113 protein-coding genes, 1 tRNA gene and 1 pseudogene (1 of these 115 only partly in view) are annotated in these 115343 nt (G+C 43.9%); 66 read left to right on the forward strand and 49 right to left on the reverse strand.

Annotated features, from left to right (window positions below; all coding sequences use genetic code 11):
• The 5 genes from ACKTR2_RS04465 to ACKTR2_RS04485 all read left to right on the forward strand — a co-directional run.
• Positions 1-2454: LPXTG cell wall anchor domain-containing protein (locus ACKTR2_RS04465; protein WP_407882926.1), on the forward strand; the 2454-nt coding region annotated here is incomplete at its 5' end.
• A 153-nt stretch (positions 2455-2607) separates the two neighbouring features.
• The gene (locus ACKTR2_RS04470) at positions 2608-4170 is read left to right on the forward strand and encodes a glycosyltransferase (RefSeq protein WP_407882928.1); all 1563 of its coding nucleotides are present in this window, start codon (positions 2608-2610) and stop codon (positions 4168-4170) included.
• Positions 4167-5714, forward strand: a complete 1548-nt coding sequence (locus tag ACKTR2_RS04475) for a glycosyltransferase (RefSeq protein WP_407882930.1) — start codon at positions 4167-4169, stop codon at positions 5712-5714. The genes ACKTR2_RS04470 and ACKTR2_RS04475 overlap by 4 nt, the downstream gene beginning before the upstream one ends.
• Positions 5715-5749: 35 nt before the next feature.
• Positions 5750-6217 (forward strand): MarR family winged helix-turn-helix transcriptional regulator, encoded by a 468-nt coding sequence (locus ACKTR2_RS04480; protein ID WP_407882932.1) that lies wholly within the window; start codon positions 5750-5752, stop codon positions 6215-6217.
• A gap of 3 nt (positions 6218-6220) precedes the next feature.
• Positions 6221-6670 (forward strand): MarR family winged helix-turn-helix transcriptional regulator, encoded by a 450-nt coding sequence (locus ACKTR2_RS04485; protein ID WP_407882934.1) that lies wholly within the window; start codon positions 6221-6223, stop codon positions 6668-6670.
• A gap of 152 nt (positions 6671-6822) precedes the next feature.
• On the opposite strand, the gene ACKTR2_RS04490 is transcribed toward ACKTR2_RS04485, so the two are convergent.
• The 3 genes from ACKTR2_RS04490 to ACKTR2_RS04500 form a co-directional block, all read right to left on the reverse strand.
• Entirely contained in the window at positions 6823-8391 is a 1569-nt protein-coding gene (locus tag ACKTR2_RS04490; protein ID WP_407882936.1) for a hypothetical protein, read from the reverse strand.
• Between the two features lie 12 nt (positions 8392-8403).
• Complete coding sequence (locus tag ACKTR2_RS04495) at positions 8404-9678, reverse strand: glycosyltransferase family 2 protein (protein ID WP_407882938.1); 1275 nt, start codon at positions 9676-9678, stop codon at positions 8404-8406.
• Positions 9679-9859: 181 nt separating this feature from the next.
• Positions 9860-9931, reverse strand: a tRNA-Asn gene (locus tag ACKTR2_RS04500).
• Positions 9932-10117: 186 nt separating this feature from the next.
• Here ACKTR2_RS04500 and ACKTR2_RS04505 point away from each other — a divergent pair.
• Positions 10118-10951, forward strand: coding sequence for a mechanosensitive ion channel family protein (locus ACKTR2_RS04505; protein WP_407882940.1), 834 nt, complete (start codon positions 10118-10120; stop codon positions 10949-10951).
• 148 nt (positions 10952-11099) lie between these two features.
• Here the strand turns inward: ACKTR2_RS04505 and ACKTR2_RS04510 are convergent, their stop codons facing one another.
• Genes ACKTR2_RS04510 through ACKTR2_RS04525 form a run of 4 tightly spaced genes read right to left on the reverse strand, consistent with a single transcriptional unit; the run spans position 11100 to position 14669 of the window.
• Positions 11100-11999: a polysaccharide deacetylase family protein gene (locus ACKTR2_RS04510; RefSeq protein ID WP_407882942.1), complete on the reverse strand. Its 900-nt coding sequence runs from the start codon at positions 11997-11999 to the stop codon at positions 11100-11102.
• Entirely contained in the window at positions 11980-12297 is a 318-nt protein-coding gene (locus ACKTR2_RS04515; protein ID WP_407882944.1) for a hypothetical protein, read from the reverse strand. The genes ACKTR2_RS04510 and ACKTR2_RS04515 overlap by 20 nt, the downstream gene beginning before the upstream one ends.
• Positions 12297-13511 carry a glycosyltransferase gene (locus tag ACKTR2_RS04520; protein WP_407882946.1) on the reverse strand — a complete coding sequence of 405 codons (1215 nt, stop codon included), beginning with the start codon at positions 13509-13511 and terminating at the stop codon, positions 12297-12299. The genes ACKTR2_RS04515 and ACKTR2_RS04520 overlap by 1 nt, the downstream gene beginning before the upstream one ends.
• A gap of 24 nt (positions 13512-13535) precedes the next feature.
• The gene (locus ACKTR2_RS04525) at positions 13536-14669 is read right to left on the reverse strand and encodes a family 20 glycosylhydrolase (protein ID WP_407882948.1); all 1134 of its coding nucleotides are present in this window, start codon (positions 14667-14669) and stop codon (positions 13536-13538) included.
• A gap of 194 nt (positions 14670-14863) precedes the next feature.
• Between ACKTR2_RS04525 and ACKTR2_RS04530 the strand changes: the two genes are divergently transcribed.
• The 4 genes from ACKTR2_RS04530 to ACKTR2_RS04545 all read left to right on the forward strand — a co-directional run bounded on the left by ACKTR2_RS04530 (position 14864) and on the right by ACKTR2_RS04545 (position 19885).
• A complete protein-coding gene (locus tag ACKTR2_RS04530; protein ID WP_407882950.1) occupies positions 14864-17233 on the forward strand; it encodes a helicase C-terminal domain-containing protein in 2370 nt (789 codons plus the stop codon).
• The gene (locus tag ACKTR2_RS04535; protein WP_407882952.1) at positions 17234-17848 is read left to right on the forward strand and encodes a uracil-DNA glycosylase; all 615 of its coding nucleotides are present in this window, start codon (positions 17234-17236) and stop codon (positions 17846-17848) included. It begins immediately after the preceding gene.
• A 203-nt stretch (positions 17849-18051) separates the two neighbouring features.
• Positions 18052-18690 carry an SDR family oxidoreductase gene (locus tag ACKTR2_RS04540; RefSeq protein ID WP_407882954.1) on the forward strand — a complete coding sequence of 213 codons (639 nt, stop codon included), beginning with the start codon at positions 18052-18054 and terminating at the stop codon, positions 18688-18690.
• 241 nt (positions 18691-18931) lie between these two features.
• Positions 18932-19885 carry a zinc-binding alcohol dehydrogenase family protein gene (locus tag ACKTR2_RS04545; protein ID WP_407882958.1) on the forward strand — a complete coding sequence of 318 codons (954 nt, stop codon included), beginning with the start codon at positions 18932-18934 and terminating at the stop codon, positions 19883-19885.
• Positions 19886-20063: 178 nt separating this feature from the next.
• Here the strand turns inward: ACKTR2_RS04545 and ACKTR2_RS04550 are convergent, their stop codons facing one another.
• Positions 20064-20768 carry a TIGR00266 family protein gene (locus ACKTR2_RS04550; protein WP_407882960.1) on the reverse strand — a complete coding sequence of 235 codons (705 nt, stop codon included), beginning with the start codon at positions 20766-20768 and terminating at the stop codon, positions 20064-20066.
• A 1101-nt stretch (positions 20769-21869) separates the two neighbouring features.
• Between ACKTR2_RS04550 and ACKTR2_RS04555 the strand changes: the two genes are divergently transcribed.
• Entirely contained in the window at positions 21870-24671 is a 2802-nt protein-coding gene (locus tag ACKTR2_RS04555; RefSeq protein ID WP_407882962.1) for an SEC10/PgrA surface exclusion domain-containing protein, read from the forward strand.
• 514 nt (positions 24672-25185) lie between these two features.
• Entirely contained in the window at positions 25186-26136 is a 951-nt protein-coding gene (locus ACKTR2_RS04560; RefSeq protein WP_407882964.1) for an alpha/beta hydrolase, read from the forward strand.
• A gap of 202 nt (positions 26137-26338) precedes the next feature.
• Here ACKTR2_RS04560 and uxuA read toward each other — a convergent pair whose 3' ends face one another.
• Together uxuA and ACKTR2_RS04570 are read right to left on the reverse strand one after the other, a co-directional pair.
• Entirely contained in the window at positions 26339-27421 is a 1083-nt protein-coding gene (gene uxuA, locus ACKTR2_RS04565; protein ID WP_407882966.1) for a mannonate dehydratase, read from the reverse strand.
• 21 nt (positions 27422-27442) lie between these two features.
• Complete coding sequence (locus ACKTR2_RS04570) at positions 27443-29056, reverse strand: mannitol dehydrogenase family protein (protein ID WP_407882968.1); 1614 nt, start codon at positions 29054-29056, stop codon at positions 27443-27445.
• A gap of 487 nt (positions 29057-29543) precedes the next feature.
• Between ACKTR2_RS04570 and ACKTR2_RS04575 the strand changes: the two genes are divergently transcribed.
• Together ACKTR2_RS04575 and ACKTR2_RS04580 are read left to right on the forward strand one after the other, a co-directional pair.
• On the forward strand, positions 29544-30497 hold the full coding sequence (locus ACKTR2_RS04575; protein ID WP_407882970.1) for a sugar kinase: 954 nt from the start codon (positions 29544-29546) through the stop codon (positions 30495-30497).
• Between the two features lie 19 nt (positions 30498-30516).
• Positions 30517-31167: a bifunctional 2-keto-4-hydroxyglutarate aldolase/2-keto-3-deoxy-6-phosphogluconate aldolase gene (locus tag ACKTR2_RS04580; RefSeq protein WP_407882972.1), complete on the forward strand. Its 651-nt coding sequence runs from the start codon at positions 30517-30519 to the stop codon at positions 31165-31167.
• Between the two features lie 461 nt (positions 31168-31628).
• Here the strand turns inward: ACKTR2_RS04580 and uxaC are convergent, their stop codons facing one another.
• The 4 genes from uxaC to ACKTR2_RS04600 all read right to left on the reverse strand — a co-directional run bounded on the left by uxaC (position 31629) and on the right by ACKTR2_RS04600 (position 35919).
• Complete coding sequence (uxaC, locus tag ACKTR2_RS04585) at positions 31629-33041, reverse strand: glucuronate isomerase (protein ID WP_407882973.1); 1413 nt, start codon at positions 33039-33041, stop codon at positions 31629-31631.
• Positions 33041-33406 carry a hypothetical protein gene (locus ACKTR2_RS04590; RefSeq protein WP_407882975.1) on the reverse strand — a complete coding sequence of 122 codons (366 nt, stop codon included), beginning with the start codon at positions 33404-33406 and terminating at the stop codon, positions 33041-33043. Before ACKTR2_RS04590 ends, uxaC begins: the two co-directional genes overlap by 1 nt.
• Before the next feature lie 16 nt (positions 33407-33422).
• The gene (locus ACKTR2_RS04595; RefSeq protein WP_407882977.1) at positions 33423-34985 is read right to left on the reverse strand and encodes an MFS transporter; all 1563 of its coding nucleotides are present in this window, start codon (positions 34983-34985) and stop codon (positions 33423-33425) included.
• A 268-nt stretch (positions 34986-35253) separates the two neighbouring features.
• Complete coding sequence (locus tag ACKTR2_RS04600) at positions 35254-35919, reverse strand: GntR family transcriptional regulator (protein ID WP_407882978.1); 666 nt, start codon at positions 35917-35919, stop codon at positions 35254-35256.
• A 413-nt stretch (positions 35920-36332) separates the two neighbouring features.
• Here ACKTR2_RS04600 and ACKTR2_RS04605 point away from each other — a divergent pair.
• From ACKTR2_RS04605 to ACKTR2_RS04615, 3 genes and pseudogenes are all read left to right on the forward strand, one after another.
• Positions 36333-36992, forward strand: a pseudogene (locus ACKTR2_RS04605) (nitroreductase family protein).
• A 179-nt stretch (positions 36993-37171) separates the two neighbouring features.
• Complete coding sequence (locus ACKTR2_RS04610) at positions 37172-37501, forward strand: ArsR/SmtB family transcription factor (RefSeq protein WP_407882980.1); 330 nt, start codon at positions 37172-37174, stop codon at positions 37499-37501.
• A gap of 1 nt (position 37502) precedes the next feature.
• Positions 37503-38180 (forward strand): type 1 glutamine amidotransferase domain-containing protein, encoded by a 678-nt coding sequence (locus ACKTR2_RS04615; RefSeq protein ID WP_407882981.1) that lies wholly within the window; start codon positions 37503-37505, stop codon positions 38178-38180.
• Between the two features lie 280 nt (positions 38181-38460).
• Here ACKTR2_RS04615 and ACKTR2_RS04620 read toward each other — a convergent pair whose 3' ends face one another.
• Both ACKTR2_RS04620 and ACKTR2_RS04625 read right to left on the reverse strand, forming a co-directional pair.
• Positions 38461-38718: a hypothetical protein gene (locus ACKTR2_RS04620; protein ID WP_407882983.1), complete on the reverse strand. Its 258-nt coding sequence runs from the start codon at positions 38716-38718 to the stop codon at positions 38461-38463.
• Between the two features lie 233 nt (positions 38719-38951).
• Positions 38952-39977 carry an NADP-dependent oxidoreductase gene (locus ACKTR2_RS04625; RefSeq protein WP_407883452.1) on the reverse strand — a complete coding sequence of 342 codons (1026 nt, stop codon included), beginning with the start codon at positions 39975-39977 and terminating at the stop codon, positions 38952-38954.
• A 197-nt stretch (positions 39978-40174) separates the two neighbouring features.
• Between ACKTR2_RS04625 and ACKTR2_RS04630 the strand changes: the two genes are divergently transcribed.
• From ACKTR2_RS04630 to ACKTR2_RS04640, 3 genes are all read left to right on the forward strand, one after another.
• Positions 40175-40495, forward strand: coding sequence for an ArsR/SmtB family transcription factor (locus ACKTR2_RS04630; protein ID WP_407882985.1), 321 nt, complete (start codon positions 40175-40177; stop codon positions 40493-40495).
• Positions 40496-40588: 93 nt separating this feature from the next.
• Positions 40589-41410, forward strand: a complete 822-nt coding sequence (locus tag ACKTR2_RS04635; RefSeq protein WP_407882987.1) for an oxidoreductase — start codon at positions 40589-40591, stop codon at positions 41408-41410.
• 318 nt (positions 41411-41728) lie between these two features.
• A complete protein-coding gene (locus ACKTR2_RS04640; protein WP_407882989.1) occupies positions 41729-42040 on the forward strand; it encodes a DUF7671 family protein in 312 nt (103 codons plus the stop codon).
• 5 nt (positions 42041-42045) lie between these two features.
• On the opposite strand, the gene ACKTR2_RS04645 is transcribed toward ACKTR2_RS04640, so the two are convergent.
• Positions 42046-44142, reverse strand: a complete 2097-nt coding sequence (locus ACKTR2_RS04645; protein ID WP_407882991.1) for a cation:proton antiporter — start codon at positions 44140-44142, stop codon at positions 42046-42048.
• Between the two features lie 415 nt (positions 44143-44557).
• On the opposite strand from ACKTR2_RS04645, the gene cysE reads away from it, so the two are divergent.
• Together cysE and cysK are read left to right on the forward strand one after the other, a co-directional pair.
• Positions 44558-45127 (forward strand): serine O-acetyltransferase, encoded by a 570-nt coding sequence (gene cysE / locus ACKTR2_RS04650; protein ID WP_407882993.1) that lies wholly within the window; start codon positions 44558-44560, stop codon positions 45125-45127.
• On the forward strand, positions 45124-46041 hold the full coding sequence (gene cysK, locus ACKTR2_RS04655; RefSeq protein WP_407882995.1) for a cysteine synthase A: 918 nt from the start codon (positions 45124-45126) through the stop codon (positions 46039-46041). Before cysE ends, cysK begins: the two co-directional genes overlap by 4 nt.
• 44 nt (positions 46042-46085) lie before the next feature.
• On the opposite strand, the gene ACKTR2_RS04660 is transcribed toward cysK, so the two are convergent.
• Positions 46086-46631 carry a MarR family winged helix-turn-helix transcriptional regulator gene (locus ACKTR2_RS04660; protein ID WP_407882997.1) on the reverse strand — a complete coding sequence of 182 codons (546 nt, stop codon included), beginning with the start codon at positions 46629-46631 and terminating at the stop codon, positions 46086-46088.
• A gap of 154 nt (positions 46632-46785) precedes the next feature.
• Between ACKTR2_RS04660 and ACKTR2_RS04665 the strand changes: the two genes are divergently transcribed.
• The 4 genes from ACKTR2_RS04665 (at position 46786) to ACKTR2_RS04680 (ending at position 50837) form a co-directional block, all read left to right on the forward strand.
• A complete protein-coding gene (locus ACKTR2_RS04665) occupies positions 46786-47223 on the forward strand; it encodes a hypothetical protein (protein WP_407882999.1) in 438 nt (145 codons plus the stop codon).
• Positions 47224-47487: 264 nt separating this feature from the next.
• The gene (locus tag ACKTR2_RS04670; protein ID WP_407883000.1) at positions 47488-48702 is read left to right on the forward strand and encodes an NADH:flavin oxidoreductase/NADH oxidase family protein; all 1215 of its coding nucleotides are present in this window, start codon (positions 47488-47490) and stop codon (positions 48700-48702) included.
• A gap of 174 nt (positions 48703-48876) precedes the next feature.
• A complete protein-coding gene (gene mutY / locus ACKTR2_RS04675; protein ID WP_407883002.1) occupies positions 48877-50019 on the forward strand; it encodes an A/G-specific adenine glycosylase in 1143 nt (380 codons plus the stop codon).
• A gap of 2 nt (positions 50020-50021) precedes the next feature.
• Positions 50022-50837, forward strand: a complete 816-nt coding sequence (locus ACKTR2_RS04680) for a ribonuclease H family protein (RefSeq protein WP_407883004.1) — start codon at positions 50022-50024, stop codon at positions 50835-50837.
• A gap of 185 nt (positions 50838-51022) precedes the next feature.
• On the opposite strand, the gene ACKTR2_RS04685 is transcribed toward ACKTR2_RS04680, so the two are convergent.
• Positions 51023-51703, reverse strand: a complete 681-nt coding sequence (locus tag ACKTR2_RS04685) for an SDR family oxidoreductase (protein ID WP_407883006.1) — start codon at positions 51701-51703, stop codon at positions 51023-51025.
• A 181-nt stretch (positions 51704-51884) separates the two neighbouring features.
• Between ACKTR2_RS04685 and ACKTR2_RS04690 the strand changes: the two genes are divergently transcribed.
• A complete protein-coding gene (locus ACKTR2_RS04690) occupies positions 51885-52742 on the forward strand; it encodes an alpha/beta hydrolase (protein WP_407883008.1) in 858 nt (285 codons plus the stop codon).
• Positions 52743-52888: 146 nt separating this feature from the next.
• Here ACKTR2_RS04690 and ACKTR2_RS04695 read toward each other — a convergent pair whose 3' ends face one another.
• Both ACKTR2_RS04695 and ACKTR2_RS04700 read right to left on the reverse strand, forming a co-directional pair.
• Complete coding sequence (locus tag ACKTR2_RS04695; RefSeq protein WP_407883009.1) at positions 52889-53257, reverse strand: hypothetical protein; 369 nt, start codon at positions 53255-53257, stop codon at positions 52889-52891.
• Positions 53258-53308: 51 nt separating this feature from the next.
• Positions 53309-54049, reverse strand: a complete 741-nt coding sequence (locus ACKTR2_RS04700) for a demethylmenaquinone methyltransferase (protein WP_407883011.1) — start codon at positions 54047-54049, stop codon at positions 53309-53311.
• 647 nt (positions 54050-54696) lie between these two features.
• On the opposite strand from ACKTR2_RS04700, the gene ACKTR2_RS04705 reads away from it, so the two are divergent.
• The 6 genes from ACKTR2_RS04705 (at position 54697) to lrgB (ACKTR2_RS04730) (ending at position 60335) form a co-directional block, all read left to right on the forward strand.
• The gene (locus ACKTR2_RS04705) at positions 54697-56454 is read left to right on the forward strand and encodes a LytS/YhcK type 5TM receptor domain-containing protein (RefSeq protein ID WP_407883013.1); all 1758 of its coding nucleotides are present in this window, start codon (positions 54697-54699) and stop codon (positions 56452-56454) included.
• Entirely contained in the window at positions 56435-57172 is a 738-nt protein-coding gene (locus ACKTR2_RS04710) for a LytTR family transcriptional regulator DNA-binding domain-containing protein (RefSeq protein ID WP_407883015.1), read from the forward strand. The genes ACKTR2_RS04705 and ACKTR2_RS04710 overlap by 20 nt, the downstream gene beginning before the upstream one ends.
• Positions 57173-57557: 385 nt before the next feature.
• Positions 57558-58034 carry a CidA/LrgA family protein gene (locus ACKTR2_RS04715; RefSeq protein WP_407883017.1) on the forward strand — a complete coding sequence of 159 codons (477 nt, stop codon included), beginning with the start codon at positions 57558-57560 and terminating at the stop codon, positions 58032-58034.
• Positions 58035-58048: 14 nt separating this feature from the next.
• Entirely contained in the window at positions 58049-58825 is a 777-nt protein-coding gene (lrgB, locus tag ACKTR2_RS04720; RefSeq protein ID WP_407883019.1) for an antiholin-like protein LrgB, read from the forward strand.
• A gap of 269 nt (positions 58826-59094) precedes the next feature.
• Positions 59095-59550 carry a CidA/LrgA family protein gene (locus ACKTR2_RS04725; RefSeq protein ID WP_407883021.1) on the forward strand — a complete coding sequence of 152 codons (456 nt, stop codon included), beginning with the start codon at positions 59095-59097 and terminating at the stop codon, positions 59548-59550.
• Between the two features lie 26 nt (positions 59551-59576).
• Entirely contained in the window at positions 59577-60335 is a 759-nt protein-coding gene (gene lrgB, locus ACKTR2_RS04730; protein ID WP_407883454.1) for an antiholin-like protein LrgB, read from the forward strand.
• Positions 60336-60412: 77 nt separating this feature from the next.
• On the opposite strand, the gene ACKTR2_RS04735 is transcribed toward lrgB (ACKTR2_RS04730), so the two are convergent.
• Positions 60413-61045 (reverse strand): HAD family hydrolase, encoded by a 633-nt coding sequence (locus tag ACKTR2_RS04735; protein ID WP_407883023.1) that lies wholly within the window; start codon positions 61043-61045, stop codon positions 60413-60415.
• Between the two features lie 418 nt (positions 61046-61463).
• On the opposite strand from ACKTR2_RS04735, the gene ACKTR2_RS04740 reads away from it, so the two are divergent.
• From ACKTR2_RS04740 to ACKTR2_RS04770, 7 genes are all read left to right on the forward strand, one after another.
• Positions 61464-62885 (forward strand): C69 family dipeptidase, encoded by a 1422-nt coding sequence (locus tag ACKTR2_RS04740; protein ID WP_407883025.1) that lies wholly within the window; start codon positions 61464-61466, stop codon positions 62883-62885.
• Between the two features lie 279 nt (positions 62886-63164).
• Positions 63165-63422 (forward strand): GlsB/YeaQ/YmgE family stress response membrane protein, encoded by a 258-nt coding sequence (locus tag ACKTR2_RS04745; RefSeq protein WP_407883027.1) that lies wholly within the window; start codon positions 63165-63167, stop codon positions 63420-63422.
• A gap of 15 nt (positions 63423-63437) precedes the next feature.
• Positions 63438-63983, forward strand: a complete 546-nt coding sequence (amaP, locus tag ACKTR2_RS04750) for an alkaline shock response membrane anchor protein AmaP (protein WP_407883029.1) — start codon at positions 63438-63440, stop codon at positions 63981-63983.
• 14 nt (positions 63984-63997) lie between these two features.
• The gene (locus tag ACKTR2_RS04755) at positions 63998-64180 is read left to right on the forward strand and encodes a DUF2273 domain-containing protein (RefSeq protein ID WP_407883031.1); all 183 of its coding nucleotides are present in this window, start codon (positions 63998-64000) and stop codon (positions 64178-64180) included.
• Between the two features lie 20 nt (positions 64181-64200).
• Complete coding sequence (locus ACKTR2_RS04760; RefSeq protein ID WP_407883033.1) at positions 64201-64626, forward strand: Asp23/Gls24 family envelope stress response protein; 426 nt, start codon at positions 64201-64203, stop codon at positions 64624-64626.
• Positions 64627-64665: 39 nt separating this feature from the next.
• Positions 64666-65070 carry an Asp23/Gls24 family envelope stress response protein gene (locus tag ACKTR2_RS04765; protein ID WP_407883035.1) on the forward strand — a complete coding sequence of 135 codons (405 nt, stop codon included), beginning with the start codon at positions 64666-64668 and terminating at the stop codon, positions 65068-65070.
• 18 nt (positions 65071-65088) lie between these two features.
• Complete coding sequence (locus ACKTR2_RS04770) at positions 65089-65340, forward strand: CsbD family protein (RefSeq protein ID WP_407883037.1); 252 nt, start codon at positions 65089-65091, stop codon at positions 65338-65340.
• 129 nt (positions 65341-65469) lie between these two features.
• On the opposite strand, the gene gap is transcribed toward ACKTR2_RS04770, so the two are convergent.
• Entirely contained in the window at positions 65470-66477 is a 1008-nt protein-coding gene (gap, locus tag ACKTR2_RS04775) for a type I glyceraldehyde-3-phosphate dehydrogenase (RefSeq protein ID WP_407883039.1), read from the reverse strand.
• A gap of 184 nt (positions 66478-66661) precedes the next feature.
• Between gap and ACKTR2_RS04780 the strand changes: the two genes are divergently transcribed.
• The gene (locus tag ACKTR2_RS04780) at positions 66662-66997 is read left to right on the forward strand and encodes a hypothetical protein (protein WP_407883041.1); all 336 of its coding nucleotides are present in this window, start codon (positions 66662-66664) and stop codon (positions 66995-66997) included.
• A 157-nt stretch (positions 66998-67154) separates the two neighbouring features.
• On the opposite strand, the gene ACKTR2_RS04785 is transcribed toward ACKTR2_RS04780, so the two are convergent.
• The 3 genes from ACKTR2_RS04785 to rihC form a co-directional block, all read right to left on the reverse strand.
• Entirely contained in the window at positions 67155-67814 is a 660-nt protein-coding gene (locus tag ACKTR2_RS04785) for an NAD(P)H-hydrate epimerase (protein ID WP_407883043.1), read from the reverse strand.
• Between the two features lie 32 nt (positions 67815-67846).
• A complete protein-coding gene (locus ACKTR2_RS04790; protein WP_407883045.1) occupies positions 67847-69712 on the reverse strand; it encodes an FAD/NAD(P)-binding protein in 1866 nt (621 codons plus the stop codon).
• Between the two features lie 166 nt (positions 69713-69878).
• Positions 69879-70799 carry a ribonucleoside hydrolase RihC gene (rihC, locus tag ACKTR2_RS04795; RefSeq protein WP_407883047.1) on the reverse strand — a complete coding sequence of 307 codons (921 nt, stop codon included), beginning with the start codon at positions 70797-70799 and terminating at the stop codon, positions 69879-69881.
• A 309-nt stretch (positions 70800-71108) separates the two neighbouring features.
• Between rihC and ACKTR2_RS04800 the strand changes: the two genes are divergently transcribed.
• Entirely contained in the window at positions 71109-71990 is an 882-nt protein-coding gene (locus tag ACKTR2_RS04800; protein WP_407883048.1) for a tyrosine-protein phosphatase, read from the forward strand.
• A gap of 163 nt (positions 71991-72153) precedes the next feature.
• On the opposite strand, the gene ACKTR2_RS04805 is transcribed toward ACKTR2_RS04800, so the two are convergent.
• Complete coding sequence (locus tag ACKTR2_RS04805) at positions 72154-72783, reverse strand: NAD(P)-dependent oxidoreductase (protein ID WP_407883050.1); 630 nt, start codon at positions 72781-72783, stop codon at positions 72154-72156.
• Positions 72784-72867: 84 nt separating this feature from the next.
• Here ACKTR2_RS04805 and ACKTR2_RS04810 point away from each other — a divergent pair, with 84 nt between their 5' ends.
• Entirely contained in the window at positions 72868-73503 is a 636-nt protein-coding gene (locus ACKTR2_RS04810; protein ID WP_407883052.1) for a GyrI-like domain-containing protein, read from the forward strand.
• Here ACKTR2_RS04810 and ACKTR2_RS04815 read toward each other — a convergent pair.
• A complete protein-coding gene (locus ACKTR2_RS04815) occupies positions 73500-74933 on the reverse strand; it encodes an MFS transporter (RefSeq protein WP_407883054.1) in 1434 nt (477 codons plus the stop codon). The two genes, ACKTR2_RS04810 and ACKTR2_RS04815, sit on opposite strands and share 4 nt — an antisense overlap.
• Before the next feature lie 67 nt (positions 74934-75000).
• Between ACKTR2_RS04815 and ACKTR2_RS04820 the strand changes: the two genes are divergently transcribed.
• Positions 75001-75810 (forward strand): CPBP family intramembrane glutamic endopeptidase, encoded by an 810-nt coding sequence (locus ACKTR2_RS04820; RefSeq protein WP_407883056.1) that lies wholly within the window; start codon positions 75001-75003, stop codon positions 75808-75810.
• Positions 75811-76006: 196 nt separating this feature from the next.
• Here ACKTR2_RS04820 and ACKTR2_RS04825 read toward each other — a convergent pair whose 3' ends face one another.
• Both ACKTR2_RS04825 and ACKTR2_RS04830 read right to left on the reverse strand, forming a co-directional pair.
• Positions 76007-76456 (reverse strand): universal stress protein, encoded by a 450-nt coding sequence (locus tag ACKTR2_RS04825; RefSeq protein ID WP_407883058.1) that lies wholly within the window; start codon positions 76454-76456, stop codon positions 76007-76009.
• Positions 76457-76468: 12 nt separating this feature from the next.
• Positions 76469-78082 carry an Nramp family divalent metal transporter gene (locus ACKTR2_RS04830; protein WP_407883060.1) on the reverse strand — a complete coding sequence of 538 codons (1614 nt, stop codon included), beginning with the start codon at positions 78080-78082 and terminating at the stop codon, positions 76469-76471.
• A gap of 240 nt (positions 78083-78322) precedes the next feature.
• Here ACKTR2_RS04830 and ACKTR2_RS04835 point away from each other — a divergent pair, with 240 nt between their 5' ends.
• Positions 78323-78622 (forward strand): HU family DNA-binding protein, encoded by a 300-nt coding sequence (locus tag ACKTR2_RS04835; RefSeq protein WP_407883061.1) that lies wholly within the window; start codon positions 78323-78325, stop codon positions 78620-78622.
• Between the two features lie 380 nt (positions 78623-79002).
• Here ACKTR2_RS04835 and ACKTR2_RS04840 read toward each other — a convergent pair whose 3' ends face one another.
• The 3 genes from ACKTR2_RS04840 to ACKTR2_RS04850 form a co-directional block, all read right to left on the reverse strand.
• Positions 79003-79575: a GNAT family N-acetyltransferase gene (locus ACKTR2_RS04840; protein WP_407883063.1), complete on the reverse strand. Its 573-nt coding sequence runs from the start codon at positions 79573-79575 to the stop codon at positions 79003-79005.
• 40 nt (positions 79576-79615) lie between these two features.
• Positions 79616-80428: a Cof-type HAD-IIB family hydrolase gene (locus ACKTR2_RS04845; protein ID WP_407883065.1), complete on the reverse strand. Its 813-nt coding sequence runs from the start codon at positions 80426-80428 to the stop codon at positions 79616-79618.
• 181 nt (positions 80429-80609) lie between these two features.
• Positions 80610-81803, reverse strand: coding sequence for a CynX/NimT family MFS transporter (locus ACKTR2_RS04850; protein ID WP_407883067.1), 1194 nt, complete (start codon positions 81801-81803; stop codon positions 80610-80612).
• 312 nt (positions 81804-82115) lie between these two features.
• Here ACKTR2_RS04850 and ACKTR2_RS04855 point away from each other — a divergent pair, with 312 nt between their 5' ends.
• The gene (locus ACKTR2_RS04855) at positions 82116-82487 is read left to right on the forward strand and encodes a DUF1304 domain-containing protein (RefSeq protein ID WP_407883069.1); all 372 of its coding nucleotides are present in this window, start codon (positions 82116-82118) and stop codon (positions 82485-82487) included.
• Between the two features lie 156 nt (positions 82488-82643).
• Here ACKTR2_RS04855 and ACKTR2_RS04860 read toward each other — a convergent pair whose 3' ends face one another.
• Positions 82644-83381, reverse strand: coding sequence for a hypothetical protein (locus ACKTR2_RS04860; RefSeq protein ID WP_407883071.1), 738 nt, complete (start codon positions 83379-83381; stop codon positions 82644-82646).
• 183 nt (positions 83382-83564) lie between these two features.
• On the opposite strand from ACKTR2_RS04860, the gene ACKTR2_RS04865 reads away from it, so the two are divergent.
• Positions 83565-84188: a DedA family protein gene (locus ACKTR2_RS04865; RefSeq protein ID WP_407883073.1), complete on the forward strand. Its 624-nt coding sequence runs from the start codon at positions 83565-83567 to the stop codon at positions 84186-84188.
• A 115-nt stretch (positions 84189-84303) separates the two neighbouring features.
• Positions 84304-84543, forward strand: a complete 240-nt coding sequence (locus ACKTR2_RS04870) for a hypothetical protein (RefSeq protein WP_407883075.1) — start codon at positions 84304-84306, stop codon at positions 84541-84543.
• A gap of 219 nt (positions 84544-84762) precedes the next feature.
• On the opposite strand, the gene ACKTR2_RS04875 is transcribed toward ACKTR2_RS04870, so the two are convergent.
• From ACKTR2_RS04875 to rlmD, 3 genes are read right to left on the reverse strand one after another with little or no spacing between them, the layout of a single operon-like run.
• Complete coding sequence (locus tag ACKTR2_RS04875; protein ID WP_407883077.1) at positions 84763-86202, reverse strand: MFS transporter; 1440 nt, start codon at positions 86200-86202, stop codon at positions 84763-84765.
• 38 nt (positions 86203-86240) lie between these two features.
• Positions 86241-86849, reverse strand: a complete 609-nt coding sequence (locus tag ACKTR2_RS04880) for a hypothetical protein (RefSeq protein ID WP_407883079.1) — start codon at positions 86847-86849, stop codon at positions 86241-86243.
• Between the two features lie 44 nt (positions 86850-86893).
• Positions 86894-88327 (reverse strand): 23S rRNA (uracil(1939)-C(5))-methyltransferase RlmD, encoded by a 1434-nt coding sequence (rlmD, locus tag ACKTR2_RS04885; RefSeq protein ID WP_407883081.1) that lies wholly within the window; start codon positions 88325-88327, stop codon positions 86894-86896.
• A gap of 194 nt (positions 88328-88521) precedes the next feature.
• Here rlmD and ACKTR2_RS04890 point away from each other — a divergent pair, with 194 nt between their 5' ends.
• On the forward strand, positions 88522-89178 hold the full coding sequence (locus ACKTR2_RS04890; RefSeq protein WP_407883083.1) for an ABC transporter ATP-binding protein: 657 nt from the start codon (positions 88522-88524) through the stop codon (positions 89176-89178).
• Positions 89171-89962 carry an ABC transporter permease gene (locus ACKTR2_RS04895; RefSeq protein WP_407883085.1) on the forward strand — a complete coding sequence of 264 codons (792 nt, stop codon included), beginning with the start codon at positions 89171-89173 and terminating at the stop codon, positions 89960-89962. The genes ACKTR2_RS04890 and ACKTR2_RS04895 overlap by 8 nt, the downstream gene beginning before the upstream one ends.
• A 285-nt stretch (positions 89963-90247) precedes the next feature.
• Here the strand turns inward: ACKTR2_RS04895 and ACKTR2_RS04900 are convergent, their stop codons facing one another.
• Positions 90248-91168: a DUF4097 family beta strand repeat-containing protein gene (locus ACKTR2_RS04900; RefSeq protein ID WP_407883087.1), complete on the reverse strand. Its 921-nt coding sequence runs from the start codon at positions 91166-91168 to the stop codon at positions 90248-90250.
• Between the two features lie 199 nt (positions 91169-91367).
• Positions 91368-91805 carry an ArsC/Spx/MgsR family protein gene (locus ACKTR2_RS04905; RefSeq protein ID WP_407883089.1) on the reverse strand — a complete coding sequence of 146 codons (438 nt, stop codon included), beginning with the start codon at positions 91803-91805 and terminating at the stop codon, positions 91368-91370.
• Positions 91806-92140: 335 nt separating this feature from the next.
• On the opposite strand from ACKTR2_RS04905, the gene ACKTR2_RS04910 reads away from it, so the two are divergent.
• Genes ACKTR2_RS04910 through ACKTR2_RS04920 form a run of 3 tightly spaced genes read left to right on the forward strand, consistent with a single transcriptional unit; the run spans position 92141 to position 94122 of the window.
• Positions 92141-92791, forward strand: a complete 651-nt coding sequence (locus tag ACKTR2_RS04910) for a hypothetical protein (protein ID WP_407883091.1) — start codon at positions 92141-92143, stop codon at positions 92789-92791.
• A 12-nt stretch (positions 92792-92803) separates the two neighbouring features.
• Positions 92804-93187: an HIT family protein gene (locus ACKTR2_RS04915; RefSeq protein WP_407883093.1), complete on the forward strand. Its 384-nt coding sequence runs from the start codon at positions 92804-92806 to the stop codon at positions 93185-93187.
• Between the two features lie 59 nt (positions 93188-93246).
• Entirely contained in the window at positions 93247-94122 is an 876-nt protein-coding gene (locus tag ACKTR2_RS04920) for an NAD(P)-dependent oxidoreductase (RefSeq protein ID WP_407883095.1), read from the forward strand.
• Between the two features lie 147 nt (positions 94123-94269).
• Here the strand turns inward: ACKTR2_RS04920 and ACKTR2_RS04925 are convergent, their stop codons facing one another.
• The 5 genes from ACKTR2_RS04925 to trpX all read right to left on the reverse strand — a co-directional run bounded on the left by ACKTR2_RS04925 (position 94270) and on the right by trpX (position 99075).
• Complete coding sequence (locus tag ACKTR2_RS04925) at positions 94270-95280, reverse strand: baeRF3 domain-containing protein (RefSeq protein WP_407883096.1); 1011 nt, start codon at positions 95278-95280, stop codon at positions 94270-94272.
• Between the two features lie 251 nt (positions 95281-95531).
• A complete protein-coding gene (locus ACKTR2_RS04930; protein ID WP_407883098.1) occupies positions 95532-96335 on the reverse strand; it encodes a glycosyltransferase family 2 protein in 804 nt (267 codons plus the stop codon).
• A 79-nt stretch (positions 96336-96414) separates the two neighbouring features.
• Entirely contained in the window at positions 96415-97194 is a 780-nt protein-coding gene (locus tag ACKTR2_RS04935) for an ABC transporter ATP-binding protein (protein WP_407883100.1), read from the reverse strand.
• Positions 97184-98083 (reverse strand): ABC transporter permease, encoded by a 900-nt coding sequence (locus ACKTR2_RS04940; protein ID WP_407883102.1) that lies wholly within the window; start codon positions 98081-98083, stop codon positions 97184-97186. The genes ACKTR2_RS04935 and ACKTR2_RS04940 overlap by 11 nt, the downstream gene beginning before the upstream one ends.
• On the reverse strand, positions 98080-99075 hold the full coding sequence (gene trpX / locus ACKTR2_RS04945) for a tryptophan ABC transporter substrate-binding protein (protein ID WP_407883104.1): 996 nt from the start codon (positions 99073-99075) through the stop codon (positions 98080-98082). The genes ACKTR2_RS04940 and trpX overlap by 4 nt, the downstream gene beginning before the upstream one ends.
• Positions 99076-99546: 471 nt before the next feature.
• Between trpX and ACKTR2_RS04950 the strand changes: the two genes are divergently transcribed.
• The 5 genes from ACKTR2_RS04950 to ACKTR2_RS04970 all read left to right on the forward strand — a co-directional run bounded on the left by ACKTR2_RS04950 (position 99547) and on the right by ACKTR2_RS04970 (position 102073).
• A complete protein-coding gene (locus tag ACKTR2_RS04950; RefSeq protein ID WP_407883106.1) occupies positions 99547-99990 on the forward strand; it encodes a fluoride efflux transporter FluC in 444 nt (147 codons plus the stop codon).
• Positions 99990-100352, forward strand: a complete 363-nt coding sequence (locus ACKTR2_RS04955) for a fluoride efflux transporter FluC (RefSeq protein ID WP_407883108.1) — start codon at positions 99990-99992, stop codon at positions 100350-100352. Before ACKTR2_RS04950 ends, ACKTR2_RS04955 begins: the two co-directional genes overlap by 1 nt.
• 82 nt (positions 100353-100434) lie before the next feature.
• Positions 100435-101301, forward strand: a complete 867-nt coding sequence (locus ACKTR2_RS04960; RefSeq protein WP_407883110.1) for a DegV family protein — start codon at positions 100435-100437, stop codon at positions 101299-101301.
• Between the two features lie 14 nt (positions 101302-101315).
• Positions 101316-101633, forward strand: coding sequence for an immunity protein Imm33 domain-containing protein (locus ACKTR2_RS04965; RefSeq protein WP_407883112.1), 318 nt, complete (start codon positions 101316-101318; stop codon positions 101631-101633).
• 167 nt (positions 101634-101800) lie between these two features.
• Entirely contained in the window at positions 101801-102073 is a 273-nt protein-coding gene (locus ACKTR2_RS04970; RefSeq protein ID WP_407883114.1) for a hypothetical protein, read from the forward strand.
• Positions 102074-102254: 181 nt separating this feature from the next.
• Here ACKTR2_RS04970 and ACKTR2_RS04975 read toward each other — a convergent pair whose 3' ends face one another.
• Together ACKTR2_RS04975 and ACKTR2_RS04980 are read right to left on the reverse strand one after the other, a co-directional pair.
• Positions 102255-102437: a hypothetical protein gene (locus ACKTR2_RS04975; protein WP_407883116.1), complete on the reverse strand. Its 183-nt coding sequence runs from the start codon at positions 102435-102437 to the stop codon at positions 102255-102257.
• Between the two features lie 42 nt (positions 102438-102479).
• Complete coding sequence (locus tag ACKTR2_RS04980) at positions 102480-102839, reverse strand: VOC family protein (RefSeq protein WP_407883118.1); 360 nt, start codon at positions 102837-102839, stop codon at positions 102480-102482.
• Positions 102840-103155: 316 nt separating this feature from the next.
• On the opposite strand from ACKTR2_RS04980, the gene ACKTR2_RS04985 reads away from it, so the two are divergent.
• Both ACKTR2_RS04985 and ACKTR2_RS04990 read left to right on the forward strand, forming a co-directional pair.
• Positions 103156-104700, forward strand: a complete 1545-nt coding sequence (locus ACKTR2_RS04985) for an ABC-F family ATP-binding cassette domain-containing protein (RefSeq protein ID WP_407883119.1) — start codon at positions 103156-103158, stop codon at positions 104698-104700.
• Positions 104701-104749: 49 nt separating this feature from the next.
• The gene (locus ACKTR2_RS04990; protein WP_407883121.1) at positions 104750-105355 is read left to right on the forward strand and encodes a pentapeptide repeat-containing protein; all 606 of its coding nucleotides are present in this window, start codon (positions 104750-104752) and stop codon (positions 105353-105355) included.
• Positions 105356-105446: 91 nt separating this feature from the next.
• On the opposite strand, the gene ACKTR2_RS04995 is transcribed toward ACKTR2_RS04990, so the two are convergent.
• On the reverse strand, positions 105447-105842 hold the full coding sequence (locus ACKTR2_RS04995) for a phosphate-starvation-inducible protein PsiE (protein ID WP_407883123.1): 396 nt from the start codon (positions 105840-105842) through the stop codon (positions 105447-105449).
• 473 nt (positions 105843-106315) lie between these two features.
• Between ACKTR2_RS04995 and ACKTR2_RS05000 the strand changes: the two genes are divergently transcribed.
• From ACKTR2_RS05000 to recQ, 4 genes are all read left to right on the forward strand, one after another.
• Positions 106316-108280 carry a M13 family metallopeptidase gene (locus ACKTR2_RS05000; RefSeq protein WP_407883125.1) on the forward strand — a complete coding sequence of 655 codons (1965 nt, stop codon included), beginning with the start codon at positions 106316-106318 and terminating at the stop codon, positions 108278-108280.
• An 89-nt stretch (positions 108281-108369) separates the two neighbouring features.
• Positions 108370-108639: a hypothetical protein gene (locus ACKTR2_RS05005; protein ID WP_407883127.1), complete on the forward strand. Its 270-nt coding sequence runs from the start codon at positions 108370-108372 to the stop codon at positions 108637-108639.
• Between the two features lie 256 nt (positions 108640-108895).
• The gene (locus ACKTR2_RS05010) at positions 108896-109069 is read left to right on the forward strand and encodes a hypothetical protein (RefSeq protein ID WP_407883129.1); all 174 of its coding nucleotides are present in this window, start codon (positions 108896-108898) and stop codon (positions 109067-109069) included.
• Positions 109070-109145: 76 nt separating this feature from the next.
• Positions 109146-110939 (forward strand): DNA helicase RecQ, encoded by a 1794-nt coding sequence (recQ, locus tag ACKTR2_RS05015; protein WP_407883131.1) that lies wholly within the window; start codon positions 109146-109148, stop codon positions 110937-110939.
• A 688-nt stretch (positions 110940-111627) separates the two neighbouring features.
• On the opposite strand, the gene ACKTR2_RS05020 is transcribed toward recQ, so the two are convergent.
• Together ACKTR2_RS05020 and ACKTR2_RS05025 are read right to left on the reverse strand one after the other, a co-directional pair.
• Entirely contained in the window at positions 111628-112578 is a 951-nt protein-coding gene (locus ACKTR2_RS05020) for a DMT family transporter (RefSeq protein ID WP_407883133.1), read from the reverse strand.
• A gap of 259 nt (positions 112579-112837) precedes the next feature.
• Positions 112838-113749, reverse strand: coding sequence for a proline-specific peptidase family protein (locus ACKTR2_RS05025; protein WP_407883134.1), 912 nt, complete (start codon positions 113747-113749; stop codon positions 112838-112840).
• 215 nt (positions 113750-113964) lie between these two features.
• Between ACKTR2_RS05025 and ACKTR2_RS05030 the strand changes: the two genes are divergently transcribed.
• Together ACKTR2_RS05030 and ACKTR2_RS05035 are read left to right on the forward strand one after the other, a co-directional pair.
• Positions 113965-115017 (forward strand): DUF805 domain-containing protein, encoded by a 1053-nt coding sequence (locus ACKTR2_RS05030; protein ID WP_407883455.1) that lies wholly within the window; start codon positions 113965-113967, stop codon positions 115015-115017.
• Positions 115001-115343 carry the 5' end (the start) of an ABC transporter substrate-binding protein gene (locus ACKTR2_RS05035; protein WP_407883136.1) on the forward strand. The gene runs 632 nt beyond the window's last position, so 343 of the gene's 975 nt are visible here — the first part of the coding sequence; it begins with the start codon at positions 115001-115003; its stop codon lies off the right edge, out of view. Before ACKTR2_RS05030 ends, ACKTR2_RS05035 begins: the two co-directional genes overlap by 17 nt.

Below are 115343 nucleotides of genomic sequence, written 5' to 3' on the forward strand. Positions count from 1 at the left end.
GCCGCCGGTAGTTCCGATACCGCCAAAGGTAACAGCGAAATTGCCGCCGGTAGTTCCGACACGGCTAAAGGTAACAGTGAAATTGCCGCCGGTAGTTCCGACACGGCTAAGGGTAACAGTGAAATTGCCGCCGGTAGTTCCGATACCGCCAAAGGTAACAGCGAAATTGCCGCCGGTAGTTCCGATACCGCCAAAGGTAACAGCGAAATTGCGGCTGGCAGTTCTGATACGGCCAAAGGTAATAGTGAAAACCAAAATGCATCTGATTCAAATTGGTTGAATGCAGTAACGGATGCTAAGGCTGCGATTAACAACGCTGATGCGTCATCGGTCAAGGATGATCCGGCCGTTGTACAAGCAGAAAATGCATTAAAGAACTTATTGGCCACCGATCCAACCAGTACGACTGCGCAGATTGAACAAGCAGCTGCCGATTTAAATCGAGCTGTTGCAAATGCGCAAAAGCAAAATGATGCTTCAATTTCAAAACCAGCTGCAATTACTGATGCAAAGTCAGCAATCACTGGTGCTGATCAGTCTTCCGTTGCCAATGATTCCGCCGTCGCAGCCGCCAAAAAGCAGTTACAAAATGACTTGGATAACCCCGATAGCTCGGCCAAACAATTAGCAGATGACACAGCGGCGTTAACAAATGCAGTGGCCGACGCAGAAGCCAAGTTAGCCGCTAACGAAGGCTTGGCAGTGACGAATAGTGACGTTGCTAGTTCAGAAACAGCCAAAGGAAACTCAGACATTGCGAAGGGTTCTAGTGAAATTGCAACTGGTAACTCAGATATCGCCAAAGGATCTAGTGAGATCGCGGCCGGTAACTCAGATATCGCCAAAGGCAATAGTGAAATTGCAACCGGTAATTCAGATGTTACTAAAGGATCTAGTGAAGTCGCTGCTGGTAATTCTGATATTGCCAAAGGTAACAGTGAAATTGTCGCTGGTAATTCTGATATTACTAAAGGGAATAGTGAAATTGCCGCTGGAAGTTCCGATATTGCTAAAGGTAATGACGAGTTAAACCAAGCAGCTAGTGATATTGCCCAAGGTAATCATGATCTGAACAACGGTAGTTCTGAAGCAGCTGCCGGAACGTCTGATTATGCTAAAGGCGAATCAGAGTTAAATGCTGGTGACAATGCGGCCGGTCAATCAGATATGACCAAAGGGCTCAGTGAGTTGAACCAAGGCGCCTCTGATTTGGCTAAAGGTGCTAGTGAAGTCAACAAGGGTAAGTCTGAACAAGCCCAAGGCAATCAGGATATCACCAAAGGTAATAGTGAAATTGCCCAAGGTAAGTCTGATATTGCTACTGGTAATAGCGAAATTGCCCAAGGTAATTCCGACATTGCCCAAGGTAAGAGCGAAGTCGCTACTGGCAACGTTGATATTGCCAAAGGTAACAGTGAAATTGCCGTTGGTAAGTCTGACATCGCTAAAGGTAATAGTGAGGTCGCCACTGGCAATGCTGACATTGCCAAAGGTAACAGTGAAGTTACGCAAGGTAAGTCTGATATTGCTAAAGGTAATAGCGAGTTGAATGAAGCAAAGACGCCAGCTTGGGTCAGTGCAGTGACAGATGCAAATAACGCAATTTTAAATGCGGAACATTCAACAGTCACTAAGGATCCAGCTGTGGTTGATGCTGAAAACGCCTTGAAACAGTTATTGGCTCAAGATCCAGAAGCCAACGCAGACGCGATTGAAAAGGCAGCGGCTAAGCTAAATGATGCGATTGGCACTGCCCAGCGTCAACAGGCTGATCAAGCGACTGCTGTGCAAGCCAAGCAGGATGCAAACGCCGCGATGGTTAATGCCAAACAGTCCTCAGTTGCTGGTGATGCAACCGTTCAAGCTGACTTAAATGCTTTAAACAAGCTATTAAATGACCCTAATGCAACGCCAAAACAAATTGAACTGGCGACGGCCGATTTGAATCAAGCTGTTGCCCGTGCAGAAGCTGGTGACTCGACTTCTGGCTCTGGTTCAGAGGGTAACAACAGTTCCGAAGGCAACCAATCTTCTGAAGGTAACGATCATTCAGAGGGCGGCCAAACGTCCGAAGGTAGTGGCAACTCCGAAGGAAATGGGACTTCTGATGGTTCAAGTGTCGGTTCAAACACGGATCATACGAATAACAATGATACTACTGGAAGTCAAAACAATAATGGTGCTAATTCCAGCAACATGGGGTTTACCAATGCTGCACCGACAACTGTCAATGCTGCCAACCTTGGCAACCAACAGTTATCCGCAATGGGTTCCTCGAAGACGCCATTAACAGCTTCTTCAACTGGCTCCAACAAGGCTGGTCAAGGTAAGGATGCTGATGGGAACGATTTACCAAATACGGGCGCTGAAGCATCAGAGAATGGGTTGGCGATCTTAGGGATCAGTTTGGTTAGTTTACTAGCAGGACTTGGATTCCGTCGCCGTCAACACTAAACCGTCATTGGTGATCGATTGACATGAAAAGAGTGGGGTAACCCGCTCTTTTTTCGGGATATTAGTTCAGGCTGTGCAGTATTTAAGCGCGGAATAACCTTGAATCCTCAATAGATCACCACTGTAAGTGATTAAAAGGATGGTATTAAAGAAATGTTCTATTTTGTGAATAACACAGTGTTAGTAAATAACTCGGGGATTGAACATGCTCAATTTAAACGCTTGATTCTGTTTAAACATTTTCGGCAGCCGGCAAAGATTGTGACAACTGACTACAAACGCTTTCTCCACGATAATTTGCAGATGGCAGGGGTAGCTGATGATGACGTGATCAATATGTATGACTATTATCAACAGGCGCGAGCTGTGCCTGACCGCACCGTCGCCTACACGGATTTACTGTTGCCCACTTACGACGATGTTCAAACGGATGGTGGCAATCGGCGTTGCTTTTATCAAGGGCAGTTGGTGGCAGACGTTTCCTTTTGGCCAAAACGGCCTGGTTCAGTCTCAGCGGTGCGTTACTTTGACAAATTTGAGTACGCGATTCGGGAAGATTATTATGATGTGCGCGGATTTTTGTCGATGGTCGTTTTAAATGGTGCTGAAGGGAAAACGAGCACAGAATTAATGTTGACCCCGACTGGAGAAGTGGCTCTGGAGCGTCACTATCAGCGCAATCGGGCTGGTAATCGCAGTGAATCGGCAATTTTACTGTATTCACAGACTTCGGACACAGGCGTAAGGGTGTTTGCCGGTGAGAAAGAATTCATTGCGGCCTTTTTGGATGACCTCAATCAGGCCAATGAGGGTGAGACGACTGGTCCCAATGTATTCGTGATTGACCGTAATTTAACGGCAGATTGGGCCGCCTTGCACATGAAGACTCGTGCATTTAAACTCATGCATCTACACAATGCACAGGTCGCTGATACAAATGATGTGGATCATTCTGTTTTGAATAATAACTATGAATTTGGTTTAAGCAATGCCGCGGCGTGGAACGGGATTATTGCTGCCACACAGTTGCAGCGGACGGATGTGCTGAGACGTTTGCAAGATCAGCGGGCCAAGGTTTATCGGATTCCGGTTGGATATGTGACGATTCATGAGCAGCACACGGCCTCATTCGATGTTCAACGCGCTCAAGCACATCGAATCATTCAAGTCTCGCGATTAGTACCAGAAAAGCATCCAGCGGCGACATTGGCGGCATTTATTAAAGTGGCCAAACGTGATCCGCAAGCAACGCTAACATTTTACGGATATGGCGATGATGCGGTCGAACAAGCCTTGCGTGCGACGATTCATGAGCATCACTTGGATGATCGTGTGAAGCTTAATGGCTATACCAATGATATTGCTAGCGTCAATGCACAGGCGACAGTCGCTGTTTTACCAACTTCTGTCGAAGGATTTGGCCTATCAATTTTAGAAAGTCAGGCAGCTGGGTTACCGGTTATTACAACAAATGTTCGCTATGGGCCAGCTGAAATTGTTCAAGATCAACGTAGCGGTTATTTACTGGCGAGTCACCAAGAAGTTGATGAATTGGCTGATAAGTTGACCACTTTGCTAAAATCGCCAACCTTATGGCAACGATTACATGAAGGCGCTTTGGCGGCTAGTCAGAATTTTAGTGAAGAGGCTGTTTGGCAATGCTGGCAAAATGTGATCAAAGATGCGCAACAATTTTACGAGGAGGTTGTCCGATGAATTTCTTTTTGAATGATCAAATAGTGTTGCATAATTCGGGCATTGAACATGCTGAATTTGACCGGCTTCGGTTGTTTAATCGTAACGGTCAAACCGCTCAGATTGTAACTCGCAATTATTCTCGTCAAGTGACTTACTATCAAGAACAAGCCGGTCTGAAGGTCGGCGAATTACGCAATATGTTTAACTTTTTTCAAGAGGCTGAACAGACACCAGATCGGCCATTGAGTGATCGACAATTGCCGATTTTTAAAGGTTATGAAGTCACCCGTCACCAGAATTTCACCCAGATTTATGATGGTAGTCAACACATCGCGGAGATACGCTGTTTTACATACAGTCACAGTCGGGTGGACTGGATCCGTTACTTTGATCGTTTCGGGAACGTTTTGCATGTGGACTATTATGACTGGCGGGGGTTCTTGTCCATGACCCAGCGCTTTAATGGCGATGGACAGGTCAATGCGGAATGGATGTTTAATCCGCGGGGGAAACGTGTGTACGAATCATACTATCAGATCAATCCACAAACGAATCAACGGGAAAATTCCTTGCTGAAGCTGATTGATTACCACGGCCGTGATTTAAATTTTGCTAATTTGACGGAACTATTCCGATTCTTCTTAGATGAATTAAACCAGCAGACAGGCAAGCCTAATATATTTATCTCAGATCGCCGGATTGACCTTGACGAAGCCATGTTGACCATGCATACACCAGCAACCAAATTGGTGATGATTCACAGTACCCATTCGACGCAACCAGATAACCAAGTGACAGCACCCTTAAATTCTGTTTATGAAACAGCCCTAGTTGATCGTTTAGATCAAGTAGATGGCTTGATCGTGCAAACGCAAGCACAACGACAAGATTTGTTGCAGCGTTTAGCGATCTCAGTCCCGATCTATGTGATTCCTAGCATTGTATTGACACCAACTGAATTAAGCCACCGACCACGACCGTTAAATGATCGGCCGACTAACCGCTTGTTATGTGTTGCCCGGCGCTTTCCGGAAAAACGCTTAGATCAGGCGATCATTGCCTTAAAGCAGGTTCGCGAACGCTATCCGGATGCCACGCTTGAATTGCGCGGATATGGCACGGCTATCATCGATCAACAACTACACCAACTTGTCGATCAATTAGGCCTAGTCGATGCAGTCCAGTTTACTGATTACACGACTGATCTAACACCCGTGTATGAGTCTGCCCAGATTTTGCTATTAACCAGTGAAACGGAAGGCTTCGCGCGCGTCTTACCACAGGCCCAAGCCCACGGACTACCAATTATCGCTTATGACATCCACTATGGTCCCCGTGAGATTATTGATCAAACAACTGGTGTTTTGGTCAGTGATGGCAATGTGAGCGAATTAGCAACAGCGATTAATGAACTGTTAGCTCAGTCGAAGCGACGCCAATCTATGAGCCAAGCTGCCATTGACCACGCCCAACAGTATGGGCCGTTACCCATTTGGCGACATTGGCAGGAGCTATTAAGCGCGGTGACACAACCAGAAGGGCAGTCCTTGACTGATCGGTAATTAGGATGGATAAAAAAAGAAACATTCAATCAATAATGATGACAGATAAGTATGATGAAGTAGAACACCTTTGGGACCAAATTTATGTGACTGGTTTACATCAACTAACGAATTTGTTTGAAGAGCCAAGTAAAGCCATTTCACTCAGCTATAGTGAATTTCAACTGTTAGCGGCGATTGATATACAGCAAGGGGTCAGTTTGCACGAATTGGCCGCTCGTCGGCAAATTAGTCGGAGTCGACTATCGCAACTGATGGGCGCATTATTGCGTCAACAGTTGGTCGAACAGCACGTTGCCGCAACAGATCGGCGCATTCGAATTTTTACGTTGACGGAAACTGGTCGCCAAAGTTTGGCACAACTGCAAACAACTTATCACCACATTTTTGCGGAACTGCAGCTTGCCTGTGGTCCTACCCAATTGGCGGAAATGTTAAAGACGCTTCAGCAGATTCAAAATTATGTTGCGGAAGCGCAGTTACTAAGAAAAGCGGAGGACTAACTAGTGTCAGAAAAAGAAAGTCAATCAGAACTCTTAACGGCTATTAATGCCACGTATATGAAAGTTTATCGTCCACTGGATCAGCTGGTGCATACCTTTCCTCAAATGGCCGATCATTCGTTTCCTGTGGCCATGTTAATGTATGAAATTAGCCAGCACAAACAAATTACCGTGACGAGTTTAGCAAGCGCTAATCAGGTTAGTCTGTCATCGGTCTCAAGCCAAATTACCGGATTGATCAAGGAGGGATTGATCGAATCAGTACCCCAAAAAGTGGATCGACGAGTTCGAGAAATTCAGTTGACGGCTAAAGGTCAAGCGATTGAAGAACAGTTAGAAGCTTACCTGGCAAGCGCCTTTCAAGCGGTGGAGTTAGCACAAAATAAGCTGGACTTTAAGCAGATGATCAAGATTTTAACATCGTTAGCTGATCAAGAAGAATCGTTGGCCTAACACGATTATTCGCTGCTCAAAAAAGCGGCGAATCAATAGATAAAACGCAGGATATAAGTTAGTTACTTACCGACTTATACCCTGCGTTTTAGTTTATATTGCGTTAGATTTTATTTTGGTTGTCAATGGACCGTGACGGTCGAAATGAAGCGTTAGTGTTGATGCTGCGGTCGAATCATCGCACCACCATTTTGAATGACAAGAGAGGTTAATGTCAGTAAGGGGAGATACAAGACAATGTGATAGCGTCCTTGCACTTCAACAAGTAAGGATGCATAAAAGAAGCCTAGAAACAACAAGTTGTTGAATAACAGCAGGTTACGTTGTCGTGAAGATAGCCGTCGCCGTAATTGCGGCCAAAATAGGAGGCAAAGTTCGCCGACTAAGGGCACGACTAGCAAACCACTAAAACAAAAAGTTGACCATAATGTTAATAAATCACTTTGCTTGAAGAATTGACGTTGTTGAGCTCGCTGAATCTTTGTATGATGGGCAAAATTGTAATCTATCCAATCGAAACCATAGTCTTCATCTAGAAAGGCAGTTATTTTATTTCGCATAAAAATGGGCCAATCATGTTTTTGATTTAACTGACGGAGATGCTGTTTGGTTAGGCGATTAAGGTCATCAATGGCAGTCTGATCTGCCTTAGCACTGGCTTTAGGGCGCGACATTTGTGATATATGACGGTCTAAAACGGCTCTAACAGTTGTTGAATATGCGCCATTTGTTGCGGGATCAGTGCCCGTGGCAACGCTATAAGCTTGACTGACGCGATCTGGGGCGATAGTAATTCCATAAAATTTTGGTGTTAAGGCACCGACAAGCGTCAGGCTCATGACTGTTATCACCGTCATGAATCCCAAAATTAACCGTTGGCGGCGGTGGATGACACTACTGGATCGAGCTAAGCTACTAAAAATGAGGATCGCAATTAACCAAATTACGACGATTGGGCGTAGTGCATTTGCTAAGGTTGCCGCCACAACAGCCATCAGCAATGACATAATTTGGTCATTTCGATAACTGGTTACTGGCGGCATGATGACATTGAGTAATGCTAGGGTCGCGATTAACAATAATCCTATGAATAGAGGCTCGGCTCCATCAATGAGCGTGTAAAGCCAGTAAGCAGGCAACCAGTAGTAGCCTAACGCCACGGCAATGCCTAAGGAACGTAACTTGAGTCGTTGACCAATTTTAACAATGACCAGCATACTGACGAAAATCACGAGCGTGTTCGCGATTTGCAACACGCCGTAGTTAGCGCCAAAAATCGCTTCTGGCAGACTAAAGGCGGCGGCAATGTTTAGAACATGGGGAAAGACAAAGTTGTTAGCAATCAGGTGATGCTGCGACATTGCGACCCAAGACATGCCGTTTGCTGATAGGGCGGCAAAGTAATGGTAATTCCAAAAGTCTGAAGTTGGCCATGTTGGGATGGTCCGAATTGCGATGATTTTAATCACGATTAACGCGGCAAACGTTAACCATAAAGCGGCGTCACCACGCCGATTTAGCCAATGGGTGAGCAGCCAGACGATCCCGACCAAAAGTAAGCTTAAACCAGCGGATAGTAAGCCCAAATGCCAAGTGAACTGGTGCTTGGCCACGACTTGAGCTCGCCAGGTTCCCCAAAGTGTTAGGGTAAAAGTCAGGCAGGCGATTAGCATGATGAACCAATGAAACGTCATTAAGAATCTTTTTTTCTGGATTATCATAGGTACCTCCAATCAATTCGTTTTGGAGGCCACAACACTATGTGTCGTTTTCACCCAGGTGTGTCGACCACTCAGCTGCCGTCCAATGGCAATAAAAGGCACGATACTCATGATGATTAGATAAACTTGGAAGGAGACACTGAGCCATAATGCTGCTAAAAATGAAGGCATGCGAGTGACTTTGGCGTAGTTACGTTGATATTGCATGGCTAAGACAAAACAGATCATGACATTGAGAAACATAATTAACATGAGCGCCGGTGAAACCCAATGTTGTGGTGCTTGTGTCAGATATAGGCCGACTTGGGTGATGAGAACAATTAAATTGGTGATTGGGACCACGCAGGCAAGAAAAGGGGTGATTACCCATAAAGTTGTATCGACACGTTGGAATAAATTAACATAGTGGGATCGCCATAAACGAGGTAAGTAGGGTAAGCAGTCTAAGCCACCCTGGCACCAACGGATCCGTTGACGAATAAAAGGGCGCAGCTTGGTGATGCCTTCTTGGTGGACAATCACATTGTGCGTAAAAGCCGTTTGATAGCCATTTAGCCAAGCGCGAAGGGTGAACTCGAGATCTTCTAGTAAGCTATTTCCCCAAGGATTTTCAATAGCTAACCGCAACGTGACAAATTGACCATTGCCCGACGCAATTCCTTGACCTAATGAAGTTCGCAATTGTTGTGTTGAGTTATTCATACTCATAAATTCAAAGTCTTGAATGCGGGTTAACCAATTTGTTTGGTTGTAAATGGCGACAGCTGTCTGAATCATACTGAGCTTTGGATCAGCCTCAAAGTCAGCGATAAGGTGGGTGAAATCAGCTGCCGTCATAATCGCATCTGCATCGAGGATCCCAATGATGGTCATCGTATCGTCTAAGGTTGGGTAATGTTTTTGGATATGCTTAATGGCATGATTAAGCGCCGCGCCTTTTCCTTGACGGGCGGTAGGCGCCTGCCGATTAATAATCGTTAAGAATGATGAATCGATCGTTTGCAAAATCGCTAGACTATCATCATCTGAGTTATCATTAATTGCGATTATATGTGGCGTAATCGTGGCTGGTAATTCAGTAAATGTGTTAATTAAATTTGAAATAGTATGGGCGATGACTCCCGCTTCGTTGAGAACAGGGATAACAATAAATAAATGATACGGTGTAGCCCCTTTTTGCTCGAAGTGGACCAGTTGGCGCGCTTGATTGGTCAAAATAACGGTGATCAAGAAGTAACAATAGAAAGTAATTGAAATAACGGCCGCAACCGTGATGAGGGTTTTCACTTGATTTCCTCCAGCTTAAACGAATTCATTTTTTTGCAACTCATTTAAATATAAGCTGGCTAGTGGTTTGCTGGTGGCAGTGTTTCATATTGTGGATTGATTGTTCGAGCAAATAAAAAATGGCCTAATCACTAAATGCGAGTGATTAAGTCATCAAGGTTGTTACTTTTGGAGGTAAAGACTGCTCGGGTTGGAATCGAACCAACACATTCTCGATTAACAGTCGAGCGCAGTACCATTGTGCCACCGAGCAATAAGAAAAATATATCAATAAAGCAAGTTTATCAATAGGTTTATTAGAAGTCAATAAATAAAAACATGGATTTCACAGAAAAGGTCAATCCTTGAATACGAGCAGTTTAGTGGCCAAAAAAGTGCCGTAGACGATACGTGGCTGTGCTAAAGTGGTGAATAAAAGAACGAATGGTGGGGAACGAAGATGAATTTAATTTTAGCAAATAGTATTACGAATTACTTCAATCAATTCAGATGGCGTCAGATAGGTCCTCATTTGTTCGATGGTGTCTTACAAGTTATATTGTATTCAGTGTTATTTTGGTTGGTCAACCGTCTGGCCATTTTTTTGATTGATCGTAGTTTTGATACTTATATGAGTAACCGGCGGATCAATCAAAAGCGAGCCGAAACATTGCATACTTTGATTAAGAATACGACGCGTTACATTGTTGTTTTCTTCTATTTGTATACAATCTTGAGTGTTCTAGGTTTTCCAATCGGGACGCTCATTGCCAGTGCTGGAATTGTCACAGTGGTGGTTGGGCTTGGTGCTCAAGGAATCATTCGCGATGTCATTGCTGGGTTCTTAATCTTGATGGAACAACAAATGGAAGTCGGTGACAATGTCATCATCAATGATAAAGTTGCCGGTCGTGTTGTGGGGTTTGGCCTGCGGTTAACGACAATTAAGGACGCAGATGGTGGCATTAACTACATCACAAATAGCAGTATTACGGTCATCACCAATCAGTCACGTAATCACTTGCGCGTTCAGATTGATTTGCCAATCAAAACAGGAACCGCGACTAGTCAAGTCAATAAAGTTATCAAGCAAGTTAATGAGCGGTTATTACCCAAACATCCAGAAGTTGTTGGACGGGTTAGCGTTCAAGGACCAATCATCTTGCCAGCGACTGGGGGCTTGGCTGTCTCAGTGATCATGTTTGTTAAAAATGCTGAGGTTGATAACGTGCGGACCTTATTCACAACCAGTTACTTAACCGCATTGAGCCAAGCTGGTGTTGAATTAGGGTAGTCTATGGCGATCAAGTAGGTGGCCGTAATGAGCCTCAATTGAGCTTGGGACAAAACCAAAATCTAAATTTCACTTTCAACCTAAATAGCTAAAACGCGGGGCATAAGTCAAGTGCTTTCGCTTAACGACTCATGTCCCGCTCTCGAAATTATGCTGTTGTTTTTGGAGTGAGCCACTTGGTAATACTTGGCCAACTATTCGTGTTGATGATGACTCGGGGGGTTGATTTCAGATTTGTATGGGGTGTCACAATACCAGTGTTTAGCGTGTAAATCACCTGTAAAGGTTGCCGTTCGAGAAAGGCTTGTACTTGAATATCACCACTACCATACGGATAAGTGAAGATTGGTGTTTCGGCACCGATCTTTTTTTGCATGACATCTTGGCTAGTTGCATAGTCACGCTTGAATCGGCTAAATTGACTTGGTACGTTAAAAATTGGTGTGCCAGAGGCCGTTAAATAATGCATGTTGTTCGTGTGAACGCCAAAGGTGACAAGGTCTCCAGCAATTTTTTTCATTTTTAAAATCTGCGGCCACGTAGCTAATTTTGTTCCTGCCCGATATGCGCCAGTGTCCCCAGTAATAATGGAAACGGTAAAGGGATCGTGATATTTCATCATTACGGGAAGGGCATTATCAATCGTTGTCCGATCAATATCGTCAAACGTTAAGACGACATAACGATGCTTCAAACGCTGGTGGGACGTGGCCAATTGGATCATTTCAGCCGTTGAAATGACTTGAATGTGATGACGATGTAGATAAGCCATTTGTGCCTTGAAATCGTTCAAATTAACATTGAAATCGTGAAATTGACTATTGGATGACAAACGTTCATCTAAACGAACCGTGCGAGTGTTTTTTAAGACGCGGTGGTAACAAAAGACCATAATGCCCGACCGCATATTCTGGTCGTGGGTCGAGATGGCGTAGCTAGTTTTGTTTCCTAATTCAAATTTGATATTACGCTGCACGCTAATCCCTAAGAAGGCGAAAATTAAAATTAAGAAGCCAGCTAGTAACCATTTACGCATTGTTTTGCTCACGATCAAGGGCCCTCCTTTTCAACCGATTAATGTGAATCGTGCCGAAGAGTGTAATGAACCCAGCAACGACAATCACTAAGATGCCTAAGACTTTATAGAGATGTAATGATAAGTTTAAGACCAAGTAATCTGACACTAAATTATCAGAGTAAACGTTGAACAGAAAGCAAACATTGATGTAAATAATAAAACCCGTGACCAGCCATAGACCAATTAAGAGAATGGCTCGATATGCCATGGCGAAAAGTGAGGGACGTTTACGAATAATTAGTGTCGATTTTTGCTGTTTGTTTTTCATTACAACCCCCGATCTGGACTCCGCCATGTGCCAGTGTGGTGGGGGTCCAAGAAGAATGATGCCAGAGCGGTTAAGCAGCTGACTAAATTAATAAACCAGTAGAATACGATATAAATTGGTAATAAAAGCAGATCACGACCGGCAATGAAATCAGATTCTTTAGAATCCGCAAAACCGATGAGAAATTGCACAAGACTAATCAACAATAGGAGGAATAAAATGACGCCATCTAAGACGAGTGTTTGCGTAAACGCAATGGTGAAGACGTAAAAAAGGAGAACGAAGGCACAAGCAATCGCCCACGTGTCACTTAGAATCATATCAATTAGGAGGCCTTGAGCACTTAGAGGTCCACGAACAAACATCCCCTTGTTGCGCCACAGGACTTCAAAACCACCGCGAGCCCAGCGCTGACGTTGATGAATTAAAGCCCCAATGTGTTCAGGCACTAAAATCCACGCTACAGCCTGCGGACAATAACTAACATGCCAGTTGTGTTGATATAAACGCCATGTCACATCGATATCTTCCGTTAATGCTTCCTTATTCCACCAACCCACATCAGCCATTGCTTCAGCTCGGTAAGCAACAACCACGCCAGAAACAGTGGTGATGTGACCAGTAATAAAAGATTGACCGCGTTTGATAATATCAATGACCCCAATATATTCAAGTAATTCCAAACGGCCTAATAAGCTCGTTCGGTTACGGACAATTGGTTTGCCAGCGACGGCGCCCAAGCGATCATCGTCGTAAAATCGAGCTAGCATTGGTGTGAGGACGTCCTTGTCGACATAACAATCAGCGTCGAGACATAATAGAAACGCGCCATTCGCTTGTTTAGCGCCAATATTAAGTGCGTTCGCTTTACCTTGGTTAGGTGTAATCGGGACAATCTTAATTGGCATTCGATTGGCAAACTGATCAGCCAAAGTATGCATGACAGTTAAGGTGTTATCATCACTACCGTCATCAATGAGTAAAAGCTCAATGTTTTGGTAGTTCAAAGCAGCAACTGATTCAACGACACCGCTAAGGGTTTCACCTTCGTTATGGGCCGGAATGAGCACGGAAACGAGTTCACCTTTGCGTTTTGGGTGCTGATTGACTAACGGAACAGTCCGTTGTTGAATCGTAAAAAAGATCGAACTGATAATCCAGACAATTGAAATAATGACTGGATACAAAATGACGTAAGAACTAATTAAATTCATGAATTCCCCCAAGATATTTGAAGATTAGATTGGTTGACGTGCTAAGTCTAAAAATTTTTTCAAAAATGAACGTGAGCTTTGATAGATTTGCTTATCAGTGGCCGGTTTATCCGATTCACACCAAATTGAAATACTGCTACCGGTGATTCCATGAAGTGAATTGAGACTAGATTGAGCATCATTGTCCCAAATGGTTGGATCCCAGTTTTGTTTCATGTCAGAGCTCATATAGGCAACATTTTTCGGCTTTAAATTAGCCTTGGTGATATTAAAGTATAAATAATAATCGTTATAGTTCAACACTTTGAATCCCTGATGGATGAGCTGCGGCATTGTCGCCCAAGTCTGTTTACGTGCTCGACCAGCTGCCCCTTTTTCATCAGCGGTCCAATTCCAATAGGTGACTTGAATTTGATGATCTAGTGAAGGAAGATCGTGGGTGAGAAAGCCATCATTCCACGCCTCAGGAATAAAACCAAGCCGTTTCACGTTGGCGGCGAGTCGGTTGAGATAAGTCACGTAGGCCGGATTCGGTTTTGTATTGTCAGTGAATTCATCGCCGCCGAGGTGAAAACGCGCGTTTGCTTGACCAGTAAAGGAATGGGCGACTTCCGAATCAATTTGACTGACAAAGTCGATGCTGGCATTGGTGAGTTTGAATTCTGGGCCGTAACTGTGGTTTTGCGTGATCAATTGTTGAACTAATTTTTGCTGATGGTTAGCTTTTAATGTTGCAACCAAGCCGCCGAGATGAGCTGGGGTATCGACTTCTGGAATTAATGTCACCTGTTGTTGCTTAGCGTAGGCAAGCAGCGTGGCGATTTGAGCTTTGCTATAAAAAGCTTGATGTGTGGTCTTATTCCGCCAAACGCCATGTGATTGTGTTGCGTTGGCAAGGGTCTGCCCAATCGTTTCATTTTCAATGGCAAATGATTGACTGTCAGTTAAATGTAATTGGACGAATTGACCATGATTGATTTTTACTTGGTGGATGAATTGTTTGAGTGTCTTAACTTGGTAATGGTGACGAGCAACATCCAGTGTGAGGCCATTAAATTGACCAGCCTTGGTTGACGCATTAGCTGGTTGAAACAAAGCTAGTCCGGCAATCAGGCACACAATTGTTACCAAATAGCGCAAAAAGGGATTTAGACGCATAGCTTAACCTCGTAACAAATTAAAATTTTTCTGTACATAACAATACGCTCCTGGTTGCCAAAGGTCTGCTAATATTCCTTAAAGTGGGCAAAATCTTAAGACTTATCTTTTGGGAGGCGTTACCGGTCAACCCTTATAAGTGACGAACTTATGCTAAAGTAGATCAAGAAAACTGAGTAGATGAGGTGAGGACAATGGCGATGATTAAACTTGGCATTCGCGAATTGGTTGAATTCGTGCTACGCAGTGGGGATTTAAACCCACAAACAGCTGGTAGTAATAACACTGCCTTAGCAGGTGCTAGAATCCATCGTCGTTTACAAAAGCAACGGTTGGTGGCGCACCCCGACTACCAAAAAGAAGTTAGTTTGAAGACAACCGTTACTATGAATCATCAAGATTACGTGATTCAAGGTCGTGCAGATGGCATCTTTTATGATCAAGGTCACGCTCACATTGAAGAAATTAAAACTTCAGATTTAACGTTTGCTGACGTGCCAGACAGTACACTCACTTTATATTGGGGTCAAGCTAAGGTCTACGGGTATTTATTGATGGCGGATCAGAAATTGGATTCGGTCACCTTGCAGCTGACCTATTATCAAACGGGTGAGGACCATATCACCACTAACGAACAGGAACTAACCACAGCTGACGCAGACGAGTTCTTTCAGAGGTTGGTGGATGAATATGAATCATGGTTGATTTTACGTGCACAATTACGGCACCGGCGAGATGAATCACTAGACACACTGACTTTTCCTTATCCGGCCTATCGGGCTGGTCAACATGAGCTTGCAGCAGCCGTCTATAAGACCGTTTTTTTGAAAAAACAGCTGCTAGTTGAAGCGCCAACCGGAACTGGGAAGACAATCTCGACCTTGTTTCCAGCGTTAAAGGCGATGGGGGCAGGACTGATTCAACGAACTTTTTATTTAACAGCCAAGCAGAGTACACGCCGAGTTGCTGAAGAAGCAGTGGCACTAATGGCGCAACAAGGATTGTGTTTAAAAAGCATCACGCTAACGGCCAAACAACAGATTATGTTTCCTGAAGAAGCGGATGTTTCACCGACTGATAATCCCTTTATGTTGGGTTATTATGACCGCTTAAAGCCGGCTCTAATGGATTTATTGACGCATGAAGATGAGTTGACACGGCCGATTATTGAGCAATACGCACGCAAACATACCGTGGATCCCTTCGAATTTTCTCTTGATGCCAGCTTATTTTGCGATGTTATTATCGGTGATTACAATTACTTGTTTGATCCTAAAGTCTATTTACAACGTTTTTTTAGTGAACCGGACGAAGATAATTTTTTTCTTATCGACGAAGCGCATAATTTATTGAGCCGAGCACGTGAGATGTATTCTACGAGTTTAGATGAGCAAACCGTGTCTGCGTTAAAGCTGCTATTTAAAGGGGAACGCAGCTTTCACCGACGCGTTAATTCATTAGTAAAAACCTTTAATACGCTCAATGAGCTACTCGGGACGGAGGAAAATGGTGAGTTAACCTTTCAACCCCCATTGGATGCGTTTACGGATGAGGTGCAACACTTTGTCGATTATCTAGGGGACTGGTTGCCCAATCAAGAGGAATCTGAGGACTTACAACAGGTCTTAGCGGTTTATTTTAGTTGTTTAGATTACTTACGTTTGAGTGAATTGTACAATGCCACCTATCGAACTCGATTAGTAGGTACAAATCAAGGGGTGAGTGTGCGATTGGTTTGCTTGGACCCGAGTGAATTCTTAAATCAATCGCTTCACCTAGGCCGCGGTGCAGTTCTATTTTCTGCTACTTTATCGCCATTAGACTATTATCAGCGGGTTTTAGGTGTTGATGAAGACGGTCTCACCTACAAATTGCCGTCACCATTTGAGCCTCGGCATCAAGCAATTCTCATCACGAACTATATTCAAACAACCTACCGACAACGGGAGGCCAATTTGTCGCGAATTGTGGCTAGTATTCAAGCACTCGTATCCGGAAAAATGGGCAATTATTTAATTTTCTTACCATCATACGGGTATTTAACACAAGTCGTCGCTGCCTTTCAGCAGGCATGTCCCGATGTGAATACGCTTAGTCAAACCGGCGCGATGACGAGTGCCGACCGCGACGCATTTTTGGCACATTTTGGGCCGACACCCACCACAACTTTAGTTGGATTTGCCGTATTAGGTGGGATTTTTTCGGAGGGAATTGATTTACCCGCAGATCGTCTGATTGGGGTTGGCATTGTCAGTGTGGGTTTGCCAGGACTTAATACGGAGACGGACTTAATTCGCGATTACTTTGACGAACATAATGGACATGGTTTCGAGTATGCTTATCAATTGCCAGGACTGAACAACGTGTTCCAAGCAGCCGGACGCCTAATTCGTAGCGCGCGGGATCAGGGAATTATTTTGTTAATGGATCAACGGTTTAGTCAATCTCGTTATACGCAACTATTTCCGGCGCATTGGCGATATTGGCGATCAGTTGGTCGACTTGAACAATTGTCCGCTTGCGTCAACAACTTTTGGCAACAAGATCGTGAAGGAGCAGGATAAATGACAACTATGATGACCACAGCTGAAATTGAAACAGCAAAACAATTAATTGCGGCTAATCCAAAGTTAACTGGTTTTGTACCCGGTGAAGGTTCACTAACACCTAAATTGGCCATTATCAGTGAAGCACCTGGCGCTAAGGAGGCTGCATTGGGCCACCCGTTCCAAGGCCCTGCTGGGCAGGAATTAAATGAATGGTTAGCCCAATTAGGCGTAACCCGTGATCAAATATATATCACCGGTGCCGTGCGCGCTCGACCGTTTGATGAGCATGATGGGCGGTTACGGGACCGTAAACCTACCGCTGCAGAAGTGGCTGCGTTTGCGCCATTGCTGGACCATGAATTGGCACGAATGCCTATCAATACATTGATTTTGCCGTTAGGAAACACCGGCTTGCAACGTTTATTAGGTCCACGATACAAGATTACCCAAGTTCATGGACAACTTATCAAGGCACCATTGTTACAGTACCATCCGGCGATCAAGCGTTATGAGGCCGGCAACCAAATCATGTCACTTTTTCCGATGTTTCATCCGTCATATGTCCGCCGGTTCCCTAGCAAACGACCGTTAATTGAAGCTGACTTAGCTGTGCTAAAAGCATTGTTGTGATAGAGTCGCCGGTCAGTTAGTGCTCAGGCTCACCCGGCTGGTTCCACTATGAGTTATTTTCAAGCGTTTTTGCTTGTTTTTATAATTGTAATGTTTATAATTACAGTTAAACAGTGAGGCTGACTCAGACGGCATCAAGGGTTAACCACACCGATTAATATCTGAGAATCGTGATTGTCATTTTAATCAAGGAGGTTATTTTCATGAGTCATGTATTAGTTTTAGGTGCGGGCGGTCAAATCGCTCAATTTGCTGAACAATTTATGGTCGAACAAGACCAGCAACTGACGTTATTCCTACGTCATCCTGATAATTTAGAAAGAGTAACCCCAGACCATGAAAAGGTGGTTACAGGGGACGTTACCAACGCAGATGCATTGAACCAAGCGATGGTTGGACAAGATATTGTCTATGCAAACTTGGCTGGCAGTAACATTGAGCAACAAGCGAAGGATGTTGTTACGGCGATGAACCATGTTGGTGTTAAGCGATTAATCTGGATTTCAACGCTAGGAATTTACGATGAAGTGCCTGGTGCATTTGGTGAATGGAATCATGAAATGCTTGATGACGGTTATCTGCCGACTTATACCGCAGCGGCGACTGTCATTGAAACATCCGGCTTAGATTACACGATCATTCGGCCGGCTTGGTTACAGAATGAAGACGAAGTGAGCTATGAGCTGACGAATAAAGGTGAACCATTTAAAGGAACCGAAGTTTCCCGTAAGAGCATTGGTGCATTGGTGGCCGACATTGCTGCGCATCCTGACCAGCATGTAAAGGCGTCATTGGGGGTTAATAAACCCAATACTGACGGAGATAAACCAAGCTGGTATTAATTTTAATTACCATTGATACCGCATTGCGTTAGCGGATAAATCGTCAGTTAAACTTTAACTATCTGCCATTTTGGTGGGTAGTTTTTTGGTATAGGAATATCAATGGTGGGTTGGTGACGCCGCAGCGTTATTCAAGCCTTTTTAAATTACTTGTAATATATTTTGACTTTATGAGGCGCCTTGATTATAATGCTTTTATATTACATGTAATATAAAAGTGAAAATAAAGGAAGTCTTAAAAATGATGAAAGCAATTGTTGTACGAAATTTTGATGAGGGACCAAAATTTGAAACAAATTATCCAACACCAAGTGAACAAGCAGATGAGGTGATCATCAACGTGTTGTCATCATCGCTATCTAATCGTGCTCGGTCAAGCGCGACTGGGCAACATTACACAGCGACCGGAAAATTACCAATGGTACCCGGAATTGATGGTGTGGGCACACTGCCAAATGGCAAAAAGGTTTACTTCGTCGCTGATGGAAGTTTTGCTGAACAAGTGGCAGTTGAAAAAGGCCACTGGGTTGAATTACCAAGTAGCGTAAACGACTCTAAAGTAGCTGGATTGATGAATCCTGCGTTATCTGCATGGATGGCGCTAAAGTATCGGGTCAATTTTAAAAAACACCAAAAGGTGATGATTTTGGGGGCTTCCGGCAATGCCGGAAAAGTCGCCATTCAGGTTGCACAACGCCTAGGCGCAGGAGAGATTGTTGCTGTTGGCCGACACATTGAGCAAGCCGAGTTGTCAGCTTTAGGCGCAACGCAAGTTATTGAGTTGGATCAAGAAGCTGCCATGGTTAAACAGGCATTAGCGCTTGCAGGGCAAGATATTGATGTTGTATTAGATTATCTATGGGGCGAGGTTACTGCCAACGCGATGTGGGCGATTATTCCTCACCGAAATGATGATGAGCAGGAATTAAAGTGGGTCTCAATAGGGACCGCTGCCGGTCAAACAGCGTCGTTACCAGGGGCAGCTTTTCGAGCAGTGAAATTGCAGTTAATTGGTTCTGGTCAAGGATCAATCGGGGTTCACGATATTATAAAATCGTTTAAAGAAATTCTTCAATCTGAATCTCAACAGCCGTTTAGCTTTGTATTTAAACAAGTTCCCTTGGATGACTTTGAAGAAGCATGGCAGGAAAAAGGAACCAAAAGAATTGTGTTTGAAGTGCGTCATTCAAAATAGTCATTATTCGGAAAAATTAACAGCTTTTAATTGACTGCCACGTCCCCTTAAAATAATTGATTTGTGTGTGTTGCTATTTGTGTTCAATCAAATAAAGGCAGTCTTCCTAGTTATTCGGGAAGACTGCCTTTTGTTTAAGCGGCATACCAGTAGCAATGAAAAAGACGAATTTGTTAGGTTATTTTTTATCGCTCGGTAAGAATGGCTGAATCAAATTAGCCAGTGACTGCATATTCCGTGTTTGAATATAGATTGTACCATTGCCACTGAATTCAGTGACTAAGCCTTCACCAGTTTTGAAACCAACCACACCGCTGGCTGGCTTAATAGAATATTCTAAGCTACTATCCCAAGCGACCACATGATTATTATCAACCACATATTGGTGACTGCCGTCTAATTCAATCGGAATAATATCGCCATATGAGGAAACTAAGACAGTACCTGTACCAGAAGTTTCCATGATGAAGAAGCCTCCAGTTCCGCCAAAGATTGCACCACTCGTCTTTTGGCTAACCATGTTATAACTTGCCGTTGAATCCATAGCGAGAAAGGCACCGGTGTTCAGCCGATACTGATGATCAGCATCGATAGCGAGCGCTTTAATAGCTCCCGGGTTGTTCGGAGCAATAGTCATTTTAGCATCGACTGAAGTTCCAGTCGCTGTTGTGATGAAAAAGCTTTCTCCACTTGTCATGGAACGGCCCAGAGCGCTGACGAAGCCGCCGAGTCCTTTCTTACCATTATCATTCAGGTGACCGCTTAAAGTTACAAGGCCATTATGATAGATCAGAGAGCCAGATTCAATCTGGATCGTTTCATCTTGAGCTAAAGTCAGGTTAACGACGGGAAATGTAGTATTAGTCGTGATTGTATACTTCATGAGACTACTTCCTTTGGATTTACCTTTTTATTTAAAAAGAAGCATAGCATAGTCTCAAGCTCCGCACTAAGAAATCTTCTTGCTCTTTAAGCACATTCCTTAGCAACAAAAAAGGCTCCGAGCCTTCTCTACCCGGAACCTAGTTAATCAAGGAAAGATCCTCAATCGGCGCAACATTCGTTTTACAATTCTGAATGAGCTAACACCTCAATATTAAATTTACGCAATCCCTTGTCCTGACCTACCTGTCCACTTGTAAACTGTCTGCTAATGTGGGCGAAGTCAACGACTACCTCGTGACTGGTCGCTCATCACCATTTGATCGGCAGGCAAACGGCGGTATAGGCATCACGCGTGGCACACATATGACTATCTATCAGTCATACACCTCCAAATTGGAACGTGATTTATTTGGTGCAGGGTACGCATGAAACTCACATTACGAGTTTCGTTAAACAATTTGGGTCATTGGAATCACCTGCTGTTTCTCAGAAAAACTGATGCAACACGCTCACCAATTTGAAACTTTAAAACCTAATTTGGAACTTGGAGCGGATAAAAAATGGTTCAACATTCCGGTGCTACCGTAACCTACTGTGTCACCAACACTTCGCGCGGTCAGCTAATCTCGTTGACAAGGCGCGGTCTAAATGTTTCTCAACATCCATAACTTTACGTGACCTGCGGACTACCAGCTTTTCAAACGCTGGGGTAGCTGTGATCGTCAACCGTGGTTCCCAGAACCATCCCGGTACGACCATGATGAGAAGGCGTCGATTGAGGGAGGTAATTCCTTTCCTCACCAGTATAGTAGCACGTTCAGAAAACGCTTACAACAAAAATGCTTGGTAAAAATAATTTGTAACATATGTCGATTTGAGAGTGGCATGTACATGATGAATGAGTAATAACCAACCAACAATTATTGAATAACTTTTAATATAATAACGCTTCACATTTATCTAGCTGTAGTTATATTATGGTGTTTAGTGGTTTTGCTAGTTAACTGTCTTAACACAAAAACATATTTGAAATCACCATAACTGCTAGAATAGCCGACTTCAATTGAGTCGGTCCATTAATTGGCTGGGAGGCCACATCATGAAATTGAAGCATGGGAAACAATCTCAAATTCGGGTAACGCGTTTTAAGCTGTATAAGGCCGGCAAGCTTTGGCTAGTTGCAGGAACTGCGTTATTGACAATCGGTATTGGCGTTGGCGTAAGTGAAGTACAGGCGGCGACTACGCAGACCAGTGCAACTACGACCAGTGCGGCAGGCAGTCAAACATCTGCTCAAGTGTTGGCCAGTCACTCAGTGAAATCTGCTAATTCCACTGTCAGCCAAACGAGTCAAGCATTGAGTAGTGCAACTAGTGCAGTTGGTCAAACCACAAACGGCGTTCAACAAGCTTCAACTGCTGTGACTCAAGCATCGACTAACGTACTTGCAGCACAGCAGAGTGCGACTAATCTAAGTGCGGCCGCACAATCACTCAATCAGTTACAGAGTATGGTTAGTCAGGCGAAGCAGACAGTATTTGCTGATCAAAGTGGATTGAGTTCAGCACAATCAACAAATACTGATGTTGCCAAGCGGCTTACGACTGCGTCCACAGCTGTCAATGAGGCCAATGCCCAATTGACCAATGATCAACAGACGTTAACTAGCGCGCAACAAGCGCTGGCTACACTGACTGGTTCAGTTGACTTAGTGAGTGCACAGTCAGCAGAATCAGTTGCTCAGTCGGCAGTTAATGCGGACAATTCAGTCATTGCCAGTTTGACGGCAACACTTGGACAGACCGAGACAGTTCAGAGTAAAGCAACGAGTGCAGTTTCCTCTGCCCAATCATTGATGGCGCAACAGAGTCAGGCGGTTGTCAATGCATCAACAGCGCAACAACTGGCTCAGACCACATTCAGCAGTGATAATGTGACAGTGACGAGTTTACAGACACAGATTGCGGCTGCAAGTCAGACATCAACAGATGTGAGTGCCTTAAAGCTACCAACTACTTTTGCAAGTGAATACAACGCATTTAGTGCAGGAAATGTCACATCCGCCGATTTTAGCACCTACATGAGTAGTGTTTTTGCAGCTAATTCTTTGGCCGGATCAACAGAAGGTGCTTTATCAAATGCAGCTAGTGCAACGGATCAAACAGTTAACGTTGCCAGCTTGACGTCGGCCCAGGCTGATGCAGCCGGTCTATTCACAGTGGCCGTCGTTAACCAAGTTCGGAGCGCTTTAGGGGAACAACCGATTGCCGCTAATGCGGATATGATGAAAATTTCAGCGAAAATTGCCGCTCAGTACGACGCTGACAATTGGGATTTGAGCTCACAAGGTCATGATAAAGTCGCTTTAAATAATATTGACAGCGCTGCTGGCTTATCGAGCTGGAGCGAAAATGCTGGCGGACCAATTTCTGGTTGGAATACCAATGTTGGAAACTATACATTGTCTTTGTATCCTAATATGAACGACTTTGAAACTTTTCTATATATTTCCATTACCAGCATGCTGTTTGATGATGCTGACTCTGGATGGGGGCATTTAGAAAACTTCTTGAATTCATCGACCAATGTTATTGGGATTTCTGGTGATAAGTACGACTGGGTTCATTTTAATATGGATGGTTATAATGGAATTGCTGGATTGGGATCAGCACCAGTACAAGTTAGTTTGACTAACAACTTATCTGAACCAGCGTCATCTGACGTAACTGCCTTGATCGCTCAATTGAATCAAGCGACGGCAAAACTAACGGCTGATCAACAGGTCTTGTCACAGGCAACTACGTTATTGAATAATATTCAGTCAGATACAACTGCGCAAAATGCTTTGAATACTGCACAGCAACAATTGCGGCAAGCAAATAACAGTGTTACGATGACAACTCAGCAACTCGATCAGGCTCAAAAGCTGTTAGCGGCAGATCAAGTCACTTTAACCAAGGCATCGCAGATCGTTCAGCAAGCCAAGACGACGGCTGCAACTGATACCACTGCAATTAAGCTAGCAACGGCTGTGGTTAGCGCTGCTCAGGCACAGTTGACAACCGATCAAGCAGTTCAGTCAAAAGCTACGACGACTTATCAGGCGACGGCAACGTCTCAAACGGCGATTAGCCGACAACTAGATGCCGCTCAAAGACAGCTGATGAGTGATCAGGCTCAATTAGCCACTTTGCAACAACAATTAGCGGCCGCCCAAAATGCGTCGAATGAATTAACCAATGCTGATACTGCAATAATAATTGCTCAACAAGTTTTGGATCAAGCAAACGCGGCTTTGACCAAAGCTCAAAATGATGCTAAAGACGCTTTAGACGCCCAAAGTAGCGCCCAATTGGCGTATAATGCGGCTATTACGGCACTAAATGCTGCTCAAGTTCAATTAGAGCAAGCTAACGAAGCTGCTAATTCTACGTCATCAGCTACCAGCGAAGCAACGTCAACATCGACAGCCTCGACGAGTTCGGCAGCAACGTCAACATCGACATCCTCAACGAGTTTAGCGGCAAAGTCAACATCGACAGCCTCAACGAGTTCGGCAGCAACGTCAACATCAACATCCTCAACGAGTTCTATGGCAGAGTCATCATTAGCGATGTCAATATCTAATATGTCAAAGAGTACGGTCGAATCCATGACAGGTACAAGAAGTTCAACAGGGAATGTGACGGAAATGCCAGCTTGGGAGGTAAAACCGACTGACACGGCTGTTGTATTAAACTCTGTAGTGGCCCCTAAGACAAAGAGCCAGGCTATACAGACATCTCACGAAAAACAATTACCGGCAACTGGTGCACAATCGTCACAACAAACTGGTCTACTAGGGTTAGCATTGGCAATGTTAACTGGTTTAGGTGTGCTTGGTTTTAAGCGTAAGCGTTAACCAATTTAAATTTTTTTGGATTAAAAGGTGCCATACCTGGTTTGTGCTGGGAATGGCACCTTTTTTGTTAAAAAGTGTAATTTAGGCGATGAATTAAGTTAGAAGGTTTGTGTTTATTCAAATGATTTTTCGGAATAACGCGATCGTTACGGCACAAATGATGGGTATTAGTCGGGTGATTAAGCAAATGTTTTTCAAGTAGAAAATGTGACGAAGCCTATTTAGCAAGTGGAGACTTGAGAAAGTGATTTTAGTGGTTCATGGTGCATTATTGATAATTTGTCACAGGTGCCCCTAACCTTGGTGGAATAAATTTTTAGCAATGAGATAATTGAAGATTTCTTTCTCGGCGAGTTTTAAATTTTATGATTTTCTAATGAATTGTATTACCATTTTGCAAGTAGTAATCGGGAGTAAATAAGTGAAGATTGATTTAATTACCGTTAATATGAAGGTAGAACAGTAAGCTTTCATATTTTTAGAGACATCGAAGTTTTGCAAAGGAGGTTCGATTATGAGTAGAAAAATCGTTTTAGAATCAGCAGCACAAGCCTTTAGCGAAGCCAACCAGCCGCATCCACGAATCTATGAATTACCACCCAAAGACGGACGTGCATTATTGGAGGAAGTACAAACGTCACCAGTTAATAAATATAACGTTGATATTGAAGATATCCTTGTTGCAACAGGTAAGTGGGGCGAAGTGCCGGTGCGAATTGTTCGTCCAGCTGGCAATTATCGTCAATTGCCCGTCATCTTCTACATTCATGGTGCAGGATGGGTCTTTGGTAGTGCCCAAACTCATGACAAGTTAGTTCGTGAATTGGCGGTGCGGACGAACTCAGTTATCGTGTTCCCTGAATATTCGCGGTCTCCAGAAGCCAAGTATCCGACAGCAATTGAACAAAACTACGCCGTTTTACAGCAATTAAGTAACCTGGCTGAAAGTAAAAAGTTTGATCTTAGTCGACTGACCATTGCCGGCGATTCAGTCGGTGGAAATATGGCGACGGTGATGACCCTTATGACGAAGCAGCGCGGTGGATTATCGATCTTACAGCAACTTTTATTTTATCCAGTGACTGATGCTACTTTCACAACGACGTCTTACGATCAGTTTGCAGAAGGTTATTACCTAACGAAGGATGGCATGAAGTGGTTCTGGGATCAATATACGACAGACGAAAAACAACGAGCAGAAATAACAGCCTCACCTTTACGTGCGACGATTGAACAATTACGAAAATTACCACCAGCGCTGATTATAACTGGCGAGGCAGATGTATTGCGAGATGAAGGCGAGGCCTATGCCAATAAGCTGCGCGAAGCTGAAGTTAACGTGACACAATTGCGTCTACAAGGGATGATCCATGATTTTGTGATGGTTAATTCATTAGACCAGACCAATGCCACTCGAGCAGCGATGGCAATGGCGACGAATTGGATCATGAATGGAAACCACTAATTAAGCACTGACTTTAAATTTGCTCAGTGTTTTGGTTCTGAAAATAAGCTCAATAAAAGCTAGCGTCTCGAGATGCTGGCTTTTATTGAGCTTATAACATAGATCAGTATTTGGTGACCAAGCCTAGCAAAGATGGCCTTTGGACTTTTTGCTTTGAGTAAGAGTCATCGGATGATTCAGGCTCCAGATGTTTCTCCACGTACTATAACTTACGACTATTTTTTTCAAGTGCTTCCCAGAGCCCATTCAGATAGGCAATTCCTAGAGCACGATCATACAGGCCATATCCTGGAACGCCATCTTCTCCCCAAATATTACGGCCATGATCAGGACGGATATAGCCATTAAAGTTTGTGTCATGCAGTGCTTTCATAATCTCATACATATCTAGGCTTCCGCATTCAGAAAGGTGGGCTGATTCGTGAAAATCACCTTTTTTATTCATAAAGCGGATGTTACGGGCATGAATAAAAGGTGCGCGATCTTTACTGACAAATTCACGAATGATAGCCGGCACGTCGTTATCGGGATTTTCGCCTAATGAACCAGTACAAATGGTAAAACCGTTGTACTTAGATTCATGCATTGCTTCGATAGCACGCATATCTTTGGCATTTTTGTAAATGCGTGGTAGACCAAAGAGCGGACGCGGAGGATCGTCAGGATGCATGGCCATGCGAACGTCACATTCTTCGCAGACAGGGATGATGGCGTCCAAAAAATATTTCATATTTTCGCGTAGTTTACTCTCATCAACATTTTTGTAAGCTTTGAATAAACCCTCAATTGTGGCAAGACGATCAGGCTCCCAGCCCGGCAATGTATATCCGTTCGAATTTGCTCGTGTGGCATCGATAATTTCCTGTGGGTCCTCAGCTAATTTATCAGCTTCGAAAGCCATATCGTTAGAACCATCTTCCAATACATAGTGCAGGTCGGTGCGTAGCCAGTCAAATACGGGCATGAAATTATAACAGATAACTTTGATGCCAAATTCAGCAAGGTTTCGAATTGTTTGCTGGTAGTTTTCAATATATTGATCGCGACTAGGCAAGCCAATCTTAATATCATCATGGATATTGACTGATTCAATCACTTCTAATTTCAAACCAGCTGTTTCAACTTCTTTTTTTAACGCGGCAATCTTGTCTTTCGGCCAGACTTCGCCTACTGGTACGTCAAATAATGCGCCCACAACTTGTGTTGTCCCAGGAATTTGACGAATGTTCTGCAGGGTGATTGGGTCATTTTTAGATCCGTACCACCGAAATCCCATATTCTCCATATGTCTTACTCCTTCTGATACTTAATTAAATGTTTCGTGCAATGTTTTGCTAACGGCTCCGGGAGCCGCAATCATTTTAGTAAAGCTTTTTTCAATTGATTCGGTCAAACCTAGCGCACTCAAATCAGTGGGAAAAATCTGTTTATTAGATAAAATTGGTTTCAATACTGTGTGTGCATCAACTGTGTCGCCAAGTTTAATATTAGTCACATATGGCTGTAATTCTGCTAGTAATGGATCTGGACTTGGCACGAAAGCGTCGCCATCGTCGTTAATGGCCATCAAGAACCGGCACCAGCCAGCAATGATTAACGGAATGGCTTTTAACTTACTAGCATCGGCCTCTTTATCTAGATAATGTTTTAAAGTGACGCCAAAGCGAATCGGCAATTTTTGTGAGGTGTCACTGGCGATTCTTTGCGGCGTGTCCGGGATGTTTTTATTCGGTAATCGTTTATTGATTACTTCGTCAATGAAGGACTTAGGGTTAATAATTCCGGGGTTCTTGACAACGGGAAGGTCCTCGTTGTATCCCAGCTGTTTGACGAGGGATACAAGATCTGGGTTCGTCATCTCTTCTGCAATACTAGTATAACCGAGAATTGAGCCAAAGATTGCAAGTCCGGTGTGTAAAGGATTTAGACAAGCAGTTACTTTCATTTGATCGGCATCGTTCACAGTTTCACGATTAGTCAAAATGACGCCAGCTTTTTCCAAATTAGGTCGACCATTTGGAAAACTATCTTCAATCACTAAGTAATGTGTTTCTTCGGTATTACCAAACGGTGCAATTGTCGTATTTTTAGCAGTGTGAATGATCTTCGTGTCTTCAAACCCGCTGGCCTTTAAAATTTTTGCCACTGACTCGGCTGGATTCGGTGTGATACGGTCGATCATGCTCCAAGGGAAACTGACCAGAGTAGGATCATTTAAGTAATCAATGAAGCCTGGCTCTGCTGTCCCTTCGTGGACCCAACCGGTAGCAATTGTTAAGACACCATCTTGGAAACGCTGACCATTTTCCGAAAAATTGTCGGTCGAGATCATTGCAATCGGCAACTTACCGTGGCTATATCTGGCAAGCAGCAACCTGGTAATAGCCCCCATGTTAGTCTGAGCATTATCTGGTGCCCCATTTATATCAGCTTGAGCGGTCTTCGTTAGATTTCCATTGACGTCACGTAGTGAGTACCCTTTTTCAGTAATAGACATTGTTACTAATTGAAGTGACGGATTCTGAAAAATTGTTTTCAGTTTTTCCCATCCGTCTGCCTGCGCCTTATTGTAATAAATTGCATCGGACACGCTAGCAATTAACGTTTTTTGGTAATGACCAGTTTCATCCATGACAACTTGCAGGGTTCTATTGGCATAGGGTTTATAGGCTTCATTAATCACACCGTCATCGTAAGTTTCAGCAACGATAATACCGGAGGTCATTTCCCCAATGTTCAACAGATCTTGAGCAATTTTGGCGTGAAAGCAACGAAATAAATTTCCACCACCAAAGTGGACCCAAACTGGTTTTTTAACTGTATGTTCTGTAACTACGGCTTGATCAAAATTTGGTAAAGAAACGCCAGCATCTTTAAAAACTGATACCTTCGAAAGATAATCATCAGTTAGCTTATACATAACGCGTGCTCCTTTTAAAATAATAGATATACTAATATATCAGTTCTCAAAATCAGTTTATCACGAAATGAATCCGTTTTCAATTGCGGCTTTTGTCCTTTCGTGACGATAATTCAAGCTCTGTTTATCGAACTCATATTGGCACGCAAGTGATTTGTGAGTGGAAGGTCACCAATGTGTCTATATCAAAGTGCGACTAATGAGAGGCATTTAACACTTGATTTGTCGAAACTAATCAATCGCCAAACCTTGAGTGATCGAGAATTGACTGAACCAAGGAGCGAAAGGATTCAAAAACAGACAACAGACAACTGACTTATAGACACGCACTAAGTTAAAAGCGACTTTAAATTTTACCCTCATTGAACTACAATACTAATATATCAATTGGTCCGATTATTTCTTAGAATGGGGGTAAGGCGTTCGATAGAAGAGAGCCTTGATAAGGTTTGCAACAATTTGAAAGCGCTTTATTAGGAGGTAGAAAATGAGTGAATTTTTAACCATTGGTGAGCCGATGGCAGTATTTGCTTCGGAGGATGTCGATAAGTCGTTAGTAGAGGCTCACAATTTTGGAAAATATGCCGCAGGAGCTGAATTGAACGTTGCCATTGGTGTGAGCCGTTTGGGACATACCGCGGCTTATCTTTCATCGGTAGGTGATGATCCTTTTGGCAAGTTTTTGATTCAGGCAATGCAGGTGGAAAATGTTGATGCGACGTACGTGACTAAAAGCAATGAGTATTGGACAGGATTTTATTTAAAGGAGCGGGTAAACGTTGGCGATCCGTCAACTCACTATTTCCGTAAAAACTCTGCCGCAGCAAATTATGATATTCGGAATTTAGAAAAACTCAATTTAGATGATGTTAAGATTGCACATCTTTCGGGGATCTTTGCTGCACTTTCCGAAAATGACTTGGAAGTTTTAAAAGCTTTGGGTAAAACACTGCAATCAGCAGGTAAGTTGATAACGTTTGATCCTAACTTGCGGCCAGCATTATGGGACACGCAATCAAGAATGATTGAGGTGACCAATGAACTTGCTAAATTAGCAACAATTGTCGTGCCAGGTGTCAACGAAGGTGAAATTCTTGTTGGCACAGATGATCCAGCGAGCATTGCTGATTTTTATTTGAACCAAAGTCGTCATACTCAAATTGTGATCGTCAAGATTGGCCCTAAAGGTGCGTTTATTAAAGAAAAGGGTAAGCCAGGTCGGACGATTCAAGGTTTCAAAGTTGATAAGGTGGTTGACACCGTTGGTGCGGGCGATGGTTTTGCCGTCGGACTGATTACTGGATTGTTGGAAAAGCAGACTTTAGACAATGCAGTGAAGCGCGGCTGTGCAGTTGGTGCGTTGGCTGTTATGAGTCCAGGAGACAATGATGGTTATCCAACGCCTGATGAGCTCCACAAATTTATGAGCCAAAGTGTTTAATAGGAAAGGTGATAAAGATATGAAACGAGCCGAGTTACTAGAAAAGATGATCAATACAGGTGTTATCGCGGTTGTTCGGGCTGAAACGCTTGAGAAAGCCGTAAAAGTAGCCGATGCTATCATTAAAGGTGGTGTCACTGGCCTCGAATTAACTTACAGTGTGCCACATGCAGATACAGTTATCTCGAAATTAGTTGATAAATACGAGGGAACTAACGTGGTCGTGGGTGCAGGGACGGTACTTGATGCAACGTCGGCCCGCTTAGCCATTATCGCAGGTGCGCAATTCATTGTTAGCCCTACCTTTGATAAAGACGTCGCTTTCTTATGTAATTTGTATCAAATTCCATACGTTCCTGGCACATACACCGTAACTGAGGCCCAAACGGCGCTTAAATACGGCTCAGAAATCGTTAAGATGTTCCCGGGAGCGTTAGCTGGACCAGCCGCTATTGCAGAATATCACGGGCCATTTCCATACTTGAACGTAATGCCATCTGGTGGTGTAAACGTTGAAAACATGGCCTCCTGGTTTGAAGCAGGAGCCGTTGTTGTCGGCGCTGGTGGTGGTTTAACTAAGCCAGCAAACAAGGATGATTTTGCTGGTGTGACTGAGAACGCCAAGGCATACATCGCTGAATATAAACGAATTATGGCCTCGAAAAAATAAAAGTTCTTTCCTAATTATTGCCGTCCGTATCACTATTTAAGCAGGTACAGAAATTTCCTGGTGTTGGTTTTACCAGCACCATTTTTTATTCACAAATTTAGGACAAAATAAAAAGGGCATTCTGCCCTACGCTACGATATCAGCGACCAAACCTAATCAAAGCGAGGTATTTATGACGTCCCAAACTGGTTCTATCTTAGATATGTTCGAAATAACAGACCCACATTTACATATTTGACCAGACCAAAGTTATAGACCACTTTGGTGCGCATCATCGCGGCTAAATTAACCTATGAACGCAAATGCTGTCCATTTTGTGGGCAAAACATTTTGATTAAGTACAGTCAGTTAAAATCCATAAAAATGGCGATTCAACTACAGAATTGGTAGCGAGAGACTATCGCTTACAGTAGTTGAACCGCCATTTTACTTAATTTATATCGTATTAGAGATTAGATTTTTTAATCGAAGAAGCCAAAGTAGTTGCGTGCATTTTCGTAGCTAATTCGTTTAACAATGGTGCCGAGGTATTCTTCATCATCGGGAGCTTGACCACGTTCTACCCATTGGCCAATGATGTCACAAAGGACACGGCGGAAATATTCATGACGCGGGTAAGAAAGGAAGGATCGACTGTCAGTCAGCATGCCCAAAAAGTTGGGGAACATACCAACATTCGCATAGAGTTTCATTTGACTCTCCATACCATCACGGGTGTCGTTAAACCACCAGCCTGCACCAAGGTGCATTTTCTGAACTGGTCCTTCTTGGAAGTTACCTAACATCGTCGCGATGGCTATCCAGTCATTTGGATTAAGTGAGTACATAATTGTTTTTGGCAAAATTTGTTTAGCTTGGGCGTCATAGAATAGTTTAGTTAGTTGATCTGTGATGTCTGATTGAGTGCCCACCGAGTCAAAGCCAGTATTAGGACCAATCTTGTTAAACATCGGTTGATTCTGGGAACGATTGACATTGATGTGATATTGTAGAACCCAATTATGATCTTGGGCTAGCTTCATCATGGTTTCCACTAGGGCAGTGGTATACTGGCTAATTTCATTTTGACTGAGTGCTTTATTTGCGATAGCTTTCTGGAAGATTTGTTCTAATTCATCAACAGATGCAGCGACGTAATGGTAAGTATTCAAGCCAAGGTCAGCAATTTTGCCACCGTGATCAGAGAAAAATTGAACGCGTTGAGTCATGGCATCCTGCAAAGCGGAAAAACTGTTGATTTTGACGTCGGCAACCTTGCCTAATATCTCAAGATAGTCGGCATAGCTTTTAGCAGTTAAATTAAATGCATCATCTGGACGCATTCCTGGCAGAACCTTAAATGAAAGATTTTCTTTTGCCAATAATTCGTGATACTTTAAGTCTGATTCTGGTGAATCGGTAGTAACCACAACTTGGACGTTAGAACGAGCGATTAAGGCACGGGGAGTAAAAGAGGTGGTTGCGAGCTGTTTGTTGGCCTCGTCCCAGATAGCTCTTGCCGTGGACGGGTTTAAACGCGTGTTGATGCCAAAGAAGCGGCGTAATTCAAGGTGAGACCATTCGTATAGTGGCGATCCTAAAGCATTGTCAATCGTCGTCGCCCAGGCTTTGAATTTTTCAAAATCATCGTCGTCGCCCGTAATCAACGATTCAGGGACTCCCTGAGCACGTTCTAAACGCCATTTATAATGATCTCCGTAGAGACCCTCATTGATCCATATTTGAGCGAGATTGGCATAATTTTTGTTTTCGTAGATTTCCTTTGGCTCTAAGTGGCAGTGGTAGTCGATAATCGGCTGGTCTTCAGCATATTCGTGAAATAGTTTTTGCGAAATCTTCGTTGTTAATAAAAAGTTATCATTAATAAGTGCCATTATTTTACCTCGATTTCTTTACCTAATTGATCTAACAATTCCACCCAAGATTTTTTGCCTTTGTATTTGATATTCATGCTATCAACAAATCTAGAAAGAATACCCTGAGTTTGACTGCCGAAGTTATTACTTACCTCTTGCAAGGCCTCGTTAATGCGCAATGTTTCCCACTGTGTGTAGGTTAGACTTTGCCAGTCGGTTCCGTTGAAAACCAGCGCGAAAGTATCGTCGGTCAAGGAATTGCTTAAGTCTGTGGTTAACGAAAGATTGATTTCGGTTAGGTCTACTGAATTTAGGTTAGGTATTAACGAAAGCGTTGTTAACTTTTTTAAAGGTTTGTTATAGACGATCACATGTACTGCCATTTTTAAATCCTCCTTCCTATTTGTTTTTTTGAACTTGTCGTTCTTCGAAAGTTTGATCAGGCCAGAGACTTTCATAAGGATGACCAGTTAATTCTTCGACCACTTCTCTGGTTTCTGAAGTAGCTTCTGACTTATTGCCACCAGCCTCAAGTCGATTAATTTCGGCTTGCAAAGTTTCATGAGTTTGACGATTTAATTTAAAAGTCCATGAGACTATCAGTGCGATGGCAATTAAGATGATGGGTGCAATCATGAAAACTAGGGCAACTCTGTCAGTGACGCCCACTGATTGGTGTGTGGCATTAGTGACATAACCAAGTTCTTCAAGTAGAATCCCAGCTAACCAAGTGGCCAAAGCACCAGTGGATTTGCGGAAAAAGGTCATCACTGCTGCATATGTACCAGCCTTATCACCGCGCGTCATAATGTGGTCAACATCAGGAATAAAGGGAAATACATTCCATGGGGTGAATTCTAATATGCCCCGAGACATCTGATAGATAATCGTGATGATAATTAGGACGGTCAAAGGGTTCTTTACATGCAGGAAGTAAACTAATCCATAAGCAATCATAGCTAAAATAATTCCAATATATGAAAGACTATACAAGAATCGTGGACCGTGGGTGATCATTAATTTAGCAGCAATTAGGGTTGAGAGAATTCCGAAGACAGCAAAGGCGTTAAGAACCCAGGGGATATTTGAGGCCATTCCCAAACAAACGACGATGAAGGTAGGAAGCAATGTTGCATAGAAGTCTTTACCTGTAAAAGAGAAAATATAAATTGTTAGATGTTTGCGAAATGCAGAGTTTCGAAAAGTCTGACCATAATCATGTAAGGTTTCCCTGATGTATTGGCCAACGGTTAGCTTTGGGCGAGCGTCTAGTTCTGCTATGAATTCTTTTGTTAGAGGCCGTTCCCAAGTCATACGATATGAAATGAAAATTGCAACAACGAAAAGAATTGTCCAAAGAATTCCTGCAAATAGATAAGCATTCTTTTTGGCCGCTGCACTAGGCAATGATTGCAAAATGGCCAGAATAAAGAACACCAGCGAAGTCCCAGTAGCTGAAATAAACATCCGAGATCCTGACAAAACCGTCCGCTTGGTGTAATCAGTTGTCATTTCTGTTGGCAGTGTTTCCCATGGAATGAGAATCATGCCGACGAAAAGCTCGGTTAAAGTATAAACAGTCAGATAATAGACGAAATCATGCCCGGGCCCAAAAATTGAAGTTGCCGGTACCCAAAAGGCTAGAAATGAAATTGCGAATCCAATTAGGCCGATAAGCATCCAAAAATGACGACGGCCATATTTTTTACCGAGTTTAGTCTTATAAAAACCATCGGTAATCGTTCCAAAAATTAGGGAAAAGATAGCATCAAATATTCTCGCGACCCCAGTGATCGCCCCTGCCATCGCAGGATTCAAACCAACTGATAAGGTCAAATAAGCGAAGATAACCCCTGATACAATATTGTTCCAGCCGCCACCCATTAGATCAGTTAAACCATAGGCAACGCCACGCTTAACATTAATTTCCTTAGGTGTGTAAACCCACCGCTTTTGGTCCATAAAAATTCATCCTTTCATACAAGGATCATTCCTTGCTATCAACATCAGAAAAAACTGCGCCAGCCGAGAACTAATATATTAGTATATTTGAAACAAGCTCATGATAGCGCTTACTAAAAATGGTGTCAATGGTTTGTTCATATTCGAGCAATGTCAAATGCTGATGGATTGAGTTTTGAAGGCCAATAATCATCCTAAAGTAAGGACTTATGGGTAATAAAAAAAGCCCATCAAGATTGATAGGCTTTACTAATTGTGCACAAGATAACTATGAAAAATATTCAGGAAACTTCTTTTTAACAACTTCGGCGTCAGTATCCAACATATCAAGATGCCGGCCAATGAGTTTGCTTGCATAATCGCTGTCTTGATGTGCGATGGCGTCGGTTAACTGTTCATGATCCTGATAGATTTTTTTCCAATCAAGTGGCGAAACATCTAAGCGTAGGTACCGGAACCGATTATACTGAATATTGACTTTTTGAAGCCAGCTCCAAACATATAGCTTATGTGTAATTTCGTAAAAGCTTCGATGAAATTGTTCATCAAGATCAAAAAAATTGTCGTAGTCCCGAGAGTTTAAATAAACTTGCTGCAAGCCAAGAATTTTTCGTAATTCCTTTAGCTGAGTGGTGGTCGTTATTTTACTGGCATCGGCAACAACAACTTGCTCTAAGGTTTTCCGAACGAAGCGTGCTTGATAGACCTCGTCAAGCGTGATTTTAGATACGAATGTGCCACTTTGAGGACGAATATCAAGCAGATCCTCTCTTTGTAGGCGGATCAGAGCTTCGCGGACAGGTGTAATGCCAATATCTAAAGAAGCTGCTAGGTCGTTTTTGTTGATGCGCTCGCCAGGTTTTAATTCGAGACGTAATATCATACTTTTAATTTGTTCGAAAGCTTGATCCTGAAAACTGCTTGTTTGTGCCATGTCTTTCTTTACCCATCTTCTATGGTGATTACCGAATTTAATTCATGTGAACAATACTATAATAGTCTCTATCTAGGTGCAACTATTGCTAGATGGGGCGATGATGCTAATTTTGCCAAATTAACCTTTACTTTATGGGGGCAGCCGGCGGGCATGCTGTAGATTTCTGTTGGTTCCGAAAGTGAGGCCATTATATAGTCGGGTCTTATAGCAAGTGGATCTGTACCAACAGTCACGAGGGTGAGCGGGGCAGGTTACGTGCGGTGATCTGTCTTTGTATAGATGTATAGGATAGTTTTGCTAACAGAAAAGCAAAATGATTATCGTTTAAATTTTCAAAAGCTTAAACTAATTATCTTAGCTTAGGTTATACTGCTTTTGTGAACTAAAACATAATCAATAGAGGCATTGACATGGATAACTTCCAGACAAAGAACTTTTCAACGATGATGACTGGACGCCAATCTGTTCGGAATTTTGATTCAAATGTCACAATTGCACGTCAAGAAATTTCTGAAATGATTACCGAAGCAATTTCGGCACCATCGGCCTGTAATTTACAATCTTGGCATTTCACCGTCGTTGATACGTCGGATTGAAAGGCAAAGTTACGTGAATTTTTCTTACCTTTCAATTTTCGTCAATTGGATACTGCTTCAGCCATGATTATGATTTTTGTCGACACTAAATCATATGAGTCTTATCGAGAATTATGGCAACAGGCATACGAAAACGGGCAGGTTACAGCAGCCAAGCGCGATGAAATTTTAAAGACTTTTTATCCGTTTTATGAAACGGCCACACCAGAATTTTTGCATAATGATGCAACTGTTGACGCTTCTTTAGCAGCAATGCAATTTATGCTAGCAGCGCCTGTTCATGGATATGCAACGAATCCTATTGGTGGCTATGATCCCAGTAAAGCGGCGACTACACTTGGATTAGATTCGGAGCGCTATGTGCCCGTGATGGGGATCGCGATTGGAAAGCCAGCTGTCGAGGGTAATCTTGGTGAGGACTTAAGTGTCAAGTCAATTCGTTATTCAGCGGAGAAAGTGGCCGAATTTATTTAATTGAAGCATGAGGAGCGCAGAACGTAAGTCGATAGGTGGCTTACGTTCCGCTTTTTTTGTTTGAAAGTAAAATTCAACGCTAACTTTTATCCCAATTATGGATGTAAGTTAGAAAAAATAATTTGACAGCGAGAGCGTTCGATAGTTTAATAGTTTAAAACAATGAACGGAGGAGCGACATGGCAAAATTTACCGCATTGAAAGAAGCGTTTTCCACTTGTAGCGATTTTCTGATCGCTTTAGGTGATGAAAAGCGTCAAGCCATTATTATTCGTTTATTAGAAGATCAGGCTTGTCAAGGGGTGCGGGTTAACGAATTGACGGAAGTGACGCAGCTATCACGGCCGGCAGTTTCTCACCATCTAAAAATTCTTAAAGCTGCTCAATTAGTGCAATGTCGTAGTATTGGGACAAAGAACTATTATTATTTGACCCATGAAACACAAACGCTTGATAAATTACAACAGATGTTAAACGATGTCACCAAGATCATGACAAGGAGTAACTGATATGAAAAAAGTATTAGTGGTTGAGACCAACACGACACGGTATCAGGGCACTGAGGATCCGACCGGTTTATGGTTAGGCGAGGCGGCCGAATTTGTCGACGAGATGAACCATGCCGGAATTGGTGTCGACTTTGTCAGCCCTAAGGGTGGTTTTGTTCCACTCGATCCGCGAAGTATGAAGTATACCGATGAAGCCATTATGCGGGTGTATGAAAGTCAGGATTTTGTTGAACGCGCTTTAAAGAATACGTTACGACCTGATCAAATTAATCCAGCCGATTATTTTGCTATTTATTATACGGGTGGTCACGGGGTGATGTGGGACTTTCCTGACAATCCTGAGTTACAAAAGCTAGCGATGGATATTTATCGCAATGATGGGTATGTAACGTCAGTTTGTCATGGAATTGCGGGTTTGTTGAACATCAAGAATGATCAAGGCGATTATTTGATTGATGGAAGAAATGTCACAGGTTTTACGACAGCTGAAGAAATCATTGCTGGTAAGAAATCAGTTGTCCCATTTTTAAACAAGGCAGCCGCCGAAGCCCGTGGTGCTCATTTTGAAAAGAAACGTTTCTACAGTGAATATGCTGTTAAAGATGGTCATTTGCTAACGGGGCAAAATCCGTTTTCAGTTCGAGCAGTGGCTAAGTTATTGCTCAACGAAGTTAAATAGAAGATTATATCTTGAGAGTGGGACATAACGCCGAATTGAGAGCGAGCACTAGCGAAAAAGTGAGCATCTTCCGTACTTTGGCGGGTGAAGCGAACCCCCAGAGTTGGACAAAATTCAACTCTGGGGGTTTTACTATGACCAAATATAATTATGAATTTAAAGCAAAAATTGTCCCAAATTCTTGGTCAGTCGGTCAGCAAAAGCAAGGCCTGAGTCTATTTGAATTTAGGCTCAGGCCTTGCTTACAATTATTCATATTTAATTTTTTGTGTGTCGATCATTAATCATAAAGAGAGACATGAAATAATTTAACGGCGCTCTGCAAGGTGATCGCAACACTCATTGCAAAGCTCCAGCCAATGAGGAGACTTTGATTTGGCCAACTACGGGTAGTACCAATTGTGACCAACATAATGCCACCCATCAATTGCCAAAAGGTTGCCGCATGATAAGCGAAACCATCCACTAGTTTGGTGACGTTTAAAGAACTAGGAGCGGTCTGGTTGACCTCAGCAAAATGTGTTCCTAATAGTCGCACTGCTATGACCTCACCCACAAACATGATTAGCCAGAGTAAACTAGTTAAAATGGGGTCAACTGGCAGCCACCATTGGTGTGCAACTGACCAAAGTGTTAAGGCAAATAGAAATCCTGCGGAACTTGTGAACAAGCTCTCGCCCAAAAGCCAGATTGCGGTTGGCCTTTGATTTGTTTGACCGCGAAGCAACCTTGCGATGATTGTGACAATGAGGAAACTAACAGCAGAAATGATCATGAAAAGACCTTCGATTCGGGATCGTCAGTCATTTTCAGGATGATTTTTCCAGTTGCGTGACCGGAAGCTGAGTATGCCAGAGCCTCGTTAATCGCGGAAAATGGGACTATACGATCAATAACCGGTTTCAAAATATCAGCTTCAATGAGCTGACGCAATGTTTCCAATTCAACGCCGCTTGGTTTCATGAAGAGAAAGGTGTAAGAGGCGCCCGTTTGTTTCTCCAATTTGGTTAAATCACGAGTCACGAAGCCAAATGCCAGTTGTTTCCACAAGGGTACGCCGTATTCTCTGCCAAAACGGGCATTTGGCAAGCCAGAGATGCTGACGATTTTTCCACCAGGTTTTACAATCTTAAAGGCATCGCTTAGGGTCTTACCACCGCGAGTATCAAATACATAGTCATAATCGCTGAGCACGTCCGCAAAGTTAGTTGTCCGAAAATCGATTGGGTAATCAGCTCCAAGTGAACGAACTAAATCAAAGTTATCTTTGCTAGTTGTCGTAGCAATGTAAGCGCCGAGATAGTGGGCAATTTGAATTGCCATGACACCGATTCCACCAGAACCACCTTGGATCATTACTTTTTGACCAGGTTGGATGTCCATAATGTCGTGCAGTGCTTGATAGCTTGTTAATCCAACGAGGGGAATCGCAGCAGCCTGTGCAAACGTCAAGTTCGCCGGTTTCTTAGCAATGTCGCCTTGACCCACGGCGATATATTCTGCAAAGGTTCCAATGCGATTCTTTTGGACACGACCGTAGACGGCATCACCAACTTTAAAATCCGATACAAAAGAACCAGTTTTAGTTACAATGCCAGCGAAATCGCTCCCCATAATCATTGGCATTTTATATTTGAGTAACATTCGCAAACCACCGTCTTTGGTCTTAATATCGATGGGGTTAATACTAGCGGTCACAATCTTAATCAGCACATCGTTTGGCCCGATGTTAGGCCGTGGTACGGGTTTAATCACCGGCATTGGTTGTTTGTAACGGTCAATCACGGCTGCTTTCATTGTTGCTGTCAAAATTATTTTCCTCCATCTTTTTCGTTCGTTAGTTTAATCTTTTGAACTTATTATGAGACGAATTTTAGCGCGTTCTTGACCTGATGTCAACGAAGATTTGTTGACAAATTTAAGCAAATATCGTTAAATGGTTTGAGAACATGAACGTTTATAGAAATTATTTTACTAATTGAAGGGATGAGTAAATGGCAGAAAGAACGCTAGAAATTTTTAAAGAAGGTGCTCCCATCTTCACGATGCTGCAGGATGAAAATCGCCAACAAATCTTGGTGATGTTGTGCAAGACGGATCACATGACGGTTAACCAAATTACGGATCGACTATCACTCTCTCGCCCCGCCGTGTCACATCATTTGAAACTCATGCGTGATGCAGGAATTCTATCGGTTAGCCAGACGGGGACGGAGCGTTATTATAGTGCTCATATGGGGAATGCGTTAGATTTATTAAAGGAACTAACGTCATCTTTAGAAGCGGATATTGCAAGTAAGGCCGGTACTGAATAGACCGGTTTTGTTTTTGGCATATTAGTTCAGATGTTTAAACCAACGAATATTCATCTGACAATAACACTGTTATTGAGTGAAGGGAGCATTACGATGGATCAAGAAAAAGTTGTATTAATCACTGGTGCCAGTAGTGGTATCGGCTATCAGACGGCTGAAAAATTAGTTAAGCAAGGGTATCGAGTTTTTGGTGCAGCACGCCGCGTTGAACGAATGGCTGGTTTGACTCAGCTGGGTGTCACTCCAGTTTATCTAGATATTACTGACGAAGACTCAATCGCTGAAATGGTTCAAAGCGTGATTGATCAAGCAGGCCGAATTGACGTACTCGTTAATAACGCTGGCTATGGTTCATATGGTGTCATTGAAAATGTGAAAATTTCCGAAGCCAAGAACCAATTTGAAGTGAATATCTTCGGCTTGGCCCGCTTGGTACAGCTAGTCTTACCCCATATGCGAGCGCAACATGCTGGTAAGATCATTAATATTTCTTCAATGGCAGGCCGAATTACGACCTACATGGGTGCTTGGTACCATGCCACGAAGTATGCACTCGAGGCCTTTAGTGACGCTTTGCGAATGGAGGTCGCTCCGTTTGGCATTGATGTTGTTATTATCGAACCGGGCGGAATCAAAACAAATTGGGGCTTGATCGCTGCCGATCACTTACGCGATTCATCCAAAGGCACTGTTTATGAGCAGATGGCCGATCAAGCGGCAGACAAGATGCAAAAAACCTATACTTCTAACCGCTTGTCAGATCCAATGGTCATCGCTAATGCCATCACCCGTGCCACCAATAGTCCACATCCGCATCCACGCTATTTAGTCGGTTATGGCGCTAAAGTATCGGTATTTATGCACACGGTCTTGCCAACCCGAGTCTTTGATAAATTAATTAAAGCGATGGTGTGATCTGAATGCATAAAAAATGAGCTGCGATCCCTAACAGGACTGCAGCTCATTTTTTATGCATTAATTATTAACAATCGTGTCATCACGAACAAACAACGTAATTTCAACGCCATCTACGTTCACTGTCCGCCGTTCTTCGTTGGCTTCTTGACCAGTTGGAAAGTTTTGTGCCATATGCATTCACCTCTTTCACAAAAGATTACACGTTTATTGTAGCCGTTTTGCAGGGTAAATGCATATTTTCCTGTCTCTGACATTTTGTCTGATTATAAACTGGCTGTGGTAAAATCAGCGCAGAAGGTTTTTAGGGGGATAATTATGAAAGCAAAGTATGAAGTGACCCGCTACACTGGCGTTCCCGTGACGACTGATTCCGCAGGCCATTATGTGGTTACTACAGGCTCAAAGCTTCACGATTGGCGGACAGGCAAACATACTCGCGGTCATTTTAATCAACTTGGTCAGTTATTTTTAACAGAAAACAACTTATTAATCGCTGTTTTAGCAACGCAACCTGTGGCGTTTAAAGATCGTCATCAGTGGACGCCAATGCAACGATTTACCAGTGAAACCCTCAGCAATGAGATGGTCGTTAAACTTCGGCAGCAATTTCATCTGGATGAAACCTGAAGTGGTTAAAGATTGTCATTTTGCATGTAAACCATTTGATCGTAAGAAACTTGTTCGCGTAAGCTTTTGGCCAAACTGGTTGAGAGTTTATCACGACTTAAGGCATCTTGAACAAATTGATATTCCGCCTGAAAGGCAGCTAGATAGAGCGCGTTAAGCATCTCGTCATCAGCTTTGTCGTCATCATGCTTGAAACGCCGACTTCGTTTAATATACGTATCCCGAACAAAATTCACGGCTGCTTGATCAGAACTTACCTGTTGATTCTTTAACCAGGTCATCACTGCTTCATTCCCAAGTTGCTCAACGTCAATCATAATTTGGCGTGATTGGTTTAACCTTGCTAAAGGCTGTTCATTTACCGCTGAAATCAATGATTGGCTAAGTGGCTGCTGCTCGTTAGTGCGGGTAGCAGCCACTAATTGATCGCTGGTTGACAGCTGTGAAGATTTGCGTTGCTGTTCGGCTTGTTTGTAAATTTGGCGGGCCTTTTTCCGCATTTTATAGTGTTTGAGTGGGTGACTCAATTTGGCCAAAATGAATTTTGTCCGCAAACCAATCCGTGTGTGACCAGTAGGGCTTGCTTGCCGACTTGTCAACATGAAAACGTAGCGTTGATAGATGGTCTGCTCGATGTTGGTTAGTTCGCCGCTACTAATCCGATTATTAACTGCAGTCACCTCTGCTTGTGTCGCCATTTTGAAGAGTGCGTCTACTTGTTTACGGTCTGGACGTGTCCGTAACCCCTTTTCAAAGGCAAGCGTCTCAATGACTTGATGCCGGGCGTTTGATTCCGTTGCGTTATTCTTCAACCACGCAATAGCGTAATCTATCATTGCATGATGGGCAGTGTCGAAGTCGTCTTGATCATCCGACTCTTGTACTGGCAGGATAAATGGAACGGTGAACAATGGGACGATTAAACTGAGTAGGATGATAATGGCGGCGATAAAAATGAGTTCGTTGCGCATGGGAAAGGTCGTCCCATTTGTCAAAGTTAATGGTAATGAAAAAGCCATCGCCAGCGTTACTGTCCCATGGACGCCACTGAGACTCAGAAGGGCGGCAGATAGATTAACACTCTTGCCGAAAGGTAGTCGGATGAACTGACGAATCCAGAGAAAACGAATCCCCATCATTAAGATATAAATACCGATGGCAAGGGCCGTAAGAATTAAAATGGAAACTTGATGTTTTGCCAATAGGTTATCAATAATGGTTGGCAAACTAACGCCTAGTAACACAAAAACAAAACCATTTAACAGGCTGGTTACTAGTCCCCAGACACTGGTGCTGACCACCTGAATCTTAGTAGAAGTTAGTCGCAGGTTGTCTCGTTCAATCCCATGAATCAGGCCTGCCGCGACAACTGCCAGAATGCCGGAGACATGGAATTCTTCAGCCGCCCAGTAGATTATAAATGGGGTCAATAATTGAACTGGCACCGCGATAGAGGCACTTTCAATATTCCAACGAATTAACGCAATTCGTAGTGCCGTGACCAGCCAACCAAGAAAAGCACCGACAAGTAGACCACCGAAAAACGTTTCTAAAAAGAAGATGACACCGTGGCTAACAGAAAAATCGCCTGACATAAAAGCGGTTAGCGCTAAATCAAAAGCAACAATCCCAGAAGCGTCATTGAACAAGGATTCATTTTTCAAGGTATCCATCAGTCCAGTAGGCAGTTGCAAGTTTTGCGTGACTGAACTGACCGCTGTCGCATCAGTTGGGGTCACGATGGCAATTAACAGGAAAGCCAAGGATAAGGTTAATGCTGGATAAATTAAATGAACGCCAAAACCAACGATTAAAACGGTCGTAACCACCAGCATAATCGCTAAAGATAGCGTATCTGTGATATTACGAGAAAGCGTCTTGCGCGATGTTTCTTGGGCATCATTGAACATGATTGGCGCGATGATGGCCAACAAGAAAAATTCAGGATCAAATTGATAGTGGTGGTACAAGGTCGTCAAAGACAACAGCACACCTGCAGCAATTTGATAAAATGCGAGGGGGATCGCGGAAAATTGTTGATAAATAATTTCAGCGGCAATGACCGCCACAATTAAGATACCAACCGCAAACAAAATTTCCATATATGGGTCACAGCCTTTCGTGACAGAATTTTCATGAGATAATGGATATTCAAGTGAACATTAGTCAAATTGTATCAGTTCTTCAAGGCCATAGTGGTGATCAGGCTCACCCGGTCTAGCTCACGCTCTGATTTTACTTGACTTACAAAAAAGAAGTCGGTACACTAACAGATAATTTATAACGGAAAAAGAGGTGTGGACGATGATGAACTTAACTTGTTGTAGTGCTATCGATCGTGTACTAAGTTTTGGGAAACGTCATCTGTCCGTCACCACTGCTAGCTGTGTTGAGGTCTAGTCGGCCAACCAATAGCATTTTAAGCGACAGTGTCAACGCATCCACTTCCCTGACTTGGTCTCAACTGAGTTATCGGAAGTGGATGCGTTTTAATTTGACCTACGAGGAGGAAAAGGCGTGTTTGACACGATTGATCGGATCATCAAAGAAGATCCCGTCGCGCAAAGTCGATGGCAAGTGATTTTAACTTACCCAGGCTATCAAGCGACGGTCTTATACCGGGTAGCTCATCAATTCTGGCAGCATGGCCATCGATTGACGGCTGCGTTACTTAGCCACTGGGCCCGCCATCACACTGGTGTTGATATCCATCCTGGCGCTACTATTGGTCGTCGTCTATTTATTGACCACGGGATGGGGGTGGTTATCGGTGAAACCGCAATTATTGGTGATGATGTGACCCTACTACATGGCGTTACACTCGGTTCACGCCATGCCATCACCGGCCGCCGGCATCCCAAAATCGGCAACCACGTCTTTATCGGCGCTAACGCGTTAATCCTTGGGCCAATTACGGTCCACAGCCAAGCTAAAATTGGCGCAGGGAGCGTGGTTCTCAAAGAAGTTGCTTCTGGAACCACTGTTGCTGGCAATCCGGCGCATGTTGTTCGACCCTGGCAGCAACAAATTCCTGCGATCCACATCTATGACCAACAACCTGAATTGAAAGAAGGTACATCGTTATGATTAAAAAAGAAAGTATTTTAGATTACATCGGCCATACACCGATTGTAAAATTACAACGTTCTACACCTGAAGATGCCGCTGACGTTTACGTCAAATTGGAATTCTTCAATGAGGCGGGTTCCGTTAAAGATCGGATCGCCTTAAAATTAATTGAGTCCGCGGAACAGGATGGTTCGTTGACCCCTGAGACAACTATCATTGAGCCCACTTCTGGGAACACTGGAATTGGTATCGCTGCAGTGGCTGCGGCCAAAGGCTATCATGCGGTGCTCGTCATGCCCGATACAGCCAGTGAGGAACGTAAACAATTGATGCGTGCTTATGGTGCGGAATTAATTGAGACACCAGGCGCAGAAGGGATTAATGGCGCCATTAATCTAGTTAATGAAACCTTAAAAAAGGGTGGCTATATTCGCTTAGGCCAATTCATTAATGAACTGAATCCGCAAGCTCATTATGAAACGACTGGTCCGGAAATTGTCGATTATTTTGATGGAACGCCTGATGCTTTTGTCGCTGGGATTGGCACCGGTGGGACTATTTCAGGAACGGGAAAATTTTTGCGGGAGACAAATGCTGATGTTGAAATTATCGGTGTTGAACCGGCGACTTCGGCGGTCCTAAATGGTGGTGACCCTGGAAAGCACCCCATTCAGGGGATTGGGACAGGCTTTGTCCCGGATGTTTTGGATACTAAAATTTACGATAGTGTGACAGATGTCACTGGCGAAGATGCAGTTGCTACTGCTCGAGCTATTGGACGCCAGGAAGGCATCTTGCTAGGCTTCTCTGGTGGTGCAGCTGTTTGGGCGGCGATTGAAAAAGCCAAGACGTTGCCTAAGGGTAAAAAAGTCTTGGCTTTAGCGGCCGATAATGGTGAACGATACTTATCCACGCCGTTATTTCAGGGCTAATTAGGTTGATTAAACCGGCTGATGATCATCATCAGCCGGTTTTTTTAGTCGTCATTACGATGGCGCATCGCCAATAGAAAGCGGATGATGACAGCTTGTTCATCGCCATTGAATTCATCGAAGACCGCTATTTTGGCTTGTTGGTCATCGGATTGGGCGCCTTGAACTAAGGCAAGCAACCATTCGCCATTATCGGTCAAGTAATAAAACTTTTCCCGCCGGTTGTCAGGGTTGGTTTCTTCCTTGACGAGATGTCGGCCAATAAGCGCTTTTAAATATTTAGATAAAGTACCTGGCAGAAGATTCAATTTACCGCTAATCGTTCGAGCGTTGATGCCAGGATTTTTTTGAATCGTGCTTAAGACATTGCGGACTGGTTCCCGGAAGTGGTGATTAAAATGCTCCGACCAATGTTGCCAGTTATGCATGTCGTGGGAATCAAAGGGGAAATCACCATGATGACCATGAGCTCTGTGCATATCGATGACTTGTTTGAAACGCTGGTCAAATGGTTGACGCGCGGTTTCAAAGCTAATTAATTGGGAATAAAGATCATTTAATTCCTGGCTCTTTGATTGATCTTGTGCCATTAGTTCTCCTTTATGAGTAGGATAGATAGTCGATTAAAAGCAAAATCGATGTGTGGGTTTATTTTAACGCAAAATGTTTCTTTGAGAAACAATGGGTGCTATACTCATGAAAGTTTCCAAAAGAAACAATATTCACGAAAAGGAAGTGATTTGGATGCAATTAATCGATACGACTCGCTTTGACCTTGTTGCAACTGTCGTTAATGCCAAAACGCAGAACGTCGACGGGTTTGATTATGCGCTCCAAACGGCATTAGCGAATCAAGCGACACTTGGCATTATCGTCTGGGTGGACGACGATGAAATTAGCATCTTTGATGCATTAACGCCAAATTACGTGACTAATTTAATGGCTGAGGCGTCGCACTTTGGCACTGATTTGGCCGACATCGCTCAAGCTTTAGGCGTCAAACAAATTAAAGTTAGCATTCAGCGAGGCAACAACTTAGGTTCGATCGCCACTGACGTATACTGCAATGAATTTTCCTATGACTTACTCGTTTTTGAACAGGAACATCATTATCAAAATCAGATTCAGCACGCGGTGACGGTGGTTAATGAAAAATTATTATCGTCAACGATGGTGCTGTGAGAAAGGTGATAAATATAATGAGCTAATCGCGATTCGTTAGGTGTGTGACTGGTCTACGATAAATTTAATTTGAAGAAAGCATGAGGGCGAGTCGCCATTTCGAAGGAAGAGGAACTTGCAAACTAAAAGTTAGTGTGTTTTACTTAGTTTAAACAAACGAACATAAAGAAAGCTCATTTAGGCAACGTCAATCGTTGTCTGTTTTTTAAGCCTATACGTTCATTTGTTTAAACCTACAATTAAAAAATGAATGGAGATCGATTTATGACGACATCAACTTTATTTGCACCGTTGACACTAGCTAGTGGTGAAGTAATTAAAAATCGTTTTTTGAAGCCAGCGATGAGCGAGGTAATGGGTGATAAATCGCATCGTCCTACCCAACAGCTGATCAATTTATATCGGCATTGGGCGGAGGGTGGAACAGGCTTACTCATCACCGGTAATGTAATGATCGATTCAAACGCCCTTGGTGAGGTCGGAAATGTTGTGATTGAAGACGAAAGTAATCTAGGCTGGTTACGCACCTGGGCTGAAGCAGGTCAACAAAATGGCGCGCAAATTTGGGTTCAATTAAATCATCCTGGCAAGCAGTCGCCGCGTAATGTGAGTCAGCACCCCGTAGCTCCCAGTGCAGTACCAATGGCGGGCGCTAATAGCTTTGCATTTAATGATCCACGTGAGTTGACTATCAATGAAATTCACGAGATCGTTCGTAAATTTGTCAGATCTGCAGAAATCGTTAAAAAGGCCGGCTTCAATGGCGTGGAAATTCATGCCGCACATGGGTATTTGCTGAATCAATTTTTGTCTCCTCATGACAATCGTCGTTCTGATGAATATGGGGGTAATCTCACTAATCGGATGCGGATTTTAGTCGAAATTTATGAGGGAATGCGTGAAGCCGTTGGCGATGATTTTTCCATTGGGGTCAAGATTAATTCAACTGATTTCAGTGAGGATGGCTTTAGTGAAGCAGATTCATTGACGGTAATTAAACAATTGTCTGAACTAGGGGTCGATTTAATTGAAATTTCCGGTGGAAACTATGAAAATCCTGAAATGATAAAGACAACTGGCGGCGCCTTTTTCGTTAACTACGCGGCAAAGGTCAAGGCTCAAATTGCAACACCAATTGCGGTGACTGGCGGTTTTAAAACAGCAGCGGGGATGAACGCGGCTGTGGCCGATGGCGCAACTGAAATGGTGGGGACGGCCCGGGTTTTGGCATTAGTGCCAGACTTGCCGATGCAGATTCGATCTGGTCAATTTCAGTCGATTGATTTAGACTTCTTATCCACTGGGATTAAAAGTCTTGATGGTAAAATTGGTTCAATGATTGGGTTGAGCTATTATGAAATGCAAATGGCGCGAATTGCCACGGGCAAGTCAGTTCGGCGAACCACCAACGCCTGGATTCCATTGTCATTTTCATTACGCAAACAAGGTTTAAGTATTTTGATCCCGCAACGTAATTAGGTTGGCGCAGGTTTGGCTATTTAGGCTTGGACATGGTGTTTATCTTTGGCTTTTGCCCCAAATCCGCGATCTTACTCAGGGGTACAAAGGTTTGTTTAATCTTATGTAATAAAACAAAGGTGGCGGACCAGAATATGCTACGATAACAGCACTGAATTCAGGGAGGCTCTTTACGTGGAACATTGGTCGCCAACTAAAATAACCGCATTTCGCAAAACATTACTATCTTGGTACGATGAAGCTGGTCGGGTTCTACCTTGGCGTAAGGACCACGATCCCTACCATGTGTGGGTTTCCGAAATCATGTTACAACAAACGCAAGTCCAAACGGTCATTCCATATTATCAACGCTTTATGACCATGTTTCCAACCGTTGATGCATTGGCGAGTGCGCCAACTGAACAATTGATGCGTGCATGGGCTGGGTTAGGCTACTATTCGCGGGCGCGTAATCTGCAGCGGGCCGCTCAAGAAATCGTCAATGAGCGTCATGGTCAGTGGCCAACGACGGCGGTTGAATTGCAAAGCTTGACTGGAATTGGTCCGTATACGGCTGGCGCAATTGCCAGCATCGCCTTTGGAGAACCAGTACCAGCGGTCGATGGCAATGCTTTTCGCGTGTTTAGTCGGCTGATGGAAATTGACGCTGATATTACAAAACCACAAACGCGGCAATTGTTTGAGCAGGTTATTGGAGAAGTTATTGATCCTAAACGGCCGGGTGACTTCAATCAAGCGATTATGGACCTTGGGAGTAGCTACATGACGGCCAAGCAGCCGGATAGTGAACATTCGCCGGTTCGCGCATTTAATCAAGCTTTCTTAGATGGGAAAGAGCTGAATTATCCGGTTCGGAGTGCAAAACCACGACCGGTGCCAATGGCTTATTTAGCCTTGGTGATCCAGACTCCAACCGGCTACTTATTCACGCAGCGTCCTTCAACTGGGATGTTAGCGGGATTGTGGACCTTTCCGTTGCAATTGGAAGCAGATTTAGTGCAAGATGACGAAAAACAAGGTGAACTTGACGAAGAGATTTTAATCAAACGGGCAGCAGAGGAGTTTGCTGCCGATACCGGGATTGAAGTGACCCTTTCGGCGGTTCCTAGTCGTCGTGTCAGCCACACATTTACGCATCAAAAATGGCAATTGAAATTGGTTCAGGCAACATTGTCAGCAGACCCTGATCTAAGCTTATTTCCAGGTCAAGTGATCGCACCGTCAGCCTTTGCGCAGTTTGCAATGCCAACGGTACAACAAAAGCTATGGCGAGCGTGGGTGAAGACCATGGAGTCCGACAAAGGGAAGGAAGGCTAAGCATGGCAGGTCATAAGTTTTACGCAATTGCCAAGGGAAAGGTTCCTGGGATTTACACCACTTGGTCGCAAGCTAAACAACAAGTCGACAGTGTAGCCGGGGCGCGGTATAAGAGTTTTCCAACTCGTCAAGAAGCCCAAGCATGGTTAGATACAGGTGGTAAATATCAAACGCAAGTATCGGCCAATGCAGCGACTAGTCATGTAGGGATTAACCGAGTTCGAGGTCCCCAGCCTGATGAAATTGTCATTTATTCCGACGGTGGTTCACGAAATACCGGTAATGTCGCTGGCGGTCATGTCAGAGATGGTGATCCAGCTGCATGGGCCTACCTAGTTCAAACGCCGACAGATCGATATTTTGATTCGCAAGGTGAATTTGGCGCCACAAACAATAAAATGGAGCTCACTGGCTTATTGACGGCGTTACGTGCGTTAGTCGCAACTGGCAAGCAACAAGAATCAATTGTAGCGGTTCTTGACTCAAAATATGTGTTAGATGCCATTACCAAACGATGGCTAGCAGGCTGGCAACGGCGTGGATGGCGCAAGAGTAATGGTGAAGTCGTGGCTAATCAAGCACTTTGGCAAGCGATGAGCCAGGTGTTACCCCAATTTAAACAGCTCCGTTTTGAATGGACGAAAGGGCACGCAGATAACCGCGGGAATGTATTTGTGGATGAATTGTTGAATCGAACAATGGATGCCATGAGTGCTGACAATCCAACGGGAAAACACGATGGCGTGCAACCTTTGGCAAAGGCTCAGTCGATAGTGGATGAAGTCAGGCCTAATGACCACCAATTAGATTTGTTTTAAATAAAAGTCGTTAATAAAAACGTGTTTCTCCATTAGTGGCAGAAACACGTTTTTTTGTCGAGCTGCACCAGCCTGATCCTTGTGCTTAACCTGTCAGCAACAATCGGCAGAAGGCGCCAATCGTTGCTGACTAGTTAATGCTCAGGATCACCAGGCCGGCTTCACTCTGAGTCATTGATTGTGGACTATTCAGAAATTAAATCATGATACGGTAATTCAACGGGGCTTCGCGCTTCAAACAATTTGTAGTATGCTCGCGCGATATTGTCTGGATCTTGATTTTCCTTTTTGCCATGGCGAATATACGTATTAATGGTGACCATTCCTGCATAAACGGTTGACTGCTTTTTCGTTAAGTCTTCGTTTAAAGTAATCACATAGTTGCGCATGGCAGCTTTTTCCATGGCCTGCAGGGCAGCATTTGTTGACGGCTTGGCGCCAGCAATACTATTAGTGAATAACAACGCAGTTGGTTCAGTGGTGGCGGTTAATTGCGGCAAGGCGGCTTGAACAATGGCTACCGGTGCCACAGCACCAATCGTGAGTCCGGTCTGAACGAGATCGGCAGTCATCTTAGATGGCGCGATTCCTGGTCGATAAGTGGCGTTAAAAATAACAGCACGTAATTGACCGAGAGATTTAATCTGGTCGAAGGCGGCTGTAATTGTGTCTAATTTGGTTAAGTCAGCTGTCAGAATTGTGGTTTTAATGTTCAAAGCCGCCAATTCATCGGTGGCCGTTTTCAAAGCGGTTTGATCACGAGAAATTAGGGCGATATCAAAACCGTGTTGTGCAAATAGTTTTGCCTGGCCTTGAGCCAAACCTGTCTGCCCAACGCCGACGATTGCTAAAATTGGATTTGCCATTTTTATCGTTCCTCCTTATAAGGTTGATCAAACTCAGTATAAGCGTGCGGCGTCACAATGTCTGACTTTGATGCTTATAAAAGTTAACCAACTAAAGATTTCCCAAAGGGTGGTACCACGGCTAGTCACCGGTGGACAAAAGGGGTACAGTGACAATGATTAATTTATGGGAGGAAAGGCTATGCATAGACGCATTTGGACCATTGCGGGTGCGATAATTCTTGTCTTAGGTGCCAGCTTCACCTTATTCAAAAAAGTAACGAGTATTGGCGTGGCACCGGAGCCTTTGACTGCCGCTAAGGTGAGCGCGACAGTTCATCAAACACACATCCCAACCATTTTTATGCCTGGTTGGGGTACCTCTGCGAACTCCTTTAATCAAATGATTGGATATATGCAAGAACAGCACACCGCTGGGAAAGTAATGCGGATCAATGTTGATTGGTTGGGACATATCCATGTGTATGGTCGCTTAAAGGCGACTGACGTCAATCCACTTATTCAAGTGACCTTCTCCCGTAATTTGGCGAACACTTATCAACCACAGGTCAAATGGCTCAACCAGATTTTAATCCTGCTAAAACACCGCTACGGGATGACACAATATAATGCCGTGGGCCATTCTTGGGGTGGGAGCGCTTTGGTCAGTCAGTTGATTCGTTATGGAAATGACACGCGTTTACCTCGGTTAAATCGAATGGTACTGCTGGGAACTCCAGTAGATGAAGGCGCTAATCATGCCAAAGACTTATTTAGTAATGGTAAACCGAAACGTCCTACACGGATTTATCGGCAATCGATGGCGGACGCACCGCATTTGTTGGCCAATCGTAATGCCCAAATCGATAATGTTTACGGTTCAACAGATGGCGAAGACACGGATAACGCGGTACCGATCGTTCAGGCTCAGTCATTACGTTATTTGACCGCCGGACGTATCCCAAATTATCATGAAATTTTACTCAAGCATATGAATCATCATCAGATTCATACGACGGTGAGGAGTTTTAAATTAGTGACCAAGTTGTTGTTTAATTAAGTTGGGTTGAACAACGAATAAACTAAAAAAGATCCCTATCTTTTTGCCTGCGCTGGCGCCTGCCGATTTGGCAAAAGTCATCACAGTTTGAAGATAGGGATCTTTATTTGTTAGTGTCATTTAAACACCAACACTAAGAGCCAAGTTTAATGGCGCGTGGTACGCAATGAACCGGTCTGGTGATTTTTCAGTTGGTTCGCTTTGAACCTTAGTGATGCGGCCTCACCTTCAAACCTAAAATGGCGTAGTCGTCCATGATAGGGTTGCCCCGCAGCGCGCACACGGGCCCAACGATCCATTTCATTGGCCATCGAGAGGGCAGTGTCGTGTCGGTTAGGAGCACCTTCGTTAACTGCGGCAGTAGCAATGTCATCGCGTAATGAAGCCGCTAAATTGTGATTATAGTCGACCAATGCTTGGGTTATCGGCGCATCTTTGTAGCGATTAAAGAGCCGCTCAATGTAGCGCATCGCATCTTTACTGTCTTTGGGCTGGTAATAGCGTTCTTCCGACACAATGAATCCCTGACTTTCCTAACGTGATTTGGTGTTAGTGTACGCGAATTTTTAATGGCTGTAAACGGGGGCTGCTATTGACTTGAATCCAGTGTGGCAGGCAGCCGCGCCGAAAGTAAACCGTTGAAAGGTCACTTTAGTAAACCCTGCCGTTTCAAAAGAGTCTGATAAAGCTTGGTAACTAGGGAAAGCGGCCGTTGTACGTTGTAAATAATCATATTCATCATGAGCATGAGCAAACACTTGTCCAAGCCACGGCATAATTCGACTAAAGTACCAATGCCAAAGGGGGCGAATGATTGGCGCAGTTGGTTGGGAACTCTCTAAACAAATCAGCTGACCGCCTGGTTGCAATACGCGTAAAATTTCGGAAAGGCCGGCCGCCCGATCAGCTAAATTGCGTAAGCCAAAGCCAATCGTGACGACGGCGAAGGTATCGTTTGGAAATGGTAAGTGCAACGCATCGCCGACGATGACGGTCGCTTGATCAGTCAAATCTTGGACCGCGATTTTTTGGCGTGCGATGCTAACCATGGCGCCACTGAAGTCTACGCCGACGATATGACCCTTAGCCCCAACACAATTGGCTAACGCAATCGTCCAGTCACCTGTACCACAACAAAGGTCTAAGGCCAGATCGCCTGGTAGAATATGTGTTATTGCCATGGCGCGTTGTCGCCATTTTTTGTGCTGACCAAGTGAAATAATATTATTCATGCGATCATAGCGTGGTGCCAATTTGGTGAACAACGCCTGAACACTGGCAGGCCGTTTGGGCGAGGCTAACGACATATGAGCAGCTCCTTACTTATTTTATGGTGATTATGGAATTAAAAATACGACATCCTCGTTTAATATAAGGGTTTCAGGAGATGCCCGCAAGCGTATGAACGAGGTGATGCCAACATTTAGGCGGAAAATAAAATTGGTATTAGGATCAGGTTAATCTTTTGTAGTGTTGTTTACTGTCGATCAGCCTGAACGTCACAGGCATGTTGATCGACTTTTTGATTAATTCACTCATATTCCGAAGCTATGTGTGATTCCGTCCTAGTAAAAGCGAAGTTGTTGATTAAACTGTGAAACAAACTGGTTACTGACCACCGCTGTCACATACGATGTTAGTTTGCGATTATCTTGTCAGTTGTGTAGAGGCTTACATAAATAATCATTAATTAGGCATCTTGACCGTTTAAAATTAATTGTGCGAAGGTTTGATCTGGCACTAGTAGAACTATTTTCCTTTTTTAGAATTGTATCCGCTTAAACTTTACGCAAACCGCAGTTAAATCAGAACATGAACCTTCTTTACTCATCCATTCCTGGCCAAGAACAAGCGTCATTTAGTGATGATTAGGTAGCTATTTAAACACATTTGACTTTCGGGGATGCGATCACCATGCGTATAATAGGTGTACATCTGCGAAAGGAATGTAACCATGCTGACTTTATTTTTACTAATGATGCAGCGCGTTGGCCTAATCATTATCTTGGCCTTTATGCTCGTCAATGTTCGCTACTTTCGCCAGTTACTAAAAGATCGAGATACGTGGCCGGCTAAAGGGATCTTAATTATTATTTTTGCGTTATTTGCCATTATTTCTAATTTAACTGGCGTGGAAATTACCGCCCACAATACACTTATCTCCAGTACTTGGTTGACTGGATTACCTGCGACCGACTCCATTGCTAACACTCGGACATTGGCGATCACCGTCTCTGGCTTAGTCGGTGGACCAGTTGTAGGGGGAATTGTTGGCCTAATTGCAGGGGTTCATCGTGTGATCCAAGGAAATGGTTCTGATTTATTCTACATTTCCAGTTCACTGCTGGTGGGCATATTATCTGGTCTTGTTGGTCAACGAAATGCAGATCGAAACCAGTATCCCAGCACAGCGATGTCAGCATTACTTGGCCTTTCAATGGAGGCGGTCCAGATGCTATTCATCTTTGGGTTTAGTCATGCTGGATTTGCATTGGTCCGTCTGATCTTCTTCCCGATGATGATTCTAAATAGTGTTGGGACGTCGATCTTTATGTCAGTCATCTCGGCCTATTTGCATCAAGAAGAACAACTACGGGCCGTACAAACGCACGATGTGTTGGAGCTGGCTGACCGAACGTTACCCTTCTTTAGTTCTGGATTGAATGAGGCCAACGCGCAGCAAGCCGCAACAATTATTCGAAATTATACGAATTTTGATGCCATTGGAATTACCGACTCCGTCGATGTGTTGGCCCATGTTGGCGCAGGAAGTGATCATCATATTCCGGAAAAAGAAGTGATGACCAGTCTATCAAAAACAGTATTAGCAACTGGTGAAATGAGAATTGCTCATAGCAAAGTGGAAATTGGTTGCCCACATGCGGATTGTCCATTAGCGGCAGCGGTAGTTATTCCACTGATCGTTCAGCAACAGGTCGTGGGGACGTTAAAAATGTACTTTACCAATGCTAAAAATTTAACTCCCGTTGAAGAACAGTTGGCGAAAGGTTTGGCGTCAATTTTCTCCAGTCAGTTGGCATTGGGAATGGCTGAAGAACAATCTAAACTAGTCAAAGATGCGGAGATTAAGTCTTTGCAGGCACAAGTTAATCCGCACTTTTTCTTTAATGCGATTAATACAATTTCGGCGTTAATGCGAACGAACGCGGATAAGGCACGGCAATTATTGTTACAGTTGTCGACTTATTTTCGAACTAATTTACAGGGGGTACGCGAGACAGAAATTACGCTTCAGCAGGAACGTGAGCATGTTGAAGCCTATTTGTCACTTGAGCAAACGCGTTTTCCTGATAAGTATCAGATTCATTTTAATACTTCGGTTAAAGATACAGTCATGCTGCCACCTTTCACAATTCAAGTTCTAGTGGAAAATGCGTTGCGACATGCGTTTGGTGATCGAAGGTATGGCAATCAAGTGTGGGTTAACGTCCGCCAAGTGTCAGCGGCACTGCAGGTCGAAGTGATCGATAATGGCTTAGGAATTGATGCCGAGGTATTGCCGCAACTTGGTCATCAAATTGTTAAATCTGCCAAGGGAAGCGGAACCGCTTTGGAAAATTTGAACGCTCGACTAACAGGACTTTATGGTCAAATGAGTCGTTTACATTTTGAGACTGGTATGACCGGTACTCGTGTGAGTTTGACCATTCCGGAAAAGGAGGTTGTTGGTGATGAAAGTGCTCATCGTTGATGATGAACCATTAGCACGTGATGAGTTGGAATATTTGTTAACTCAAAATCAAGTGGTGACGAAAGTACAACAAGCGGACTCCATTAGTGCAGCAATCACACAGTTAGTTGCAATGCCAATGGATCTAGTCTTTCTAGACATTTCATTGAGCAACGAAAATGGCTTTGATTTAGCTGATAAGTTACACCAATTAGCGACGCCACCGTTAGTTGTTTTTGCAACTGCCTATGATCAGTATGCGGTTCGGGCATTTAATATTGATGCGATTGATTATGTATTAAAACCGTTTGAGCAACGACGAATCGACCAAGCACTTGCTAAAGCTGCAACGGCCTTGCAGACGCGCAGTGTTGACCAGCGAGAAACAAACCTCACGCCCACACCGATGGCAAATGCAGTGATATCGATCACCGAAGATGAAAAGACACGGGTATTGAAGCAACGCGATATACTTGCGGGATTCGTCGAAAATGGAGAATTAGTCATTATTACCGCAACACAACGGATTGGCGCACACCAAACGTTGAGCTGGTTATTGACCCGGTTGGCACCTGAACAATTCATGCAGATTCACCGCAGTATGGTTGTAAATGTAAACGCGGTTTCAGAAGTCGAACCATGGTTCAACCATACATACCAAATCACACTGACAAATGGAGATAAAATGCCTGTCAGTCGCTCTTTTGTCAAAGAAATGAAACAGCGATTGAATATGTAGCTCGATCACTATCCGATTAAATCTTGGCCATCTACAAGTATTTGTGGACTGGTCTTTTTTTGATGGTGGCTTGATTTTTGTGTTTAGTTTATTGTGTCGAGTGTTGCAGAGATACTAGTTGCCGGGTTGTTTGTTTGGGTTAACCTTGCATTTTAAGAAAATTTGATAAGCGTTAGATGTTTCATAAGTTCAAATGTGATCAAAGTCAACTGATGTATTTGTCATTTCACCACTTGATTATGGCATTTCGATCGCTTTTTTTGACCTTTGACAAGTGAAACTGCAATTAGAGCGCGGATATTCGTAAAATAAGGGTGTTAGGTGAGATGAATTTATGTTCTCATCATTGTTACGCAATCATTCACATGACTAGGAGGTCATTGTCATGGCAGCAAAGCAACCTAGCTCTAATCAAACAGCATCACAGGCGACAACTGGTGAAAAGACACCAGCAGCACCAATTCTTATTCAGATTGGGATTTATGCCACGATTCTCTTTATTTCGTGGTTAATCTCAGAATTCTTCGCGAAGACCTTTCCCAAGTTTCCTTTGCCAACACCAGTGATTGGTTTGGTGCTCTTATACCTAGCACTAACCTTGAAAATTGTGAAGGTGGAATGGGTGGATTCGTTCGGTGGCTTCATGATTAGCCTGATTGGTTTCTTATTTGTTCCTTCTGGAATTCAATTGGCCGGTACTTTGGGAATCCTGCAACATGAAGGGTGGAAGTTAATTGTTGTCATTATCTTATCCACCGTGATTCTTTTGGTCGTTGTGGCCTACACAACGCGGCTATTTATTTGGATTCGGGTCCACTTATTCCACGGCGATGCAGAAGTCGACGCGAAGAATAAACAGTAGAAAGGAGCATAATCATGTCATTTACAATTCTTGCAGCGACAGCACCAGTTATCACCGGACCGTTAGCCTACTTTGCAACACCATTCTTTGGCATTTTCTTATCCGTGATTGTTTATTTGTTAGGTCAATGGTTATTTAAGAAGTTCAATGGTTTCTTTCTCTTCCAGCCCTTATTTGTCGGCATGGTCTTAGGAATCATTGCCCTGATTGTGTTAGCAAAAATGCTAGGCATGGATACTGCGAAATTTTACACCATGGCCTACAAACCAGGTGGCGATATCATCTTCTGGTTCTTGAACCCAGCTACGATTGCGTTTGCCGTACCACTGTACAAACGTAATGATATTGTCAAAAAATTCTGGTTGGAAATTCTGCTTTCACTCATTATTGGGGCCTTTGTATCTTTGTTCGTCATTTATGGCATCTCAAAGGCCTTTGGGTTGAGCAATATCGGGATTGCTTCAATGCTCCCACAAGCAGCAACGACAGCGATCGCCTTGCCAATTTCGACCGCGATCGGTGGTAATGCAGCGGTTACGGCCATGGCCTGCATCTTGAATGCCGTGATTATTTACGCGCTGGGTGGCTGGCTTGTTAAGGTGTTCCGTTTGAACTCTGATCCGATCGGGACTGGACTAGGATTAGGTACTTCTGGACACACCGTTGGTTCAGCATTCGCGCTTGAACTCGGTTCAGCCCAAGGTTCAATGGCTGCCATTGCTGTGGTTATTATCGGGATCGTGATTGATATCGTTGTACCGATTTTCTCGGCGATTGTTAATTTACACTAATTAGTTTAACGATTAATAACAGGATTGAACGATACTGAGTCTCTTTCGAGATAAGGTATCGTTTTTTTGTGGCCCGGGGAAGTCACATTGTGAAATTCATGATTTTATACAAAAATCATGAACAAACTGGAATAAAATTCTGATAAATTATAAAGCGCTTACAATACCGATATAAAAGCTTCTAAGCTGATATATAATCGGTTATAATTCAAGGGAAGAAACTCAATTTCACAAACTCAAGCTTGCTCAATTGAACGGAGGAAACGTTGATGGAGAAGTCAAAGAACACGCCAAAATCAGCGCCAAAGCCTGCACCAATTTTGATTCAAATTGGCGTTTATGCAACTGTCTTGTTTGTTTCTTGGTTGATTTCTGAGTGGGGTGCGAAAACCTTTCCCAATTTTCCATTACCGACACCAGTAGTGGGGTTAGTACTTTTATATGTCGCTTTGAATTTGCACGTTATTAAAGTTGAATGGGTGGATGGATTGGGCGCCTTTTTGATTGGGATCATTGGCTTCTTGTTTGTTCCATCAGGGATTCAACTAGCCGGCACTCTTGATATTTTAGGTAAGGAAGGATGGAAATTAATTGTTGTCATCATAATTTCGACGGTGATTTTGCTGGTTACGATTGCGTATTGTACGCGGCTCTTTATTTGGATGCGTGTTCACTGGTTGCACCAAGATGCTCACGTGGACACAGAAACGAAAGATGAGAGGTAAGCAAAATGACAATTGGTACGTTACTAATGGCAACAGCACCCGTTGTTAAGGGACCTTTGGCCTACTTTGTTACCCCATTTTTTGGTATTTTTCTATCGATTGTGGTCTTTTTACTGGGTCAATGGTTATTTAAGATTTCGCATGGTTTCTTTTTATTTCAGCCCTTATTTGTCGGCATGGTTGCTGGGATTTTAGCATTAATGGCATTGGCAAAAATGCTCGGAATGAGCACCGCGGCCTTTTACACGCAAGCTTATAAGCCGGGTGGTGACATTATCTTTTGGTTCTTGAACCCCGCCACAATTGCGTTTGCAGTCCCGTTGTATAAACGTAATGATATTGTGAAGAAATTTTGGAAAGAGATCTTATTAGCGTTAGTTGTTGGTTCTTTTATTTCTTTAACGTTGATTTATCTAGTGGCTAAGGCCATTGGATTAAGCAAATTAGGGATTGCGTCAATGTTGCCACAGGCCGCGACGACCGCGATCGCATTACCAATTTCAGCGGCAATTGGTGGTAGTCCAGCAGTTACAGCTATGGCATGTATCGTTAACGCAGTGATTATTTACGCATTGGGTAAGTGGCTAGTGAAGGTCTTCCGGTTAGACTCTGATCCAATTGGGACAGGGTTAGGTTTAGGAACCTCTGGTCACACGATTGGTTCGGCCTTTGCCTTGAGTTTAGGGTCAGTCGAAGGATCAATGGGGGCCATCGCGGTGGTCATCATTGGTATCGTTGTCAATGCAGTAGTACCAGTCTTTGCTAGTTTAGTTGGTTTACGTTAATTAGATTAAAAAACATTATAAAAACGGCATTCATTTATTCTTGATGGATGCCGTTTTTATAATGGTGAAGTTGTCATTTACCCAATTAAATTCAGTAAATCGTGCGGTTGATCCAAGACTTCATCGCTATCACGAATGAGCGATTGGGCTTTTGGGCCGCCCCATGTTGCTAAACCAAATGTAAGTCCCGCTGCATGGGCTGCTTGTAAATCATAAATTGTATCGCCGATATAGATTGTTTGGTTAGGCATTAATTTTAATTTAGCCAAGGCTAGCTGCAGTGAATCAGGTGCCGGTTTACCTCGTTGAACTTCATCAGCAGTTACGTGGCCATCCATGAACTGATCTAAAGGAAAATTAGTCACAAGATCACGTTGATATTCAGGTGCTAACTTTGATGTCACAATGGCTGTGGTCAGCCGAGGATTTTCGTGGAGTTGCTGGAGAACTGCTTCAATTCCAGGATAAATGCGCATTGTATCATAGGTCGATTTCGTATAATTTTGCCAAATATCGATTAAGCCTGGAATTTCGTCATCGGGGATGCCGAGTTGTTGAAATGCAATTTTGCCGGTCGTTCCAAATGTTTGGGCCAGCCGCTCATACTCAAAATGCCGACCGGTTTCATCTAGCGCCTGCTGCATGGCAAGCATGTACATTTTTTCAGAATCAAGCAAGGTTCCATCTACATCAAAAAGAAAGTTCTGCATCTAAAAGTAGCCTCCGCCTTTATGGAATTATTTTAAATCAATTATAACAGAGGTGGTAACTAGAACTGAGAAAAGCCGATTTATTAATCAGAAGATGGTTGCACCATTTGCTTAAACGCGCTCACCAGACCTGAGTCCTGTGCACAACCAGTAATCACTACTGGGTGACCCCCGTCCGTGATTCCCAGTTGTTGCTCGGACTCAAGACGGGTCTGGCTCACGCTCTGGTATAAACGCGCTCACCAGACTTTAGTCCTGTGCACAACCAGTAATCACTACTGGGTGACCCCCGTCCGTGATTCCCAGTTGTTGCTCGGACTCAAGACGGTCTGGCTCACGCTCTGGTTTCATAAATTAAAGAGGAGTACACTTATTTTTAAATATAAAAATGGATATGTAAGAAAGGATTGAACCAGTAATGAAATGGGATAAAGCTTGTACCACCGTGTTAGTCGGGAAAAAGGCCTCAATTGATGGCTCCGTCATGGTTGCTAGAAATGACGATACTTTTTTACCAATTGCACCACAACGGGTCATTATGCGACCAGCTGTCACCGGCCGACATGAAGAACTGGCGTCAACCCAAAATGGGTTTAAAGCACCACTGCCAGAAAATGGTTATCGCTATCAAGCAACACCAAATGTCGATGTCGCTGGTGAAGGTATCTACGATGAAAGCGGCTTTAACGAGAAAAATGTCGCTATGTCTGCCACAGAAAGTGTCTATGCCAACGAAAAGGTACTTGCTTACGATCCACTGATTCCAGATGGCATGGCGGAAGACACGATGCAGACGATGGTCTTGCCTTTTATTGACTCTGCCAAAGATGGCGTTCACTACCTAGGGGACCTCGTGGCAAAATACGGTTCGCCAGAGGGTAACGGGGTCATCTTTGCTGACCAGGACGACATTTGGTATATGGAAATCGTGACAGGTCATCATTGGGTGGCTTCCCGGATTCCAGACGATGCTTATGTTGTCGCTGCAAATCAGGTAGGACAAGAACAAATTGATTTTGATGATCCAGACAACTTTATGTGGTCAGATGGAATTCGTGAATTCGTGTCCGAACATCATTTAAATCCCGACAAAACGGGCTGGAACTTTCGCCACATTTTTGGAACCGATACTGAAAAGGATCGGCATTACAACACACCACGCGTTTGGTTCGCGCAGCGGTACTTAAATCCAGAGATCAAGCAAGAGCCTGAGTCTAGTGATTTGCCATTTATTTGCCACGCCAATCGGCTAATCAGTTTGGAAGATGTTGAATATATCGAAAGTTCTCACTACAATGAAACACTTTTTGATCCATTAGGTCACGGTAGCGACGAAGACAAGACACGTTATCGAGCGATTTCATTGAACCGGACACAGCAGAGTCACATCTTGCAGATTCGGACTAATGTCCCAGCGGCAATTTCTGCGGTGATGTGGATTTCCATCGGAATCCCGGCTTATACGCCATATCTACCTTTTTACGCCAATGCGACGGACACCGACCCCAGCTTTGCTAACACGTCCATGACGTATAATGTGAAAGATGCATACTGGATGTACCGCACTGTTTCGATGTTAACTGAAAGTCATTACAGTCATTTTATTCAGGCTGATACTGACTATTTGAAAGAATGTCGAGAGGAATTACGGCGATTGATTGAAACGATTGATCAGCAAGCACAGACGTTAAGTGGTGAAGCCTTAACTGCTTACTTGACGGAACAAAACCATGAAGTCGTTAACCAGATGCGGGATAAGACGATGACATTCATTGGTCAATTGGTAACAGACGGACTTGGGATGTCTAAACTGACTTTTAATATGGATGTTAATCTGTAGGATTCTAAAATATTGTGGGATAAAACAAGCAACGTGAGATTTGATAAAAAGTTCGTTTTGGCAATGTCGCCAAGGCGAACTTTTTTGTTGGGCATTGGCTAGTCCGATTCTTGTATTTAGTCTGACGTTTTTTCTTGGGTCTTTTTGTGTATCAAGGACAAGGATACATTCTAGGTGGTATGTAAGTGCAACATATGATGCTTATAAGCAGATTTTTTGCGATTGAACATATCAATACCATAAGATTAAGTTAATCAAAAAAGGAAGGAAGTGGTTTTAATGCTTGGATGGTTATGGTCAATTATTGTTGGTGGTTTGATTGGATTTGTGGCAGGGTTAATTATCAATCGGGATGTTCCTGGTGGCGTGATTGGTAATATTATTGCGGGATTGGTTGGTGCTTGGATTGGTCAATCATTGCTAGGGTCTTGGGGGCCTTCATTGGCTGGAATGGCCGTTGTACCGTCAATTCTAGGTGCAATCATTTTAGTTTTGATCTTGTCATTAATCATGAACGTGCGAAAACGCAAAGATTAGTTAGGAGGTCACTTGATGAGACCAGTTAGTAAATGGATCATTAGTCTCACTGGGTTAATTGTCTTAGTGACCGGTGGCCTGGCGATTTTATTAGCGATTAATGTGCCTGGGGTCACCAACGAGCTTAATCATTGGTTATTAATTAATCCGGATGTGACTCGCTGGGTCTTATTAGTCCTAAACGTAATTACGGCCCTGACTGGTGGGATCTTGCTCTTGATCGGTATTTTTAAACGAAAGCGATTGCGTGCCGTTCGTTATCAGAAGAACCACGGCGAGATTATGCTGCCAATTGCCGCGATGGAACATGATTTGCAGTATCGTTTGTCCGAAAGCGGTCGTTTGGATCGTCCCCACGTTTCATTAACCGTACGTCGACACAAACAGGCTGATGTGAAGGTGTCAGCGCTAACTACTGATCCGGATTATCAACAAGTTGGGCAAGAAGCCTTGCAAGTAGTGAATGATTATTTGCAAAAAAGTTTAGGATTAACCCTCCGGCGCCCACGGATTGAAGTCCGACCGGCAACCCCTGATACCCATCCTGCCCGGGTGGTTTAGAAAGGAGTGGTTGAATGAATCGAATGATGTTTGGCACTCTGGTCGGCTTGATTCTTGGCTTGGCTTGGGTTCTAGCCGGATTTTGGAGCATGATTCTAGTTGCTGTAATTGCGATTCTTGGTGGCTTAATTAGTCACTTCTGGCCAGTAAGTACGCGTCAATTAAAACAAGAGATTAATCGGTTTTTGTCTGATTAATCACATAGGAGGAATGAGTGATGGCGGATACAAAAACACCCCCTTTAAAAAGTACCTTATCATTTGATGATGGGGTCATTGAGAAGATTGCCGGTTTGGCAGCTCGTAACGTTGATGGCATCTTATCCTTAGACGGTGGGATGTTAAGCGGGATTACCGACCGCTTTAGGAACCAAGCCGACCCAACGCAAGGTATTGACGCGGAAGTCGGGCAAAAACAAGTTGCGTTGGACATGAACGCGACGGTTGAATATGGGAAAGACATTCATCAAATCTTTGAGCAAGTTAGTGATCGAGTTGTGCGCGATGTTCGCAATTTTACCGGTCTGGATGTCATTGAGCTGAATTTACACATTAATGATGTAATGAGTAAACGTGATTGGCAAGAACAGACAAAAGGTAAACCAAATTCGCAACATGCGCCTGAAGCAAAACATGTTGAATAACCACGACCGTTTGAAGTAATGGTGTAAGGAGGAATTTAAATGGCTGAAGCAGCAACGAAGAAGCAAATTGTGTTTGATGATGATGTCTTAGAAAAAATTGCCGGTAAAACAGCCCATGAGGTTGACGGCGTCTTGTCGCTATCTGGTGGACTAATGGATAATTTATCGACCCAAATTCGTGGTGATCGTCCTGAACATGGCGTTTCAGCTGATGTCAATGAAGATGATCAAACCGTTGATTTAGAGCTCGATGGTACGCTGGAATATGGTCGTGATGCGAATGATATTTTTGATAAGTTATCACGTAAAATTATCGCGGCTGTTCGCTCAATGACTGGCTACAAGGTCACATCGATTAAACTTCACGTGAAAGATTTATTGACACCAGAAGAGTGGCAAGCTCAGCAAAAAGATGATTCAAGTAACGATAAGAAGAAAGATTAATCAGGGAGGAAGCAAGTGATGAAGAACTTACTATTAGGCTTCAGTTTGGCAGCCAACGTGGCCTTGGGATACATGTTATTTCAAGATAATGACCAGATGAAAGATTTGAAACAGAAATTTGATCATTTCAGTGATGAAGCTGGAGGCAAAGCCCAGCAAGTCAAAGGGGCGATTACTGGCGATACCGGCGATAAAATTGGCGGTAACGTTAAGGAAGGTGAAGGCAAAGTTAAAGAATTTGCCGATTCCATGGGCGACAACTTTGATTAATTCATTAAAACGCATTGATATTACAAAAACACCACCGGCAAATTGTAAGCCGATGGTGTTTTTGATCGTATTGGATAGACATATCGTGTAAAGGATAAATATGTCAGAAAATTCAATTTAGTGCCAAGGTTAAGCTAAAGCTTCTGCCTTAAGCGTTCGAATCATGTTGCAAACAAAACCATATTCGTTATCGAACCAAGTAGCTGTCTTAACGACTTGGAAGTCACCATTTTGGGTTACTTCAGTTAAAGTTGGGTCAAATACAGCACCATGTGTGTCGCCAATAATATCGGAGGAAACAATTTCATCTTCGTTCCAACCGAAAGCAGGATTATTCTGCGTGTGTGGCTTGATAGCTTCGTTAACTTGGTCAGCGGTGACTTCTTTGTCCAAGATGGAAACTAACTCACAAACAGATCCATCAACCACAGCAACCCGTTGGGCGTGGCCGCTAAGGTGACCATCTAATTCTGGAATAACTAAACCAATTGCGGTTGCGGCGCCAGTTGAATGCGGAAGCGTGTTTGCAGATGCGGTCCGGTTAGGACGGAACTTGGAGCCCTTTGGACCATCTAAAATCATTTGTGAGCTCGTGAAGGCATGGATCGCGGTAATCGTGCCGACCTTAACGCCAAACTCCTTGTTTAAGAAGTAAGCCATTGGTGCAAGTGCATTAGTTGTACATGAGCCAACGGAGATGATTTGGTCATCGTGTTCAATTAAATCGTCATTAACGCCCATCACGATTGTCTTAATGGGACCTGCTGGTGCTGAAATAACAACTTTCTTAGCGCCGGCATCAATATGTGCTTGTGATTTGTCTTTGGATGTATAAAAGCCAGTACATTCAAGCACAATATCAACCCCATCGTTAGCAACCCACGGAATGTTATGCGCATCACGTTCAGAGTAAACGCGAATCTTCTTGCCGTTTACGACTAATGAATCGTCAGTGGAACTCACATCAGCGTTAAGACGGCCAAAGGTGGAGTCGTACTTAAACAGATAAGCTAACATAGCTGGACTAGTTAAATCATTGATGGCAACAATATTCAAATCTGGGTCATCCAATTCTAAAATCCGTCGAAAAGAGTCACGACCGATTCGACCAAAACCATTAATACCGATATTTGCCATAAGTTTTTGCCTCCTAGGATTGCGTGTGTTATTTAACTACACCAGTAGCCTAGCAGGAAATGACCGAAAAAGCCAATAAAGTGACTCGTGACTTGAGGTGCCGAAAACAACCTACGCTTTTTAATTGTCGTTGTGCGCGGAAACGATATAATGAGGGTAGTCAAAAAGTGAGGTGGGTGCGTTTATGAGTGAAACAATTCCAGAGAATATGAACGAGGTCAGATTGCGCGTCCAAACTTTAAACGAACAACGAGGCGATCAAGCGCCGATAACGGAAGCGGATGTCATGACGGCAGCGGTTCACGACACGTTACAATACTGGGTCGACTATTTACTGGATGGTCATTACGATGAAGTCACGTGGGTGGATCAAGACCTCGTGGTAACTGATGTGATGGGCAAACCAGTGGGACGAGTGAGCCCAATGAGTGCGACGTTTGCTAACGATTATCGGCAAAGTCCTGAGGGGACCATGTTCCGATTGGAAAATGAGGCAAATAAGATTATTGCCCAACGATAACTTGATGAGTTCGATCCATTAATGCTTTTAAGGATCGCTTTCAACAATGGTGCAATTTAATTTTGAATGGGTGTCAAAAAAAGCGAGCTCCGATTTCGGAAACTCGCTCTTTTTGTACAAATTAGTGTCAGCAAAATTTTTCTTTTTGGATAAATGACTAGCCTAGTCGCTCAATTGTTTCAGGATCGTAGATGCCAATGTCTGCGATCGTGATGCGGCCGGCATACAGTTGTCCTGACTTGGTCGTTAAACCAATTTTGTTATAACTCATGGTGATGGTTTCAATTGCTTGAATGGCAACGCCCATGGGTTGACCGGTATCGGCGTCAATACCACTTGGAATATCGATAGCTAAAATAGGCAAGTTAGTCTGGTTTAATTCTTGAACAGCCTCAGCTAACTGGCCCGCGATTGGTCGTGAGAGACCGACCCCAAATACTGCATCAACTACTGTGGTAAAAGTTGTAAGTTGATCTGGCTTCGTTTGTGTGACATGGATGCCATAACGTTTGGCAATTTCATATTGTTGCGTGAGTTGCTCAGAGGCATGATCCAAATTACCAATTAACCAGACCGTCACTGGAATGTGGCGCAGATGTAGTAATCTAGCTACTGCGATGCCATCACCGCCATTGTTGCCACTACCAGCGACGATCAACACATTAGTTAGCTCAAAGTTGATGCTGGTCGTTAGTCGCTGTGTGACAGCTAAGGCGGCGCGCTCCATTAAGACGGGTGAGGGAATTCCTAGGTGATTAATCGTGTAGTCATCAAATGTACGCGCCTGTTGGGCACTAATTGCCTTTTTAACGGTCATATTAGGATCTTCTTTCCATAAAATCAGTCAGCCTAGTGGTCGGCAAAGCGGTTAAACAAATCGGCGATGGTTGCATCGGCGGTGCGCAAAACGCTGTCATTGACTCCTGGACGGGGACTGGCAGTGGTGAACCAGTGTTTACCTTCAGTTGGGACTCCCCAGAAGTATAAGCCAGTGACCGCTTGGCCGTGTTGATCAAGCAATTCGTTGGTATGCATGTCAACATCGACAGCACCGGTTTCAAAGATGGTGCCATCTTCCATTGTTAGCTGTTGTGGCCGAGCTAGCTTCGCCCTAATGAGTTGTTTGATTAAGGGGTTTTGGCTGTGGCTAGCTGAAACGGCTGGTAGCCGTGCTTCTACTAGGCAGTCAGCCTGATAAGTCTGATCGGGGACGTTCTTTGACCATGTGACAAAACGTTGGCTGTTCTCGTCACCAGATACTAACATGCCCGGTCCCAGTAAGGTCACGACGCCTGCTTCCACCAAAGCTTGTAATTCCGCGATGCGACTTTCTGGCGGCCCTACTGATAGATAGGAGTTTTCGTTATCAAATTGGCCTAGAAATAGGTTACGGAAGTCTTCGGCACGGATCAATTCGTTGTCGACGACACGCCGAACCACGTCGCGCAGGTCGCGAAACATTTCTAAAGACGAAGTCAGTGGTCCGGTCTTAGTCCCGGCTAAGGCAGCCTCTACGTCGGCTTGTAGATAGTCAGCCATGATTTTTGAATCATCACTATGAGCTAGAAATTCTGCCGGATTCAGTAACTGATTCCAATTGAGGTAGTCACTTTCAATAATCGGTGACCGGAAGACAACGGCTGATGGTTGAGGCGCTGCAACGAATTCACGCAGAAATTCTTCAGCATCTACTTGTGGATACTTGAGCGCTAACAGACGTTTGTAATAGACGTACTCCGCCTCGTGATGGAATTGCTCGATGAAACGGGTCCCTGATAAGGAGCCGGCCTGATAGTGAGAAAACCATGGCGCTGTGAAGAAATGCGGTTGATCGAGTTCGCCATAACCTTTTTCATTACGCCCCTTAGCGCGCAATGGAAAACCACGGCGTGATCCGGCAATAATATGTGGTTCAATGCCAGAAGGTTGATAAACGAGCCGCTGATGTTCGTCTTGAGTGAAGTGGCCACCGCGGCCTTGCGTTAGCATGGTTACGGCGTCAAAGAAGCTCAATCCCAGTCCGCGTAAAATCACTGTTTGATCGGCTGCTACATGGTCGAACTGATACTCTTGTGGTTGGGTGGGGGCAATGTAGTTAAGGTTATGCTCGTCAGCAAAATTCATCAACCCAACTTGTTCTTCGGTTAAGTCATTTTCAAAGTGGCCGAGCGCCATGATAACTGCATCCGCTTGAAAACGATGGGTGCCAGTTTTGATTAAATAACGATCGGTCGCCTCAATACGACGCACTGATTGTGCTTGTTCTTTAAGGATTGTTAGCGTGATATTATCTGTGAGTCGCTGTTGCAAATACTCATAGAACCACAGTTGATAAGCGCCAAAAAAACTGCGTGATGAATAGCCATTATGGATTAATGCCGCCGCTTCATTAAGCAATTCTGCGCGATTGGGTAGGTCGTGATGAAATAAGAAACCTGGCGCCTGTTGATGGGCCCATTCAAATAAGTTGGGCCCTTTGGCAATCGGACCGTCCATTTTAACGGTCTCGTCAGTAAACAACGTAATGAAATCAGGATTCGTATTCATCACCAGTTCATGGGGTTGACCAACTTGCCAAACGCGGCCACCGACCCCGAACGGATCTACTAAGGTGATATTTAACTGATGATAGGTGTTTGTTTGGCGTTGCCATTCAATCAAACGCTCGGCGCTGATTAAGCCGCGGGGGCCTGCGCCAATAAGAACGATGTCCATGTGTCTTCCTCCCGTGATTAAAGTATGTCAGTAACTTTAGTATATTTCTTTGCGTGTTAATCCGCATCAGTTTGTGATTTGAATTTGTTGGCCGCAAATAAAGGCCAAAAAAACACCCATACCGATAGTGAAGTGGCATGGGTGCAATCGTATCTCGTAGAGTTTGTTATTCGTGAGCGCTGATTTCTTTTAGTTCATCAATAAACCATTGGTTAAAGGCAGCCGCATCAACGTCAACACAGACGCTAGCGTTAGTTTTACCATCATGGTAAGCGGCCCGAACGTCGGCAACCGTTTCGCCATTTGCGGGCCCTTCAGTAATGACATCAATCCAGTAATCTTTGGTCGTGTAAGCTTCTGGATGTAAGAGGTAGAAAATAGTGTTGGCATCGTGGACGGCAGTTCCAGCGTCGCTGTGATCAAAATCATGGCTGATGATTTCATGCAGCATGTGGCCGGCACGGCCCATTTTGTCGATGGTTTGTAGGGTTTCATCAGTGATTAAGGCTTTCATGGTCACGTCCAAGCCGACCATTACAATTGGAACGCCAGATTGATACATAATTTGAGCAGCGTGTGGATCAGTGAAAACGTTGAATTCAGCGGCGCTAGTCATGTTGCCGTGACCTAATGATCCACCCATAGCAATGATCCGTTCGATACGATCTTTGACTTCTGGATATTCGGTAAATAGTAAAGCGATATTGGTGTAAGAACCGGTTGGAACCAAAATGATCTTTTCATCGCTAGCCATAATCGCATCGTGTAATGCTTCAACGGCAGATTTTTCTAGCGCTTGGTCAGTTGGTTCTGGGAAATCATAGCCAGCCATCCCTGAGGCGCCGTGAATCCGAGCAGCATCTTCGAATTCCTTAATTAATGGCGCTTTAGCACCGCCCGCCACGGGAACGTGCTTGCCATAAAAGTTATCGATTGTCAGGGCATTTTTAGTGGTCTTATCCACAGTGACGTTGCCGGCTACAGCCGTGATTAGTTGCAGATCAATGTTGGCATCATTCAATGCCATCGTTAAGGCCGCTGCATCGTCAATTCCGGGATCGGTGTCCATAATTACTTTATAAGTCATGTTGATTCCTCCAGTATATTCTTCCGTGGCGTAACGCTCACAGTCGCTACCGACGGTTCACTATCATCATACTAAAAATGACAATGAAAAGAAAACGCTTTCGAATATTCTAGTGGTTTTCTTATCTACGGTCGTGTTTTAGTAGGCACCTCGAAATAAAAAGCGTGCATGCCATCTAGTGCTAGCCTAAACCACAACCCTTAGAGTGATGACTCGTATTCTGGTGTAAACGCGCTCACCAGACCTGAGTCCTGTGCACAACCAACAATCACAACCGGGCCAAATGCGCCCAATTGTGATTGTCCGTTGTTGCTCGGCCTCAAACCGGTTTGGCTCACGCTCTGGCTCTTTCGTCGAAGCCATGAAAACGTTATACTAAATGACAAGTATAACGAATACAGGGGGGCGTTAACGATCGAACGACTATTAGACATTAAACATGGATATAACTTTCGTGATCTAGGCGGGTACCAAACAACTGATGGTCACACAACTAAGTGGCAACGGACTGTGCGTTCAGCTGCCTTGAATCAACTGAATCGTGCAGATTTAGCCACACTGTCGGCGTACGGTGTGCATACCATTCTTGATTTCCGCACAAATCAAGAACTGTTGCGGGCACCAGATCGGGTTCCTGGTGGTGCCAAAGATTATCACAATCCAATTTTAGCCATTGATGATACACGAAGTTCTGCCACCCGCGAAGAACTTCGCGAGGACTTATCAGAACCTGGCTATGGGCACCGACAAATGATTCAAACCTATCATGAAATGATTGCCGATGATTTTTCGCAACAAGCTTATCGTAATTTCTTTGATTATTTAATTGCCAATCAAAAAGGGACACTATTGTTTCATTGCACAGCGGGGAAGGATCGGACGGGACTTGGTGCGATCATGTTCTTGGCGGCTTTAGGTGTTCCACAAACGACCGTTTTACAGGACTACTTGTTAACCAATGAAGTTTCTAAAGCTGTACTTGATGCAAATATGGATCGTTTGGATGGGGAAGGCGCATCGGCGGCAGTGAAAGACAATATTCGTGCTTTGTGGACGGTGCATGAAGATTATTTCACCGCGGCGATGGATGAAGTCAAGACACAGGCTGGCGATTTGCCACATTATTTGTCTGACAATTTGCAGTTATCTGATGAAAAGATAGCTGAATTGCGTCGATTATACCTGGCGTGAATTGAAGTATAGTACGGATCAATAACAAAGTGGTAAAAAGGTCCCAATTAAAAATCACCCATTCTCTGAATTGGAGACGGGTGATTTTTGCTTTTTGATCCAGTATTTGCCGATTGGCTACTATATTTCCATTGATTTGCGAACTAAGATTATCAATCAACGGTTACACAGAAACAACGGAAATATGTTCATTACGGTGCTGGTGATTTTGAATTTCGTCGACAAAGGCAATAGCATAATCTGCATAACTAATTTCACTGCGCCCATCAGCGTTGAAGCTTAGGAAATCAGCCCCTAATTGATATTTGCCTGTCTTGGGCGCGTTGAAGACGAAATTTTCTGCTGGAGAAATGTAAGTCCAATCGACGCCATCACTGGCCTGTAACCGTTTGAGTGCTTCACCCATATTGGTCGAAGTGTCCTTAAAAGCTTCCGGAAAGCCGGGCTCGTCAAAGAGCCGGTTGGTACGATGTTGGTTCGTGAATAGACTACCAGCACCACCGATAACCATTAACCGAATGCCAGTTTGTTTAGTAATATCAATTAAATGTTGTGTCACCAAGGGATAACGGTATCCCTCACCTCGTGGAGCACCGTAGGCACTGACGAGGACGTCAAGGTCTTCGATGTCATCTGTTATCAATGACATTACGTCCTTTTCTAAATAAGGGACAGGGGTACTTAAGCGATGATGATCGCGAACGATGGCCTCGACGTCAATGCCGCGGCTTTGCGCTTCAGCCATGATTAAAGCCCCAGCTTTACCAGTCGCGCCAATTACACCAATTTTCATATTTGTTTGGCTCCTTATGACAGATTTAAGTTCAATCTCAGTATAATGAACCTAGTCTTAAAAAGATAATGAGAGGTTTTTAAAATGGCCGATCCAAAATATGAATGGCGTAAAGTCGAGCGGAAAATTTATCCAACGATGAAACGACCAACGATTACAACGATTCCTGAACAAACGTTTATCACTTTAAGCGGCCAAGGCAACCCCAACAGTCCCGAGTTTGCCGCGCAAGTTGCGGCACTCTATGCGGTCAGTTACGCGATCAAGATGGCACCTAAAAAAGGATTATCATTTACCGGAGCTTTTGATTATACCGTTTATCCCTTAGAGGGACGATGGACATTACCGAATAAACCGACGGGGGAAATCATAGATAAAGATCAGTTGGTTTACCAAATTATGATTAAACAACCACATTTTGTGAATGAACAAGTCTTTCAAACAGCGCTGACTTTAGTTAAAAATAAAGTTGCTCCTGAAGTACTTGCACAAGTGCGTTTAGTCTCCGTTACGGAGGGATTAGTGGGAATGATTTTGCATGTCGGTTCATTTGATACGGAGCCGACAGATTTTGAACGCTTGGATTATTATTTACACGCAGAAGGCTATCAACGAATGCGTCCAGACCACAAGGAAATTTATTTATCTGACTTTCGCAGAGTGGCGGAAGCGAAGCGAAAAACAATTTTACGTGTGGCGATTGAACGAAGCGCTGACTAGCTCAACTGCCGGCCTTTCATAATTTTTCCTAGCCGCAGGGAAGTTAAGAGTGCTAGCACAATCATGATAAATGAGACGATGAAAGCAACTTTGAGACCATACAAGAAAACGTCTGGGTGTTTAGGCAAATAAGTGGTTACCCGATAGCCCAAGCGATGACTCATAGCCGCAAATAAGGTCGTGGTTGCAGCGGCGGTGCCAGCGACCATTCCTAAGTTTCGTGCCAATGAATTAACGCTGCCAGCAACACCCAATTCATTTTTGGCGACTACGGACATGACAATGTCGCCATTTGGTGATTGAAACAAGCCAGTGCCAATTGCCATGATCATAGTGATCAGGGCATAAAGCCAAATGGTGGTTGTGGCATTTAAAAACCACACATAACCGAGTTGAGATAGGGCGATTAATGCTAATCCGGTACTAGCAACACTTGCTTGGGAAAGCTTATCCGCCAAAAATCCACCGAACGGCCCAGCTAAGACTAAGATGATCGGGAAGATCATTAATAACAGACCAGCTTGACCAGGCGTAAAGTGTCGACTGTCTTCTAAGTAAAATGGCATCAACACAACGCTGAAGAAGTTTGACAAAAAGATAAAGACAGCCGCCGTCACTCCCAGTGTAAACGGACGATTTTTAAAGATGGTTAATGGCATCATGGGTGAGCCACTACGATTTTCCTGCCATAAGAAAATCAGCAAGCTGAAAAAGCCGATTAAAGCGCCGCTAATGGGTAGCGGTGCGGTATAACCTGCTTGTTGACCAATGAAAACTGCCCCGAATAAGCCGAGGATTGTCATCGTCCAGCTCAATAAACCGATCCAGTCAATGGCCCCGCCAGGCCGTGGCTCGTTTTTGGGTAAGACTAGCATCCCCACCCCGATTGCAAATAGACCGATCGGAACATTAATCCAGAAAATATCGTTCCAGGTACCATTAGCGAGAATTAATCCACCCAGAGCAGGACCGGCAACCGAACCCAATGCGACAAAGGTGCCAACAAAACCCATTGCTCGGCAGCGATGTGCGATGTCGAAGGTACTAGTCACGATCCCGTAAGTATTAGACAAAGTGAGCGCACCGCCAAATGCCTGTACTGCCCGGGCCAACAAGAGTAATGTGAAAGCATGACTTAGGCCAGCGAGAGCAGAGCCTAAGACGAATACACCGGTTCCAATTCGAAAAATACGGATCTTACCGTACATATCACCAAGGCGTCCGAAAAAAAGCAGTAACGCACACATCAAAATAAGATAAAGGGAGACAATCCATTCGACTTGGTTGACGGGAATTTGTAATTGTTTGCTCATAACTGGCATGGCGATATTGACGATGCTGGCGTCTAAATTGGACATGAAAGCAAAGATCCCCAATGCGACGAGCACCCACCAGTTGTTGGTGGCTGTGGGAGTTGATTGTGATTGCATCAAAACTACCTCCCTTTTATTTGCTGGCTGTATTGTAGACTTGTCAAGAAGGAGTTGTGAATCAAAAATGCTTGGTAAAACTTCCATGAAGTCACTCACTAAAAAAAGATCCTCTCTTGCGGCACTTAGCATCGCCATTGGCTTAACGGGGGGAATGATGTTGCTGCTGTGGGTGCTAAGAACGATTTTTAAACCGTTGATCCCATTGAATATCATGACTTTCAGTGTTGAAGTGGTCATGATTCTAGTAATGTTAGCGGTAAATCACTGGTGGCTAAGAGAATCGCTAAACTATCGCTTACAGACTGGGATTCAGTTCTGGTCGGTGATCTGGGTGGGAATGCTCATCGTTGTCATTAATGGCGGGACCTTTATCGCTTATCAGTGGATTAATCAAAATAGTGCGGCCCTGGTTTATGCCATCGTGGTCGCAGCTTTAGTCGGTTTTTTTGAAGAGACAATGTTTCGTGGTCTGATTCTGAAAATCCTGTTACGCAGTTTTGGCCTGAAACGAGTCAGATTAGCGGTTGGTGTGAGCAGCTTACTCTTCGCGTTAAGTCACGCTGGGCACTTTTTTGACCACCTAGGACAGACGCCCATCAACACGACCTTACAAATTGGTTATGCTTTTTGTCTGGGAGTGTACTTTTGTGCGGTGACGTTGCGTACTGGCACTTTATGGTGGACGATTGTCATCCATGCCGTTTTTGATGTACAAAGCTTTATGCTGACTTATCAGGGGAAAGATGCGTTGGCAACGGTCGTGACAGGGCAAACATTAACAGCAGAAATTATCGTCGATTTACTGATCTTTATTCCAATTATGATCATCGGATTTGTGCTATTGAAACCATTGAAACAGGCTGGAAACATATGAGTAACCTAGCAAGTTAAAAAAAGACAAAAAATACCCTGAATTTTGTTCGGGGTATTTTTTGTCTTTTTTTAACTTGCTAGGCCAACCTGATCTTGATGCTTAGCCGATTGTTATCAATTGGGCAATTACGGTCAGCTATGATTAGGATCAAAGTTGGCTTTGCTGTGAGTTTTTAGTCGCTATCTTGATGGTGATTTTAACGAATAATCATGACAGAAATAGGCGCATATTTGGCCATGTAAGCGGCTTGTGAACCAAAATATTTTCGGATTCCTTTTTTGGATAACGAACCAATGATTAGTAAATCAGCATCAGCCTGCGGAATAACATTTTCGACAATCGTTTCACCGGGATCTCCTTCGTCGACGATTACTTCGATATCTGCTACGCCACCTTCGCGAGCAGCTTTGACATAATCTTTCATATGCTCAACTAGTTCTGCACGTTCACCATGAATATAATCTTTGGTCAAGGCCTGATAAACATTCATTTCATCACTTTCGAGTATCGAGGTTAAAATTAACGTGGCTTGATCTTTAGCAGCGCGACGAACCGCATAATGAAAGGCCAGTTGAGCATCGGCTGAATCATCAACTCCGACAAGAATTCGTTTGAAAACTTTATCAATTGATTCTGATTCGGACATATTCATTTCCTCCTACTTATGCATCTCAATTTCCGGCGTTGTGTCAGCTGATTCTTTTGCAACCGTGGCTAAATGTTTTGCGTACGCTTTGTTACCACGATATAAGTCGATGATCATCCATGCGAGTAAAGCTAAGATCGCAACAATGGCAACATCGGCAATACCATCTGCTAAAGCAAGCTCGCTCTTAGAAGCGCCATTACCGAAGAAACCTTCAATCTGTGCTGGTAAGTTCATGATGTTGAGTCCAGTCAGTGCTAACACCGAAATCCAGCCAGCGGCCTTGGTATACCAGTGGTTCGTGAACCGTTTTCCCATTTCCGTTTTGCTATCAGTAAACATCAACAATGGCAACATAGAGAATGGCAGAGCAAAAGCTAGAAATACTTGTGAATTATTCATTAAATCATTGAGTGCCTCGTGTTGGTGAACTAGGCTTTGACCACTTGTTAAACCAACACAAATTAAGACAGGAATAACTGAAAGCAACCGGGTGATGAGTCGACGTAGCCACAGTGGCATTTGCATGTGGATGAAACCTTCCATGATAACTTGGCCAGTTAAGGTGCCAGTAATCGTGGAGTTTTGACCAGAAGCAAGTAGGGCAATCGCAAATAAGGTGGACAAGATACCTGTCCGAGCCACACCAGCTAAAACACCGTTACTCATGGTCGATGTGTCGGATAAAGCTTGATGTAGACCGAAGAAAGATGGATCCTTAACAGCGCCGCTTTTGAAAACAGCGACCCCCATGATCAACAACAACGCATTAACGAAGAAAGCGACTGTTAATTGAATATTAGAATCCCACATGGAGAACCGTACTGTTTGAGCTACTTGTTTTTCATCATTGTGGTCTAATTGACGTGTCTGCGAAATAGCAGAGTGCAGGTATAAATTATGTGGCATGACTGTCGCACCGATGATACCTAAGGAACCGGTCAGTGGGGTCATTCCGCCAACAGTCGGTGAGGTTGCAATGGTTTTGGCATTTGGCACTAAGCCAACGATGACTTGACTCCAATTAGGGTCTGATAGAGCAACTTCGTAAGCAAAGACCACGAAGATGACAACAATTAAGGCAACGACGATGGCTTCAATTTTACGAAAACCAATTTTGGTTAAAAGTAATAATAGCAAGACATCAAATACAGTAATAAAGACGGCGATGACAAGCGGGATCTTGAATAGCAGATAAAGGGCGATCGCTGCCCCAATAACTTCGGCGATATCAGTCGCCATAATGGCAAATTCTGTTAGAATCCACAGCACAATCCCCAAAGCTTTACTGGTTCGGGCCCGAATTGCTTGCGCTAAATCCATTTGCGTCACAATACCCAGTTTAGCCGCCATGGATTGTAAAAGCATGGCGATTAAACTTGATATCAAGATGATGGACATTAGCAAGTATTGAAAGTTTTGACCGCCAGTGATGGAAGTTGACCAGTTACCGGGATCCATGTAACCAACGGCGACTAACGCGCCAGGTCCAGAGTAGGCGAGCAAGGTTTTCCAAAATCCCTTGCCCTGTGGAACTTTCACAGTTCCATTAATTTCTTCTAAGGACGGCCCGTTCGCATAATGAATGAGCCGTTCTTTTTTTGGCTTTTTCTCGATTGTATCCAAAAGAATACCTCCCCTTTGTTTTCTCGGTACTGTCACATCATACAACTTTTTTAGGAGAAATCTACACAAAATTTAAAAGATTGTATATTATTTTTGAGGTAAGGCTAATTTTATTGAGATAATTATATAAATTAATTTTAAAACAACGCTGTCCAAAACTAAAAAACTTTGAAACTTCTTCTTTCCACGTCATGGTGTAAGGCGACATGAGAAATATTTGGCTCATTTGTGAGGGAGGTAATGATAATTAAACGCGTAACTAAGAATGAACTAATCAAACATGTCTCACAACATACTTATGTATCACAGGCGGTGGCACGGTGCGTGATCAATGAATTCATGGCAGTAATTATTGAGGAATTGGCGCGGAATCATCGCGTTGAGTTGCGCCGGTTCGGTACCTTTACACCGCGAACCAGTCAAGCACGGCTGATTAACACGACAACGGGTAAGTCTGTCAGGATTTCGGCGCGCAAGCTTGCCAAATTTCATGACGGTTCAGACATGCGGCGACGCTTGAACCAGGATCGGGATCGTTAGTTTGCTGATCATTTATAGCCATGATTGACTGATGCTTATCTCAGGTGTACTTGTTTCTTTGCCGCCGATGCCGGATCTTGAAGTCCCACTGTGACATCATTGCTTTTTGCCTAATAAAAAAGTTCTGACGAATACGTGTACACGTATCATCAGAACTAAACTTAGTTGAGTATTTTTGGATCAAATAGAAATTTTAGCCTATTATAAGCGTACCTCTTATCTATAATGGGCTAATGACAAAATAAGTGTTAGGCAAAGGAGCAAAATTAAATTGACACTCAGCAAAACGGCAATTAGATTAGGTTGAATTGACCAAACGTCAGCAAGACCGAGAAGAAGGTCGTTATTCGCGTCATCGTCGTGGTCATCAACGCTAAGTCTTACCACATAATGCGCTCGCCCACCTCAAGGGCAATTGTAGCGCCAGCGATGGCGGCTTGGTGATCTAAAGCACTGGGGGTGAAGAGACTGAGCATTGCGACAGTGCCAATCTTGTCACTGGCGATCGGGTCGGCAGTGGTTCCACCAATCAAGACCGTTTGAGGTGAACTGGTCCAACCGCCTTGTTCATAGAATGGAACCAGATCGGGCGCACAGGTAAAAATGGAGAAATCGGCATCATCATGTTGAATCAGGGCAAAAGCAGTCATAATTAGGGAGATACCGAAGCCCTTTCGTCGATATTTTGGTGCGACCATCACTTCTGATAAGCCACTGATTTGATAGCGATGATCAGCAATCACGACACTAGTTGATGGGATTTTTAAGGAGCCGACTAATTGACCGTCGTCATCTTTCATCGTCAAAACCAACATCTGCTCATAGTATGAGCGAAGTTGTTGCACTTGTTTGGGATCATCAACAATTCCGGGCCAATAGTGATCGCTCAATTGAGCAATTGCATGTTGATCGGACTCTGAAAGCGCGAAATAGTGTGAGGTTTCTGTCTTCATAAAATTCCTTTTTGGTTGATTCGTGAAGGGTTAATGGAGGTTAACATGGGAGATCTAACACGGTTTCAATGGTATCAAGCACGCCATCATCGTCATTGGTCTTTTGAGTCACTTGATTGGCAGCAGCTTTAATTCTGGACGCTGCATTTAGCATGGCATAACTGTGACCGACATGGCGTAGCATGGCAATATCATTATCATTGTCGCCAAACGCCATAACTTGATCTGGAGAAATTTGCCAATAACGTTCGAGCACTGCTAAACCGACTTGTTTGTTAACGTGGCTGGGAATAATATCTAAGCCGCCAAAGCCACTGGCAGTTGCGGTTAATGATGTCGGTAGTTGGCGATTTAGCCAAGCGGCACGTTGATCGGCTAAATTATCAGGCCAAACAAGGTCTAATTTCAATACGTCATCTTGGACTGCAAGTAGGTTGGTGACTAATTGTAAATCCGTGTAAAAGTAATTGGCCGAGGCCAGTAGCTCATCAGTTACCGGCTTTTGTAAATAGGCACCATGGAGACCAGAAATAACGATAGCGCCACCTTGCAGCAGGGGTGATTGATGAATTAGGGACAAACTTTTGTTCAATAGGCTTGGCGAAATCGTCTCGCTGAATAGGGTTTGTTGATTACTAACCACCAGGCCACCATTTTCAGCTAAGAAATCGATCCCGTCAAAATTAGTAAAAATATCCGTGAGGTGCCGAAGCTGATTGCCGCTCGCAATTACAAAATGGATGTGTCGGGCTGAGAGTTGGCGTAAAATTCGGGCGAAACGGTCGTGGTCAAATTGATGATCTGTCCGAATAAAAGTGCCGTCAATATCAGTAGCAATCATTTTGATTGGCATGGCGAGCACTCCTTTGTTAAGTGATAACAAGAGCGTATCATGTTTAACTCAAGGACTCAATTTGCTTTCTCGAAAAAAATGATTGAAATCATGGTCCGCGACTACGAGAGCCCACTAAAACAGCCTCATTTTCCTGAAAATTGGAAAATGAGGCTGTTTTAGGCGCTCACATGGCGCATTTTTAATGGAAAACGTCAGGCTTATGATCGACGTACAGTGCCGTCACAATCGTCAATAGGGCAATAATCAATAAAACGCCCATTAATAAATTCCAGCCACCAAGTAAGACATGCAATGTGCCAAAAGCAATGGGGCCAATCGCCGCAATGAGATAACCGAAAGATTGAGCCATTCCGGACAGATCAGCTGTCTCTTGTGGCGTGCGCGTTTTAAGATTGAATAACGTCATGGCCAAAGCAAATGAGGCGGTTGTGGCCGATCCTAAGATAATACTTAGAATTGCAAAGTACCAGACAGCGTGAAGGGGGAGTAACAGGCCGCCAATACCCAAAACGAAACCAAAGCCGATCGTGAGTAACAGGTTACGCAAGCTGCTAGCCTTTGCTGAAATGACGGGTACAGCATAAGCGGCAGGTAATGAGGCGATTTGATATAGCCCTAACAGTAGACTGGCCGTATTAGCAGATATACCTCGGTCGACCATCAAGGTTGGTAACCAGGTGATTAAAGTGTAGAACACAAATGACTGCAACCCCATAAAGAGTGTCATGACCCAAGCGGTTGGTTGGCGCCAAACTGAGCCTCGCGAGGTCGTTGTCTTTGATACCGTAGTCGCGTTAGCACGATGGTTATAGCGTAAATTCGGCAGCCAAGTGACAATGTTTACTAAAGCAACTAATGTGAAAATTTGAATAGTTAATTGCCAGCCAATTTTCCCGGCCAGTGGAGCAGAAATTCCGGCTGAAATTGCCGAGAAAAAGGTCATCGAAAATGAGTAAAGGCTGGTCATTTCGCCAATTTTTTGCGGATAGTTTTCAGCCACTAAAGCTGGTAATAAAACATTTAAAAAAGCAATGCCTACGCCGACGAGTAGTGTACCAATGATTAAGGCGGTGGCAGAATACACCCGCATCCAGTTGCCAACTGCTAGAATGATTAGCGCGATTAGTAAGGCAAATTCAGTGCCGATCTTGGCCGAAATTCGAGGTGCAATTGGCGACAATACCGCAAAACACAGTAGTGGGATGGTGGTTAAACTGCCGGCAACACCGCTGGATAGATGTAAGGTCCGAGATATTGGCGCCAGAATTGGCGGAATGACCGTAATCACCATCCGCAAACTAGACCCGAGTAAAATTATCCCGAGCATCAGCCAGCTGCTATGTTTAACTGCTTGTTTCATCTTGTCAGACATCAATAAACCTCCATATTAGACGGAGAAATTTTGTTTGAGTTATTTTATGAGCAACAGGTGCTCATGGCCGAACAATGCGACCAATATAGTTTACTCGCGTGACCGACATTGAGCAACAAATTTTCGGAACTGACAAGGTGCCTCATATTTTTGGCGACTGTAAACTATATTGGAAAGATTTACTCTGGCACGGGTCTCCGTTTCCAATTGACTAAAAGTTGATGCACCCTCTGCATAGTGTTAGTGAGTCAGTAGACAGGAGGCCGTAAATGGCGTAGGCTGCATTCAATACTAAAAATGAGGTGACAAGTCGTGTTGGCATTTACGCTCGGATTAGTTGGTGTGGTTGGTCTGGAACATCTGTTCATTATGTGGTTAGAAATGTTTCAGTCAACTGGTCGAATTGCCCAACAAACGTTCGGTGGGGACCAAAGCTTTTTGGAGCAGCTGCAGGTTAAAGCATTGTTCAAGAATTTAGGCCTATACAACGGTTTTATTGGCGTCGGCATTTTGTGGTCGTTATTTGCGTTACCCACATTAGAGATGCGAGCTGTCTTAATTTTATTCATGGGGTTCGTTGTGTTGGCGGCGATCGTCGGTGCAGTTACGATCAGTCGGCGGATCTTTGTCGTTCAGGGCTTACCAGCACTACTCGCGGTGCTTTGTGTGCTCCTCTTTGTCTAAACTGTTTTGAAAAGTGACGCAAATTAGCGGGGGTTTAATGCCTAACAAGCTAGCGTTGCAATGTAAGATTGAAATTGATGAATCATGACAGAATAAAACCAGCATCTGATAGCGGATGCTGGTTTTTGGTGTAAACGTAATTAATTGCTGGAGGAGTCATTTCGTCGTGGTATTAGCTGGCGTGTGTGTGAAATGATGTTTGAGTTGTTTGACAAAATGGCGGTCTGACCAACCCTGAACCCAACCTTGCGTTAAAAATGCCCAGACAGTGCCAAAATTAACGGCCCATAAGGTATGGTGATTGGCGAAGAAGCAACAGATCATAATGATGACAGGCGGAAGATAACTGAGCATTTGAGACGCCGTGGCCAATCCATGCAGGTAGCGAAAACGAATGATATAGGATAAATCATCATTCGGATGCATGATCAAGTTGGCTCGCTGATAAAGTGAAACGGCGGCGCCGACACCAAACAGACCGATCATGTTGACAATAATCAAGACGGTTAACTGAACCGGATGGCTTAGATCCCCATGTAAGTATTTAATGCCCACAATGTTTGACCAAAAGGGAACGATGAATTGAATGAGGTAACTAAAGGGCACGACAAATAAAATATTTCGCAAGAGTCGCTGCCAATCGAAACGACCAATCAAAAGAAGATCTAAAAATGCGACGAGGATACCATAGATGGTTAGGACGAGTCCAAGGGCTTGGCTGGCGATAGCTGGACTCGTTGAATGGGTTACCCAATGAGCCAAGTTGACAGCCGACGCGGTCCAAACGGCGCTACCCATATTCGTGGTGATTGTTAGCGCGTTAAAAGTTGCGTTTAGAAGAATCGAAATTACGAGCCATAAAAGACGTTGTTCAGTATCCTGACGATTTTGCACAAGTAGCCTCTTTTCCTTCAGTGTTCTTTTCAGTATAGCTGAAAATGATTAAGAAATTGTCAGATTAGCAGTAAATCCTCGACGGGAACGTTCAAATCAGGAATAATGATGGTACGAATTTACCGAGAAGAACCTCGGTACAGCAGTTGCCCCTATCTGCCATCCAATTGAAAGGTGACACTAATGGAACAACAGTTAATCGATTTTATGAACCAATTTGGTTATATCGGCATTGTTTTATTGATTGCTTTGGAAAACGTCTTTCCGCCGATTCCCTCTGAAGTTATTTTGACCTTTGCTGGATTTATGACCTTAGCCGCCGATCTCACCATTACGGGGAGCGTTATCGCAGCCACGAGTGGTGCAGTTATCGGTGCAGGATTGCTGTATGGAATTGGTCGCTGGCTAAATGTAACGCGCTTAGAACGATTAATTAATAGTCGTCTAGGTCGAAGTTTACGCTTAAAACAGACAGATATTGAAAAAGCGCAGCAACTATTTAATCGTCACGGCCGCAAGACAATCTTCTTTGGTCGCTTCATTCCGGTGGTGCGAAGTTTAATCTCAATTCCAGCCGGGATGACCAAGATGCCATGGCAACCATTTGTTTTATTAACAACCTTAGGAACGATGATTTGGAATATTGTTTTAATCGGACTCGGTCGTTTAGCTGGTCGAGCTTGGAGTCAGGTCTCTGGTGTTGTTGATACGTTTTCAACAATCGTCGCGGTGGGCCTCGCTGGTTTATTTATCATTGGCGCCCTTTGGTATTATGTCAAGCGCATTCGACCAGCGCGGGTAGAATGAGTCAAAACCGTTGTACCCTGGCATCACCTGGCGCTAATCACCTTTTATTTCTGGCTTAACAAGTCTTATAAAGAAGTCTATGATGAGCTTAGGTTAAATTTGGGAGGCAACGGTGATGGAAGAACGCAAGTTAATTACGGAAATTTTGAATACCGAGGATGTGGCTTATACGATTTCTGCTCCTCACGATGGTAAGATCACGTTGTTAATTAATCAGCTAAAAAACGACAAGCGGCCGTTAGCAACGGTTGAAACAGAAATTGTTCACGAGCTTGACCGCGCAGAATTAACTTATGTTGAACATCTGAATCCAGATCCGCAAACAGCTATGCAGTTAGATATCAACGTTAAATAGCGATTGTGAGATCGCCGAATTAAAAGATCGAGTCAAAAACTGAACCGTTAATTTCTAATTTATAGAAATTTAGCGGTTCGGTTTTTTCGATTTGTCGAGCTACACAAGCCTGATGTCTGTGCCTAGCCCGGCCTTCTTAATTGGCAAAAAGCGCCAACCAGTCAATCCCAGCTAGTGCTCAACATCACCCCCCCGGCTTGTTTCGCTCTGAGTTCGCTTTTAAATGTCTTTTGATTGACGCTGCTGATTCAATGAATTTGATATTACTCGACGACTGTTTAGTAGCCAACCTAAAAGACCCAGCGCAATCAGGATCAAGCAAAAGGCGATTAGGTAGCTAAAATGCATACCGAAGACAAACCACTGCGGGTGTTGTTGTGGATAACTGGTTAATCGATAGCCAGCTTTAAGGCTGATGCCGACGTAGAGCAGTGATGTGGATAAAGATAGGCCAATGGTCATCCCTAGATTGCGACCAAGAGCGGCGATTGCACCTGCAATCCCTTGAAATTGCGGGCCAGCATTTCCCATAATCATGGGATTGTTTTGGAAGGCGCCGTTAGCGATTCCGAAACCGGCCAGCGCCACAATTAACCAAACGATGGACCAGTTTGGTTGGACGAAGATGAAAATTAGTCCCGGAATAATAAATAAAAATAACGCGTAAAAGGAGACGCGTTCGGCGCCAATATGATCAGCAATGATGCCACCGGTTGGGGCACTAATGATGTTTAACAATGGTACTGTCATTAGGATTAAACCTGCACTAGCTGCCGATAAAGTAAGGGTCTCTTGTAAGTAAAATGGCATCAGAACATTGTTGAAATAACCAACCATGTAGACTAACATCGCCGAAATAATGCCCAACGAGAAACCTCGATTAGCAAAGATTTTTAAGTCGATTAAAGGATCAGACACGTGATGTTCAATGCCAATAAAAGCAGCGAGTAAGATGCCAGCAACGATAAACAGTGAGAGGACGCCAGTTTGATGAAAGCCAACGGCCTGACCCCAGAAAATGGCGACGAAAAAGGTGATCATCATTGGCGCGAATGTGCTATACCCCCACCAGTCTACGTGGACATGTGCTAATTTCAACGGTGACTTAGGAAAGATCCGATTGCCGAACCAAAAGGCGATCAGACCAATTGGTAAATTAACAAAGAAAATCCAGTGCCAGTTTACCAATGAAATAATTAATCCACCAAGACCTGGTCCGGCTAAATTACCCACTTGCACAAAGGCGCTGTTGATCCCCAATGCGCGACCATGTTGATCAACTGAAAAAATCTGGGTGATAATGCCAAAATTGGTTGCCATCACCATGGCAGATCCCAGCGCTTGGACAGCTCGGGCGGCTAACAGCAGCGGTAAGCTTTGGCTTAATCCGCAGCCCAATGAACCTACTAAGAAAATGAGCGTTCCCACTTGAAAGACGGGAATCCGGCCAATTTGATCGGAAAGCTTTCCGAAAAAAATCAGTAAAGTACAGATGAGGACTAAATAAACTGAGACGACCCATTCAGCTTCATTCATAGGAACCTTTAAGTCCCGACTAATATGGGGGATGGCGATATTGACGATACTAGCATCGATTGTCGACATAAAGGACACTGATGAGGTGGCTAGCAGTAGTAGCCACCGGGAACGTTGCTGCATAAACTAATCTCCGTAAAAATACTTGAACGACGAAAAAATTATTGATCAATATGGCCGGCATCCTCATGACGGCCCAGAACAATCTGACGAATATTTTGTGACCGGCTCGCTAAACGGAATGTATAGGTAGCACTGATAATGCCAGTTAATGACCAAAGATACCAGGCCGTTTGCCCTTGACCAGCGAAGCGAAAGACACTCATGATATCTGCCAATATCTCTGCTTTGGCCTGTGCAAAGATCTCGCGTTCACTCAGTAGATGATGGTTAGCGAGAATTTGTAAACCAAATTGTACCAATAAGGCAATCAGCCAGCCGATGAGATAGTGTTGGCCACCACGCACTTTGACCACTTTTCGATAAATAGGCTGTTCTACCCCTTGGTCGTCTTTAAAATAAGCCCGTGGTTGATTCACCAACCTAATTTGGGCGTAGCGAGCTTGGTACCAGCCAAGACCAACACCGACGATCAAAATAGCTAATAAACTGAGGAAAGCGAGTGGGCGCCATGTGAAGGTGGTTAAAAAATTGATCAAACAAAAGATTGGAATGATCACATAGCTTAGGCGACCGACCGTGTTATATTCAAATTGATCAAAAATGAAATAGACAAAAACCGCTAAGGAAAGCAGTAACGATGTAGACATGATCGGACACTCCTTCGCGTAAGTTCAAAAATAGTTAGTCCCGATTAACGCCGGGACAATTTAACGACTGCTTCGACACGCGCTGTTTGAGGAAACATATCAATGGATTGAATGTAGTCGACTTGATAGGTGGTCGCCAATGCAACAAGATCTTTGGCTAGCGTCGATGGATTGCATGAGATGTAAACAAATTTTGGGGGTTGAACTTGCAGGATGGTGTCAATCATTGTCTCAGCCAGACCGGCACGTGGTGGATCCACGACCAGCGCGTCAGGACGCCAACCTTGACTAACCCATTGCGGCAATAAGTCTTCGGCAGTTCCAGTAAAGTAGGTTGCATTCTCAATATGATTTAACTGTGCGTTGCGATTGGCGTCGTCGACGGACTCACTAACGGTATCCATACCGCGAATCTCGCCAACCTGTTCGGCTAAGCTTAACCCAATTGTGCCTACCCCAGAGTAAGCGTCGACCAAGCGCTGTGCATGAGTTAAATCAAGTGCTTTAATGGCTTCTTGATATAAGCGCGTGGTTTGATCAGGGTTCAACTGTAAGAAGGCTCGAGGTGATAGTTCAAATTGTTTGTCAAGCAAAGTTTCAGTGATGTAGTCTTGGCCAGCTAATTTACGCGTTTCATCACCCCAAACGAGAGATGTTTTGCCCGGGTTAATGTTTTGCATGACAGAAACAACTTGCGGCAAGCGATCATGAATTAATTCCAGTAATTGTCGTTTTTTAGGTAGTTTAGGTGTGTTTGTGACCAACGTTACTTGGACTTCGCCGGTCGCCTGAGAAGAACGAGCAATTAGGGTTTTAATGATGCCCGAACTTTGTTCCTCATTATAAATAGGTAAATCAAGCTCTTCTAGAATGGTGACGAGGCCACGAATCACAGTCAACGTTGCCTTATTTTGTGTACTAGCTTCAGGTAAATCCACTAAATCATGGGTACCCTCTTTGTATAAGCCTGCCTCTACATGGTCCCCCGGTTTTCGTACTTGGAACTGCGCTTTGTTGCGGTAGTGATAGGGATTGCTCATGCCAATCGTTGGACGCAGCTCATAATTTTTCCAACCGCGAGGGCGATATTTTTCCAAGGCTTGGACAATAACGTCACGTTTAAAGACGAGTTGTTGATCATAGGACAAATGTTCAAGCTCAAAGCCACCAACTTCACCTGCCAGTTCATCGACTGGGGTTACGCGATGGGGACTTGAGGTTCTAATTTGACGAACTTTGGCTTTTAAGAAATGGCTTGAAACCTGGGTTACCTCGACGACAACCACTTCATCAGGGAGTGCTCCTGGGACAAAGGTAATCTTATGCTTGTAGTATCCAATGCCTTCACCGTTAATGCCCAAACGCTTGATGGTGAGTGGAAATCGTTGCCCAACCGTCACTGACACAGGGGTTGCTGGGGTTGGACGATGTGGTGACTGTGATGTTGGACGGAAGTTAGTCATTCTATTATTGTTCATTCTTTTCTCCGGATAGCTTGGAACAGGGATAAATTAATCTTCACAATCATAGCATTTTTAGCCAGTGAACGGCAGTCAACGCCAACGTAATTGATCATATAAATCTTGGTGATCTTAGGCACGATGACCGGACATTCTGTACTCAGTAAGTTATGATTTAAGTATAGAATTACTCTTATTTAAAGGAGCAGCTGATGGGAGATTTATTAACGTTAGAAAAGATTGCTTATCGAATTGACCAGCAAACGATTGTGAGTGACATTGATCTGAGGATCGCTAAGGGTCAACGTATGACCATCGTGGGGCCCTCTGGTTCAGGGAAAAGTACTGTCTTACAACTTATCGCCCGGATGATCACCGCAACTAGTGGAAAGATGACCTTTGACGGCCAGGATGCCTTTTCTTATGAGCCAACCGTTTATCGACGACGAATTTCTTATTGCTTTCAACAACCCACGTTGTTTGGAACGACTGTCGCCGACAATTTGAATTTTCCGTTTGATATTCGAGGTAAAACAATCGATTCAAAACGTCAGTTGGATTTACTGGATCAGGTTAATTTACCCACCAGTTATTTAGATCATGAGATCACCGAGTTATCTGGCGGGGAGCGGCAGCGCGTGGCATTAATTCGCAATCTCGTCTTTCCGCCTGATGTCTTGTTACTTGATGAAGTCACAACCGGCTTAGATGCAGATAATAAATCAATTGTCCATGAGTTGATCGATCATTTTCAACAAAAAGGTGGTACCGTGATTGCCGTCACGCATGATGACAGTGAAATTGCCCAAGCCGATGTTCTTTATCGAATTGAAAAGGGACACCACGTTCAGGAGGCTAGCCATGCATAATAGTGTTAATGTGAACAATTTAAGTCTGGCATTTGCGGCAGGCTTAGTGTTAGTTGCGTTATTTATCGGATGGCGTCAGAAGTTGGGTGTCAATCGTGACATGATTATTGGAGTTATTCGCGCCATTGTACAGCTTACGATTGTGGGATTTGTCCTCAAATATATTTTTGCGGTGAATAATGTTCTGCTGACGTTGGCCATGATTTTAGTCATTATTTTTAACGCGGCCTATAATGCCCGTAAACGTGGTCAAGGTATTCCACATATCTTTTGGTCGTCATTTTGGTCCATTTTAATCAGTACTAGTGTGACCTTAAGCGGGCTGGTTTTATCTGGTGCGATAAAATTTGTTCCTTCACAGATGATTCCAATTTCTGGGATGATCGCCAGCAATTCAATGGTCGCAATTGGGTTATGTTATCGTAATATGCTTAGTCTATTTCGTGATCAACGACAGCAGGTATTGGAACGAATTGCGTTAGGCGCAACGCCGCACGATTCAGCAATTTCAATTGTTCGCGAATGTATTCGAACAGGGATGCAACCGACGATTGATGCATCAAAAACTTATGGGATCGTGAGTCTACCAGGCATGATGTCAGGATTGATTTTTGCGGGGGTCGATCCAGTCTATGCGATTAAATATCAAATTATGGTCGTATTTATGTTGTTATCGGCGACAAGTCTAGGATCGGTCAGTGCATCATACATTGCGTATCGCCGTTTCTTCAACCAGGATCAACAATTGGTCATAAAAACTGACGCTAAGCGGTCTCAGTCATAATGATTGATTTGGTTGGCGTTTTTTGCCAATTAGACGGCCTGGGCTAGGCGCAGGCAACAGGCTAGTGTAGCTCGACAAACACAATCAGAGTGAAACAAGCCGGGTGGTGACGAGCACTAGCTGAGGCTGACTGGTTGGCGTTTTTTTGCCAATTAGACGGCCTGGGCTAGGCGCAGGCAACAGGCTAGTGTAGCTCGACAAACAGTCCTTATCCCCCAAGCTTGTTCTGGGGGATAAGGACTGTTTTAATTAGATTTAATATTGTCGTATTACCGGTCAAATCATTTAGTGTGTCTCTAAGACTAGTGATCCCACCACGGTGAGCATACTGATTAATAAATCACTAGCATCACCCACGGCACCAGTTTGATAACGACGTTCATTATTTGAAAAATGAGCATTTTCTGGTGTCTTTAATGTGCCAATCGAGGTTTCTAGATTAAAGCGGTAACTTAAAGTTCGTGGGACTTGCAGCCGTACCGATCCGGCAGATGATTCGGCCGTGATGTTGCCGTCGACAGTGGTAAAGGCTAGCTTGGCAGAGCCACTGGTAACATTGAAACGACCGCTGCCATGTGCATCGATCAAGCGTAATGCGCCTGCGTCACAATGAACATTGTAGCGACCATAGGCAGTGGCTAGCGCTACGTTTCCGGTCACAGCGTTGATGGTGGCATCAGTTGCGGATAACTGTTCACCATTGATCGCACCACTGACTGAGTCAATTAGTAAACTATGAGTCTTTAAATGGCTAAGTGCGATACTACCGCTGGTGGACGTGATTGCTAAATGCCGCAATTGTGGTAAATCAACCAATTTGATGGTACCGCTGACCGAGTTGATTTCTAAGCGCTGGTGGTAGGTGCTGGGCACTTCAATCTCGATTCGAATATGTAGTTTGTCCTTGGCAGGGCGATCGCCGGCACGAATGATTAGCGTATCCATTGTTTGATCGACTTTAGCATAGTACTGGGCCTCATCGAGGAGCATGTATTCACGCACGATCAGATCTGGTCGGTCAGTTGACTGAATGACAATGGTCGCGGCAGAATAATTGATGGCCAAGTGATCAACGTCGTTTAAAGATCGTGAAAAAGCGTTAACTAAGGTTGGTTTGCGTGCGTCAACACCGATTTCAATTGCCACGTGGCCTGGTTCACTGTGCTTGTGATGAATAAAAAAACGTCCCCAAGAGGTCAGATCCATTGCTAAAAATCTCCTATCAAATAAACATCAAGTTGTGCGTATCGTAGCATTGCGATAGGTAGATGTGAAGCTTGGAATTCATTTTTTCAGGGATGTTAGCAAAGATTTACAATTCAACGATAACGAACAATGCGGTGCAGATAATTAAACAACCTCACCCAGTGATTTGAAGGAAATCATTGAGTGAGGTTGTTGATGTTTATTGATGAAGCGCAGCCAAGATGCTGGTTAACTCTTGTTTGCGCAATTTACGGGGAATAAATGTGCCAAATTCATCTTCATTAAAGCCCACTTGAAGAATTCGACGTTGATCATCAAAAGCGATTGGCCAGCGAAGCATTTTCGGATGATTGGCGATCACTGTGATCATCTGTTTAAGGGATAGATTAGCTAAATCTAAACGTTGGCTTAAGTGATCCATGGCCATTGATCGAGGTGCTAATAATTCATCACAACCAGCTTCACTAGCAGCCAAAAATTCGCGGATTGTCATGGGCGTTAATTTTTCTCGTGATTTAACTGTTTTATTTTCAGTTGTATCAATTGGATGTTCGATGAATGGAACCGCTTTGTCTGTTAACCATTTAATGGCACGGCGGCATGAAGTTGATGAACCAATCGTATAAATGTGTAGCATATCGGCAGTCCTCCTTGCGCAGCGGATCATTGTGATTTTGACGCTGCGTCGACGTTAATTACTGTCAGCTTTTGCATGTCTTTCTGATGATCACTATAAGTTATTTTATATTTTGTGTCAATTGAATTTCTGATTTTCATATAACCAAACTCTATGAAATGTTCCTGAAAACGAACAGTGACAGGGGATTAACTAATTTAACTTTTTTTGAAAAAAATAATCTTATTTATCGCTTTCATAATAATTAACGAACTCAACAATAAGGAAAGTGAGCTTAGTGGATTCTTAAATTCGAACAACAACGGTTTCATATGGCTTTGTGCTAAACTAACGATATGAAATTGAATGAAGCACAAGCAATAACGAGTCGGATGCAACGACATCCACAGTTGAAGAAAAGTACAATTCAACCGCCAGTCACGACGAAGATCAAGCGACCACATCGTCTATTGAGCGGCCTCGTTGGTTTGATTTTTATCGTAAGTTTAGTCGCACGGCTAACGATCTTAAGCAGTTCATTTATGGTTCGAGCTGTTCAAAATCCATTGGTGATTAACCAAGTTCAACAGCAGTTGCAGACGCAAATGACTACGCATCATTTGCCAACTGGTCTGATTTCTAACCAATTGATTCGAACGGTGCTGAGTACGGGCGTTAAAGAGATCTATGCAGGCAATGTGTTAAATTTCGACGTTCCACCCGTTCAACGAGCCATTCAAGATAATCTTAACCAGCAAATGGCCACCGTGGGTTTGCAAGGTGATAGTGGAGCAGCTGTGACAAGTATGATCAGTGGTCCGGTTTTGACCGCGTTTAGTCGATCGGTTCAAAACGATCAGCTGAATGATTTTGCTGATCGCATTCAACAAACCCAATTGATCGCTGATGTGGTTATTGCTGTAAGTGGCCTTGGTTGGGGTTGGTTAATGACTAGTAATCATCACCGACGCCGGTTACGCCGATTAGCATCGCAAAGTGATAAATAGGGAGGTCAGGATATGGCAATCGAAATAACGACTTTACCAGGTTGTCCATTTTGTGAGAAGGCAGAGCTCATCATTGAAAATGACTATGCAAAAGCCTTTTGGGATATTCATCCGGTTAATCCAGGTCATACATTGATCGTCCCTAAACGCCACGTGAGCGATTGGTGGGGCGTGCTACCAGAAGAAAAGGTGGCGATCGATGATCTTGTGATGCAGATGAAGGCCATTTTAGATGAGAAATATCACCCAGATGCCTATAACATCGGCATGAATCTAGGCGCAGACGCAGGTCAAACAGTTTTTCATGCACACGTACACTTGATTCCACGGTATTTTGGTGACATGCGTGTGCCTGAAGGCGGTGTTCGTAACCTAATTCCGCGAAAATTGAAATAGATCGTGACTGATTTTGGGCAGCTAGGGTATCAGTTAAGATGGAAAGACGAGGTTTGACGATGAAAATTGGGTTTATTGGCACAGGCGTTATGGGGTCAGCGATTGCTGAACATGTATTAGCGGCAGGACACCAACTGACGGTCTTTAATCGAACCAAGGCTAAAGCACAGTCCCTACTTAATCAAGGAGCATTGTGGGCTGAAACACCGTTGGACGTGGTCGCCAATAGTGAAATCATCTTTTCCATGGTGGGGTATCCGCAAGATGTTGAGGCGATTTATTTTGGTGCAGCTGGTATCTTCGAAGGAATCCGGCCTGGCCAAATCGTGGTCGATATGACAACGAGTACGCCAACATTAGCCATTAGAATCGCGGCAGCTGCCAAAGCACGCCAAGTGGGTGCCTTAGATGCACCGGTTTCAGGCGGTGATATTGGTGCAAAAAAAGCGACATTAACGGTGATGGTTGGTGGTGATCAAGCAACTTTTGAGCAGGTGATGCCGGTATTTGAACTGATGGGCCAATCGGTTCATCGCTTCGGCGATGCCGGTGCCGGGCAGCATGCAAAAATGGCCAATCAAATCATGATTGCCGGCACGATGACCGGTTTGACGGAAATGTTGGTTTATGCAAAAGCGGCTGGTTTATCCTTGACGGATGTTTTAGCCACACTCAGTCATGGTGGTGCTGATAATTGGTCGATGGATACGTATGGGCCACGGATTTTAAAGGATGATTACACTCCCGGATTTTTTGCTAAGCACTTTTTAAAGGATTTGCGGATTGCTTTAAATGAAGCGGAAAAGATGCATCTTGATTTACCTGCAACCCAAGTGGCCAAAGCGCTCTACGAGCAGTTAGTGGATGATCAACATTTAGGTGACGATGGCACGCAAGCACTCGTTAAGTTGTGGTGGGATCAAGCTGGCAAATAGGGACAAAGAGTAAATAAACGAAGCTCGACAAAAAACCATTTCCAATCATGTTCGGCGCAATAGTCGGCAACATGATTGGAAATGGTTTTTAACGTAGGATTAAATCTGACACCAAGTAGATATGGCGCTTACCGTTTAACTAAATGGCTAGATTGTGTGGCGTAAAATGGCCAATGGTGCAACTGGTGTCATCATTTGATCGGTAAAAATGAAGATCTCAGTATCACCGACAACAGCTTGTTTAAGCAAATCATTGACGGTGCTGGCATCACCAAAGACGGTCAAAGTGTCTAAGGTCAGGACTAATGTCGCAACATCGTTAACCTTGATTTGATCAACAATTTCAGTCGGTGTTTGAATAAACTTCTTAGCACCTTGTGCGTTGGTGATCTCGGTCTGGAGGGCAGCGATACCAGCAGTCGTTAATTTGTCAGCAACTTGCTGGGCTAATTGTGCTAGTTGCATGCGATCAGCTTGCAAATTAGGGTCAATCGTTTGGGTAATTGAAGCACTTAGCGCGCGATTCTTGCTAACTTTACGGAAAGCACCTTGATCTTGTTCATTAGCAATTAAGATTAGCGGTAATTGATCTTGATTAGTGGCCTGCGTCAGAATTTGCTCATCAACGCTGGTAAAGAACGTGGTTGGGTCCGCCTTTTCCGCTGCGCTAGCAGTAATCGTGAGGATCGTGTCAAATGTGACTTGGTTGGCATATGTGACGCGTACCAAACGTGCTTGGTGCTTTTGTAGCAGGAGTAAGTCAAAGTCGGGTTGTGGCCGATTGTTAATTAGAATTGGCCATAACAATGGCTGTGGGTTGATGTATAAACCGGCAGTAATCGCGAAATTTAAGTCGATTTGTTCAATACTGTCGGTGGTGACATAAACTAACAAGCCTTGACTCAAGGTTTCCGAAGTTGGTAAGCCATTGGCAAATAGCTTATTCAGTTGAAACTGATAAGCATTCCATAATTTATTCGAATATTCTAGCTCAATGGCCGTTTTAGCTTGATCAATGAGCGAATTAAGCGTCACCGTATCCTGTTCGGGACTGTCTTCGCGAGGATGTAATGGCAAATAGAGTGAAATAACAGGTCCTTCCACTTTTTCTAAGGTGAGTAAATCCTTAATCTTTTGTTTACGGTCTTTTCTTGACATGAACTATCCCTCCAATTAAATCATTCATTGTTACCGACCTGTCTGAGGTCTTTGAATAAATTCAGTCTAGGTCAGGGCTACAAAAAAAGACAATTAACTTCCTCCTAGAATGCAGTGAAGTTAATTGCCAATATTCGAAGTAAAGTCAGCCCGATGATCCTGAGCATTAACTAGTCAGCGACGATTGGCGCTTTTTGCCGATGGTTGCTGGCAGCTTAAGCGCAAGGATCAGGCTGGTGGAGCTCGACATATTAATGGTCCTGTTTAAATAAATCGTTCAGTGTTGCTCGATTTGAGGCGAGGACTTTTTGTAACGATAATTGCAAATCAGATTCTTGGATCACGTTACTAATCTTATCTAGTGCGTTCATTTCAGCCGCAAAGGTTTTCGCGGAGAGATTGTGGCTGGCGCTGCCACTGTGGGTGACATAATGGTAGGTCTGATAAGCATCATACCAAAATGTACGCGCATCACGAATGAAACTGACGTTAAATAATTGATCTTCCATGACGGATAGGCTTGTGTCAAATTGCAGTTGGTTTTCAACAATGAAGGCACGTGAGTAACATTTATTCCACAGAAACCCGCGAATATCGCCGCCCGGTTTAATCACATCTTGTAACATTTCACCTTGGGTTAAATGACGCGAAAGTGGTTTGTTGGTGGTGGCTTTGATTAACAAGCCATCAGCAAAATAACCGCAGCAGGCCAAATCAGCGTGTCGAGAGATCATGTTTTTGACGAAATGTTCGATATAGTCCGGTTCACACCAATCATCACTATCTACGAAGCAGACATAGGTCCCTTCTGCGACGGTCAAAGCTCGGTTTCGGGCGGCTGACACGCCTTGGTTGGTCGATTGGTGGAGGACCTGAATTCGCTCATCTAAACTAGCCCAAAAATCACAATAGGCGCCGGATTCATCAGGCGAAGCATCGTCGACTAAAATGATTTCGATGGTTGGATAAGTCTGCCGACTGAGGCTGGCAATACAGCGATCTAAATAATCGACAGCTTTGTAAACTGGTACGATGATGGACACTAACGGTGACATAACAAACCTCTCTCAAGTGATTTTGATCCTGTTTAAAGAATACGCGTCTTCACTGGGAAACTGAAGTTGGCGACCCAAATTATAGATCTTCAAAGAATGTAAAGAGTTGTTCGCGGGTTAGCTGCTTTTTTGCTTCACCGCGAACATCGAAGGTGATTTTGCCATCGGTTAACACGATCAAGCGATTACCGTAGATTAAGGCATCCTCTAGACGATGAGTGATCATCAAGCAAGTGAGTCGGTCACTGGCAATGCGATCATTAGTGGCTTGCATCAGTTGCTGCGAGGTTTTGGGATCTAAAGCAGCAGTATGTTCATCTAAAAGCAACAATTCGGGTTTGCTTTCCACCGCCATTAAAAATGAGAGGGCTTGTCGTTGCCCACCGGAAAGATCTCCCGTAGCCGTTGACAGTCGATTTTCTAAATTATTATTCATCGTAGCAGCCATTGCTTTGAAATCAGCCAAATGCCGACGCAATTGGCGGAAAACTAATCGTCGTTGTTGCCCGCGATGAGCAGCAAGTAATAAATTCTCCGCGACAGTCATTCGTGGGGCAGTGCCTAATTTGGGATCTTGGAAGACGCGTGCTAGAAAACGAGTCCGTTGTTCTTCACTTTCATGTTTGATGGATTTTCCGTGGAGTAAAACATCACCTTGATCAGCATTTAAATTACCGCCAATAACGTTAAATAGTGTCGACTTACCGGCGCCGTTCGCGCCAAGCACGGTAATAAAGTCGCCCGGGAAAATTTCCAAATTCAGATCGTTAAGGATTTTTGTTTCATTTGGTGTATGCGCGTTAACAATTGTACTGACATGTTTTAACTCAAGTAATGGCGTTGTTGGATTAGTTGTCATGGCGGACACTCCTTTCAACAAGATGGTCAAAGTGAATGAAATTCCGAAAACGTGGCAAGAGTAAGCATAAAGCCAAAATAATAGCAGAAAGTAAGTTCAGGTCGTTAGCGGAGAAGTTTAGCTGTAAGACGATCAATAAGACGAAGCGGTAGAGGATACTGCCTAAGGTGACGGCGATTAATCGCTGTGTGAGCGAAAGGCCGCCAAAAGCAACTTCACCAATAATGATGGACGCTAGGGCGATGACGATGATGCCAATGCCCATGTTGATGTCTGCGTAGCCGTTATTTTGAGCGACTAAAGCGCCACCCATTGCAATCATCCCGTTTGAAATCATTAATCCCATAATTGTCATCCGATCGGTTTTAATCCCAATTGAGCGCGCCATCGTGGGATTATCCCCGGTTGCGATAAAGGATTGCCCAAGGTCGGTGTTTAAGAAGAAAACAAGCAGCAGGGTGGTGACGATAATGACAATCAGGCCGACAAATACGGCTGGAAAATATTGGGGGAGGGCAGTCAAAAAAGGATTTTTAAAGAGTGAAGCTTTCCCCAACAAACTTAAATTTGCACTGCCCATAATGCGTAAGTTGACTGAATAGGCAGCCGTCATAACCAAAATGCCGGCTAATAGAATCGGAATTTTACCCTTGGTATACAACAAACCGGTAATCATTCCAGCAGCCATTCCCACTAGAAAAGCACCTAGTGTAGCGAGTAATGGATTGACGCCACGATAAATTAAAGCAACGGCGGTAGCGGCCCCTAACGGAAATGTTCCTTCAACCGTCATGTCAGGAAAATCAAGGATTCGGAAAGTAAGAAAAAGGCCGAGGCCTAAAACAGCCCACAGGAGGCCCTGACCGATTGCGGATGTCATTAAGCTCATTTGTAAAGTTCCCCCTTTTGTTTGGCTTCATTAATTAACGATTGTGGAATGGTGATGCCTAATTTTTGAGCGGTAGCCAAGTTAATGGTTAAATCTCCGTGGCGGACAAATTCAATCGGTGTCGTTGCTGGTTTAGACTTGTGTTTCAAAATTGCGACGGTCATGTCGCCAGTTAAACGGCCTAGTTTATATTGATTAACAGAATAGGTTGCTAGGCCCCCCTGTTTGACCATTGTATCGACAGCTGGGAAAACGGGGATTTTTTTAGCGTTGGTATTGGCAACCAGGGTTTGCATCGCGCTGGCCATCGTGTTGTCCGTTGGTACATAAACGGCATCAACTTCATTGGCCATTGTTTGTGATACTTGGTTGACGTCATTTGTACTAGCGATGGTATAGGCTTTAAGCTTAATATGTTCTTTTTTGCAGAGCGCGGTGAATTGCTTTGCCTGTGCAGTGGCAGAATCATCACTGGAGGTATAAATGATGCCAAGTGTACGCAAATGTGGCGTTAATTGTTTGATCAATCCTAGTTGTTCTTTTAAAGGGGCTTGATCAGAGACACCAGTGATATTGCCACCAGGGTGTTCGTTATTGGCGACTAATTTAGCACCTTTAGGATCAGTCACGGCACCTAGGACAATCGGAATGTTATCGGTTGCGTTAGCCAAGGCTTGGGCGGAAGGTGTCGCAATGCCGACAGCGGCATCGACATGTTCGTGAACAAAGCGGGCACTCATTGACTGCAAATTACTCTGGTCACCTTGCGCATTTTGAAAATCAATGTGGATCGTCTTTCCCGGAATATAACCATGTGCTTTTAGGCTGTCATCAATGCCACGGTTGATGGTATCGAGGGCCGGGTGACTCAAAAGTTGAAGGATGCCGACCGTCGGTATTTTTTGTTTAGTGGCCTGTTGGTTACTTCCCTGGAAATAAGCAACACCGAGGAAAATCAGTAAAATGGTGATTAGTCCGTACATACGTTTCATGATTATCTCCCTTAGTCAAAGTTAATGGTGAATCCTGGTTTCACGGAAAAAGAAAAAGACAGCCCAAGTTGCGAGCTGTCTTAAACAAAAAAACACCGAGCCCGCACAGTTTTTGTCCCGTGCACTCGGTGATGAATTCACATCAAAGTCGTCGGCACAGATACAATCGAAGATCTGACTTCAGGATTGCATCCATGCAAGATGGTGGTTACGCAACCTGAATTACCGGCTTTGCCAAGTATTTAGTTGAGTATTCGTGAAATGAGCCATCACAACGATCTCCTTTTTTCGGCTGTCTTTATGGCAATTAGTTTAGGTGAACCAAAGGAACGCGTCAAGCATTTTTTTGAAAAAAGTGAGCGGATCATGGGAATTCGCAGTGAAGTCAGCCTGACATAACGCAAAAATATAAGGAAGCGGAGGGTGAAAATATAGCGCAAACAAATTTGCGTGAATGGGCGAGCAACGTGTATGCTATTTGCAATTAATTCTTATCAGATGAAGGAGCGGTGGTTGGTGAAACGGTATCTGGCAGTGGCTGGCTTTGCTTTTCTAGGAGGCGCTAGTCGAGAAGGAGTGGAGTTGTTGTGGCCGGTGAGTGACCATTGGCTATGGACAACAATGTTGATTAATATTATTGGAGCTTTTTTATTAACGCTGGTGAACTTTTGGGCGGCGGAACGCCTGCCACTACCGAGCGAAGTTATCTTGGGGCTTGGTACTGGGTTTGTTGGCGCCTTTACGACATTTTCTAGCTTTTCTTTAGAGATGGTTAAATTACTTTTACGCCACTTCATTGGTAGTGCGATGCTTTATGTCACGTTGTCACTAGTCGGCGGTTTATGTGCCGCATTTGCTGGACAAATGCTGGCAAAATGGTTAATGGCGCGAGCACAACGTGGAGGTGAGCGGTGATGAGTAATGGCTTACTAGTTTTCCTAGCGGGGAGCGGAGCTAGCTTAGGTGCAATGGCCCGTTACGCAGTGATGCAATTGGCACAAATACCGGTTAAACAATCACGTTTTCCTTGGGCCACATTCGGGATTAATTTGGCAGGCAGCTTTCTGTTAGGGATTCTGATGACTGGACCAATGCCGTTAGCAGTCAAGGTAATAGTTGGGGCGGGGGTTTTAGGCGGCTTTACCACTTTTTCCACCATGATTAATGAGGTGCTATTATTAGAACGTCAGCACCAGCGAGTCATTGCCTGCTGTTACTTGTTGATGACGCTGCTAGGTGGCGTAACTCTGGCATGGCTAGGGACAATAATAGCTTAATTACCTTAAAGCGCGTTATACTTTGGCAACTTCGTAAAGTCTCAATAGTGTCTCAATGAGGATGTAAGGAAATGGTTGAAAGATGAAAATTGCGGTATTAACAGATAGTTCAGCGTATATCAATCAAACGGATTTGGATCAGTATCATATCTATGTCATCAATGATCCGGTTCTCTTTGGTCACCACGTCTACCACGAAAATGTTGATCTTGATGCAGCCAAATTTTATGCGCTACTCAAAACTGAGCATGAAGCACCGACTAGCTCACAGGCTTCTAACGGCGAGGTTCAACGTGTGTTAGATCAAGCAGTCGCTGATGGGTATGACACGGCGATTGTTGTCGGCATGTCCAGCGGTATCTCCGGCTTCATTTCAAATGTGACGAGCTACGCGCCGTCAGTTAAAAACATCGCGGTTCATGTCTGGGACTCTCGGATTGCTTGTGCTGGGGCAGGCAATCAAGTTTTGTTAGCAGCTGCCTTGGCTCAACAGGGCTTGTCCGTTGACGAAATATTTGTACGATTAGCTCAGTTACGCCAAACAACAAAGGTGATGTTCGTCGTGAATGATATGCGCCATCTTATGCGGACTGGGCGTATCTCCAATGGTCAGTCTTTGATTGGTGCCATGCTGCAAATTAAACCAATGTTAGCTTTTACTCCCGAGGGCAAAATTATTGCTGTTGGTCGGGAGCGGCAGATGAAACGAGCTTTTCAAACGATCCAAACGCAATTTCACGAAATTGTTGCCCAAACGGATTATCCACTGCGGGTTAGCATTGTTGACGCCAATAACCCAGACTTAAAAGCGCAATGGCTAGCAACTTCCCAAGCAAACTTTCCTCAAGTGACGTTTGAAAGTGGCATTATTGGGCCAATAATCGGGGTTCATACGGGTGAAAAAGCAATGGGATTCATTTATGCACGAGACTGGCAGACATTATTGTGATTAAGGGAGGCTCAATGAGCGAATCAGAACACGTCGATCAAACAATAGCTCGGCCAACAAGTTTAGTTTCTAGCCAAATCATTAATGGCGAAAAAGTCGGCTATGCAATACGTGAAGATCCGCGCAATGAAGTCGACACTGGTTGGCGGTTTTTCGCCACAACTGATCAAGATCCGCTAGCGACTCCCTTAGAGGAGCTGCCATTTAATTTCGTGATCCTGTTACAACCAACCATTTGGTCGATCCGCGAACAGCCGGTGGGTAGTGTCTTGGAATGGCGCCAGCATTCTCAGCAGTGGTGGGATGTCACACTGGATCAACGAGTGGATTAATAAAAGGGTGAGCGAATGTGGCTGATAAAAATCTATGTGAGGGGATTGCCTGCTCTGCTGGTGCTAGTGGCCTTGTTTGCCATGCATAGTCGTGGGTTTCAAACGGTATGGGCATGGTCATGGTTGGATACGCTTTGCGTGATTAACTTTGGCTTTTTTTCTCATTTGTGGCGAAACGGCTTCACTTTGCCGACCAAAATCAACCATCCTACACTGCACATGCTTTGGATCGCCATGATCTCGATCAGCGAAAACAACGTGGCCAAGCGAGTGATCATGATCGTTATGGCTATAAAACCAAGGCGCGGATGAACGTTCAAAGCCGTGATGATGCTGTCTTTTGGGGCGCTAATTTTGTGTTATTTGTGGTGGAGATTCTTTTAGCACCATTGCTTTTCGTGGGTTGCTTATTGTGGCAAGCATGGTCCCATCGGCGTTGATAACCAAGATGGCGGGAGGAACTCGACGAGATGAACATTGTCTCAATTACGCGTCGAAGCCTGCCAATTTCATTCAACATAAATAGCACTGCTTCCCAATTTTTACGGGAAACAGTGCTATTTTCGTTGGCCAACCGGTGTTATGACACAGCTCCGGTTAAATTTAGCAATAAAAAGTTGTTTAACGGCCGTGTTCTTCAGCCCATTTACCATGACGAATGCTAACAACCATGTATAAGACCATCGCGATCGTGACCGATCTTGCTAAGAAACGCCCACCTTTACTGCGGGTGTTAAAGTTGTAGCCAAAACCAAATCGACGGGGAACAAATAATTTATGATAATCACGTTCAACAGGTTTCATAATAAAAACCTCCTTATTCGATGCGTTACTTGCGTCGTTGACTTACTTGGCCCGTTCCAAAATCTTAATCAAGTTGCCTTCGTAATCGTTAACGAAAATTGCTTGTAGATCATCTTCTGGTGTCGGACCAGCGACAATGGGAACATAATAGTTTTGCAGGTGGTTAATTAGATCATTGATTCGATCACGGGCGCGTAAAATCAGGTCGGGATGATCGAGGTCAACGTGAGTGTCGTGGGCAGGGACTTGACGAAAAATTACGTTTTTACCAGCGACTGACACGGTTTCTAAGCCGTTCGTTAAAACTGCGTCAGGTAAGTCAAATACCTCATGATAAAAGCGCCAGGCGCGTTGTGGATCGGTTACCGAGATTTCATAAGTATTGATGGTGCGAACATTCATTGGCCACCGCCCCTTTCACTAACTTAATTTAAGTGTAGCACAGGTTTAGGCAAAACCTGACTAATGAGCTTTGCGTACAATCTTTCTTAACGGGATTGCAAGGCTTTTTGCTCAGGATCAAAGCGGCCATGCATACGCTCTGAGTTTTGCTCTCACCCATAGGTCTATGTTATATTAGTAGGCACGATTAATGGAACAAGACTGGGTAATTAAAGACTTAATTAAGTAATAGTTGTTAACCGGTATGGGCGTGCTGATCCTGCCGGTTTTTCATTTAAGGTCCCAGCATGACTGAGAAAAAGAGAGTAACTAACACATGAGTTTGCTAGAAGTTTCAAATTTATCAATGAGTTTTGCTGATAAAAATTTATATGAAGATGCGAGCTTCCAATTAGAAAAAGGGGAGCATCTAGGGATTGTCGGTCAAAATGGTGCCGGCAAATCGACGCTAATTAAAATTCTAACTGGGACTGTTTTGCCGGTCACTGGCAGTATTAAATGGCAGAAAAATTTACGCATTGGCTATTTGGATCAATATGCGGATATTCCAGCAGGGATGACCTTGATTCAATTTTTGCATACCGCCTTTGCTGACCTGTATGCGATTAATGACCGCATGCAGAGCTATTATGCTGACTACGCCACGTCAATGGATGACCAATTGTTGGAAAAAGCGGGGCGTTTGCAAGATGAATTGGCGGCCCAAAATTTTTATGAAGTTGAAACAGAAATTGAACGGGTGATCACCGGACTTGGCTTGAATGAGATTGGTAAAGATCATGTAGTTTCAGAAATGTCAGGTGGACAGCGGTCAAAAATTATCTTAGCTAAATTATTGCTTGAAAATCCAGATGTGATTTTGCTGGATGAACCGACCAATTATTTAGACGTGGCCCATATTCAGTGGCTTGAAGATTATTTAAATGGCTACGAGGGTGCTGCCTTGATCATTTCTCATGATTATGACTTTCTTGAAGCCGTCACAAATGCAATTTGCGATGTTTCGTTTGGTCAAATCACCAAATATCGAGGCAGCTTCAAAAAGGCGATGAAGCAAAAGGAAGAGAAACGAGAATTTCAAGAAAAGGCTTATGAGAAACAGCGAGTCGTAATTGAGAAAAATGAACGATTGATTTCAAAGTTCAAAGCCGGTTCTCACTCTAACTTAGCGAAGTCACGTGAAAAAATGCTAAACCGGATGGATCGCATTGATCCACCAGCTGATAATTTACGCGCTCGTTTTGATTTTCCATACCTAGACACTGGTTCACAAAATGCATTAGTGGTTCGCAAACTGTCTGTTGGCTATGAACATCCACTCTTAGCTCCGGTGACGTTTACCCTTGGTACTGCTCAAAAGATTGCCTTTGCTGGATTTAACGGTGTCGGAAAATCAACGCTCATTAAATCAATTCTAGGAACGCTTAAGCCATTAAGCGGTGAGGCTGAATTCTCTCCGTCTGCGAAAGTGAATTACTTTAGCCAAGATTTGGTGTGGGAGGATGATCAAAAGACACCGCTCCAAACAATTCAAGACCAATTTCCGACAATGTTGCCTAAGACCATTCGGACTAAACTTGGCGCAGCTGGAATTAATGCAGCCAACGTAATGAAGCCGATGAATTTATTATCTGGTGGGGAACAAACCAAAGTTAAGCTGGCAATTATGGAATTAACGCCCGCTAACTTTTTAATCATGGACGAACCGACAAACCATCTAGATGACGAGACTAAAGCGGCTTTGAGTGATGCTTTGCGCAGCTTTCGTGGCAACTTGATCATGGTCAGTCATGAAGCTGGTTTTTACGACGAGTGGATTGATGAAACCTTAAATGTGGAAAAATTAAGTTTAAGAAAATAAATGTGACGGCTCATATAATGAGAATCTAAAGATTGGTGAGGAAAAGCTGATGTCAGATTTAGTTGAAGTGCGTGATCAAACATTGTCATTAGATCAGGTAGAGACAAATACACGCTATATTAACTGTCAGTTCACCGTATCAAACTTACCGATTCGTTTAATGGATGTGATTTTCGAACGCTGTCAATTTGAACAAAGTAACTTTGATGAAGCTGAATTAGTACACGTTGAGTTGGACCATGTTCAATTAGTGAATACATCTTGGCGTCAGACGCGCTGGTACGATTGTCAGGCCAGTAACGTTCAGTTAGCTGGTGGCGACTTCAGCGGGGCAATATTCAAGCAAACACGGTTCACGGCTAGTAAATTGACTTATGCGAATTTCAGTGAAGCTCAGTTGACGAGTAGTCAATTGATCGATTGTGAGTTAAGTGAAAGTGTGTTTCAAGTCGTAACAATCAAACAAGGCTTATCATTTAATGGCTCACGATTAACTGATGCCGACTTTACTGAAACGCGATTAGCGGGGGTAGATTGGCATAATGCTGAATTTGAAACCTTGCGGGTGAGCGCTGATTTAATTAGGGGCCTGATTGTCAATGAATTTCAGGCGGCTCAGTTGATTGGTTTATTTGGCGTAGAGATTCAATCTTAGCTGTTTTAAAACAAGCCTATAGGTGACAAAGAAACCTCAATCTGAGTTCAAGTATAAACTCTGATCGAGGTTTCTTTGATTTGCTTTAGGGTTATGGCCGTTTAGACGGCCGAAAATCCAGAACTTGTAGGCTGATGACAAGAATTAAAATTGCGCCACTTAACATGAGAATCCCTAATCGATCATCGTGTTGAGCAATGAGTAGTCGGACCATTGCGGTGATGCCGACATAAATAAAATTATGTAAGGGGATTTTATGGCCCACGCGAAAGTAATCAACGACTAATGAAATCAGCTCGAAGTACAAGAAAAATGCGAGAACGACTTCGGCCACGCTGGCAAATGTTGCCGCTGTTTCATGAGTGGTCACCAACAAAGCTAAGTAGTAAAGTTCACGAAACATAAAAATCGTCAGTAGAAGGGCAATGAGGAGCATGCCACAGCTAAGAGCAAATTCGATGATACGAATGATGCGTTTGTCGAACATGGTCGTCACCTTCTCTAATGATTAAAACCTTTACACTTAGGAGTGTATCGATATCAGGTCATTAAAACAAGTCATTAGGATGAAGCAGTAACGTCAACTTTTGATGGGGGAGTCTTAGACTGGTAGCGGCCTAAATATTTCATAATGTTGTTCGCTATTGGCAACCTGAAATTCACGGGCATTTGCCTAGAATAGCACCGGTTGAGCCGATGCCCGCTATGCCCAGATTGGCCTACTGGCTGCATATAACTATTAGTTCTCCAAGGTAATAACTATTTTTATGACAAGTACATGGATTTTCGACAATCGTTTTCTGCATATTTGGGGCATCTAGCCTACTTAAATTTTTCATTAACTGGTGAAGCACGGATGCAAGTCCATTAGTCAGAGTGACTTTCGTTTCTGTGATAAACTTGCTATACTGAATGAAGTTTTTAATCAGTTTTTAATTTAATCAGAGAAGGAGTTTCATAATGACTGTAAAACATCATAATGTTCAGTTAGCTGGCGGTGCTAGTAGCGCTGATGAAGGCACGGCCGCGGTTAAAGACGATCTGTACTTAGGCGTCAATGGGGAGTGGCTGAAGACGGCTAAAATTCCTGCCGACAAACCGACCACGGGTGGGTTTGCTGATTTGGCCGACCAAATTGAAAAAACCTTGATGACTGATTTTGATGCGATGCTAAGCGGCGAGGTGGCGCCTAATAACGTGTTGTTAGCCAACTTCATTAGTTACTATCGTCTTGCTAGCGATTATGAAACGCGTGAAAAACTTGGCTTTTCACCGCTCCAACCCTTAATTGAGCAGGTGCAATCGTTGCAAAATTATCACGATTTACAGCAACAGCTAGTTGAGTTCTTACGTGACGGTATTGGCGATCCGTTTCCAATCGGCGTCAGTCCGGATATGAAGGACACCAAGCGCAACGCGTTATATGTTGAAGCACCGTCATTGATTTTACCGGATACGACTTATTATGAAGCTGGCAATGAGGCTGGTCCTAAATTACTTGAGGTCTTCCGAGCTATGATGAGCAAGCTGTTTAAATTGGCAGGCTTTGATGAGGCGACAACTAAGATGACCTTGGACCAGGCCTTAGCTTTAGATGCGAAGATGGCCGCTCATGAAAAGAGTAGTGAAGAAAAAGCTGATTATCCGAAAATGTACAACCCACAATCGCTGAGTGACTTTGCTCAATCCAGTTCTGTGATCAATCTGAAAGCGTATATTGATGAGGCCTTGGCCGGTCGTGTAGACCGAGTTATTGTAACCGATCCAAAGTATTATGCCGCCGTAGACGATATTATTAGTGCGGATAATTTTGCTGAGGTGAAGAGTTGGTTATTGGTCAATGTTGTCTTTAATTGGGCAGGGCACTTAACTGATGACGCGCGGGTTATTCATGGCGAATTTCAGCGAGCACTATCCGGCAGCAAGTCGGCTTTTAATCCACAAAAGGGGGCCTATTATCTCGCTTATCGTCGCTTTAACATGGTTGTTGGGGATTACTATGCACGAAAATACTTTGGCTCACGGGCCAAAGCAGACGTTACGCAGATGGTACACCGGATGATTGCTGTCTATAAGCAGCGTTTGGCGAATAATGATTGGCTAAGTGAGACAACGCGACAACAAGCCATCGTTAAGTTAGATACCTTGATTCCAAACGTCGGTTATCCCGATAAAATTAGTCCGCTGTACGCTAAATTGGTGGTGACATCAGCGAGTGACGGTGGAACATTATTTGATAATGCATTGAAATTTAGTCAACTGGCGACGCAAGATAATTTTGATCAAATTGACCAACCTGTTGATCGAACGATGTGGGCAGATATGGACCCAGCCACCGTTAATGCTTACTATGATCCATCGAACAATATTATTGTCTTCCCAGCAGCAATCTTGCAGGCACCGTTTTATAGTTTATCGCAGACCAGTTCGGAAAATTTTGGTGGGATTGGGGCGGTAATGGCGCACGAGATCTCACATGCCTTTGATAACAATGGGGCGCAATTTGACGAATATGGCAATATGCACAATTGGTGGAATGAAGCCGATTTGAAACATTTCCAAGGTTTGACGCAAGCCATGATCGATGAATTTGATGGCCTACCATTTGCTGGCGGTCACGTTAACGGTAAGCTGGTTGTTTCTGAAAATGTGGCTGATCAGGGTGGCCTGAGTTGTGCATTAGAAGCGGCTAAAGCTGACACCGATTTTGATGCAGTCGCGTTCTTTACGAATTGGGCCAAAGTCTGGTGCATGAAAGCTAGCGAAGCTTATGAACAATTGCTCTTGAATATTGATGTGCATGCGCCACACAAATTGCGGGCTAATGTACAGGCACAAAATTTAGCTGATTTCTATACTGCTTTTGATGTGCATGAAGGCGATGGCATGTGGTTAGCGCCAGCAGATCGCGTCCAAATCTGGTAAGTGACTAGCTGACGATGACAAACAATTGTTGTCGTAGAGCAGACATGCTAATCTGAATGCAGTGAATGAGTAAATTGGAGGAATTAGTCATGGCAGAACGTTTTTATGTGGAAGTTGCAGGTCACCGAACAGATTTTTCGGCAACCGCCCTTGAAGCAAGTGCGCCAATGTTATTACGATTACAGGTCAAAAATGGTGCCTATTTGGATGAAATTCGCAACGTCCTTACCACTGATGATGCGATCCTTATTTGGAAGGGAACGACCTTTGGTAAGGGTCAACTTGGTTTCACATATGGACCAGACTGGTTGCCAGGAGCTGTTTCTTCAATCGACGTCTATGATTGTAAAAAGGGCTAAATCAGTCTAAGCAAGTATTGGATTAATAATCGGACAGGCGACTTGCCCGTGTTCGTAAAATCCCCCATTTTCCGTGATGAATTTCGGAAAGTGGGGGATTTTTTGAGTGGCGTTATCTCCAAAGGATTGGCCAGATTATTCATAATTTTATAAAAAATAATTTACTTTTACTTATAAATAAGATAAACTGTCGATTAATATAACACGGCATTAACTTTTTAACTTTTATGATTGATGGCTAAGGAGGCTTCGCCAGATGACTAGATCAAAGATTATTAATTGTGATTTTCAACAAGGATATGTGACACGAGCAGTAACCAGTCGTTCACAAGTTGTTCGCGTCGTAAAACCAACGGTAACTGAGCTGTCGGAGCGTCAACTATCGTGTTTACAACGGCACCACCAAGCAACGATCATACCTCGCGGTTAACTGGCGAATATCGGCGGACCCTTGTATAATTGAAGTTACACTTTGTCGCGGGTAACGGATTAATTAAGGGGTTAACATGAACGCCACAGCACAAACAATTTTAAAAGAAAAATTCGGGTATGATGAGTTTCGCCCGGGACAAGCTGCCATTATTGATAAGGTGTTAACACATCAAAACGTCTTGGCGGTGATGCCAACGGGGGGCGGCAAGTCGCTATGTTACCAAATTCCGGCGTTGCTATTGCCAGGATTAACGGTCGTTGTATCGCCATTGATTTCTTTGATGAAGGATCAAGTGGATGCATTAGCGGAAAATGGGATTCCCGCGACTTTTATCAATAGTACGTTATCTTATGGCGAGATTGAGGGGCGTTTGCAACAAGCGGCAATGGGGCAAGTTAAATTAGTGTATCTTGCACCAGAGCGGTTAGATGATGAGCGGTTCTTAGCCGAGTTGAGTGATCTCAATATTTCACAATTGGCGATTGATGAGGCGCACTGTATTTCGCAATGGGGCCATGATTTTCGGCCAAGCTATCTAAATCTCATGCAAACTGTGCGACAATTTCCTTCGAATCCGGTGGTGATTGCCCTGACGGCGACGGCCACGAAAAAAGTGGCGCAAGATGTCATGACGCGACTTAACATCAATCCCGCCAACGAGGTAACGACTGGATTTGCGCGAGACAACCTCTCGTTTCAAGTTGTCAAAAACCAAAATAAAGAAGCTTTTTTATTAGAGTATTTAAAGGCGAACCCCAATGCGGCTGGCATTATATATGCTAGTACGCGCAAGGAAGTCGCCCGTTTGACCCAGTTGCTGGTGCATAAAGGCTTTAAAGCAGGTATGTATCATGCGGGAATGAGCGAGACTGAACGTAATCAAAATCAAGAAGCCTTTCTCTATGATCGTTTGCAAGTAATGGTAGCAACGAATGCATTTGGTATGGGAATTGATAAGAGCAACGTTCGGTTCGTTATCCACTATCAAGTCCCCGGTAATTTAGAAGCCTATTACCAAGAAGCCGGACGAGCAGGTCGGGATGGATTACCTAGTGAAGCCATTTTGCTTTATCAACCGGCTGATTTACAGATTCAGCATTTCTTTATTGATCAGTCAGAGATGGCCCCTGAATTTAAAACCCGCGAATACCTTAAATTACAAGAAATGGCCAAGTATGCGAATACGGAAGGTTGCTTGCAGCGCTATATCTTAGGTTATTTTGGTGAACAAGCTGTTGATTGCGGTCACTGTGGTAATTGCTTAGATAGTCGTGACCAAGTTGATGTCACACTCGATGCACAAAAAGTTCTGTCATGTGTCTTACGGATGCGCGAACGCTATGGTAAATCATTAATTGCGCAAGTGCTGACCGGATCGCGGCTCAAACGGATTCAAACGGAACATTTTGACAAATTATCGACTTACGGATTGATGAAAGAAAGACCACAAAAAGAGGTTGCCAATCTAATCGACTTTTTGACGAGTGGCGGTTATTTGCAACAAATTGGCGGGGAATACCCGACATTGCATGTCAGCAAACTAGGGGCCAGTGTTTTAAAAGGCAAAGCCAAAGTCTTGCGCCGTGGCGCCGTTAAAGCTAAACGGACTGTTTCAGTGGACGATGATTTGTTCGAATCATTGCGACAATTACGATTGAACTTTGCTGAGCAACAGCATGTGCCGCCATACGTTATTTTTTCAGATAAAACCTTACAGGCCTTTTGTGAAGAATTACCAGACAGTAATTTAGCAATGTTGTCCATTAAAGGTGTTGGCCAAAATAAGCTGGAGAAATACGGAGAAGCATTTCTCAATGTGATTCAAGAGTATCAAGAAGAAAATGCCAGTACGGCTGGTGCGAGCTAACCAGTTGTAGGTGGTCATTTTTGTCACGCAAATAAGTTAGTTTTAATCATCCTCAGCGTAGGAAAGAGTTGGCGGCAAAACCAAAATCTAGATTTCACTTCCAACCTAAATAGCTAAGACACAGGACATAAGTCAAGTGACTCTGCTTAAAATCTACTGGGCTAGCAGTATTAAGGATTCAACGAAATCCTTAATACCGCTTTTTCTTTATAGTGATGGTGTAGCAAAGACTGGGATTGCTTGGGACTCTTTGAGGCCGCGTTTAAAAACAGGCCCGCCGCATTCGTTTTAATTAATTTGCTCAAAGTACTCGGCCACCGTGTGTTTTAAAGGTTTAGTCACGAAAGCTTATCGTGAGGAGCTTTAAGAGAGGTAGGAACAATACGTAAAAGCTTCTTTCTGACAATGACCAGAATCAAGGACGTTACAGGCGGGACCATCTTTATTTATAGATTTCTTACGTCAGGTACGCGGGTCGCTAGCCCTGGAATAGGACCCCTCCACTGACCACTTTGCTCGTGATCAACCCTCAAAGATGACCGTCGTTTTTTTGCTTTGACGTCTATTCACTTAACGATGCTCGCTAATCTAAATCAACAAAAGGAACTGTTCTTATCAACGCGTTTTTGTTTATTGATTTTTAATGTGATTATTACGCTTTGGCCATTGTTAGATATCAAACTCATTTTTAAAAAATTTTGATCAATGTGACGCCGAACATCATGACGATTAGCCCAATCACTTTTAAAGGAACAATTGGACTGCGTTTTGCGCCTAGTAAACCAAATTGGTCGACAAGTAGTCCCCCAACAATCTGACCTAATAAAACAATGACCACAGTCAGACCAGTCCCAATAATGGGAACCAGATAAACGTTGCCCAGCACGAAAAGCGCCCCGATAAAGCCCCCAAACCAAATCCACCATGGTTCCCGTGCCAAAGCACCAGCTGGTAGGCGAAGTGAGTGATTCTGCCAAAGTACGACCACCAATAACAGCACGGTGCCGACAATAAAGCTGACATATGCCCCCTGAATAGGCGATTTTAATAACTGGCCGAGGTGGCCATTGATGGCTGTTTGGCACGCGGCGAATGTGCCAAATAAAATACCCAATAATTGCCATAACCAGCGGGTTGGCTCACGGCGACGTGCATCCGCTTCAGCGGCCCCCTGAAAAGTGGCCTTACGAGCCCGTTCAGGTAAAACGACCGCAAACACAATACCGATGATCATTAATAAGGTTCCCAAGGCCCTTAACCAGGTCAAGGCATGATGACCACTGCCAAATAACGCCAAGTCATCGATCACTAGACCAGCAAAAATCTCGCCGACCATTGGCATTAAGACTGTTTGGATGCCCCCTAATTTGGGAAATAGGAGAATGTTACCAGTTAAGTAAATAACGCCTAACACACCACCCAACCAAATCCACCACGGATGATTACTAAAAAAATTACCAGCAATCAGGAAAGAGTGGCCTGTGAATAACAACATGCAGGTCAGTAGAATCGTGCCCATTAGAAAAGAAACCAATGAAGCAAAATATGGCGATTTTAAAACGCCTTGTAATCGCGAATTGACCGCGGTTTCAATGGGCAAGGCAATACCAATGATGATGGCTAATGAAATGGCTAACATAAATTTTCCCCCGTTACACTAAACTCATCCAATGGTAACACGTCATTTGATGAGGATGAAAGTCGCGTGTGCATGTAATCAGGCTCTGAGATTACCTTTTCAAGGGATCAATAGGCTTGTCATTTTCAATTCAAGGACGATTGATGATATCTTTGCAAGATACTTTGATCAACGGAAATGTTACTTAAAAAGCGACAAAACAATCACTAATGCCAATCCATAAAAAAACACTGACCCTCAATTGAAGGCCAGTGCTTAATTAGTCATTAAAATGACCACTTTCAACGTCTTTGATAAACTTCGCTAAGTGATCGAAGTAAACGGGCGCATTATCAATCATGTGGTGGTGGCCACCATTAGGCGTGGTCTCCAGCCGAGCATGAGGAATTAATGTCTGCATCGTCTTGGCTGTTTCAACAGGCATGGTTTCGTGTTCGCCAAAGGTCAATAACGTTGGCACGGTGATATTGTGGAGCTGATCGCGAAAATGCCAGTCCTTTAACTTACCAGTCACGACAAATTCGTTATCGCCTTGGAAAGCATTGTAGACCGGGGTGGCCATTGTAGAAATTAGATGAGAGATGGCCGGTGGCTGTTTACGGTCAACGTAGCCTCGATTTAAGACATCTACGTCATCTTGATAACGTTTGTTGTCATAATCATTGGTCGCTTCGCATTGTTTCATGTAGGTGACTTCTTCAGCAGGTAATGCTTGTTCGCGGACTTGATTAATATGCGTGACATATTCATCAATTTCGTCCACCATCGATGAAATAATCGCGCCCTTGAGGTGGTCACCATATTTCACGGCGTATTCTTGAACCAATAATCCGCCCCAACTCTGTCCGATGAGATAGAAGTTATCGATCCCAAGCTTTTGCCGGACTTCTTCAACTTCATCGAGGAAGTATTCATAGGTCAAGTACTTATCGGCAGTAGCTTGATCCGAATAATCAGGTTGATCCGAGTAAAACGAACCAAGTTGATCGTACATGTGGACACTGACATTTAAGCCTTGTTTGCCTAATTCTTCGGCAAAATTTTCCCAGTATTCGTGGTTACCACCTGGGCCACCGTGCAAACATAAGAGATGAATGTCGCCAGTACCTTGGGTGTTTGTCCACAAATGATACCCATTATCGAGGGTCATAATCGTGGTGCCTTGTTTCATTAGGGTAGCCTCCTGATTTCAAACCATGATGATGGTGATTGAAGCAAAATAAGACCATGTTGGTTTGTTTTAAAGATAAAACGGTTGCACCGTTGTTATTAGTGTAGCACGTTTGACTTTTGCTGCACGAGACAAAAGGCACGATAATTTGTGCAAACTAGGATCAAGTCCGCTAAAATAATAGTAATAGCATGAGTTGAGAAAGGGTGACAAATATGAATGTTTGGGAGAATTATCGAGCCAGTTGGCAACAGATGTTTAACTATCACGGCAAGACTCGTCGTCGGGATTTTTGGGCGGCGATTATCGGGATGGCAATTGTGACGATCGTATTGAATTTGCTGCTGAGCCCAGCGCTAACGATGAGTACAGGTATATCGATGAGTGTACGCCTTATTTTAGACCTCTTTTTTATCGCCCAGTTTCTCCAATATCTCAGTCTTTCTGTGCGCCGGCTCCACAGTTTACGGTTGCCCGGTGAGTATCAATGGCTAATGCTTTTACCAGGGGTACATATGATTGTGCTGCACGCCTTGCCAGAAGCTGAACAAGATGACCGAGCACCGTGGTATCACATGGTTGATGCTGATAATCAGCCGACTTCGTTAGTTGTGGACCATCGCGGCTATGTTCACGGTATTTTGGGGAATGCGTTCGGGCATACTTGGCGAAACTTTTTCAATTTTCGTGATACAACTTCGCGAGGAAACTACTTATGGGCGCGAGTAGCCTGGGGCATTTTCGGCACCATTTATGGAATTTTTTTGGCAATGGGTCTGTTTATCAGCGCAGTGTTGACGTTTGGTCGGCGACTAAGTGAGGCCACGCTACTTGGGGCAGCACCAAATTGGCAAGGGATGGTCGGACCGCTAGTTCTATTAGTGGTGTTGGGCATTGGCTTGAGTGTGCCAGTCTGGTTGCCAAAGTTGGCATTGATGGCTCGACGATTGCATGATCAACAATTGAGTGCTGGTTGGGTGTTCCTGGCGTTAGCTGGTCGCATTGGCCAATTGATTCTATTGTTACTAACGTTATTGCCGGCCAGTCGAAAGCAGACCAAATATCCAGCGGCTGACGGTGGCGCGGTAGATGATAGCAACGGTGAACAAAAAGCAACGACAGCAGTCACACCGCAAGTTGAAATCTTTTATCCAGCCAGTATGACGACTAGCCAGAGTGCGGGTGCATCATCTATTGGCGGACTAGAACAGTCTGCCTCTCCGGCTGTGTCATCGGCAAGTGAGCCACACCATGATGATCAAGCATAAACGAACTAGGTATGGCCAAATATTGATTCTTCTATTAGCGGTATTACTGGTTGGTTGTGGGTCATCAAAGAAAACAGCTCACTCGTCTAATCATCAGCCAACGCCAGTGACCGATTTGAAACTGTCGGTTGGGCATTCGATCGATGCATTGCCATTATATGTGGCGGCGCAGCAAGGATATTTTACCGCCCATCACTTAAATGTCACATTAATGGTTCAACTCAACGCCAGTGAACGGGTCAGCGCACTTCAAAAACACCAGGTTGATGGCGCCGTGGTTGGCGTGCCTGAGCTAATGTCGGCTAATTCGACTAAGGCCGCTGGAC

Source organism: Furfurilactobacillus curtus (assembly GCF_045862785.1).
GTDB classification, from domain to species: domain Bacteria; phylum Bacillota; class Bacilli; order Lactobacillales; family Lactobacillaceae; genus Furfurilactobacillus; species Furfurilactobacillus curtus.

Coding starts and splice junctions, on each gene's coding strand:
- ACKTR2_RS04685 (WP_407883006.1), bottom strand. CDS start 51,703: ATGGCAAATCCAATTTTAGCAATCGTCGGCGTTGGGCAGACAGGTTTG.
- ACKTR2_RS04710 (WP_407883015.1), top strand. CDS start 56,435: ATGAAAGTGCTCATCGTTGATGATGAACCATTAGCACGTGATGAGTTG.
- ACKTR2_RS04770 (WP_407883037.1), top strand. CDS start 65,089: ATGAAGAACTTACTATTAGGCTTCAGTTTGGCAGCCAACGTGGCCTTG.
- ACKTR2_RS04765 (WP_407883035.1), top strand. CDS start 64,666: ATGGCTGAAGCAGCAACGAAGAAGCAAATTGTGTTTGATGATGATGTC.
- ACKTR2_RS04975 (WP_407883116.1), bottom strand. CDS start 102,437: ATGAAACCTGTTGAACGTGATTATCATAAATTATTTGTTCCCCGTCGA.
- ACKTR2_RS04665 (WP_407882999.1), top strand. CDS start 46,786: ATGCAATTAATCGATACGACTCGCTTTGACCTTGTTGCAACTGTCGTT.
- ACKTR2_RS04600 (WP_407882978.1), bottom strand. CDS start 35,919: ATGGCACAAACAAGCAGTTTTCAGGATCAAGCTTTCGAACAAATTAAA.
- ACKTR2_RS04690 (WP_407883008.1), top strand. CDS start 51,885: ATGCATAGACGCATTTGGACCATTGCGGGTGCGATAATTCTTGTCTTA.
- ACKTR2_RS04850 (WP_407883067.1), bottom strand. CDS start 81,803: ATGTCTGACAAGATGAAACAAGCAGTTAAACATAGCAGCTGGCTGATG.
- ACKTR2_RS04845 (WP_407883065.1), bottom strand. CDS start 80,428: ATGCCAATCAAAATGATTGCTACTGATATTGACGGCACTTTTATTCGG.
- ACKTR2_RS04910 (WP_407883091.1), top strand. CDS start 92,141: ATGAAATTGAATGAAGCACAAGCAATAACGAGTCGGATGCAACGACAT.
- amaP (WP_407883029.1), top strand. CDS start 63,438: ATGAGACCAGTTAGTAAATGGATCATTAGTCTCACTGGGTTAATTGTC.
- lrgB (WP_407883019.1), top strand. CDS start 58,049: ATGTCATTTACAATTCTTGCAGCGACAGCACCAGTTATCACCGGACCG.
- ACKTR2_RS04470 (WP_407882928.1), top strand. CDS start 2,608: ATGTTCTATTTTGTGAATAACACAGTGTTAGTAAATAACTCGGGGATT.
- ACKTR2_RS04905 (WP_407883089.1), bottom strand. CDS start 91,805: ATGCTACACATTTATACGATTGGTTCATCAACTTCATGCCGCCGTGCC.
- ACKTR2_RS05030 (WP_407883455.1), top strand. CDS start 113,965: ATGAATGTTTGGGAGAATTATCGAGCCAGTTGGCAACAGATGTTTAAC.
- ACKTR2_RS04930 (WP_407883098.1), bottom strand. CDS start 96,335: ATGTCACCGTTAGTGTCCATCATCGTACCAGTTTACAAAGCTGTCGAT.
- ACKTR2_RS04790 (WP_407883045.1), bottom strand. CDS start 69,712: ATGGACATCGTTCTTATTGGCGCAGGCCCCCGCGGCTTAATCAGCGCC.
- ACKTR2_RS04560 (WP_407882964.1), top strand. CDS start 25,186: ATGAGTAGAAAAATCGTTTTAGAATCAGCAGCACAAGCCTTTAGCGAA.
- ACKTR2_RS04810 (WP_407883052.1), top strand. CDS start 72,868: ATGGCCGATCCAAAATATGAATGGCGTAAAGTCGAGCGGAAAATTTAT.
- ACKTR2_RS04570 (WP_407882968.1), bottom strand. CDS start 29,056: ATGTATAAGCTAACTGATGATTATCTTTCGAAGGTATCAGTTTTTAAA.
- rlmD (WP_407883081.1), bottom strand. CDS start 88,327: ATGAACAATAATAGAATGACTAACTTCCGTCCAACATCACAGTCACCA.
- ACKTR2_RS04895 (WP_407883085.1), top strand. CDS start 89,171: ATGCATAATAGTGTTAATGTGAACAATTTAAGTCTGGCATTTGCGGCA.
- cysK (WP_407882995.1), top strand. CDS start 45,124: ATGATTAAAAAAGAAAGTATTTTAGATTACATCGGCCATACACCGATT.
- ACKTR2_RS05025 (WP_407883134.1), bottom strand. CDS start 113,749: ATGAAACAAGGCACCACGATTATGACCCTCGATAATGGGTATCATTTG.
- ACKTR2_RS04985 (WP_407883119.1), top strand. CDS start 103,156: ATGAGTTTGCTAGAAGTTTCAAATTTATCAATGAGTTTTGCTGATAAA.
- ACKTR2_RS04535 (WP_407882952.1), top strand. CDS start 17,234: ATGACAACTATGATGACCACAGCTGAAATTGAAACAGCAAAACAATTA.
- ACKTR2_RS04965 (WP_407883112.1), top strand. CDS start 101,316: ATGAGCGAATCAGAACACGTCGATCAAACAATAGCTCGGCCAACAAGT.
- ACKTR2_RS04865 (WP_407883073.1), top strand. CDS start 83,565: ATGGAACAACAGTTAATCGATTTTATGAACCAATTTGGTTATATCGGC.
- ACKTR2_RS04875 (WP_407883077.1), bottom strand. CDS start 86,202: ATGCAGCAACGTTCCCGGTGGCTACTACTGCTAGCCACCTCATCAGTG.
- ACKTR2_RS04760 (WP_407883033.1), top strand. CDS start 64,201: ATGGCGGATACAAAAACACCCCCTTTAAAAAGTACCTTATCATTTGAT.
- ACKTR2_RS04840 (WP_407883063.1), bottom strand. CDS start 79,575: ATGAAGACAGAAACCTCACACTATTTCGCGCTTTCAGAGTCCGATCAA.
- ACKTR2_RS04635 (WP_407882987.1), top strand. CDS start 40,589: ATGGATCAAGAAAAAGTTGTATTAATCACTGGTGCCAGTAGTGGTATC.
- ACKTR2_RS04870 (WP_407883075.1), top strand. CDS start 84,304: ATGGAAGAACGCAAGTTAATTACGGAAATTTTGAATACCGAGGATGTG.
- ACKTR2_RS04925 (WP_407883096.1), bottom strand. CDS start 95,280: ATGTCAAGAAAAGACCGTAAACAAAAGATTAAGGATTTACTCACCTTA.
- ACKTR2_RS04755 (WP_407883031.1), top strand. CDS start 63,998: ATGAATCGAATGATGTTTGGCACTCTGGTCGGCTTGATTCTTGGCTTG.
- ACKTR2_RS04590 (WP_407882975.1), bottom strand. CDS start 33,406: ATGGCAGTACATGTGATCGTCTATAACAAACCTTTAAAAAAGTTAACA.
- lrgB (WP_407883454.1), top strand. CDS start 59,577: ATGGCAACAGCACCCGTTGTTAAGGGACCTTTGGCCTACTTTGTTACC.
- ACKTR2_RS04805 (WP_407883050.1), bottom strand. CDS start 72,783: ATGAAAATTGGTGTAATTGGCGCGACTGGTAAAGCTGGGGCTTTAATC.
- ACKTR2_RS04625 (WP_407883452.1), bottom strand. CDS start 39,977: ATGAAAGCAGCCGTGATTGACCGTTACAAACAACCAATGCCGGTGATT.
- ACKTR2_RS04660 (WP_407882997.1), bottom strand. CDS start 46,631: ATGGCACAAGATCAATCAAAGAGCCAGGAATTAAATGATCTTTATTCC.
- ACKTR2_RS04890 (WP_407883083.1), top strand. CDS start 88,522: ATGGGAGATTTATTAACGTTAGAAAAGATTGCTTATCGAATTGACCAG.
- ACKTR2_RS05020 (WP_407883133.1), bottom strand. CDS start 112,578: ATGTTAGCCATTTCATTAGCCATCATCATTGGTATTGCCTTGCCCATT.
- ACKTR2_RS04705 (WP_407883013.1), top strand. CDS start 54,697: ATGCTGACTTTATTTTTACTAATGATGCAGCGCGTTGGCCTAATCATT.
- ACKTR2_RS04555 (WP_407882962.1), top strand. CDS start 21,870: ATGAAATTGAAGCATGGGAAACAATCTCAAATTCGGGTAACGCGTTTT.
- ACKTR2_RS04745 (WP_407883027.1), top strand. CDS start 63,165: ATGCTTGGATGGTTATGGTCAATTATTGTTGGTGGTTTGATTGGATTT.
- ACKTR2_RS04715 (WP_407883017.1), top strand. CDS start 57,558: ATGGCAGCAAAGCAACCTAGCTCTAATCAAACAGCATCACAGGCGACA.
- ACKTR2_RS04615 (WP_407882981.1), top strand. CDS start 37,503: ATGAAAAAAGTATTAGTGGTTGAGACCAACACGACACGGTATCAGGGC.
- ACKTR2_RS04630 (WP_407882985.1), top strand. CDS start 40,175: ATGGCAGAAAGAACGCTAGAAATTTTTAAAGAAGGTGCTCCCATCTTC.
- ACKTR2_RS04780 (WP_407883041.1), top strand. CDS start 66,662: ATGAGTGAAACAATTCCAGAGAATATGAACGAGGTCAGATTGCGCGTC.
- ACKTR2_RS04980 (WP_407883118.1), bottom strand. CDS start 102,839: ATGAATGTTCGCACCATCAATACTTATGAAATCTCGGTAACCGATCCA.
- ACKTR2_RS04525 (WP_407882948.1), bottom strand. CDS start 14,669: ATGCGTCTAAATCCCTTTTTGCGCTATTTGGTAACAATTGTGTGCCTG.
- ACKTR2_RS04785 (WP_407883043.1), bottom strand. CDS start 67,814: ATGACCGTTAAAAAGGCAATTAGTGCCCAACAGGCGCGTACATTTGAT.
- ACKTR2_RS04740 (WP_407883025.1), top strand. CDS start 61,464: ATGAAATGGGATAAAGCTTGTACCACCGTGTTAGTCGGGAAAAAGGCC.
- ACKTR2_RS04960 (WP_407883110.1), top strand. CDS start 100,435: ATGAAAATTGCGGTATTAACAGATAGTTCAGCGTATATCAATCAAACG.
- ACKTR2_RS04610 (WP_407882980.1), top strand. CDS start 37,172: ATGGCAAAATTTACCGCATTGAAAGAAGCGTTTTCCACTTGTAGCGAT.
- ACKTR2_RS04640 (WP_407882989.1), top strand. CDS start 41,729: ATGAAAGCAAAGTATGAAGTGACCCGCTACACTGGCGTTCCCGTGACG.
- ACKTR2_RS04645 (WP_407882991.1), bottom strand. CDS start 44,142: ATGGAAATTTTGTTTGCGGTTGGTATCTTAATTGTGGCGGTCATTGCC.
- ACKTR2_RS04825 (WP_407883058.1), bottom strand. CDS start 76,456: ATGTCCGAATCAGAATCAATTGATAAAGTTTTCAAACGAATTCTTGTC.
- ACKTR2_RS04725 (WP_407883021.1), top strand. CDS start 59,095: ATGGAGAAGTCAAAGAACACGCCAAAATCAGCGCCAAAGCCTGCACCA.
- ACKTR2_RS04505 (WP_407882940.1), top strand. CDS start 10,118: ATGAATTTAATTTTAGCAAATAGTATTACGAATTACTTCAATCAATTC.
- ACKTR2_RS04595 (WP_407882977.1), bottom strand. CDS start 34,985: ATGGACCAAAAGCGGTGGGTTTACACACCTAAGGAAATTAATGTTAAG.
- ACKTR2_RS04670 (WP_407883000.1), top strand. CDS start 47,488: ATGACGACATCAACTTTATTTGCACCGTTGACACTAGCTAGTGGTGAA.
- ACKTR2_RS04680 (WP_407883004.1), top strand. CDS start 50,022: ATGGCAGGTCATAAGTTTTACGCAATTGCCAAGGGAAAGGTTCCTGGG.
- trpX (WP_407883104.1), bottom strand. CDS start 99,075: ATGAAACGTATGTACGGACTAATCACCATTTTACTGATTTTCCTCGGT.
- ACKTR2_RS04575 (WP_407882970.1), top strand. CDS start 29,544: ATGAGTGAATTTTTAACCATTGGTGAGCCGATGGCAGTATTTGCTTCG.
- gap (WP_407883039.1), bottom strand. CDS start 66,477: ATGGCAAATATCGGTATTAATGGTTTTGGTCGAATCGGTCGTGACTCT.
- ACKTR2_RS04550 (WP_407882960.1), bottom strand. CDS start 20,768: ATGAAGTATACAATCACGACTAATACTACATTTCCCGTCGTTAACCTG.
- ACKTR2_RS04835 (WP_407883061.1), top strand. CDS start 78,323: ATGATAATTAAACGCGTAACTAAGAATGAACTAATCAAACATGTCTCA.
- ACKTR2_RS04700 (WP_407883011.1), bottom strand. CDS start 54,049: ATGTCGTTAGCCTCGCCCAAACGGCCTGCCAGTGTTCAGGCGTTGTTC.
- ACKTR2_RS04540 (WP_407882954.1), top strand. CDS start 18,052: ATGAGTCATGTATTAGTTTTAGGTGCGGGCGGTCAAATCGCTCAATTT.
- ACKTR2_RS05005 (WP_407883127.1), top strand. CDS start 108,370: ATGGCAGAACGTTTTTATGTGGAAGTTGCAGGTCACCGAACAGATTTT.
- ACKTR2_RS04735 (WP_407883023.1), bottom strand. CDS start 61,045: ATGCAGAACTTTCTTTTTGATGTAGATGGAACCTTGCTTGATTCTGAA.
- ACKTR2_RS04530 (WP_407882950.1), top strand. CDS start 14,864: ATGGCGATGATTAAACTTGGCATTCGCGAATTGGTTGAATTCGTGCTA.
- ACKTR2_RS04490 (WP_407882936.1), bottom strand. CDS start 8,391: ATGATAATCCAGAAAAAAAGATTCTTAATGACGTTTCATTGGTTCATC.
- ACKTR2_RS04880 (WP_407883079.1), bottom strand. CDS start 86,849: ATGTCTACATCGTTACTGCTTTCCTTAGCGGTTTTTGTCTATTTCATT.
- ACKTR2_RS04900 (WP_407883087.1), bottom strand. CDS start 91,168: ATGGATCTGACCTCTTGGGGACGTTTTTTTATTCATCACAAGCACAGT.
- ACKTR2_RS04515 (WP_407882944.1), bottom strand. CDS start 12,297: ATGAAAAACAAACAGCAAAAATCGACACTAATTATTCGTAAACGTCCC.
- ACKTR2_RS04920 (WP_407883095.1), top strand. CDS start 93,247: ATGAAAATTGGGTTTATTGGCACAGGCGTTATGGGGTCAGCGATTGCT.
- ACKTR2_RS04995 (WP_407883123.1), bottom strand. CDS start 105,842: ATGTTCGACAAACGCATCATTCGTATCATCGAATTTGCTCTTAGCTGT.
- rihC (WP_407883047.1), bottom strand. CDS start 70,799: ATGACTTATAAAGTAATTATGGACACCGATCCCGGAATTGACGATGCA.
- ACKTR2_RS04950 (WP_407883106.1), top strand. CDS start 99,547: ATGCTATTTGCAATTAATTCTTATCAGATGAAGGAGCGGTGGTTGGTG.
- recQ (WP_407883131.1), top strand. CDS start 109,146: ATGAACGCCACAGCACAAACAATTTTAAAAGAAAAATTCGGGTATGAT.
- ACKTR2_RS04520 (WP_407882946.1), bottom strand. CDS start 13,511: ATGAATTTAATTAGTTCTTACGTCATTTTGTATCCAGTCATTATTTCA.
- ACKTR2_RS04545 (WP_407882958.1), top strand. CDS start 18,932: ATGATGAAAGCAATTGTTGTACGAAATTTTGATGAGGGACCAAAATTT.
- ACKTR2_RS04820 (WP_407883056.1), top strand. CDS start 75,001: ATGCTTGGTAAAACTTCCATGAAGTCACTCACTAAAAAAAGATCCTCT.
- ACKTR2_RS04955 (WP_407883108.1), top strand. CDS start 99,990: ATGAGTAATGGCTTACTAGTTTTCCTAGCGGGGAGCGGAGCTAGCTTA.
- ACKTR2_RS05010 (WP_407883129.1), top strand. CDS start 108,896: ATGACTAGATCAAAGATTATTAATTGTGATTTTCAACAAGGATATGTG.
- ACKTR2_RS04915 (WP_407883093.1), top strand. CDS start 92,804: ATGGCAATCGAAATAACGACTTTACCAGGTTGTCCATTTTGTGAGAAG.
- ACKTR2_RS04990 (WP_407883121.1), top strand. CDS start 104,750: ATGTCAGATTTAGTTGAAGTGCGTGATCAAACATTGTCATTAGATCAG.
- ACKTR2_RS04935 (WP_407883100.1), bottom strand. CDS start 97,194: ATGACAACTAATCCAACAACGCCATTACTTGAGTTAAAACATGTCAGT.
- ACKTR2_RS04940 (WP_407883102.1), bottom strand. CDS start 98,083: ATGAGCTTAATGACATCCGCAATCGGTCAGGGCCTCCTGTGGGCTGTT.
- ACKTR2_RS05000 (WP_407883125.1), top strand. CDS start 106,316: ATGACTGTAAAACATCATAATGTTCAGTTAGCTGGCGGTGCTAGTAGC.
- ACKTR2_RS04815 (WP_407883054.1), bottom strand. CDS start 74,933: ATGCAATCACAATCAACTCCCACAGCCACCAACAACTGGTGGGTGCTC.
- ACKTR2_RS04580 (WP_407882972.1), top strand. CDS start 30,517: ATGAAACGAGCCGAGTTACTAGAAAAGATGATCAATACAGGTGTTATC.
- ACKTR2_RS04480 (WP_407882932.1), top strand. CDS start 5,750: ATGATGACAGATAAGTATGATGAAGTAGAACACCTTTGGGACCAAATT.
- ACKTR2_RS04475 (WP_407882930.1), top strand. CDS start 4,167: ATGAATTTCTTTTTGAATGATCAAATAGTGTTGCATAATTCGGGCATT.
- uxuA (WP_407882966.1), bottom strand. CDS start 27,421: ATGGAGAATATGGGATTTCGGTGGTACGGATCTAAAAATGACCCAATC.
- uxaC (WP_407882973.1), bottom strand. CDS start 33,041: ATGGCACTTATTAATGATAACTTTTTATTAACAACGAAGATTTCGCAA.